The organism is Amycolatopsis sp. NPDC102522 (assembly GCF_055584485.1).
On the sequence record NZ_JBVJLY010000011.1, the window covers coordinates 175,061 to 286,694 of the forward strand.

109 protein-coding genes and 1 tRNA gene (3 of these 110 running past the window's edge) are annotated in these 111,634 nt (G+C 68.8%); 45 read left to right on the forward strand and 65 right to left on the reverse strand.

The genetic code is table 11. The features are described from left to right. Nucleotides 1-219: the end of a hypothetical protein gene (locus ACZ6YV_RS25465; RefSeq protein ID WP_465512002.1), read on the forward strand. The gene continues 1,464 nt to the left of window position 1, outside the view; 219 of the gene's 1,683 nt are visible here — the last part of the coding sequence; the start codon falls outside the window, past its left edge; it ends in the stop codon at nt 217-219. Nucleotides 220-649: 430 nt separating this feature from the next. Here the strand turns inward: ACZ6YV_RS25465 and ACZ6YV_RS25470 are convergent, their stop codons facing one another. The 7 genes from ACZ6YV_RS25470 to topA all read right to left on the reverse strand — a co-directional run bounded on the left by ACZ6YV_RS25470 (nt 650) and on the right by topA (nt 10,654). Continuing rightward, nucleotides 650-1,858 carry a DNA polymerase III subunit delta' gene (locus tag ACZ6YV_RS25470; RefSeq protein WP_378245051.1) on the reverse strand — a complete coding sequence of 403 codons (1,209 nt, stop codon included), beginning with the start codon at nt 1,856-1,858 and terminating at the stop codon, nt 650-652. Further along, on the reverse strand, nt 1,855-3,909 hold the full coding sequence (locus ACZ6YV_RS25475; protein WP_465512003.1) for a bifunctional MFS transporter/dTMP kinase: 2,055 nt from the start codon (nt 3,907-3,909) through the stop codon (nt 1,855-1,857). Before ACZ6YV_RS25475 ends, ACZ6YV_RS25470 begins: the two co-directional genes overlap by 4 nt. Nucleotides 3,910-4,053: 144 nt before the next feature. Then, nucleotides 4,054-4,647 (reverse strand): hypothetical protein, encoded by a 594-nt coding sequence (locus ACZ6YV_RS25480; RefSeq protein WP_465512004.1) that lies wholly within the window; start codon nt 4,645-4,647, stop codon nt 4,054-4,056. A gap of 13 nt (nt 4,648-4,660) precedes the next feature. Continuing rightward, nucleotides 4,661-5,881, reverse strand: coding sequence for a hypothetical protein (locus ACZ6YV_RS25485; RefSeq protein ID WP_465512005.1), 1,221 nt, complete (start codon nt 5,879-5,881; stop codon nt 4,661-4,663). A gap of 22 nt (nt 5,882-5,903) precedes the next feature. Further along, nucleotides 5,904-6,677, reverse strand: coding sequence for an ESX secretion-associated protein EspG (locus tag ACZ6YV_RS25490; RefSeq protein WP_465512006.1), 774 nt, complete (start codon nt 6,675-6,677; stop codon nt 5,904-5,906). Next, on the reverse strand, nt 6,670-7,461 hold the full coding sequence (locus ACZ6YV_RS25495; protein ID WP_465512007.1) for an ESX secretion-associated protein EspG: 792 nt from the start codon (nt 7,459-7,461) through the stop codon (nt 6,670-6,672). Before ACZ6YV_RS25495 ends, ACZ6YV_RS25490 begins: the two co-directional genes overlap by 8 nt. A gap of 253 nt (nt 7,462-7,714) precedes the next feature. Next, complete coding sequence (gene topA, locus ACZ6YV_RS25500; protein ID WP_465512008.1) at nt 7,715-10,654, reverse strand: type I DNA topoisomerase; 2,940 nt, start codon at nt 10,652-10,654, stop codon at nt 7,715-7,717. 269 nt (nt 10,655-10,923) lie between these two features. Between topA and ACZ6YV_RS25505 the strand changes: the two genes are divergently transcribed. Beyond that, nucleotides 10,924-11,736 carry a S1 family peptidase gene (locus ACZ6YV_RS25505; protein WP_465512009.1) on the forward strand — a complete coding sequence of 271 codons (813 nt, stop codon included), beginning with the start codon at nt 10,924-10,926 and terminating at the stop codon, nt 11,734-11,736. Nucleotides 11,737-11,791: 55 nt separating this feature from the next. Here the strand turns inward: ACZ6YV_RS25505 and ACZ6YV_RS25510 are convergent, their stop codons facing one another. From ACZ6YV_RS25510 to ACZ6YV_RS25525, 4 genes are all read right to left on the reverse strand, one after another. Further along, entirely contained in the window at nt 11,792-12,403 is a 612-nt protein-coding gene (locus tag ACZ6YV_RS25510) for a hypothetical protein (protein WP_465512010.1), read from the reverse strand. A 34-nt stretch (nt 12,404-12,437) separates the two neighbouring features. Continuing rightward, entirely contained in the window at nt 12,438-13,022 is a 585-nt protein-coding gene (locus tag ACZ6YV_RS25515) for a hypothetical protein (RefSeq protein WP_465512011.1), read from the reverse strand. Nucleotides 13,023-13,126: 104 nt separating this feature from the next. Continuing rightward, complete coding sequence (locus ACZ6YV_RS25520; protein ID WP_465512012.1) at nt 13,127-13,678, reverse strand: hypothetical protein; 552 nt, start codon at nt 13,676-13,678, stop codon at nt 13,127-13,129. A gap of 118 nt (nt 13,679-13,796) precedes the next feature. Continuing rightward, nucleotides 13,797-16,091 (reverse strand): sodium-translocating pyrophosphatase, encoded by a 2,295-nt coding sequence (locus ACZ6YV_RS25525; RefSeq protein WP_465512013.1) that lies wholly within the window; start codon nt 16,089-16,091, stop codon nt 13,797-13,799. Between the two features lie 321 nt (nt 16,092-16,412). Between ACZ6YV_RS25525 and ACZ6YV_RS25530 the strand changes: the two genes are divergently transcribed. Next, nucleotides 16,413-18,914 carry a DEAD/DEAH box helicase gene (locus tag ACZ6YV_RS25530; protein ID WP_465512014.1) on the forward strand — a complete coding sequence of 834 codons (2,502 nt, stop codon included), beginning with the start codon at nt 16,413-16,415 and terminating at the stop codon, nt 18,912-18,914. A gap of 25 nt (nt 18,915-18,939) precedes the next feature. On the opposite strand, the gene ACZ6YV_RS25535 is transcribed toward ACZ6YV_RS25530, so the two are convergent. The 8 genes from ACZ6YV_RS25535 to ssd all read right to left on the reverse strand — a co-directional run bounded on the left by ACZ6YV_RS25535 (nt 18,940) and on the right by ssd (nt 24,393). After that, nucleotides 18,940-19,566: a bifunctional DNA primase/polymerase gene (locus ACZ6YV_RS25535; protein WP_465512015.1), complete on the reverse strand. Its 627-nt coding sequence runs from the start codon at nt 19,564-19,566 to the stop codon at nt 18,940-18,942. A gap of 419 nt (nt 19,567-19,985) precedes the next feature. Beyond that, nucleotides 19,986-20,342: an Rv3654c family TadE-like protein gene (locus tag ACZ6YV_RS25540; RefSeq protein WP_465512016.1), complete on the reverse strand. Its 357-nt coding sequence runs from the start codon at nt 20,340-20,342 to the stop codon at nt 19,986-19,988. Then, nucleotides 20,339-20,683, reverse strand: coding sequence for a TadE family type IV pilus minor pilin (locus ACZ6YV_RS25545; RefSeq protein WP_465512017.1), 345 nt, complete (start codon nt 20,681-20,683; stop codon nt 20,339-20,341). Before ACZ6YV_RS25545 ends, ACZ6YV_RS25540 begins: the two co-directional genes overlap by 4 nt. Then, entirely contained in the window at nt 20,683-20,856 is a 174-nt protein-coding gene (locus ACZ6YV_RS25550) for a DUF4244 domain-containing protein (RefSeq protein WP_465512018.1), read from the reverse strand. The genes ACZ6YV_RS25545 and ACZ6YV_RS25550 overlap by 1 nt, the downstream gene beginning before the upstream one ends. Nucleotides 20,857-20,871: 15 nt before the next feature. Further along, entirely contained in the window at nt 20,872-21,480 is a 609-nt protein-coding gene (locus ACZ6YV_RS25555) for a type II secretion system F family protein (protein ID WP_465512019.1), read from the reverse strand. After that, nucleotides 21,444-22,184, reverse strand: a complete 741-nt coding sequence (locus ACZ6YV_RS25560; protein ID WP_465512020.1) for a type II secretion system F family protein — start codon at nt 22,182-22,184, stop codon at nt 21,444-21,446. Before ACZ6YV_RS25560 ends, ACZ6YV_RS25555 begins: the two co-directional genes overlap by 37 nt. Then, nucleotides 22,181-23,323 (reverse strand): TadA family conjugal transfer-associated ATPase, encoded by a 1,143-nt coding sequence (locus ACZ6YV_RS25565; protein WP_465512021.1) that lies wholly within the window; start codon nt 23,321-23,323, stop codon nt 22,181-22,183. Before ACZ6YV_RS25565 ends, ACZ6YV_RS25560 begins: the two co-directional genes overlap by 4 nt. Then, nucleotides 23,320-24,393, reverse strand: coding sequence for a septum site-determining protein Ssd (gene ssd / locus ACZ6YV_RS25570; RefSeq protein ID WP_465512022.1), 1,074 nt, complete (start codon nt 24,391-24,393; stop codon nt 23,320-23,322). The genes ACZ6YV_RS25565 and ssd overlap by 4 nt, the downstream gene beginning before the upstream one ends. A gap of 594 nt (nt 24,394-24,987) precedes the next feature. Here ssd and ACZ6YV_RS25575 point away from each other — a divergent pair. The 7 genes from ACZ6YV_RS25575 to nicT all read left to right on the forward strand — a co-directional run bounded on the left by ACZ6YV_RS25575 (nt 24,988) and on the right by nicT (nt 34,597). Further along, nucleotides 24,988-25,785 (forward strand): HAD family hydrolase, encoded by a 798-nt coding sequence (locus ACZ6YV_RS25575; protein WP_378245016.1) that lies wholly within the window; start codon nt 24,988-24,990, stop codon nt 25,783-25,785. 620 nt (nt 25,786-26,405) lie between these two features. Next, nucleotides 26,406-28,211, forward strand: a complete 1,806-nt coding sequence (locus ACZ6YV_RS25580; protein ID WP_465512023.1) for a glycoside hydrolase family 3 protein — start codon at nt 26,406-26,408, stop codon at nt 28,209-28,211. Continuing rightward, the gene (locus ACZ6YV_RS25585) at nt 28,208-29,476 is read left to right on the forward strand and encodes an exo-beta-N-acetylmuramidase NamZ family protein (RefSeq protein ID WP_465512024.1); all 1,269 of its coding nucleotides are present in this window, start codon (nt 28,208-28,210) and stop codon (nt 29,474-29,476) included. Before ACZ6YV_RS25580 ends, ACZ6YV_RS25585 begins: the two co-directional genes overlap by 4 nt. An 11-nt stretch (nt 29,477-29,487) precedes the next feature. Beyond that, nucleotides 29,488-31,263, forward strand: a complete 1,776-nt coding sequence (locus ACZ6YV_RS25590; protein ID WP_465512025.1) for a serine hydrolase domain-containing protein — start codon at nt 29,488-29,490, stop codon at nt 31,261-31,263. 237 nt (nt 31,264-31,500) lie between these two features. Further along, a complete protein-coding gene (locus ACZ6YV_RS25595; RefSeq protein WP_465512026.1) occupies nt 31,501-32,472 on the forward strand; it encodes a MurR/RpiR family transcriptional regulator in 972 nt (323 codons plus the stop codon). A 17-nt stretch (nt 32,473-32,489) separates the two neighbouring features. Next, complete coding sequence (locus ACZ6YV_RS25600) at nt 32,490-33,419, forward strand: N-acetylmuramic acid 6-phosphate etherase (protein WP_465512027.1); 930 nt, start codon at nt 32,490-32,492, stop codon at nt 33,417-33,419. 74 nt (nt 33,420-33,493) lie between these two features. Then, nucleotides 33,494-34,597 (forward strand): Nickel transporter NicT, encoded by a 1,104-nt coding sequence (gene nicT / locus ACZ6YV_RS25605; protein ID WP_465512028.1) that lies wholly within the window; start codon nt 33,494-33,496, stop codon nt 34,595-34,597. Nucleotides 34,598-34,997: 400 nt separating this feature from the next. On the opposite strand, the gene ACZ6YV_RS25610 is transcribed toward nicT, so the two are convergent. Continuing rightward, nucleotides 34,998-36,167, reverse strand: a complete 1,170-nt coding sequence (locus ACZ6YV_RS25610) for an MFS transporter (RefSeq protein WP_465512029.1) — start codon at nt 36,165-36,167, stop codon at nt 34,998-35,000. Between the two features lie 51 nt (nt 36,168-36,218). Here ACZ6YV_RS25610 and ACZ6YV_RS25615 point away from each other — a divergent pair, with 51 nt between their 5' ends. Then, on the forward strand, nt 36,219-36,524 hold the full coding sequence (locus tag ACZ6YV_RS25615) for an ArsR/SmtB family transcription factor (RefSeq protein ID WP_378245000.1): 306 nt from the start codon (nt 36,219-36,221) through the stop codon (nt 36,522-36,524). Here ACZ6YV_RS25615 and ACZ6YV_RS25620 read toward each other — a convergent pair. Continuing rightward, on the reverse strand, nt 36,501-37,355 hold the full coding sequence (locus ACZ6YV_RS25620; RefSeq protein WP_465512030.1) for an extracellular catalytic domain type 1 short-chain-length polyhydroxyalkanoate depolymerase: 855 nt from the start codon (nt 37,353-37,355) through the stop codon (nt 36,501-36,503). The two genes, ACZ6YV_RS25615 and ACZ6YV_RS25620, sit on opposite strands and share 24 nt — an antisense overlap. A 118-nt stretch (nt 37,356-37,473) precedes the next feature. On the opposite strand from ACZ6YV_RS25620, the gene ACZ6YV_RS25625 reads away from it, so the two are divergent. Then, nucleotides 37,474-38,745: a tannase/feruloyl esterase family alpha/beta hydrolase gene (locus ACZ6YV_RS25625; protein ID WP_465512031.1), complete on the forward strand. Its 1,272-nt coding sequence runs from the start codon at nt 37,474-37,476 to the stop codon at nt 38,743-38,745. A 4-nt stretch (nt 38,746-38,749) separates the two neighbouring features. After that, on the forward strand, nt 38,750-39,334 hold the full coding sequence (locus ACZ6YV_RS25630; RefSeq protein WP_378244994.1) for a nitroreductase family protein: 585 nt from the start codon (nt 38,750-38,752) through the stop codon (nt 39,332-39,334). Here ACZ6YV_RS25630 and ACZ6YV_RS25635 read toward each other — a convergent pair. The 5 genes from ACZ6YV_RS25635 to ACZ6YV_RS25655 all read right to left on the reverse strand — a co-directional run bounded on the left by ACZ6YV_RS25635 (nt 39,312) and on the right by ACZ6YV_RS25655 (nt 44,569). Then, nucleotides 39,312-41,147, reverse strand: a complete 1,836-nt coding sequence (locus ACZ6YV_RS25635; protein ID WP_465512032.1) for a helix-turn-helix domain-containing protein — start codon at nt 41,145-41,147, stop codon at nt 39,312-39,314. The two genes, ACZ6YV_RS25630 and ACZ6YV_RS25635, sit on opposite strands and share 23 nt — an antisense overlap. Continuing rightward, complete coding sequence (locus ACZ6YV_RS25640; protein ID WP_465512033.1) at nt 41,144-42,460, reverse strand: MFS transporter; 1,317 nt, start codon at nt 42,458-42,460, stop codon at nt 41,144-41,146. Before ACZ6YV_RS25640 ends, ACZ6YV_RS25635 begins: the two co-directional genes overlap by 4 nt. A 26-nt stretch (nt 42,461-42,486) precedes the next feature. After that, nucleotides 42,487-43,245 (reverse strand): 3-hydroxybutyrate dehydrogenase, encoded by a 759-nt coding sequence (locus tag ACZ6YV_RS25645; RefSeq protein ID WP_465512034.1) that lies wholly within the window; start codon nt 43,243-43,245, stop codon nt 42,487-42,489. 98 nt (nt 43,246-43,343) lie between these two features. Then, nucleotides 43,344-44,075: a Fic family protein gene (locus ACZ6YV_RS25650; RefSeq protein ID WP_465512035.1), complete on the reverse strand. Its 732-nt coding sequence runs from the start codon at nt 44,073-44,075 to the stop codon at nt 43,344-43,346. After that, nucleotides 44,072-44,569: a phosphoribosyltransferase gene (locus ACZ6YV_RS25655; RefSeq protein ID WP_465512036.1), complete on the reverse strand. Its 498-nt coding sequence runs from the start codon at nt 44,567-44,569 to the stop codon at nt 44,072-44,074. Before ACZ6YV_RS25655 ends, ACZ6YV_RS25650 begins: the two co-directional genes overlap by 4 nt. Nucleotides 44,570-44,684: 115 nt before the next feature. Between ACZ6YV_RS25655 and ACZ6YV_RS25660 the strand changes: the two genes are divergently transcribed. Together ACZ6YV_RS25660 and acs are read left to right on the forward strand one after the other, a co-directional pair. Further along, nucleotides 44,685-45,263 carry a GNAT family N-acetyltransferase gene (locus ACZ6YV_RS25660; protein ID WP_465512037.1) on the forward strand — a complete coding sequence of 193 codons (579 nt, stop codon included), beginning with the start codon at nt 44,685-44,687 and terminating at the stop codon, nt 45,261-45,263. A gap of 100 nt (nt 45,264-45,363) precedes the next feature. Next, nucleotides 45,364-47,334 (forward strand): acetate--CoA ligase, encoded by a 1,971-nt coding sequence (gene acs / locus ACZ6YV_RS25665; RefSeq protein WP_465512038.1) that lies wholly within the window; start codon nt 45,364-45,366, stop codon nt 47,332-47,334. Between the two features lie 89 nt (nt 47,335-47,423). Here acs and ACZ6YV_RS25670 read toward each other — a convergent pair whose 3' ends face one another. After that, complete coding sequence (locus ACZ6YV_RS25670; protein WP_465512039.1) at nt 47,424-48,290, reverse strand: AraC family transcriptional regulator; 867 nt, start codon at nt 48,288-48,290, stop codon at nt 47,424-47,426. A 168-nt stretch (nt 48,291-48,458) separates the two neighbouring features. Between ACZ6YV_RS25670 and ACZ6YV_RS25675 the strand changes: the two genes are divergently transcribed. Further along, a complete protein-coding gene (locus tag ACZ6YV_RS25675; protein ID WP_465512040.1) occupies nt 48,459-48,956 on the forward strand; it encodes a DUF6319 family protein in 498 nt (165 codons plus the stop codon). Nucleotides 48,957-49,194: 238 nt separating this feature from the next. Here ACZ6YV_RS25675 and ACZ6YV_RS25680 read toward each other — a convergent pair whose 3' ends face one another. Beyond that, nucleotides 49,195-49,527, reverse strand: a complete 333-nt coding sequence (locus ACZ6YV_RS25680; RefSeq protein WP_465512041.1) for a cupin domain-containing protein — start codon at nt 49,525-49,527, stop codon at nt 49,195-49,197. Further along, nucleotides 49,524-50,828, reverse strand: coding sequence for an MFS transporter (locus ACZ6YV_RS25685; protein WP_465512042.1), 1,305 nt, complete (start codon nt 50,826-50,828; stop codon nt 49,524-49,526). The genes ACZ6YV_RS25680 and ACZ6YV_RS25685 overlap by 4 nt, the downstream gene beginning before the upstream one ends. Nucleotides 50,829-50,936: 108 nt before the next feature. Here ACZ6YV_RS25685 and ACZ6YV_RS25690 point away from each other — a divergent pair, with 108 nt between their 5' ends. Continuing rightward, nucleotides 50,937-51,617: a DUF2848 domain-containing protein gene (locus tag ACZ6YV_RS25690; RefSeq protein ID WP_465512043.1), complete on the forward strand. Its 681-nt coding sequence runs from the start codon at nt 50,937-50,939 to the stop codon at nt 51,615-51,617. On the opposite strand, the gene ACZ6YV_RS25695 is transcribed toward ACZ6YV_RS25690, so the two are convergent. Continuing rightward, the gene (locus ACZ6YV_RS25695; RefSeq protein WP_465512102.1) at nt 51,581-52,357 is read right to left on the reverse strand and encodes a tRNA(His) guanylyltransferase Thg1 family protein; all 777 of its coding nucleotides are present in this window, start codon (nt 52,355-52,357) and stop codon (nt 51,581-51,583) included. The genes ACZ6YV_RS25690 and ACZ6YV_RS25695 overlap by 37 nt on opposite strands. Before the next feature lie 2 nt (nt 52,358-52,359). Next, nucleotides 52,360-52,812 carry an AAA family ATPase gene (locus ACZ6YV_RS25700; RefSeq protein WP_465512044.1) on the reverse strand — a complete coding sequence of 151 codons (453 nt, stop codon included), beginning with the start codon at nt 52,810-52,812 and terminating at the stop codon, nt 52,360-52,362. Nucleotides 52,813-52,924: 112 nt separating this feature from the next. Between ACZ6YV_RS25700 and ACZ6YV_RS25705 the strand changes: the two genes are divergently transcribed. Continuing rightward, nucleotides 52,925-53,644 carry a VIT1/CCC1 transporter family protein gene (locus tag ACZ6YV_RS25705; RefSeq protein WP_465512045.1) on the forward strand — a complete coding sequence of 240 codons (720 nt, stop codon included), beginning with the start codon at nt 52,925-52,927 and terminating at the stop codon, nt 53,642-53,644. Between the two features lie 302 nt (nt 53,645-53,946). Here the strand turns inward: ACZ6YV_RS25705 and ACZ6YV_RS25710 are convergent, their stop codons facing one another. Then, a complete protein-coding gene (locus ACZ6YV_RS25710; protein WP_465512046.1) occupies nt 53,947-55,407 on the reverse strand; it encodes a peptide MFS transporter in 1,461 nt (486 codons plus the stop codon). A gap of 206 nt (nt 55,408-55,613) precedes the next feature. Between ACZ6YV_RS25710 and nhaA the strand changes: the two genes are divergently transcribed. From nhaA to ACZ6YV_RS25730, 4 genes are read left to right on the forward strand one after another with little or no spacing between them, the layout of a single operon-like run. Next, nucleotides 55,614-56,816 carry a Na+/H+ antiporter NhaA gene (gene nhaA / locus ACZ6YV_RS25715; protein ID WP_465512047.1) on the forward strand — a complete coding sequence of 401 codons (1,203 nt, stop codon included), beginning with the start codon at nt 55,614-55,616 and terminating at the stop codon, nt 56,814-56,816. Nucleotides 56,817-56,872: 56 nt separating this feature from the next. After that, the gene (locus ACZ6YV_RS25720; RefSeq protein WP_465512048.1) at nt 56,873-57,352 is read left to right on the forward strand and encodes a phage holin family protein; all 480 of its coding nucleotides are present in this window, start codon (nt 56,873-56,875) and stop codon (nt 57,350-57,352) included. Nucleotides 57,353-57,363: 11 nt separating this feature from the next. Beyond that, complete coding sequence (locus tag ACZ6YV_RS25725; RefSeq protein WP_465512049.1) at nt 57,364-58,287, forward strand: alpha/beta fold hydrolase; 924 nt, start codon at nt 57,364-57,366, stop codon at nt 58,285-58,287. Next, nucleotides 58,284-58,592 carry a DnaJ family domain-containing protein gene (locus ACZ6YV_RS25730; protein WP_465512050.1) on the forward strand — a complete coding sequence of 103 codons (309 nt, stop codon included), beginning with the start codon at nt 58,284-58,286 and terminating at the stop codon, nt 58,590-58,592. Before ACZ6YV_RS25725 ends, ACZ6YV_RS25730 begins: the two co-directional genes overlap by 4 nt. 80 nt (nt 58,593-58,672) lie before the next feature. Here ACZ6YV_RS25730 and ACZ6YV_RS25735 read toward each other — a convergent pair whose 3' ends face one another. From ACZ6YV_RS25735 to nth, 4 genes are read right to left on the reverse strand one after another with little or no spacing between them, the layout of a single operon-like run. Further along, nucleotides 58,673-59,857, reverse strand: a complete 1,185-nt coding sequence (locus ACZ6YV_RS25735; protein ID WP_465512051.1) for a MarP family serine protease — start codon at nt 59,855-59,857, stop codon at nt 58,673-58,675. 6 nt (nt 59,858-59,863) lie between these two features. Further along, the gene (locus ACZ6YV_RS25740; RefSeq protein ID WP_465512052.1) at nt 59,864-60,571 is read right to left on the reverse strand and encodes an NUDIX hydrolase; all 708 of its coding nucleotides are present in this window, start codon (nt 60,569-60,571) and stop codon (nt 59,864-59,866) included. Next, the gene (locus tag ACZ6YV_RS25745; protein WP_465512053.1) at nt 60,568-61,164 is read right to left on the reverse strand and encodes a TlpA family protein disulfide reductase; all 597 of its coding nucleotides are present in this window, start codon (nt 61,162-61,164) and stop codon (nt 60,568-60,570) included. The genes ACZ6YV_RS25740 and ACZ6YV_RS25745 overlap by 4 nt, the downstream gene beginning before the upstream one ends. Next, nucleotides 61,161-61,844, reverse strand: coding sequence for an endonuclease III (gene nth / locus ACZ6YV_RS25750; protein WP_378244948.1), 684 nt, complete (start codon nt 61,842-61,844; stop codon nt 61,161-61,163). Before nth ends, ACZ6YV_RS25745 begins: the two co-directional genes overlap by 4 nt. Before the next feature lie 238 nt (nt 61,845-62,082). On the opposite strand from nth, the gene ACZ6YV_RS25755 reads away from it, so the two are divergent. From ACZ6YV_RS25755 to dnaN, 4 genes are all read left to right on the forward strand, one after another. Then, entirely contained in the window at nt 62,083-62,334 is a 252-nt protein-coding gene (locus ACZ6YV_RS25755; protein ID WP_005166943.1) for a hypothetical protein, read from the forward strand. Nucleotides 62,335-62,493: 159 nt separating this feature from the next. After that, a complete protein-coding gene (locus ACZ6YV_RS25760) occupies nt 62,494-63,168 on the forward strand; it encodes a Crp/Fnr family transcriptional regulator (protein WP_003081747.1) in 675 nt (224 codons plus the stop codon). 690 nt (nt 63,169-63,858) lie between these two features. Beyond that, the gene (locus ACZ6YV_RS25765) at nt 63,859-65,121 is read left to right on the forward strand and encodes an MFS transporter (RefSeq protein WP_465512103.1); all 1,263 of its coding nucleotides are present in this window, start codon (nt 63,859-63,861) and stop codon (nt 65,119-65,121) included. A gap of 9 nt (nt 65,122-65,130) precedes the next feature. Beyond that, a complete protein-coding gene (gene dnaN, locus ACZ6YV_RS25770) occupies nt 65,131-66,195 on the forward strand; it encodes a DNA polymerase III subunit beta (protein WP_465512054.1) in 1,065 nt (354 codons plus the stop codon). A 16-nt stretch (nt 66,196-66,211) separates the two neighbouring features. On the opposite strand, the gene ACZ6YV_RS25775 is transcribed toward dnaN, so the two are convergent. The 7 genes from ACZ6YV_RS25775 to ACZ6YV_RS25805 all read right to left on the reverse strand — a co-directional run bounded on the left by ACZ6YV_RS25775 (nt 66,212) and on the right by ACZ6YV_RS25805 (nt 70,588). Then, on the reverse strand, nt 66,212-66,463 hold the full coding sequence (locus ACZ6YV_RS25775; RefSeq protein WP_093932340.1) for a glutaredoxin domain-containing protein: 252 nt from the start codon (nt 66,461-66,463) through the stop codon (nt 66,212-66,214). After that, complete coding sequence (locus ACZ6YV_RS25780; RefSeq protein ID WP_465512055.1) at nt 66,460-67,230, reverse strand: MBL fold metallo-hydrolase; 771 nt, start codon at nt 67,228-67,230, stop codon at nt 66,460-66,462. The genes ACZ6YV_RS25775 and ACZ6YV_RS25780 overlap by 4 nt, the downstream gene beginning before the upstream one ends. After that, nucleotides 67,227-68,039, reverse strand: a complete 813-nt coding sequence (locus tag ACZ6YV_RS25785) for an NUDIX hydrolase (RefSeq protein WP_465512056.1) — start codon at nt 68,037-68,039, stop codon at nt 67,227-67,229. Before ACZ6YV_RS25785 ends, ACZ6YV_RS25780 begins: the two co-directional genes overlap by 4 nt. 88 nt (nt 68,040-68,127) lie before the next feature. After that, nucleotides 68,128-69,291: a hypothetical protein gene (locus ACZ6YV_RS25790; RefSeq protein ID WP_465512057.1), complete on the reverse strand. Its 1,164-nt coding sequence runs from the start codon at nt 69,289-69,291 to the stop codon at nt 68,128-68,130. Between the two features lie 38 nt (nt 69,292-69,329). Further along, the gene (locus ACZ6YV_RS25795; protein WP_465512058.1) at nt 69,330-69,959 is read right to left on the reverse strand and encodes a hypothetical protein; all 630 of its coding nucleotides are present in this window, start codon (nt 69,957-69,959) and stop codon (nt 69,330-69,332) included. Beyond that, nucleotides 69,959-70,414, reverse strand: coding sequence for a RidA family protein (locus tag ACZ6YV_RS25800; protein ID WP_378240975.1), 456 nt, complete (start codon nt 70,412-70,414; stop codon nt 69,959-69,961). The genes ACZ6YV_RS25795 and ACZ6YV_RS25800 overlap by 1 nt, the downstream gene beginning before the upstream one ends. 12 nt (nt 70,415-70,426) lie before the next feature. Next, on the reverse strand, nt 70,427-70,588 hold the full coding sequence (locus ACZ6YV_RS25805; protein WP_005166970.1) for a DUF4177 domain-containing protein: 162 nt from the start codon (nt 70,586-70,588) through the stop codon (nt 70,427-70,429). 129 nt (nt 70,589-70,717) lie between these two features. Between ACZ6YV_RS25805 and ACZ6YV_RS25810 the strand changes: the two genes are divergently transcribed. The 4 genes from ACZ6YV_RS25810 to bagB all read left to right on the forward strand — a co-directional run bounded on the left by ACZ6YV_RS25810 (nt 70,718) and on the right by bagB (nt 74,162). After that, on the forward strand, nt 70,718-71,662 hold the full coding sequence (locus tag ACZ6YV_RS25810; RefSeq protein ID WP_465512059.1) for an esterase/lipase family protein: 945 nt from the start codon (nt 70,718-70,720) through the stop codon (nt 71,660-71,662). 91 nt (nt 71,663-71,753) lie between these two features. Continuing rightward, complete coding sequence (locus tag ACZ6YV_RS25815) at nt 71,754-72,002, forward strand: hypothetical protein (RefSeq protein ID WP_465512060.1); 249 nt, start codon at nt 71,754-71,756, stop codon at nt 72,000-72,002. Nucleotides 72,003-72,024: 22 nt separating this feature from the next. Further along, nucleotides 72,025-73,029: an ATPase BagA gene (gene bagA, locus ACZ6YV_RS25820; RefSeq protein ID WP_465512061.1), complete on the forward strand. Its 1,005-nt coding sequence runs from the start codon at nt 72,025-72,027 to the stop codon at nt 73,027-73,029. Further along, nucleotides 73,029-74,162 carry an ATPase BagB gene (gene bagB, locus ACZ6YV_RS25825; protein ID WP_465512062.1) on the forward strand — a complete coding sequence of 378 codons (1,134 nt, stop codon included), beginning with the start codon at nt 73,029-73,031 and terminating at the stop codon, nt 74,160-74,162. The genes bagA and bagB overlap by 1 nt, the downstream gene beginning before the upstream one ends. Before the next feature lie 63 nt (nt 74,163-74,225). Here bagB and ACZ6YV_RS25830 read toward each other — a convergent pair whose 3' ends face one another. Next, nucleotides 74,226-74,543 carry a WhiB family transcriptional regulator gene (locus tag ACZ6YV_RS25830; RefSeq protein WP_465512063.1) on the reverse strand — a complete coding sequence of 106 codons (318 nt, stop codon included), beginning with the start codon at nt 74,541-74,543 and terminating at the stop codon, nt 74,226-74,228. A gap of 350 nt (nt 74,544-74,893) precedes the next feature. On the opposite strand from ACZ6YV_RS25830, the gene ACZ6YV_RS25835 reads away from it, so the two are divergent. From ACZ6YV_RS25835 to ACZ6YV_RS25845, 3 genes are all read left to right on the forward strand, one after another. Next, nucleotides 74,894-77,071, forward strand: a complete 2,178-nt coding sequence (locus tag ACZ6YV_RS25835; protein WP_465512064.1) for a transglycosylase domain-containing protein — start codon at nt 74,894-74,896, stop codon at nt 77,069-77,071. A 269-nt stretch (nt 77,072-77,340) separates the two neighbouring features. Next, entirely contained in the window at nt 77,341-78,282 is a 942-nt protein-coding gene (locus ACZ6YV_RS25840; RefSeq protein WP_465512104.1) for a metallophosphoesterase, read from the forward strand. Nucleotides 78,283-78,310: 28 nt separating this feature from the next. Then, nucleotides 78,311-78,384: transfer RNA gene (locus ACZ6YV_RS25845), tRNA-Pro, on the forward strand. A 317-nt stretch (nt 78,385-78,701) separates the two neighbouring features. Here ACZ6YV_RS25845 and ACZ6YV_RS25850 read toward each other — a convergent pair. After that, nucleotides 78,702-79,394 (reverse strand): methyltransferase domain-containing protein, encoded by a 693-nt coding sequence (locus tag ACZ6YV_RS25850; protein ID WP_465512065.1) that lies wholly within the window; start codon nt 79,392-79,394, stop codon nt 78,702-78,704. 39 nt (nt 79,395-79,433) lie between these two features. Between ACZ6YV_RS25850 and ACZ6YV_RS25855 the strand changes: the two genes are divergently transcribed. Next, entirely contained in the window at nt 79,434-81,278 is a 1,845-nt protein-coding gene (locus ACZ6YV_RS25855; protein ID WP_465512066.1) for a S9 family peptidase, read from the forward strand. An 87-nt stretch (nt 81,279-81,365) separates the two neighbouring features. On the opposite strand, the gene ACZ6YV_RS25860 is transcribed toward ACZ6YV_RS25855, so the two are convergent. From ACZ6YV_RS25860 to ACZ6YV_RS25885, 6 genes are all read right to left on the reverse strand, one after another. Continuing rightward, a complete protein-coding gene (locus ACZ6YV_RS25860; protein WP_465512067.1) occupies nt 81,366-81,551 on the reverse strand; it encodes a 2-hydroxymuconate tautomerase in 186 nt (61 codons plus the stop codon). Nucleotides 81,552-81,560: 9 nt separating this feature from the next. Continuing rightward, complete coding sequence (locus tag ACZ6YV_RS25865) at nt 81,561-82,187, reverse strand: TIGR03085 family metal-binding protein (protein WP_378240983.1); 627 nt, start codon at nt 82,185-82,187, stop codon at nt 81,561-81,563. Nucleotides 82,188-82,249: 62 nt separating this feature from the next. Further along, nucleotides 82,250-83,623, reverse strand: coding sequence for a glutamate decarboxylase (locus ACZ6YV_RS25870; protein WP_465512068.1), 1,374 nt, complete (start codon nt 83,621-83,623; stop codon nt 82,250-82,252). Nucleotides 83,624-83,707: 84 nt separating this feature from the next. Further along, nucleotides 83,708-84,184, reverse strand: a complete 477-nt coding sequence (locus ACZ6YV_RS25875; RefSeq protein WP_378244175.1) for a Dps family protein — start codon at nt 84,182-84,184, stop codon at nt 83,708-83,710. Nucleotides 84,185-84,239: 55 nt separating this feature from the next. After that, the gene (locus tag ACZ6YV_RS25880) at nt 84,240-84,662 is read right to left on the reverse strand and encodes an organic hydroperoxide resistance protein (RefSeq protein WP_378244173.1); all 423 of its coding nucleotides are present in this window, start codon (nt 84,660-84,662) and stop codon (nt 84,240-84,242) included. Between the two features lie 137 nt (nt 84,663-84,799). Then, entirely contained in the window at nt 84,800-85,375 is a 576-nt protein-coding gene (locus ACZ6YV_RS25885; protein ID WP_465512069.1) for an NADPH-dependent FMN reductase, read from the reverse strand. Between the two features lie 148 nt (nt 85,376-85,523). On the opposite strand from ACZ6YV_RS25885, the gene ACZ6YV_RS25890 reads away from it, so the two are divergent. Continuing rightward, nucleotides 85,524-86,570, forward strand: a complete 1,047-nt coding sequence (locus tag ACZ6YV_RS25890; RefSeq protein ID WP_465512070.1) for an alpha/beta hydrolase — start codon at nt 85,524-85,526, stop codon at nt 86,568-86,570. Nucleotides 86,571-86,835: 265 nt separating this feature from the next. On the opposite strand, the gene ACZ6YV_RS25895 is transcribed toward ACZ6YV_RS25890, so the two are convergent. Together ACZ6YV_RS25895 and ACZ6YV_RS25900 are read right to left on the reverse strand one after the other, a co-directional pair. Continuing rightward, nucleotides 86,836-87,366 carry a hypothetical protein gene (locus tag ACZ6YV_RS25895; protein ID WP_465512071.1) on the reverse strand — a complete coding sequence of 177 codons (531 nt, stop codon included), beginning with the start codon at nt 87,364-87,366 and terminating at the stop codon, nt 86,836-86,838. Nucleotides 87,367-87,812: 446 nt separating this feature from the next. Beyond that, complete coding sequence (locus tag ACZ6YV_RS25900) at nt 87,813-89,255, reverse strand: catalase (protein WP_465512072.1); 1,443 nt, start codon at nt 89,253-89,255, stop codon at nt 87,813-87,815. A gap of 258 nt (nt 89,256-89,513) precedes the next feature. Here ACZ6YV_RS25900 and ACZ6YV_RS25905 point away from each other — a divergent pair, with 258 nt between their 5' ends. Further along, nucleotides 89,514-90,656: an MFS transporter gene (locus ACZ6YV_RS25905; protein WP_465512105.1), complete on the forward strand. Its 1,143-nt coding sequence runs from the start codon at nt 89,514-89,516 to the stop codon at nt 90,654-90,656. A 132-nt stretch (nt 90,657-90,788) separates the two neighbouring features. Here the strand turns inward: ACZ6YV_RS25905 and ACZ6YV_RS25910 are convergent, their stop codons facing one another. After that, nucleotides 90,789-91,160: a hypothetical protein gene (locus ACZ6YV_RS25910; protein WP_465512073.1), complete on the reverse strand. Its 372-nt coding sequence runs from the start codon at nt 91,158-91,160 to the stop codon at nt 90,789-90,791. 72 nt (nt 91,161-91,232) lie between these two features. Further along, a complete protein-coding gene (locus ACZ6YV_RS25915; RefSeq protein WP_465512074.1) occupies nt 91,233-92,423 on the reverse strand; it encodes an RtcB family protein in 1,191 nt (396 codons plus the stop codon). Between the two features lie 237 nt (nt 92,424-92,660). On the opposite strand from ACZ6YV_RS25915, the gene ACZ6YV_RS25920 reads away from it, so the two are divergent. Beyond that, nucleotides 92,661-94,160, forward strand: coding sequence for a M48 family metallopeptidase (locus tag ACZ6YV_RS25920; protein ID WP_465512075.1), 1,500 nt, complete (start codon nt 92,661-92,663; stop codon nt 94,158-94,160). A gap of 9 nt (nt 94,161-94,169) precedes the next feature. Further along, on the forward strand, nt 94,170-95,276 hold the full coding sequence (locus ACZ6YV_RS25925; RefSeq protein ID WP_465512076.1) for a DUF4034 domain-containing protein: 1,107 nt from the start codon (nt 94,170-94,172) through the stop codon (nt 95,274-95,276). A 523-nt stretch (nt 95,277-95,799) separates the two neighbouring features. On the opposite strand, the gene ACZ6YV_RS25930 is transcribed toward ACZ6YV_RS25925, so the two are convergent. Next, nucleotides 95,800-96,840 carry an aspartate-semialdehyde dehydrogenase gene (locus ACZ6YV_RS25930; RefSeq protein ID WP_465512077.1) on the reverse strand — a complete coding sequence of 347 codons (1,041 nt, stop codon included), beginning with the start codon at nt 96,838-96,840 and terminating at the stop codon, nt 95,800-95,802. Then, nucleotides 96,840-98,105 (reverse strand): aspartate kinase, encoded by a 1,266-nt coding sequence (locus ACZ6YV_RS25935; RefSeq protein WP_409495273.1) that lies wholly within the window; start codon nt 98,103-98,105, stop codon nt 96,840-96,842. The genes ACZ6YV_RS25930 and ACZ6YV_RS25935 overlap by 1 nt, the downstream gene beginning before the upstream one ends. A gap of 228 nt (nt 98,106-98,333) precedes the next feature. Between ACZ6YV_RS25935 and ACZ6YV_RS25940 the strand changes: the two genes are divergently transcribed. Continuing rightward, nucleotides 98,334-98,930, forward strand: coding sequence for a nitroreductase family protein (locus ACZ6YV_RS25940; RefSeq protein WP_465512078.1), 597 nt, complete (start codon nt 98,334-98,336; stop codon nt 98,928-98,930). On the opposite strand, the gene ACZ6YV_RS25945 is transcribed toward ACZ6YV_RS25940, so the two are convergent. After that, the gene (locus ACZ6YV_RS25945; RefSeq protein WP_465512079.1) at nt 98,891-100,360 is read right to left on the reverse strand and encodes an MFS transporter; all 1,470 of its coding nucleotides are present in this window, start codon (nt 100,358-100,360) and stop codon (nt 98,891-98,893) included. The genes ACZ6YV_RS25940 and ACZ6YV_RS25945 overlap by 40 nt on opposite strands. Nucleotides 100,361-100,463: 103 nt before the next feature. Here ACZ6YV_RS25945 and ACZ6YV_RS25950 point away from each other — a divergent pair, with 103 nt between their 5' ends. Further along, nucleotides 100,464-101,303 (forward strand): helix-turn-helix transcriptional regulator, encoded by an 840-nt coding sequence (locus ACZ6YV_RS25950; RefSeq protein ID WP_465512080.1) that lies wholly within the window; start codon nt 100,464-100,466, stop codon nt 101,301-101,303. Nucleotides 101,304-101,312: 9 nt separating this feature from the next. Next, complete coding sequence (locus tag ACZ6YV_RS25955; RefSeq protein WP_465512081.1) at nt 101,313-101,783, forward strand: hypothetical protein; 471 nt, start codon at nt 101,313-101,315, stop codon at nt 101,781-101,783. On the opposite strand, the gene ACZ6YV_RS25960 is transcribed toward ACZ6YV_RS25955, so the two are convergent. Next, nucleotides 101,776-102,657 carry an ANTAR domain-containing protein gene (locus ACZ6YV_RS25960; protein ID WP_465512082.1) on the reverse strand — a complete coding sequence of 294 codons (882 nt, stop codon included), beginning with the start codon at nt 102,655-102,657 and terminating at the stop codon, nt 101,776-101,778. The two genes, ACZ6YV_RS25955 and ACZ6YV_RS25960, sit on opposite strands and share 8 nt — an antisense overlap. A gap of 140 nt (nt 102,658-102,797) precedes the next feature. On the opposite strand from ACZ6YV_RS25960, the gene ACZ6YV_RS25965 reads away from it, so the two are divergent. After that, complete coding sequence (locus ACZ6YV_RS25965) at nt 102,798-103,550, forward strand: ANTAR domain-containing protein (RefSeq protein WP_465512083.1); 753 nt, start codon at nt 102,798-102,800, stop codon at nt 103,548-103,550. Between the two features lie 10 nt (nt 103,551-103,560). On the opposite strand, the gene ACZ6YV_RS25970 is transcribed toward ACZ6YV_RS25965, so the two are convergent. The 3 genes from ACZ6YV_RS25970 to ACZ6YV_RS25980 are packed head-to-tail and all read right to left on the reverse strand — an operon-like array spanning nt 103,561 to nt 106,390. Further along, nucleotides 103,561-105,411, reverse strand: coding sequence for a CheR family methyltransferase (locus ACZ6YV_RS25970; protein WP_465512084.1), 1,851 nt, complete (start codon nt 105,409-105,411; stop codon nt 103,561-103,563). After that, complete coding sequence (locus ACZ6YV_RS25975) at nt 105,408-106,001, reverse strand: chemotaxis protein CheB (RefSeq protein ID WP_465512085.1); 594 nt, start codon at nt 105,999-106,001, stop codon at nt 105,408-105,410. The genes ACZ6YV_RS25970 and ACZ6YV_RS25975 overlap by 4 nt, the downstream gene beginning before the upstream one ends. A 23-nt stretch (nt 106,002-106,024) precedes the next feature. Beyond that, a complete protein-coding gene (locus tag ACZ6YV_RS25980; protein WP_465512086.1) occupies nt 106,025-106,390 on the reverse strand; it encodes a hypothetical protein in 366 nt (121 codons plus the stop codon). Between the two features lie 244 nt (nt 106,391-106,634). Here ACZ6YV_RS25980 and leuA point away from each other — a divergent pair, with 244 nt between their 5' ends. Next, entirely contained in the window at nt 106,635-108,392 is a 1,758-nt protein-coding gene (gene leuA, locus ACZ6YV_RS25985) for a 2-isopropylmalate synthase (RefSeq protein ID WP_465512087.1), read from the forward strand. A gap of 70 nt (nt 108,393-108,462) precedes the next feature. Here leuA and ACZ6YV_RS25990 read toward each other — a convergent pair whose 3' ends face one another. Continuing rightward, entirely contained in the window at nt 108,463-109,089 is a 627-nt protein-coding gene (locus ACZ6YV_RS25990; RefSeq protein ID WP_465512088.1) for a peroxiredoxin-like family protein, read from the reverse strand. 58 nt (nt 109,090-109,147) lie between these two features. Here ACZ6YV_RS25990 and ACZ6YV_RS25995 point away from each other — a divergent pair, with 58 nt between their 5' ends. After that, nucleotides 109,148-109,756 carry a TetR/AcrR family transcriptional regulator gene (locus ACZ6YV_RS25995; protein WP_465512089.1) on the forward strand — a complete coding sequence of 203 codons (609 nt, stop codon included), beginning with the start codon at nt 109,148-109,150 and terminating at the stop codon, nt 109,754-109,756. Here ACZ6YV_RS25995 and ACZ6YV_RS26000 read toward each other — a convergent pair. Then, nucleotides 109,713-110,651: a LysR family transcriptional regulator gene (locus ACZ6YV_RS26000; RefSeq protein ID WP_465512090.1), complete on the reverse strand. Its 939-nt coding sequence runs from the start codon at nt 110,649-110,651 to the stop codon at nt 109,713-109,715. The genes ACZ6YV_RS25995 and ACZ6YV_RS26000 overlap by 44 nt on opposite strands. 87 nt (nt 110,652-110,738) lie before the next feature. On the opposite strand from ACZ6YV_RS26000, the gene ACZ6YV_RS26005 reads away from it, so the two are divergent. After that, nucleotides 110,739-111,634 carry the 5' portion of an EamA family transporter gene (locus tag ACZ6YV_RS26005; RefSeq protein ID WP_465512091.1) on the forward strand. Its footprint extends 28 nt past the window's final position, so only the first 896 of its 924 coding nucleotides appear in the window; the start codon lies at nt 110,739-110,741; its stop codon lies beyond the right edge, outside the window. Next, a protein-coding gene (gene erm / locus ACZ6YV_RS26010) for a 23S ribosomal RNA methyltransferase Erm (RefSeq protein WP_465512092.1) crosses the window boundary here: on the reverse strand, nt 111,565-111,634 show its final stretch. 659 nt of this gene lie beyond the right edge of the window; 70 of the gene's 729 nt are visible here — the last part of the coding sequence; its start codon lies beyond the right edge, outside the window — the gene reads right to left on this strand; its stop codon occupies nt 111,565-111,567. The two genes, ACZ6YV_RS26005 and erm, sit on opposite strands and share 98 nt — an antisense overlap.

Consider the following 111,634-nt stretch of genomic DNA (forward strand, 5'->3'; position numbering starts at 1 on the left):
AACAACGGTGGCGCCGCGCCGAAGGGGCCGGTCAAGAATCTGGCCTACACCAATGCCGCCTACGACACGGTGCCGATGTTCTGGTCGGGTACCGCGATGCTGCTGATCGGCGTGGTCCTCGTGGCCGCGATGCCGGGACGGCGCCGGCTCTCGGTGGTCGCCATTCCGCTCGAGAAGAAGCCTTTCAAGCCTTCACCGCGACCGCGCACGGAGGACTAGACGGGGCGAGGAGGGTGATGAACGGTCCTTTCACGCCAAGCCCCCGCGTGGGAGGCCCGTTCGTACCTTGATCGCCGACGCTGATGGGCCCCTTCGCCGCTTCTAACGCGGTGAAGGGGCCCTTCGCTTTTCGCTTGAGGCCCAGCTTGGTGTCCCCAATGGGGCGTTGGGGACGCTCAACGTCCCCAACGCCCCATTGGGGACACCAAGCCGAGGTCGAGCACCCGCCACACCCGAATCCGCTTCACTTACCCACAGCACTTGTCCACAACCACCCCCACCTGTGGACAACTCCCCCGACCAGCACTTTTCCACCCCTACCCCCGGTAGACTGGACTCGGGGACGCCCCCCTGGGATGGGCGGGGGGCTGGGATGGGCGGGGGGCTGGGATGGGCGGGGTGCTGGGGTGGTGCGGAGTGAGGTGCGGGGTCAGCCTTGGCGCAGGGTCGTGACCATGGCTTCCACGGCGATTCGTGGCTTCACGTTCAGGTCGATCGCCTCGCGGCATTCCAGGACGGCTTCGAGACGCCGCAGGATCGAGTCGGGCGCCCAGGCCGAGGCGGCCTGCGAGATTTCCGAGGCGTGGTCGGGGTGGTTCAGCGTCGCGCCCGCGCCGCTCGCGGTCACCAGCACGTCCCGGTAGAACGCGGCGAGGTCCACCAGCGCGAGATCGAGGGTGTCCCGCTGGGTCCGGGTCGCCCGTGACTTCTGGCGCTTCTCAAGCTGCTTCACAGCGGCTTCGGCGGCGCGCTTCGCCCCGGCGACGCCCTTTCCGATGCCGTCACCGCCCATCGCGGTGCGAAGTTCGGAACGTTCGGCCTCGTCGCGGACCTTGCTTTCCTCGCCCGCGTCGGCCTCGGCCGCGCTGATCAGCTGATCGGCGCAAGTGAACACATCGGACGGACGGCGCAGGCCGAGCGGGATCCGCAGCACCGTCGCCCGCCGCTGCCGGGCCGCCTCGTCGGTGGCGAGTCGCCGCGCACGGCCGACATGTCCACTCGAGACGGACGCGGCCCACCGCGCGCGTTCGGGATCGATACCGTCCCGTTCCACCAGCACCTGCGCGATCGCTTCGGCGGGCGGCGTCCGCAGAGTCACCAGACGGCACCGCGAGCGGATCGTCACCGAGACGTCGTCCGGATGATCCGACGGCGCGCACAACAGGAACACCGTGCGGTCCGGCGGCTCTTCGACGGCCTTCAGCAACGCGTTCGACGCGCCCTCTGTCAGCCTGTCGGCATCCTCGATGATCACCACCTGCCACCGCCCGGTGGTCGGACGGCGCGCGGCGGCCTGGACCAGCGAACGCATCTCGGCGACAGAGATCGAAAGACCTTCGGGCGCGACGAGCTTGACGTCGGCGTGCGTACCGGCCATCACGGTGCGGCAGCCGGGGCATTCACCGCAGCCGGTACCGGTGCTGCACTGCAACGCGGCCGCGAAAACCCTCGCGGCGGTCGAGCGCCCCGACCCTGGCGGCCCGGTGACCAGCCAGGCGTGGGTCATCGCCCCTGGCGCGACAGGCTGGTTCTCGATGATCCGCGCGGCCGCCGTCGACGCCGAAGAAAGCGTGCGCGCACCGGGCTCCTGGCCGACGAGCTGCTTCCAGACACCGATCAGCACAGGGGCTTCCGTCATCTCGCTTCGACCTTTTCCTCCGTCGGAGCGAGCCCGGCGAGCCTGCCGACGAGCACCGCGCGGATCGCGGTCCGCACCCGGTCACTCACTTCGTCCTCGGTACCGTCCGCGTCGACCACCACATACCGGTCCGGATCGGCGGCGGCCATCTCCGTGAGCAGATGCTGCACCCGCCACTGCGCGTCCAGCGACTCCGACTTCCGCATCACCGTGCCGGGATCGGCGTCGAGCAGGACGGTGATGTCGGGCCGCAACCTGCCGGTCGCCCAGTCGGCGAGCCCTTCGAGTTCCTGGCTGTCCAGCCCGGCGACCGCGGACAGATGCGCCAGCGGCGAGTCCACGAACCGTTCCATCACCACGACGGAACCGGCGTCGAGCGCGGGCTGGATATCCCGTTCGACGATGTCCGCCCGCACCGCGGCGGCGGCCAGCGCCTGCGCCCGCGCACCGGACAGCGAAGCACCGGAGACGAGCTTCGCGAGCCGTTGATCGTCCAGCGCCGGATCGGCCGCCAGGACGACCGGACGCGTACCGCCGCCCAGCCACTCGGCCAGCCGCGCGGCCTGCATCTCGGTGTTGATCGCTCGCGTGCCTTCGAGCGCGATCAGCAGCCCGTTCACCCGGCGCGGACTACGACGCAGGGCGTTGCGGAGGTCGGCGAGGATCGGCTCGGCCCGCCTGTCGTCCATCTGCCGGTAGGCGACGATCCCCGCGACAAGGGCGAAGACGCCACCGCCGATCATCACTGGCCGGGTGCCGTCGATGGTGATCGTGCCGCCCCACAAGCTGATCTCGGTCTTCTGGACCGCGCTGATCAGCAGCGGCACCAGCACCGTCGAGCCGAACAGCACGATCTTCATCAGTGCCTGGTAGATCGCGTTGATCCGGCCGCGGATGGAGTCTTCGATCCGCGAACCGATGATCGTGACACCGGTCAGGAACGCCGTCCCCGCCCAGAAACCGACGGCGGCGACAGCGACCAGCGACACGGCGAGGTGCGGCGACAGCGCGACGACGACGAGACACAGCCCCGCGGCGACGATCGAGATGCCGAACAGCCGGTCGTGCGCGAGCCGCCGGGCGAGCTTCGGGGCCAAGGCCATACCGGTCGCGAGCCCGAGGAAGACGGCGAGCACGAGGAGGTTGAACGCCGCGTCACCGGCGAGCAGGCTGGACGAGTACGGCTTGGCCGAACCGATCACCGCGCCACCGGCGGCGAAAGCGCCGAACGCGCCGATCATCAGCCCGCGCACCAACGGCGTCGTCCGCACGAAGCGGGCGCCGTCGGCGATCATCTGGCGGAAGCCGAACTTCTCCTCTTCGGCGGACTTGACCTTGGGTTTCTCCACCGAGTGGACGTTGCGCAGCGAGAGCTCGGGGATCCGGGTGGCGATCACGATCGCGCTGGTCAGGTACAGCAGACCGGTGATGACGACGGCGACCTTCGCGATGCCGAGCTGGGCGTCACCCTGGAAGAAGTGGAACGTGGTGTTGCTGCCGGTGAGCACGGCGTTCGCCCCGGCCGCGGTGATCACCGCGAGGCCGTAGGTCATCACCATGCCGAGCTGGTTGGCCGTCTCGACCTGATCCGGCCGGCGCAGCAGATTCGGCACCGCCGCGTCCTTCGACGGGATCCACATCATCGCGCAGCAGCCGACCAGGAAGTTGCCGACGAACACCCACCACGGCGTGCCGACGAACGCGATCGACAGCAGGAACCCGCACCGGCCGAGGTCGCAGAGCACCATCACCTTGCGCCGGTCGAACCGGTCGGCGAGCAGCCCGCCGAGCGGGGCGAACAGCAGCCCCGGCAGCAGCGAGGTCAGCACGACACCGACGAACGCGAAGTTCTGCGCCGCGTAGTTGTCGGTCAGTTTGGTGACCAGACCGGTCAGCGTCAGGAGGTTCAGCCAGTCCGCGACGCTGCACAGGTACGAGACACCCCAGATCCGGCGGAACGGCTTGATCGCCAGCACCCGCCGCGCGCGGTGCATGGTGGAAGCGTCACGCCCCGTCGAACCATCCGAGCCCGCTTCGGGCATCGACTGCACGCCCTCGCTGATACGCCCACCCCACTAGTCACGCGTCGCCGGGCGCGACCCGGGTCAACGCCGAGTCCCCCGACCGTATGGCCAGGGTATCCCGATGGGTGACGTGGAGGTGGACGGGCCCGTCCGGCGCTACCGCCGGACGGGTTACCCGAAGATCCCCGAGATGCTACTGAACAGGCTGGCCAGCAGCTGGATGGCGAGGACCGCGAAGACGATCATGAGGGCGATCGCGATCATCACGCCGGCGGTGTTCGACGACGGTTTGCCGATCCTCGGCATCTGCATCGATCGCTTGGCGCGCTGTACTTCGGCCTCGGCCTCTTCGTCGGCCTCGACCGGCTCTTCCTGCTTCAGCCGACGAGGCTGGCGGATGAGCTGAGAAGGCCTCGACGGCCAGGTGCGTTGTTGGGGCAGGATCCCGATCGGCGCAGCGCCTTGCTCACCGACCGTGTTGATGAGCTTCGCGGACGACTGTTCGGTGCCCGGGTTTTCGGCGGGCCGATCGTCCGCGAGCATGGCCGCGTCGACCATCCTGCTGACCACTTCGGGGTCGTGCTGGACCGGTCCCGGCACCTGCACGTGGATCTCGTCGGACCCGGCCGACGGGTTCGCTTGAGCCGTCGTGACCAGGCCGGACAGTGGATCGGCGAACGTGTCGCCCGGAGGATGTGCCTGAGTGCCATCGCCTTTCACGAAGTCGGGGGCATCGTAGAAGGGAGTTTCGCCCTTCCCGCTCATGGTGACCACCTCACTACGGAATGTCCTCTGCTTCCAGGGTAACCACCTCGGCCCGTCGCGCATCCGCCCAATGGGCCAGATAAATGTCACGCGCCGCGAGGCTGATCTTCACATCTTCCAGCAAAGGCTCGAAGAAAGAACGCCGGTACCGGGCATCTGTCGCGGTTGATGCGGCGAAGTACAAACCGGAGAAAACGGCAAGGAAAAGGGAGACATTGATCAGCGCGGAACTCACCGGGAGGGGGACACCCAGCAGTGTTCCGGGCGGTGATTCCCGGCCGGCGAACTCCGTCACGACCTCCGGCCGGAGGATCAGCACCCCGAACACGATGAAGAAGGCGAACACCAGCACCCCGAACGCCACGATCTGCACCGCCTGGGCGAAGAAGAGCACCAAGGCGATGTTCAGCCGCTCCGTCTTCGCCAGCGCGCGCCGCCGCGGCGGGGGTGTGTCGTCGTCGAACGGCGTGCCGCGCAGGACGGCCGCCCCCGGCTCCACGGTCCAGGACTTCAGCTCCTTCATCTCGTCGGACAGCATCGACGCCAGGAACACCGCGCCGATCAGGACGAGGAAGCCGATCACCAGCCACAACCGCCCCGGGTTCAGCCCTTCGACGGCCTGCCACAGCTCGGCGGTGAAGAAGCTGAACATCACCACCAGCAGAAGCAGCGGCAACGCCCTCGACGCCAGGGTGCCGATCGCCCTGACCTGCGACACCGCGCTCCGCGCCGCCCAGGTCAGGATCGAGCCGACGCCGATCCGCACCAGCAGCATCAGCACGGCCAGCGCGACGAGGTTGGTGAGCACGGCGACCCAGAGCGGGTTGTCCCACGACACCAGCCCGGTGAGACGTTCACCGAGCGGCAGCACCAGCACCCAGAAGCCGATCGTCGCCGCCATGACGGCCAACCGGACCCGGGTGCGGTTCAGCCCCCGGAGCAGCTTGACCATCAGGCGACCGGCGATCACCGGCACCACGAGCACGGCGAACGCCAGCGCCAGCACGCCGAGGACGTACGCGAGCCCGCTGTCGCGCATCCGCGCTTCGAGTACGTCCTCGGGGACGTCGAGCAGTTTCAGCAGCCCGGCCAGCAGCAGGTCGAGCAGGCACAGGAACACCAACCCGGGCGTCGAACGGCGCAACATGCCCGCTCCGCGCCTCCGCCGATGGATGACCATCGGCAGCCCTCGCCGCCGGAACCACGCGTCGGCCGCCCGATGGTCCAGATCCATTCCCGCCCCCTCGTCCCGGCGGCTACGTCCGGCTCAAGTCCACCGCCTCGTGCAGCCAGCCCGCCAAAGCCCGGCGGTCCATTCCACCGAACATCAGCCACCCTTCGGAAGGGGCGGCGTACACCACGAACCTCCCCAAATCGTTGTCGACGATCACGAATCCGTAGTCCGGGTACTCGGCGTTCAGTCCGCCGAACGCGACCAGATCGAGGATCGCCGTCCCGGTCCGGGGACGGTCGAGTGTGTCGGCGACCAGGCCGACCTCTTCCTCCTGACCGGGCAGCGGCACGCCGTGCCCGTCGATCCTGATGCGCATCGGCTGCGTCTCACCGGCGGGGACGTGCGGGAGCCCGCCGAAGACACGGGCGCCCAACTCGCCGAAGTCACTCAGGCTGAACGTGGTCCGCCGCCCCGATCTCATCCGCCAGACGACGGCCTGGTGCCCGTCGCCGTAGCAATCGACCCGCACCGCACGGGGCGCGGACGCGAAGACGCCGGTGAGGACGCCTCGCACCGAACCCCGCAGCATCACGCCGTGCATCTGGAGCGCGGCTGGATGGATCTCGCCGTTCTCCATCAGCCCGGCTTCTTCGAGCATCGCCGCCTTGGCCGCGTATCGCTCGGCCTGGGTGACGAGATCCGCCGGCTCGTCGTAGGACGGGCACAGACGGCGGATCTCGTCGTCGGTGATCTCCGGGTCGTAGCCCAGATACACGCTCCGGCGCTCGGGCACCGCGCGGAGCACCGGCGCGGCGGCGCGCCTCATCAGTTCCTTCACCGTCTTCGGTTCACGCATGGTTCTGCACCGCCTTCACGATCCATTGCTCGGCCATCGACCGGCTGGCCGGGCCCCAAGTGAGCGTCCAGCGGCCGTCGGCGTCCATCGCCGCGCTGAACTGGTATCGGCCGAGGTCGTTGTCCACCAGGCCGAAAGCGCCGTGCGGATACTCGGCGAGGATGGAGTTCCGCACCGCGAGATCGACGAGGACCGTGCCGTGACGCGGCCGCGAAGCACCCGCACGGATCACCTCGACGGCTTCCCGGGCCTGCACCGGGATCAATCCGCCCGTGTCCGTTTCGATGCGCACGGTCTCGCCCGGCCCCGTCGGATGGTCGGGCAGCCCGTCGAACACCCAGCCCGGCAGCGCGCTGAGGAAACCGGACCGCAGCCGCGCTCGCTTGCCGAGCTTGTTCAGCACCGTGGTGTAGTCCTCGTCGCCGAAGAACCGGACCTCCCACGGCTCCTCACGCGACGGGAAGACCCCGGTCACCACGCCGCGGATGAACCCGCCGCGCAGCGCGCGATACAGCCCGACGGCCTCGGGCGTGACCTCACCACCGGGGGCCAGCCCGATCGTCGCCATCCCGCTCACGAACCGGGTGTACTGCTCCACCTCCTCGGCCAGGGTGAGCCCTGGAGTCGGCTCCTCGTCGGCCAGCACCGGCGGCACGGCGAGTTCCGGATCGTAGAACTCCATCACCGAGGGACGCTCCGGAACCTCGGCTGCCAGGGGCGCGATGACCTCGTCGATGACGTCGAAGACAGCGGTCGTTGATGTGCTCACCTGACCATTGAACACCCTGGTACCGACAATTTTTAGAACTTCTGTTCGAATGGGTGAGGCTGGTCTGTGAGCGGTCGGCGAGCGGTCGCCGGACGACAGATCCGTTCCGCTGAGCCCCCTCGCTTCGTCGGCGAGCGCAGCGGTGCCGGCCGGTCGAACGCGTCGCGTGCCGGGGCTCTGTTTTCACCCGTCCCCGGACGCCATGAAGGGTCCTTGTAGGACGAAATTCGTCCTACAAGGACCCTTCATGACACTTGCGGTAAGTGAGCTACTTCGTCTTCGTGGCCGTCGAGCGCGCAGCAGGCTTCTTCGCCGCCGCGGTCTTGGTCGCCGCCGTCTTCGTCGCGGCCGTCTTGGTGGCCGCGGTCTTGGTCGCGGTGGTCTTCTTGGCCGCGGTCGTCTTGGTGGCCGCCGTCTTCGACGCCGCCGGCTTCCGCGCCGGAGCCTTGCGCTTGGGCGCGGGGCCCTTCGCGCGCTTCTCCGCCAGGAGTTCGGCACCGCGCTCGGCGGTCAGCTCCTCGATGCTGTCCGACTTCCGCAGTGTCGCGTTGAACTCGCCATCGGTCACGTACGGGCCGAAGCGGCCGTCCTTGACCACCATCGGCTTGCCGGACACCGGGTCGTCGCCCAGTTCCTTGAGCGGCGGCTTCGCGGTCGCGGACCGGCCACGCTGCTTCGGCTCCGAGTAGATCTTCAGCGACTCTTCGAGCGTGATCGAGAACAGCTGGTCCTCGGTCGTGAGCGAACGCGAGTCCGTGCCCTTCTTCAGGTACGGCCCGTAGCGCCCGTTCTGCGCGGTGATCTCGTCGCCGGATTCCGGGTCCTTGCCGACCACGCGCGGAAGCGAGAGCAGCTTCAGCGCGTCTTCGAGGTTCATCGTCTCGATCGACATCGACTTGAACAGCGAACCCGTACGCGGCTTCGGCTGCTTCGCCTTCGCGGCCTTCTTCTGCGCGGCTGTCGCGCTTTCGGGCAGCGGCTCCGGCTCGGGCAGGAGCTCGGTGACGTACGGGCCGAAGCGGCCTTCCTTCGCCACGATCTCGTGCCCGCTGACCGGGTCCTTGCCGAGCACGCGGCCTTCCTGCGGCGTCGCGAACAGCTTCTCCGCGATGGCCGGGGTCAGCTCGTCCGGCGGCATGTCCTCGGGCAGGTTCGCCCGCTGCGACGCGCCGTCGACCTCGCGCTCGAGGTACGGGCCGTAGCGGCCGACGCGCACGACGACGGTGTGGCCGTCGGCGTCGCTGAACAGCGGGATCGAGTTGATCTCGCGGGCGTCGATGTCCTCGACACCCGAGCCGACCAGCTTCTTGAGCCCACCGAGACGGCCGACGGAGCCGTCGACGCCCATGTCGCCACCGAAGTAGAACTTCGACAGCCACTGCGTCCGGTGCTCGTTGCCGGCGGCGATGCGGTCGAGCTCGTCTTCCATACCGGCGGTGAAGTCGTAGTCGACCAGCCGCTCGAAGTGCCGCTCCATCAGGCCGATCACGGCGAACGCGACCCAGGAGGGCACCAGCGCGGAACCCTTTTTCCAGACATAGCCGCGGTCCTGGATGGTCTTGATGATCGACGCGTACGTCGACGGGCGGCCGATCCCCAGCTCTTCCATCTTGCTGACCAGGCTGGGCTCCGAGTACCGCGCCGGCGGCGAGGTGGTGTGCCCGTCCGGGTTCAGCTCGGTGGCTTTCAGCGCCTGGTCCTTGACCAGCTGCGGCAGCCGGCTCTGCTTGTCGTCCGCTTCGCCACCGCTCTCGGTGTCGACGGCCTCGACGTACGCCTTGAGGAACCCGGCGAAGGTGATCGTGCGGCCCGACGAGGCGAACGTGCACTCCTCGCCGCTGGTGGCGGTGCCGACGATGCGCACCGACATCGTGGTGCCCTTCGCGTCCGCCATCTGCGACGCGATCGTGCGCTGCCAGATCATCTCGTAAAGGCGGTACTCGTCGGTGTCCAGATCCTTCGCGACCTGGCCCGGCGTGCGGAAAACCTCGCCCGAGGGACGGATCGCCTCGTGGGCTTCCTGCGCGTTCTTCACCTTGCGGGTGTACTGGCGCGGCGACGGCGAGACGTATTCCTTGCCGTACAGCTGCGTCGCCTGGCTGCGCGCCGCCGAGATCGCCGACTCCGACAGCGTCGTGGAGTCGGTACGCATATAAGTGATGTACCCGTTCTCGTACAGCTTCTGCGCGATCCGCATGGTGCGCTCGGAGGTGAACCGCAGCTTGCGGCCCGCCTCCTGCTGCAGGGTCGAGGTCATGAAGGGCGCGTACGGCTTGCGCGTGTACGGCTTCTCCTCGACGCTCGCGACCTTGAAGTCACGGTTCTTCAGCGCCTCGGCCAGCCGGACCGCGTCGGCCTCGGCCAGCACGCGGATCTCGTTGTTCGAGGCCTTGAGCCGCCCGTCCGAGCCGAAGTCACGGCCGGTGGCCAGGCGCGCGCCGTCGACGGCGATCATCCTGGCCGGGAAGTTGCGCGGCTCGCCGTTCTCGGTGCCCGCGGCCGTGTTCTCCATCGTGGCCGAGATGTCCCAGTACGACGCCGAGGTGAAGCGCATGCGTTCGCGCTCCCGCTCGACCACGATCCGGGTCGCCACGGACTGCACGCGGCCCGCCGAAAGCTTCGGCATGACCTTCTTCCACAGCACGGGTGAGACCTCGTAGCCGTAGAGCCGGTCCAGGATGCGCCGGGTCTCCTGTGCGTCGACCAGGTCGCCGTCGAGCTCACGGGTGCTGTCGGCCGCGGCGCGGATCGCCTGCTCGGTGACCTCGTGGAAGACCATCCGGCGGACCGGGACCTTCGGCTTGAGCGTCTCCAGCAGATGCCACGCGATGGCCTCGCCCTCGCGGTCGGGGTCCGTCGCGAGGTAGAGCTCGTCGACGTCCTTCAGCAGGCTCTTCAGCTCGGTGACCTTGGACTTCTTGTCCGGTGTGACGACGTAGAGCGCCTTGAAGTCGTTGTCGACGTCGACACCCAGCCGCGCCCACGACTCACCCTTGTACTGGGCGGGCACGTCGGCCGCGCCGCGGGGAAGGTCGCGGATGTGTCCGACGGAGGACTCCACGACGTAGTTCCCGCCGAGGTACGGGGCGATCTTGCGGGCCTTGGTAGGCGACTCGACGATCACCAGCCGACGACGGCCGGCGCCGTCGTCCGACGCCGCGCTCTTCTTCGTCCGTGCTCCTGCCACGCTGTCCTGCTCTCCGCTCATCTTCGGCGCCTTCGCGCCGCCTCTCGACCCGTCAGTGTGCACGCTCGCACCGCCCCGACCACGGCTAGGTGGTGCAACACGCCGCCGATCGTGTGTCCAGCGCATCGCCGCTGACCTCGTCGATGTTTCCTTTCAACACCTAGCACGTGATGTCCGACACGTCCGCCTGGGGTACCGCGTGACGGGGTGAACACCCTCCGTTCGACGGTGGTGACACCGTGGCCGCCAACGCTTCACTTGATATCCACGCCGACCCGAAAGGACTCCACGTGACCCGACGACTCCTCGGCACACTGTTCGCCATGCTGACCGCATCCGCCCTGGTCGGAGCCGCCCCCGCGGAAGCGGCGACGACCACTTTCGCCGGAACCGTGGCCTTGTCGAACTGCTCCGGGTCGGTGGTCAAGCCGCCCGAGGCGAGCCTCGGCGACCCGGCCCTCGTCCTCTCCAACGGGCATTGCCTGCTGGAAGGTTTCCCGGAACCCGGAGAAGTACTCGTCAATCAGCCTTCATCACGGACCTTCAACCTGCTGTCCAAGGACGGCCGCTCGTCACTGGGCACGCTCAAGGCGAAGAAGCTGCTCTACGCGACGATGACCGACACGGACGTCTCGCTCTACCAGCTCAACACCAGCTACTCCAAGATCCAGTCGACCTACGGTATCGCCCCGCTGACACTCTCGCCGACCCGTCCGTCGGCAGGCGTCGCGATGGACGTGGTGTCCGGGTACTGGAAGAAGATCTACTCCTGCAACGTCGACGGCTTCGTCCACGAGCTGCACGAGGCGGACTGGGTCTGGAAGGACTCGATCAGGTACACCCCGGCGTGCAAGACGATCGGCGGGACCTCGGGGTCGCCGATCGTCGAGACCTCGACGGGCAAGGTCGTCGGCGTCAACAACACCGGCAACGAAAGCGGCCAGCGGTGCACGATGAACAACCCGTGCGAGGTCGACGCCGCCGGGAAGGTGACCGTGCGCAAGGGCATCAACTACGGGGAACAGACCTATCAGCTGACCTCCTGCCTTTCCCACAGTGAACTGGACCTGGCGAACCCGAACTGCAAGGCACCGAAACCCTGACTTCTCTCGCCTCGCCGAGTGCTATGAACGGCCCGTTCATAGCACTCGGCGGGGTTCAACCAGCGCGCACGACGGGCACCAAACTGGGCCAGGCGGGCTCCGCCCCGGCGGGCGCGTCCCCGATCAGCTCCAAGACGTGCGCGAGCCGACGCCGTCCGGTGACCCGCAACAGCGCCTCTTCACCCTTCTGCACCTTCGCCGGCACGCCCAGCTGGGCCAGCGCGACGATCAGCCGTTCATGCGTCTCCGGCGCCTCCGGATCGAGCGCGAGCAGGTAGCCGTTGCCCTGGGGGCTCCCGCCCGCCAGCGCCCACATCCTCAGCATCGCCCCGTCGAGCCGGAACCCGTCCGGCAAGACCTTCTTCTCACCACTGCGCCAGCGCTGCTCCAACGGCAGCAGATCGACCCGGAACGGCGTTCTCACGAGCGGCCGCCCGCATTCGGCGGCCGAGACCTGCGCCTGGACGCCGCGACGACGACATTCCCTGGCGAGGGCACCCGCCCGCCAAGGCTCGTCGACCACGGCGGACAGCCGTGCCGCCGTCCGCCCGAAGCCCGTCGTCCGCCCGGGCCCGCACAGCACTCCGGCGAGGTCGGCGAGCCCAGGCCCGCTCGCCTCCGCCGAGAAGAGCGAGATCGTCCCGTCCACCCGGACACAATAGAACACAAGTTCGAGTCATGGCCAGTGACAGCGCGATGACTCAGCGCGGTTGCTTGACCAATTCCTGGCAGACCGGGATCCGGCTGCCGGCCGAAGCGAGCTGAGGGACGTCGTTAAGGCCCCTGAGAAGGTCGAGGCGGTCGAGTTCGTCGAGAGAGGTCCTCGCGTCGCGAAGCGCCGTTTTCGTCGTCTCGGGGTCGGTTGAGGAGTCGAGACGGAGGCGGACGTCGTCGGCGCGGGCACTGATGCCGTCGAGCTGAGCGACGGCGGCCGCTCGTGAAGCGTCACCACCGGCGACAGGGGCCGGGCCGAGGTTCGCGAGCGCCGCCGAAGTGCGCTTCAGCCCTTCGACCACCGAGGCCATCAGCTCACCGGAGGTCCGGGAGGCCTGCTGTGGCGTGCTCGGATCGACGCTGGGCAACGTCGCCAGCGTCCGTACGAGTCCGCCCGCCGCGCCGCAGTATCCCTCGGCCCAGGCGGAGACGGGGTCGGCCTCCGACGCGCTGACCGTCGCGAGACCTTCTTGTCTGGCGTGGGAAGTCACCGCGGGCTGCTGCCCGCACCCGGCGAGGCCGAGCCCGATACCTGTTGCTAGCGCGGCAAGGACGGTGAACCGCGGCCGCACGAAAACACCTCCCGACCTCCACGACTTCCCAGCTGGCCCCCGACGGTACCGATACCGGGGGGCAATGCAAATCGCCGGGCGATCGACACGGCGGAAAAGAATGGTCAGGCGGGCAACTTCTTGCAGTTCGGGGCCTGTCCGGCCAAGTTCTTCAACGAAGCGTTCGTTTCCAGCTGTTGGAACGGGTCGGGCATGTCGTTGATGTCTGACCCGATTCGCCGGAACGCGATCGCGGCCTCCGCCGTGGCCTTTTTGTCGTCCTTCGGCGCGGCGTCGAGTTTCGCCTTCGCGGCGACGACCTGGTCCCGGATCGGTGTCAGCGCGTCGACGATGCTTTTGCGCGCGCTCTCGGCTTCCGCGCTCGGCGCCTGACCGAGCCCTTTCAGGCCGGTGACGGCGTTGTCGAAACCGGGCGCGAACACCCCGAAGGCCTCGTCCATCGCGTTGCGGGCGTTCGCGGGGTCGTCCTGCTCGAAGTCGGGCATCCTGAAGTCGCCGATCTTGGCGAAGTCGATCAGCGAGCCGCAAAAGCCGTCCATCCAAGAGCCGCCCGCGACGGGTGCGGGAGAAGGAGGCGGGGCGGTCGCGGTCTTCTCGGCACCACCGCAACCGGCCAGCAGGAAAGCGGCGGCGAAAAGCGCGAACGAACGCCTCATTACAGGGACTCCCCCGGATCAGGATCAGTGTGACGCGCAGAGATTAACCTGCCAGGACACCGCACTGGGCCCGCCACGGGAAACGTGGCGGGCCCAGTGGGTTACTGCTTTTACGGCGTTATGCCTTCGCTTCCGCGGGGGTGTCGGAAAGGACCGACGCGCGACGCTTGGAAACGACGATCGCGGCCACGATGATCGCGACGGCGACCAGCGAGATCCCGACCCGGACGCCGACGTTGGCGTCCGCGCCGATCGAGAACTGCACGATCGCCGGGGCGATCAGCACCGACACCAGGTTCATCACCTTGATCAGCGGGTTGATCGCCGGACCGGCGGTGTCCTTGAACGGGTCGCCCACGGTGTCACCGATGATGGTGGCCTCGTGCCCGGCGGAACCCTTGCCACCGTGGCTTCCGTCTTCCACGAGCTTCTTCGCGTTGTCCCAGGCGCCACCGGAGTTGGCGAGGAAGATCGCCATCAGGGTGCCGGACGCGATCGCACCGGCCAGGTAACCGGCGAGCGCGCCGGTGCCGAGGCCGAAGCCGACCGCGATCGGGGCGAAGACCGCGAGCAGACCGGGTGTGGTCAGCTCACGCAGCGAGTCACGCGTGACGATGTCGACGACGCGGCCGTACTCGGGACGGGTGGTGCCCTCCATGATCCCCGGGATGTCGCGGAACTGGCGGCGCACTTCGTAGACGACCGCGCCGGCGGCCCGGGACACCGCGTTGACCGCGAGACCGGAGAACATGAACACGACCGCCGCGCCGACGATCACGCCGACCAGGGTGTTCGGGCTGACCACCGAGTTCACGAAGAAGTTCAGCGCGCTCGTGCTGGCTTCCGCCGCCTCCGGGATCGACTTCAGCGCCTTGCTGATCGCGTCCTGATAGGACCCGAACAGCGCCGTCGCCGCGAGGACCGCCGTGGCGATCGCGATGCCCTTGGTGATGGCCTTGGTGGTGTTGCCGACCGCGTCGAGCTCGGTGAGGATCTGCGCGGCGTCTTCGTCGACGTCGCCCGACATCTCGGCGATGCCCTGCGCGTTGTCCGAAATCGGGCCGAAGGTGTCCATGGCGACGATGACGCCGACGGTGGTGAGCAGACCGGTACCGGCCAGCGCCACGGCGAACAGCGCGACGCCGCCACCGAGCAGGTACGCGCCGAAGACGGCCGCGCTGATGACCAGGGCGGTGTACACCGCGGACTCGAACCCGACCGAGATACCGGCCAGGATCACCGTCGCCGCACCGGTTTCCGAGGACTTGCCGACTTCCTTGACCGGCTTGTGCTCGGTGCCGGTGTAGTAGCCGGTGAGCTTGAGGATGATCGCCGCGAGCACGATGCCGATGATCACCGAGATGGTCGCGATGACAGCCGGGCTGCCGGGCTCGCTCGTGGCACCGCTGGTCAGCTCGGAGAACGAACCGGGCAGGTAGACGAACGCCGCGATCGTCGAGAGCACCGCGGAAATCGCCGCGGAGATGTAGAACGAGCGGTTGATCGTGACCAGACCGCCTTCGCTCGCCTTGGCCTTGGTGATGTAGACACCGATGACCGCGGTGATCACGCCGATGGCGGGAACGATGAGCGGGAAGATCAGGCCGTGCACGCCGAAGGCGGTGCTGCCCAGGATCAGCGCCGCCACGAGCATGACCGCGTACGACTCGAAGAGGTCCGCCGCCATCCCGGCGCAGTCGCCCACGTTGTCACCGACGTTGTCGGCGATGGTGGCCGCGTTGCGCGGGTCGTCCTCGGGGATGCCCTGCTCGACCTTGCCGACCAGGTCGGCGCCGACGTCGGCGGCCTTCGTGAAGATACCGCCGCCGACACGCATGAACATCGCGATCAGCGCGGCACCGAAACCGAAGCCCTCCAACACCTTCGGGGCCTGTCCGGTGTAAACCAGGACGACCACCGCGGCACCGAAGAGGCCGAGGCCGACGGTGATCATGCCGACGACGCCACCGGTGCGGAACGCGAGGCGCATCGCCTTTTCACGGCCGCCGGGCTCCCGCGAGGCGGCCGCGACGCGCAGGTTCGCCTGCGTCGCCAGCCACATGCCGAGATAGCCGATCGCGAAGGAGAAGCCCGCGCCGACCAGGAAGAAGAGCGACCTGCCGATCTTCTCGTTCCAGTCATCGGCCGGCAAAGCGAAGAGCAGCACGAACACGATTCCCCCGAAGATCACGAGGGTGTTGCGCTGCCGTTTCAGGTAGGCAGCCGCGCCTTCCTGCACTGCCTTCGCGATGTCCTGCATCTTGGAGGTGCCCTGGCCCGCGGCCAGCACCTCCTTGAGCAGTACGTAGCCGATGACCAGTGCGGCAAGGGCGACCACGGCGATTACACCGACAATGGTGTAACCACCTCCGGTGAGCGTGAGTTCGCCCGCCGCGAGGAACTGCCGGGACATTCGTCCTCCTGGAGACGTCGCCGTTGGCCAACGACGATCCGCCGATGGGACCGGCGGCCCGTGCGTTGGCATGGGGATCTGAACCGAATGTCACGCTAGTCGCACTGCAAGGTACGTCTCACATGACGCTCGCCACAGACGGTGTGGATTGCGGGAGTGTATTGGTAGTGGGATGGCGGACGGCAAGGCGTCCCTGCCACCGCACGTTCCGTTACCTTGTGAGTCTGATCACTGTATCGATCATCCGCGGCCCCCTTCCGGCGTCCGTTCGCCCCCGGCGGCGGCCCGTTTCTGTCGGTGCGTTGTGCGAAGCTTCCGAAGGTGGACGGCACGGCGGAATCCGGTAAGGGACGGCGGCTTCTCGACCGCGCGACGGCGGGAATCCCGGCTTCGCTGTACCCGGTCACGCATGTGGCCGAACTGCCCGCCCGCGCGGCGGATTCGGTGGACTGGCCGGAGTGGGTGTCGGCCGAAGTCGTCGAGGCGATGGGGGCGGGCGGGGTCGAGGCGCCGTGGCGGCATCAGGCGGAAGCCGCGTCGCTGGTCCATGCGGGCCGGCACGTCGTGATCTCCACCGGGACGGCTTCGGGCAAGTCGCTCGCGTACCAGTTACCGGTGCTCTCGGCGCTGGTCGAGGACGAGCGGTCTTCGGCGCTGTACCTGTCCCCGACCAAAGCGCTCGGCGCCGATCAGCTGCGCGCCGTTTCCTCTTTGGACATCAAGAAGGCGCGAGCGGCGTCGTTCGACGGTGACACCCCGATGGAGGAGCGAGACTGGGTCCGCGCGCACGCGAACTGGGTGTTCACGAACCCGGACATGCTGCACCGCGGGATCCTCTCGTCGCACGCGCGCTGGTCCCGGTTCTTCCGGCGGCTCTCGTTCGTCGTCGTCGACGAATGCCACAGTTATCGCGGCGTCTTCGGTTCCCACGTGGCGCTGCTGCTGCGCAGGTTGCGAAGGGTCGCGGCGTACTACGGCGCTTCGCCGGTCTTCGTTCTCGCGTCCGCGACGACGGCGGACCCGGCGGCGTTCGCCGCGAAACTCTCCGGGCAGGACTGTGTCCCGGTCACCGAGGACGGCTCGCCTCGCGGCGCCCGCACGGTCGCGCTGTGGGAACCCCCGCTGCTGTCGGAGATTTCGGGCGAGAACGGGGCACCGGTACGGCGCTCGGCAGGCGCCGAGGCTTCACGGATCCTCGCCGAACTGGTCATCGAGGGCGCTCGCTCGCTGGCGTTCGTCCGGTCGCGGCGAGGCGCGGAGCTGACGGCGATCGGCGCGCGGCGGATTCTGTCCGAAGTGGACGGTGCACTGGCGGAATCCGTCGCCGCGTACCGATCCGGGTACCTGCCGGAGGAGCGGCGCGCTCTCGAAGCGGCGTTGCAGTCCGGGCGGTTGCTCGGGGTGGCGACGACGAACGCGCTCGAACTCGGCGTCGACATCGCCGGGCTGGACGCGGTGGTGCTGGCCGGTTACCCGGGAACGCTCGCGTCGTTCTGGCAGCAGGCGGGCCGGGCCGGGCGCGCGGGCGACTCGGCTTTGGTCGTGTTCGTGGCCCGTGATGATCCGCTGGACACCTATCTCGTGCACCATCCGGCCGCGATCCTGGACAGGCCGGTGGAAGCCGCCGTCCTCGACCCGTCGAATCCGTATGTGCTGGGGCCACAGCTGGCCTGCGCCATCGCCGAACTCCCGCTGACCGAACCGGAGGTCACGGCCTTCGGCGGTGACGCGGCGCGTGCCGTGCTCGCCGATCTGGTCAAGGAGAAGATCGTCCGGCGCCGCACGAGCGGCTGGTACTGGACTTCGCGCGACCGGCCGCACGCCGAGGTCGGCATCCGCGGTTCCGGCGGCGAGCAGATCGCCGTGGTGGAAGCCGATTCCGGGCGCATGCTCGGCACGGTCGACCCGGGTTCCGCCTGCTACGCGGTGCATCCCGGCGCGGTGTACCTGCACCAGGGTTCGTCCTACGTGGTGGACGAACTGGATCTGGAGACCGGGCTCGCCCTGGTGCACGCGGAGGATCCGGACTGGACCACGTCACCACGCGAGATCGTCGACATCAGTGTGCTGCGCACCGAAGAGCGCCAGGTGCACGGCGGGATCACGGTGAACCTCGGCGAGGTTTCGGTGAGTTCGCAAGTGGTCGGCTACCTGCGGAGACGTCCGTCGGGTGAGGTGCTGGACCAGACTCCGCTGGACCTGCCGGAGCAGAGCCTGCACACCCGCGCCGTCTGGTACACGATCTCGGCGGAGCTGCTCGGCTGTTCCGACAGCTCCGGTGACTCCGATAGCTCCGGGGTTTCCGATGGCGTGGCGGGGACCGGGGGCCATCGGCGGGGGACCGAAGTTCTGGAGCCGGTGGGGACCGGAGGCTCCAGTGTGGGGACCAGGGAACTTGGCGGAGCACCGGGGACGAGCGCCGAGTTGGATCCGGCGCGCGTCCCCGGTGCCCTGCATGCCGCCGAGCACGCGGCGATCGGCCTGCTACCGCTGTTCGCTACTTGCGACCGCTGGGACATTGGCGGGGTGTCTACCGCGTGGCACGAGGACACCGGGGAGGCGACGGTGTTCGTGCACGATGGCCATCCCGGGGGTGCGGGATTCGCCGATCGCGGGTTTGCCGCAATTGTCCCTTGGCTGGCCGCAACGCGGGAGGCGATCGTTTCCTGCGAGTGCCCGGCCGGCTGCCCGTCCTGCGTCCAGTCGCCGAAGTGCGGGAACGGCAACGATCCGCTGGACAAGGCGGGGGCAGTGGCCGTTCTGGACACCGTGCTCGGGGCGTTGCGTCAGCACGGGTCCCAGTCAGGCCACTTGGAGCTTTGAAATTGTGGGGTGAATCGTGGGTTGATCAGGCGGCGGTGGTCAGGCTCGCCACGGGGGCGGCGGCCTGGTCTCCGGCCAGCGCACGGACGAGCACGTCGTGCACCTCGGCGGCCTCGGGCAGCTGCCAGCCCCAGACCTCGGGCTTGACCCGCCAGTGCACGACACCGTGCTGGAACGGCGACGGGGGCAGCGGGATGTAGTCGTTCGCGCCGTGCCACTGGATCGAGGCATGCTCGGCCAGTTCCCGCGGGATGCTCGCGGCGGCGGTGGTCAGGAACAGCCAGCGGCCGTTCGGCATCGCGACGATCGGCGCCGGGTGACCGGTGGCGCGCAGCAGACGGGCGGCGGCCTTGCCGAGCTCGTCGTCGACCTCGATGGCGTCCAGCACGGTGCCGGTGGCCACGAGCAGGCTGTGCGTGTCGTCGCCGAACCAGGTGGCGACCTCGTGCGGGTGGGTTTCGACCAGTTCACGCCAGTTGTCCTGGGCAGGGACGGGACGCCGCCAGGTGAGGTCGTCACCTTCCGCGGTGATCGCGGCGGGCTCGGCACCCGGGAGCACCGGCCAGCCACGCCATGCGAGGCCGATCGCCTCCGCCCGCATCTCGATACGGAAGGCGCCTCGCCAGCTGTCCGGCCAATTCGCGTCCAACATTACTGTCCCTGCCTCAGGTCAACTCTGTCCTGTGTGGTCCTGCTCTGCTGCCACCCGGCGACCTTCTCGAGGTGGTGCACATCTCAATAAACGGCAAGTTGCACATCGGGAGAAGACCTCACGCGACAACCGGCGGTTACTTAGCGATGAACGCGCGGTAGTGCGACAGGACGGACCGAAGGCCGGACGTCCGATTAACGGCCGTGCGCGACCGGTCCGGGGCCGTTCGTCGCAGCCGAGCTGGGCATCCTCCCCCCTGTGACCATGCTCACGACCGGCGGTAGGCGACCGTTCGGCGGAGCGCTGATCATGACTTCGACCGCTCGCCGCGCGTCAACGACCGCTGCTCGCGCTCGGCGGTTACTCACCCGTACGAAAGGCCGGTCACCGCCGGTCGACCGTTCACCGTGCGACGCCCGTCACGGTGGCCGGTCGACCGGGCCCGCTCTGGCGCGTGCCTCGGCCTGTCCGACGGACGCGAGGTGTCCCGACAGCTCTGACCGCACTTCGACCAGGGCGTCGCCTCGCACCCATCGGCAGGTCAGCAGCGAGACCGACATCCGGGCGGCGACCTGCCGCGCCCGTTCGCAGGCCGCGCCGGGACCGTCCGCCGCGGACGAGGCCGCGGCGAGTGCCGCCAGATCGGCGGCGGCCTCGGTGTGGTGCCGGGCCGTGACGGCGGCGCCGATCCGGAAGGTGAACGCCGCCACGCAGATCAGGACGGCGACGATCGAGGCTGCCCACACGGTCGCGACGCCGCGATCGTCCCCGCTCACGGCCCGCCGCCCGGCTCGGCCATCGCGAAGGCGTGAGAACGCAGCCGGATACCCGGCAGCAGCCCGGCCACCGGTTCGGCCTCGACAGCGGCGGTGATGGTGTCGCCTTCGCGGACGACGTCCAGCCGCGCGCCTGGTGGCGCGATCTCCCGCACCGCCTGTTCGGCACGGGCGGGCTGGCCACGGGCGAGGAGCCGGGCGGCCTCGCGGGCGGCGTCGGTGCAGCGGAGCTGATCGGTGGCGACGCCGATCCCGGCGAACAGCAGGGCCGCGACGAAGGTGAGCGCGCCGATGCCGAGCGCGGCCTCCACGGTGACGGATCCGCGGTCTTCGCCGGGCATCAGAACTTCACCGACAGGGCCCGCTCGATGAGCGCGGTGAGCCCGGCGACGACGGCCTCGCTGTTGACGACCAGGTAAAAGACGCCGGCCAGCGCGGCGGCGGCCAAGGTGGCGATGGCGTATTCGACCGTCGCCATGCCGTCGTCTTCGCGGAAGGTGGGGAGCTTGCTCATGGGTTCGCCTTTCGATCAGAGGAGGCCGTCGAGACGACCCGCGAGGCCGAGCACGACGGGCAGGACACCGAGACAGAGGAACGCGGGCAGGAAGCAGAGACCGATCGGTGCCGCCAGCAGCACTCCGGCCCGTTCGGCGCGTTCCTCGGCTTCGGCGGAGAGCGACTCGCGCAGCCTTTGAGCGAGGTCCTTCGCGTGCGTCGCGAGCGCGGTGCCCGCCCTCGCCGTGCGGACGGCGGCGACGGCCAGTTCGGTCAGGCCGGGCCGGTCGCGGACCGGCGCCCAGGCTTCGGCCGGTCCGACGCCCACGGCGAGACGCGACGCCACCGCGCGCAGGGCTACAGCGGTCTCCGGTGACGCCGTCGGCACGACGGCTTCGAGCGCGACGGACACCGGCAGCCCGCCCGTCAGGCAGGCGGCCAGCAGGTCGAGGGTGGCCGCGGACCGGAGAAGTTCGGAGACACCTTTGTCCCGGGCGGCCCGTTCCCGAAGCCAGGTGAGGAGACGTCCTGGCCGTGCGACCGACCCAGTACTGACGCGTGGCCAGCAGCAGGCGGCAGCGCCCAGCAGGATCAGCGCCGCCCCGGTCAGCACGGCGCCACCCGCCCGGTGAGTGCCCGGCACCAGGCTGTCCCCGCCCAGATCAGCCCGCTCCCCACAACGAGCAGCGACTGGCCGGCTCCTGTCCCGGAGAGAACGCGGACCGGGCTCGCACCCATCGCCTCACCGAGCGCCAGACAGAGCAGAGGGAGGACGGCGAGCACGGCGGCGCTCGCCCTCGGACCAGCCATCTTGGCCTTGAGACGACGCCGGAAGCCGATCTCCGCGTCGGCGTCCCGTCGCGCGGCGTCGAGCACGTCGGCCATCGGAAGCCCGTACCGGCCCGCGAGTGCCCACGCGTTCACCAGCGCCGGTGGCGCGTCCGGATCGGCCGTCCCGCCGCCGAGCCGGGCGGCCGCGATCAGCCCGCGCAACCGTCCGGACGCCGCGGGCACCGCTTCCGCGACGGCCTCGGCCGCCGCCACCGGATGGGCGCCCGCCCGGAGTTCGCCGGTCATCGTCCGCAGCACGGAGGCGGTGAGCCCGGCTTCGGCCAGCGCCGCCTTCGCCCGTGCCCGGAACCGGTGCTCCTGCCGGACGGTCAAGGTGAGCACCATCGTCGCCAGTGCCCAGCCGAGCCCGAGGAGCGGCAGGACGCATAACGCGGGCAGCGGCCACCAGCCCGCGCGAACGGCCTGAGGTAGGCGCCAGGCGAACGGAGTGCGCACCGACGGCCTCGGCCAGCAGGCCAGCCCCGCGCCACAGGAGAGGAGGAACCAGGGGTTCATGCCGCCATCTCCTCGAAGGGTGTCTCGTCGCCGATCCAGTTGCCCTGGCTCCAGACCGGGACGACGCTGGCCTCGCCTCGCAGTGACCGAAGGACGCCGACCTCGTCGAGCCGCCGGATCCCGCTCGGCAGGCGGCGCATGTGCAGGACCACCCGCACCGCCGCGGTCAGCTGGCTGTGCAGCGCGTCCCGCTTCAGCCCGCCGAGCGCGGCCAGCGCCTCCATCCGCGCCGGGACCTCCGCCGTCGAATTGGCGTGCAGGGTGCAGGCCCCGCCCTCGTGCCCGGTGTTCATCGCGTTGAGCAGCGCGCAGACCTCCCCGCCGCGCACCTCGCCGACGACCAGGCGATCCGGGCGCATGCGCAACGCCTGCCGCACCAGTTCACCGAGGCCGACTTCGCCCGCGCCTTCGACGTTGGCCGGGCGCGCGATCAGGCTGACGAACTGCGGATGGTCCGGCTGGACTTCGCCGGCGTCCTCGACGCAGACGATGCGTTCTCCCGGGGGCACCGCGCCGAGCAGCGCGGAGAGCAAGGTCGTCTTGCCCGCTCCGGTCCCGCCGGAGACCAGGAACGCGAGCCGTCGCCGGATGACCGAATCGAGCAGGTTCGCGCCGCTGGTGCCGAACGCCCCGCGCAACCGCAGTTCGGCGAGGTCGTGGGTGGCGGGCCGGAGGACGCGGAGCGAGAGAGCTGTCCCGGCGGGCGCGATCGGCGGGAGGACGGCGTGCATCCGGATCCGTCCCGGCGGGCCCACTCCCGGCAGCCAGCAGTCGGCGAACGGTTGCGCGTCGTCCAGCCTCCGCCCGCCGGCGAGGGCGAGCCGCTCGGCCAGTCTGCGGACCGCTTCCTCGTTCGCGAAAAGGACTTCTGTCTTTTCAGGACCTCCGCCGGTGTCGACCCAGACCTCGTCCGGAGCGGTGACGAGAACGTCGGTGACGCCGGGCTTCGCGAGAAGCGGCGCGAGCGGACCGGCACCGACGAACTCGTCACGGGCCAGCCGGACCGCTCCGAGGACCGCGTCCTGACCGAGCGCGCCGCCCGCTTCGGCGCGGACGGCCCGCGCGACGCTCACCGGATCCGCCGGGAAGGCCGATCCGGCCAGCCGCCGCCGGACCCGCTCGACCAGTTCGTCGGTCATCGCAAGGCACCGGCCAGATCCCCGCGCGCGGCGGCGAGGACCTCGGCGGCGGCCGTGGCCAGACGTCCGCGACGCCTCGGGACGAACTCGCCGCGATCGAGGGCGGCCGAAAGGGACCGCTCGCGGCCCATCGACGTGATGAGCGGGGCACCGACGGCGTCGGCGATCTCCTGCGGGACCAGCCCGGCGGGCGACGGACCCCGGACCGCGACACCGATCCGCGCCGCGTGGGGTTCGAGCCTGGCGAAGACCTGTTTCGCCGCCGCGCAGGCGCGGAGTTCCGAGGGGACGACGACCACGACCAGATCGGCCAGCCCGATCACAGCGGATGTTTCGGCGCCGAAATACCTCGGCAGATCGCAGACCACCGTCCGCCCCGCCCGCCGTCCGGCGCACAACACGCCCTCGATCGCGTCCGGCCCCGGACCGCGCCCTCCTCTTCCATAGGACACAAAGGACAGTGAGCCGCTCGCGTACCTTTTCCGCGGCAGTGCTTCGCTCAACGCCGTCATGGACACCCTGCCGCCGAGGTCGAGCTCCGGCCAGCGCGGCCCGCGATCGCGTTCGGCGGCGAGGAGGACGTCGACACCGCCGCCGAGCGGATCGCAGTCGACGAGCAGCCCGCCGCTCCCGGATTTCTCCGCCCGGTACGCGACGGCGGCCGCCAGCACGGAGGCCCCGGCTCCACCCCGCCCGCCGATGACCCCGATGACGACGCCGTCGTCACGCGCCGGGCCGTCGACGACGTCGGCGAACTCGCCGATGAGGTCGCCTTCCTCGTCCGGCAGCGAAAGGACCTTCTCCGAGCCGGTGTTGAAGGCACGCTCCCAGGTCACCGGGGTCGGCGCGCCCTTGCAGACGAGCAGGACCTTGTTCCGCCGCAGCAGGCGGTTCGGCGCTCTCGCGGCCTCTTCGTCGAGCACCACGAGCGGCGCGCGGGCCCATCTCCCGCGAGCGGCGTCCAGATCGGGTGCGCGGTCGACCTCGCAGCCCGCGGCCGCCGCCACACGCAGGATCTCGTCGAGCAGGATGTCGTCTCCGGCGACGACGAGCGGATGTTCCTCGGTCATGGCTCCCCCAGGTATTCGGTCGGACTCGGGCGGTGACTCCACGGTCCCGCCGGATCCGGCCGCGCACAACACCATTCCTCGCCACCTGTGGACAACTGGGGTGTTGTGGACAACTCAGCCGCCGGAAACCGGATTCCGGGCGTTTCCGTCGGCCCTTTCCGGCATGATTCCCGGCTTTTCCACGCCGAGCGCGCCCGCACCGTTCCAGGTCGAACCGGGCAGGAAAAGTGTTGAGAGAAAAGAAAGTTTACGAACAGCGGCCGGTTCGGCCTTGCCCCAGCGAGGTTTCCGCGACCGATGAGGTCTGAACCATTGATGGGTTGGGAAGTTAGGAGGCGGCCCTCGCCAGGGGGGAGGGACGAGGGCCGCCTGGGGTTCAGCCCCGGGGGGTCGGACTGAACCTGGGTCCGGTGCTACACCGGACAATCTCACTGTAACTCCGATACCGGCCCGTTGCGGGCGGCCTCCGTACCCACAATTCGATAACGGCACGACGCGCCGGATCGGGGGTGCGGTCGTGAATTTTCCACCGCCGTATCCCGATCGTGGTCGACCAACGGGCGCGCGACCGTCCGGCTCTCCTATCCTTGGCGGGTGGCCCAACCCAGCACGACGCAGAGCCCTGTCGCGGCGTTCTTCGATCTCGACAAGACGATCATCGCGTCCTCGAGCGCGCTGGCCTTCAGCAAACCTCTTTTGCGCGAAGGCCTGATCAACCGCCGAGCCGCCCTTCGCAGCGCGTACGCCCAGCTCGTCTTCTCCCTCGCGGGCGCCGACGCGGCGAAGACCGAGCGCATGCGGGCCGAGGTTTCCGCGCTGTGCGCCGGATGGGACGTCGCGCAGGTGTCCGCGATCGTCCGCGAAACACTGCACGACGTCGTCGACCCGCTCGTATACGCGGAGGCGGCGGAACTGATCTCAGCGCACCGCGCGGACGGTCACGACGTCGTGGTGCTGTCGGCGACCGGCGAAGAGGTCGTCGCCCCGGTCGCCGAGATGCTCGGCGCGACGCGCAGCGTGGCCACGCGGATGCAGATCGTGGACGGCCGCTACTCGGGCGAAGTCGATTTCTATTGCTACGGCGAGAACAAGGCCGTCGCCGCGAAGGAACTCGCGGCCACCTATGGCTACGACCTCACCCAGTGCCACGCGTACACCGACTCGAGCACCGACATCCCGCTCCTCGAGGTCGTCGGACGGCCGCACGCGGTCAACCCCGACCGCGTCCTGCGCAAGCACGCGACCGAACAGGGCTGGGAGATCCTCGCCTTCGAACATCCGATGTCCTTGCGGACCCGGATCCCGGCCCGGTCGGCGGGCCTGGTCGCGCTCGGCGCCGTCGCCGCGGGCGCCACCTGGTACGGCTACAACCGGCGCAAACGCACCCGCTGAACGCGCACCCGGACGGCGGTACGGAGCCGGTTTTCGCAGCCAGGGCGGCGAATTGTCCGTCGCGGAGGGTACCCGTGTCACTAGATCGAGCCTCTGTACCGGTGCACCCGTCTGCGCACTTGAAGTGACCCGGCTCACGGCGTAGAAAGTAGGTGCGGACGTTCGGTCGGCCAGGGAACAGGTAGAAGAGAAGCCTGTTCCACCCCGGCGAATCTCCGTGTGCGGACACCGGGTACCCACGCGCAGCGCGCCGCGGGAGGCTCGTCGTCTAGGGACTGCGTACCGGGACGCCGGACGCCGAGTCCATGAAGGTACGACCAGAGTTGCACGCTTGGTCGCCCGAGTGGTCCGCACTGACTGGCGGCGCCCGCCGGCTTCTTGCCGACGGGCGCCGCCAGTGTTTTACCCCTTTTTCACGTCGTGACCGGCCCGGTCACGCCCCGATGACACCCCTGCTTTCAAGCGTGACAGGCCCGTTCGCGTCCCTTTGTGTATGAACGGACCGTTCGCGAGCCTGGCCGATGGACAAGCAAAGTGCTCGTGGGTAGCTTCCGGATATCAGTGCTTCCAGGTGGACTTCTTTCCACCTGAGAGTCAGGCACGAATCTGGGAGGCTTGAGGTGACGACCCGAACCGCGCACGCCCGTCATCGGAGGATCCATGCGCTCGCCTTGCCCCTCGCGGGTCTGCTCACCCTGGCCGTCGCGGGTGTTCCGGCGACCGCTCAGCCGGTGACCGCGGACGCGGAGGCTCAGCGGACGCTGCGCGGGCTCACTCTGGAGGAGAAGGTCGGCCAGCTGTTCGTCACGTGGGTGAACGGCAAGACCGCCGACGAGGTCAACGTCAAGAACAAGGCCGACTTCGGAGTGGACACTCCCGCGCAGGTGATCGAGAAGTACCACCTGGGTGGTGTCATCTACTTCAACAACACCAGCCGCGACAACTTCGACGACCCGGTCCAGGTCGCCAAGCTGTCGAACGGGCTCCAGCGGGCCGCCATCCGCAGCGGCGCCCGCATTCCGTTGCAGATCGCGACCGACCAGGAAGGCGGCACGGTCACCCGCATGGGTGCCCCCGCCACCGAACTGCCGAACGCGATGGCGATCTCGGCGGGCCGTGACACCAAGGCCGCCCAGGAAGCCGCTCGGATCCTCGGTCACGAACTGCGCGCCGTCGGCATCAACCAGGACTTCGCCCCCGACGCCGACGTGAACTCGAACCCGGCGAACCCGGTGATCGGCGTCCGGTCCTTCTCCGGCCGCCCGGATCTGGCGAGCCAGTTCGTCGGGGCCCAGGTCAAGGGTTTCCAAGACTCCGGACGGCGCTCCGAAACGGTGTCCGCCGCCGCGAAGCACTTCCCCGGCCACGGCGACGCGGCCACGGACAGTCACCTCGAACTGCCCCGGATCGACCGGAGCGAAGCCAGCTGGCGCGAGACCGACGTGCCGCCGTTCAAGGCCGCCATCAAGGCGGGCATCGACTCGATCATGAGCGCGCACATCCAGTTCCCCAGCCTCGACCCGTCGGGCGAGCCCGCGACGCTGTCGAAGCCGATCCTCACCGGCAAGCTGCGCGAAGAACTGGGCTATCGCGGCGTCGCCATCACGGACTCGCTCGAGATGGACGCGGTGCGCGCGATGCACACCGACGCGGAGATCCCGGTACTCGCGCTCAAGGCCGGCATCGATCAGCTGCTCATGCCGGTGAACCTCGAAGTCGCGATCAACTCGGTGCTCGACGCTGTCCGCAAGGGTGAACTGACCGAGCGGCGCATCGACGAGAGTGTCCTGCGGGTGCTCAAACTCAAGCTGAACCGGGGCATCCTGACCTCGCCGTTCGTCGACCCGGCCAAGGTGATGTCGAAGGTCGGCGTCCCGGCCAACCTCGCGACCGCGCAGGGCATCGCCGACCGGTCGGTCACCGCGATCCGCAACGACGGCGGCGTCCTGCCGCTCAAGCAGCAGCCCGCGAAGACGCTCGTCACCGGTTGGGGCGCGAGCACGACGACAGCGCTGGCCTCGAAACTCACCGCGCACGGAACGCAGGCGACCGCGCTGCAGACCGGTCAGACCCCGACGGACGCGCAGATCGCGCAGGCCGTCGCGGCGGCGAAGGACGTCGACCTCGTCGTGGTGCTGACCAACAACGTCGGCACGTATCCGTTGCAGGGCAAGCTGTTGCAGGCGCTGACCGACACGGGGAAGCCCGTGGTCGCGGTCGCCGCCCAGATCCCCTACGACGCCGGTTACGAAAACCCGGTCAAGACGTGGCTCGCGACGTACGGCTACATCACGCCGTCGCTCGAGGCGCTGGCGAAGGTCATCCTCGGGAAGGTGAAGCCGCAGGGCAAGCTGCCGGTGGACGTCCCCGCCGGCAAGGACGTGGGCACGGTGAAGTACCCGTTCGGTCACGGGCTGACCTGGTGAACCTCAACCGCCGCCACTTCCTCGCCACCGGCGCGCTCGCGGTCCCCGCGCTGACGGCGGGCTCCTCGGTCGCGCGGGCGCAGCCGGAAAGCGAGAGCAAAGGTCCCCCGCTCACCCGGACCGGAGCGGACGTGCTCGCCGCCCGCGGCTGGGCGGCGCTGGCCGGGCGCAAGCTCGGTGTGCTGTCGAACCCGACCGGCGTACTGGCGAGCGGCGACCACATCGTCGACTCGATGGTCGCCGCCGGGGTTCGGCCGCTCGCCGCTTTCGGGCCGGAACACGGCTTCCGCGGCAGCGCGCAAGCGGGTGGCTCCGAAGGCAACTACACCGACCCTCGCACCGGCGTGCCGGTGTACGACGCGTACGGCGCCGACGCGACGAAGCTCGCCGGGATGTTCACGAAGGCGGGCGTCGACACCGTCGTCTTCGACATCGCCGACGTCGGCGCGCGGTTCTACACCTACATCTGGTCGCTGTACACGGCGATGGTCGCGGCGGCGAAGGTCGGCGCGGCGGTCGTCGTGCTGGACCGGCCGAACCCGCTGGGCGGCAAGGCCGCCGGGCCGATGCTGGACCCGGCGTACGCCTCGGGTGTCGGCCGGAAGCCGATCGTGCAGCAGCACGGCATGACCGTCGGCGAGCTCGCGCGGTTCTTCGCGGCCGAGTTCCTGCCCGCCGAGGGCGTCACGCCGGGCAAGCTCGAAATCGTCGAGGTGCGCGACTGGCGACGTGATCAGCTCTTCGACCGCACCGGGCTGACCTGGATCCCGCCGAGCCCGAACATGCCGACGCCGGACACCGCGCTCGTCTATCCCGGCACCGGGATGTTCGAGGGCACCGTGTTCTCCGAAGGCCGCGGCACCACCAGGCCGTTCGAGATCATCGGCGCGCCGGGCCTCGACTGGCGCTGGCGCGAAAAGCTCGGCGAACTCCGGCTTCCCGGGGTGAAGTTCCGCGAGACGTACTTCGTGCCGACGTTCGGCAAGTTCGTCAACGAACCCTGCGGCGGTGTGCAGGTGACGATCACGGACCCGCGGGCGTTCGACGCCATCCGCACCGCGGTCACCATGTTCGTCACCGCGAAACAGGTGCACCCGGACAAGTTCAAGTGGCGCCCCGACAACTTCCTCGACAAGCTCTCCGGCTCCGACAGGCTGCGCACGATGATCGACAAAGGCGCCGGGGCGGACGAGATCGTCGGGTCCTGGCAGGCGGAGCTGGCCGAGTTCGACCGGAAACGCCGTCGCCATCTTCTTTACCGCTGAAGGGAACGGCCTTGCATGCTAGGAAGATCCTGATCGCGGCTGTTTCCGTGCTGGTCGCGGCGACCACGCTGTCGACGGCGGGAGCACAGGCGATTCCGGGTACCGGAGAACAGGGAGACCGCGCGGCGGGCCGGTTCGACAAGCCGCGCGCAGGTTTCGCGCCCGCGTCCACCGTCCTGCGGGACGGCGCGCCCTCCGAGGTCGGCCTCGACCCGGAGCCGATCAAGGCGGCCGAACGGTTCGTCGAGAGCTGGACGAAGCCGGACTCCACAGGGCATCCGCACTTCTCCGGCGCTGTCGGCCTGCTCGCGCACGACGGCGTTGTCGTCGAGCGCCAGGCCGTCGGCGGTGCCGTCCGCTACGCCGACGCGAACGGCACCGAACTGCCACCGGAGCAGCAGGTGCCGATGCGCGCGGACACCATCTTCGACATGGCCTCGATCTCGAAGCTGTTCACCTCCGTCGCGGTGATGCAGCTGGCCGAGTCGGGCGCGCTGGACATCACGGCGCCGGTGGTGCGGTACCTGCCGGAGTTCGGGGTGAACGGCAAGGAGGCCGTCACCGTCCAGCAGCTGCTCACCCACGTCTCGGGTTTCGCCGCGACACCGCTGCCGTCGCTGTGGGAGGGCTACCCGGACATCCCGTCGCGCCGGAAGGCCGTCCTCGACAGCCCGCTGAAGAACCCGCCGGGCAGCACGTACCTCTACTCCGACATCAATCTGCTGACGCTCGGCTTCCTGGTCGAGAAGCTGGCCGGGGCACCGCTGGACAAGGTCGTCCAGGACCGCATCGCCGGGCCGCTCGGCTTGGCCGACACCGGGTACAACCCGCCGGCGTCGAAACTGGCCAGGGTCGCGGCGACCGAGTACGCGGTGAAGCCACCACGGGGTCTCGTGCGCGGTGAGGTCCACGACGAGAACGCCTGGTCGCTGGGCGGCGTCGCCGGGCACGCGGGCGTGTTCTCCACCGCCGGCGACATGGCCGTGCTGGCGCAGACGATCCTCAACGGCGGCGCGTACCGCGGTCACCGGATCCTGCGGCAGGAGACCGTCCGGGCGATGCTGACGAACTACAACCACAAGTTCCCCGACAACGCCCACGGGCTCGGCTTCGAACTCGACCAGCCCTGGTACATGGGCGCGCTGTCGGCGCCCTCGACGGCCGGGCACACCGGGTTCACCGGGACCTCGCTGGTGATCGACCCGCTGTCGAGGTCGTTCGCGATCCTGCTCACCAACCGCGTGCACCCGACGCGGAACTGGGGCTCGATCAACCTCGCCAGGGAGACGTGGGCGAGCTCGCTCGCGAAGGCGATGGCCGTCCGCCCGGTGCGCGGCCGCGACGCGTGGTTCAGCGGCGCCGGGGACGTCTTCACGGCCACGCTCACGACGCCGCCGTTACAGAGCCGTGGTGGCCCGCTGAAGGTCTACTTCGACACCTTCGTGGACACCGAAGGGCCGTCGGACTCGCTCTTCCTGGAAACAAGTACCGACGGCGGCGCCACCTGGAAATCGATTACTGTGCGTGCAAGCGGACCGGGCGCCCCCGCGGGGGACCAAACCGGCCTCGGCGGGCATGGCCATCGGGCCTGGTGGCAGGTCGCCGCCGAGGTGTCGCAAAGCTCACAAATCACCCTCCGTTGGCGTTACACGACCGATGCCCGTTACACGGGACGTGGAATTTCCTTGGACGGTGTGAAAGTCACTGAACGCGGCCACATACTGCTGGACAGTGAGCATAATCCCCCTACTTTCGCAGCTACCGGGTGGAAGTTGAGCGCTAGGTAGTCAGGCGGTTTCAAATCGCTGACCGAACTGCCCCGTTGACCGGGATACAGCCCCTTGCGTCGCGACACTAAGTTGCCAAGTCGTTAGCTCGACCTCGTTAACGGCTGCGACCTGGTTAGCGACTTTCTGGTCAACGATTAATCGCAAATCGAATCCGCAGACACGGATAGGTTGCGATCTTCCCGAAGGGTGTGGGTAGCCTTGTCGCAGATGCCAACGGTTAGTAACTTTCCCACGGTGAGCGATACCGAATCCGTGATCGCGGTCGCACCGTCCGAGTCCGTGCCGGCGCAGCCGACACGGGACGCTGACGCGAGCCCGCTGGTCCGGATCCGCTCACTGCTGCCCGGGCTCGCCCGGGCCGAACAGCGTGTCGCGAAGGTCGTCCTCGACGACCCGGCGACGGTCGCACGGCGCAGTATCACCGAGGTCGCGCTCGCGGCGAACACCAGCGAGACCACTGTCACGCGGTTCTGCAAGGCGGTTGGAGTCGGCGGATATCCGCAGCTCAGGATCGCTTTGGCGGCCGACACCGCCCGGTCCGAGGCTCGGTCGAGTCGCAATCTCGGCGGCGAGATCGGGCCGGAGGACGACCTGGCCGCGGTCATCGGCAAGGTCAGCTTCGCGGACGCTCGTGCCGTGGAGGAGACCGCCGACCAGCTCGACGTCCCGTCACTACAGCGTGTGATCGACGTCTTGGCAGGCGCCGGCCGTGCGGACGTCTACGGCGTGGGCGCGAGCGCGTTCGTGGCCGCGGATCTGCAGCAGAAGCTGCACCGCATCGGGCGGGTCAGCTTCGCGTGGTCGGACACGCACATCATGCTCACTTCGGCCGCCGTGCTGAGCCCCGGAGACGTCGCGATCGGCATCTCCCACACGGGCGCGACCACGGACACCGTCGAGGCGCTGCGCGTGGCCCGTGAACACGGCGCGATCACCGTCGCCGTGACGAACTTCCCGCGTTCGCCGATCACCGAGGTCGCCGACCACGTGCTGACCACGGCCGCGCGGGAGACGACGTTCCGTTCCGGTGCGACCGCCAGTCGCATCGCGCAGCTGACCGTCATCGACTGCCTGTTCATCGGTGTCGCGCAGCGGCACATGGACGCGTCGGTCAACGCACTCGACGCGACCAGGGACGCGGTTGGCTCGCACCGGCTGGGCGTACGGCCCGACGGCAGGCGGCGGCCGCGGGAAACCGGCAAATGAGCGAAAAAGTGAGGCGCATGATGACCGTCCCACGTCAGGTGGTGCACGTCGATTCGCCAACCGAACAGCGCAATCCACGGACGACCGACATCGACCTGATGTCGACCATGGGCATCCTCGGCGCGATCAACGCCGAGGACCGCCGGGTCCCCGAAGCCGTCGCCGCGGTGCTGCCGCAGGTGGCGCGGGCTGTCGACTTCGCCGTGGAAGCGCTGCGGTCGGGACACCGCGTGCACTACTTCGGGGCCGGCACGTCCGGCAGGCTGGCGACGTTGGACGCGGCTGAGCTCGTGCCGACGTTCAACGTGCCCGCAGACTGGTTCATCGCGCATCACGCGGGCGGCGCGCGCGCTCTGCGTCAAGCCGTCGAAGACGCCGAGGACAACGCGAAGGCCGGAGCCGCCGAAGTGGCCGAGTCCGTCGCGCCCGGTGACTTCGTGCTCGGGCTGACGGCTTCCGGCCGGACACCCTTCGTGCTCGGCGCGCTGGTCGCGGCCAGCCGTCTCGGTGCCCGGACCGCACTGGTTTCGGGCAATCCGGCAGCGGTGACGCCGCCGGGTGTCGATGTCCTCATCGCGGTGGACACCGGCCCCGAGGCGATCGCCGGGTCGACGCGGATGAAGGCGGGCACGGCGCAGAAGATCATCCTCACCGCGTTTTCCACGGCGACGATGATCAAGCTCGGCCGTACGTACTCGAACCTGATGGTCAGCATGCGGGCGACCAACGCGAAGCTGCGCGGGCGGACCATCCGGATCCTGCGCGAGGCCACCGGGATGAGCATGGCGGACTGCTCCGACGCGCTCACCGAGGCCGACGGCGACCTCAAGGTGGCGCTGGTCCACCTGCTGTCCGGCGAGGACGTCGCGAACGCGGCGAAGGCTCTCACGGCCAACGATGGCCACGTACGCAAGGCTCTCGACTCCCTGCGGGTGCGCGCGAGCTGAAACATCACTGATTGCCCATCACCTGCTCATCTGCCTAGGCTCTCAGGTATTCGCGACTGAGAGGTCGGGTGGTCATGAGCATCGGCGGACAGCCCCGTTCATCCCGACGCCTCGCTCTCACGCGACGCGAACGGGTGTCCGTCGCCGGGATGGCCGGATTCATCCTGCTGCTCAACGTCGTGGGCTGGGGGGTCCTGACGCTTTTCGTGGCGCCGCGCCAGTACGAGCTCGGCGCCACGGGCGTGTTCGGGGTCGGCCTCGGCGTCACGGCCTTCGTGCTCGGGATGCGGCACGCGTTCGACGCGGACCACATCGCCGCGATCGACAACACCACCCGCAAACTGATGGCCGACGGGCAACGGCCGCTTTCGGTCGGTTTCTGGTTCTCCCTGGGCCATTCGACGATCGTTTTCGTGCTGTGCCTGCTGTTGTCGCTCGGCGTGCGCGCGCTCGCCGGCGCCGTCGAGGACGACTCGTCCGCGTTGCACGAAGCGACCGGTCTGATCGGGACGTCCGTCTCGGCGGTGTTCCTGTACCTCATCGGGATCATGAACCTCGTGGTGCTGGTGGGCATCGTGAAGGTGTTCCGGCGCATGCGGCGGGGCGAGTTCGACGAAGCGGCGCTGGAGCGGCAACTCGACAACCGCGGCTTCATGAACCGGTTGCTCCGCGGCGCCACCAAGGCGGTGCGCAAGCCGTGGCACATCTACCCGATCGGCGTGCTGTTCGGCCTCGGCTTCGACACCGCGACGGAGATCAGCCTGCTGGTGCTCGCCGGCGGCGCGGCCGCGTTCTCGCTGCCCTGGTACGCGATCCTGGTGCTGCCGATCCTGTTCGCCGCGGGGATGACGCTGTTCGACACCGCCGACGGCTGCTTCATGAACTACGCGTACGGCTGGGCCTTCGCGAAGCCGGTGCGGAAGATCTACTACAACCTGACGGTGACGGCGCTTTCCGTCGCGGTCGCGCTGCTCATCGGGACGATCGAGGTGATCTCGATCGTCACCGAACGGTTCGGCATCACGACCGGCCCGCTCGCGGCGATCGGGTCGCTGAGCCTGGACTACGTCGGCTACGCGGTCGTAGCGCTCTTCGTGCTTACGTGGCTCCTCGCGCTCCTCGTATGGCGCTTCGCGCGTATCGAGGAGCGCTGGTCGGCCCGACTGCCTGCGAAGTAGCCCCTGACCTGCGAAAAGAGAGCAAGGGACCTTTGCTGTCACTTCTCTTAATGTTGAGAGAGGCGATAGCAAGGGTCCCTTGCTATCGCTTTTGGTCAGGCGGGCTGGACCACCGGAGCGCGCGAAGGGACCGTCGTGGCCGAGCCGCACCGGACCTCGGGCGCCGACTGTGTGGATTTTGGTGCGTTAGGTGACCAGAAATCCACACAGTCCGTCGTGACCGGTCCGGTCACGACGGCTAGGTGGCCCGAGAGGCTTGAGGGGGTGTGTGGAAATAGGGACACTCAACGTCCCTATTTCCACACACCCTTCACCCTGAGTGACCCCTCACGCTCTCGCCGGGCACAACGACCCGGCCCCTCAATCCAATCTGAAGTCCTTTCTGGACAGTCATACCCGGTCAGGCGGGCTGGGCCACCGGAGCGCGCGAAGGGACCGAAAGCGCGAAGGCGAGTAGAGCGACGAAGGCGGCAACGGGAGCGACCCACCAGACCCCCGCCGACGACAGGACGACGCCACCCAGCGCGGCACCGAGGGCGCCCCCGCCGTAGATCGCGGAACCGTTGAGCCCCAAGGCGACCGTCGGCGCGTCAGGCGCCAGCGAGAACAGCCGGTGCTGCTGCGGCACCATCAGCATCCCGCCGAACACCCCCGAAGCCACCGCGAGGACCAGCGTGCCGGGCAGGCTCAGCACGGCGACGTCCAGCAGCGCCAGTGTCGCGACCGTGCCGATGAGCGAGAGGGACCGGACGCGCGCGGAGCCGAGTGAGTCGGTCGCCCGACCGGCGAAGGTGTTGCCCGCGATCTGCCCGATCCCGAAGCCGACGAGCAGCCACGAAATCATCGCGCCCGTCGCCACCGGGGCCACCAACACCGGCAGGTACACGAAGGCCGCGAAGCCCGCAGCGGTGCCGAGAACGCTGACACCGAGCACCCGCGCGATCGGCGGCCGCACGACGACGGCGAGCCTGTCGCGCAGGGACACCGTCGGCATCTTGACGCCGGGCAGCAGCGGTACGAGCACCGCCACGACCACCGCCACCGCGCCGATCCCCCACATCACCGCGCGCCAGCCGAACCACGTGCCCGCCAGCACGCCGATCGGCACGCCGAGCACCATCGACACGCTCATCCCGGCCGAGACCGTCGCCAGCGCACGGCCACGGCGCTCGTCCGACGCCAGTGCACCGGCGAGGACATAGGCGTTGGACTGGAACGCGGCGGCGCCCAAGGCGGCCAGCACGCGGGCGACGGCGACCACGGCGAAGGACTCGCCGATCGCCTGACCGGCCATGCCGATCGTGAACAGCACCATCCCCGCGCCGAGTACCCAGCGCCGGTCCAGCCGTCCGGTGAAAGCCGCGATCAGCGGCGAGGAAACCGCGTAGGTCACCGCGAAGACCGTGGTCAGCTGGCCCGCGACGGCTTCGGAAACGCGCAGGTCGGCTGCGATGGTGGGCAGCAGCCCGTTCAAGACGAACCCGTCGGTGCCGACGGTGAACGTCCCGACGGCGAGTATCAGCAGAGCCCCCAAGGCGAGCCGATCATTTGATGATCGTCGAATCGTCATGGGGGGTATAGTGGCCGAACTATTCGATGACTGTCAAACAGTTGGAGCGAAGTGAGCACCACGCTGCCGCAACCGGCGACCGGGGAGATCGAGATCGTGCCGGTGCTCAGCGCGCTGGCGGATCCGGTGCGCCTGGAGCTCATCCGAGCCCTGCGAAGCAACCCTTCGCCGCGAAGCTGCGCCGTCACCGAGTACGACGTCGTGATCAGCGCGCCGACGCTCTCGCACCACTGGAAGGTCTTGCGCGAGGCCGGCCTCACGACGACGTTCGTCGAGGGCCGGACCCGCTGGGTCGAACTACGGACCGAGGACATCCACAAGCGGTTCCCCGGGCTACTCGATGCCGTCCTCGCCTAGCCGCCACTTCGCCGCGAGTTCCGCCGCGGCGCAGACGCCGACGTCCAGCAGATACGGCCCCGCCTGTCCGCAACCGGCACCCGGCGCGATCGGCTGACCGTGCCCCATCCCGTTGACGGCGTGCGTGTCGACGGCGGCACCGACGTCGGTCCACTGCTCGGAAAGCTCACGCAGGTTCATCGAAGCGACCGTGTAGTCCGCGGTCCCGTGCCAGACGCTGACCGGGGACCGCGCACCCGTGCCCGCGGCCCGCACCTTGTCGCCCCATCGCGCAGGGGTCAGATCCTTGCCGGGATTCATGCAGGAGTACGCGTCGATCATCGAGGTCGCGCAGGCGTAGGGCAGCCCCGCCACGACGCCGCCGCCCGAGAACAGTTCCGGATACGCCGCCAGCATCACCGAGGTCATCGCGCCGCCCGCGGACAGACCGGTCACGTACGTCCGGCTTCCGGCCGAGAACCGCGCCATCTGCGCGATCGATTCGGCTTCCCCGGACCCGCGCTTGATGTCGCCCGCCTGGAACCAGTTGAAGCACTTGGTGAAGTTGTTCGCCGAAACCTGTTGCGGCAGAACGAGTTTGAACCGCAGCTTGTCCGCGAGCCCGACCCAGCCGGAGCCACGCGCGTACCCGGCGGCGTCCTGGGTGCAGCCGTGTAGCACGACCACCGCCGGACGTCCGGACGGCAGCCCGTCGGGAACGTATTCGAACATCTGCAACGCACCGGGATTGCTCCCGAACCCGGTCACCGGACGGATCGTCGCCGCCTGCGCCGGAGTAGAAAGGAAGAGGACCAATGCCGAAACCACCGCGCCGATGAGGAGTTTTCGCATCACCCGAGGCTAAAACCGCCGCCGCATGGTTCCCACGTGGACGACCACCACACCGGCAAGCCGTTTTGTGTGGCCACGCCGGGTACCGATCCGGAAAGGCCGCGCTTACCGTCGGCCGATGCGGCTCATTCTGGTCCTCGCGACGATGCTGGCCCTGGCCACCCCCGCCCAGGCGGCGAGCGGTTGCGGGAACGTGCGCGTTCCCGGGGCCGCGAAACAACAACTGTCCTGTTTGGACGATCTGACCACCACCGGCACCCTGGCCACCGGGCATACGGTCCAGGCCGACTGGGCCGGGCTGACCTCGGCCGGCCTCCCCGCCCCCAAGGGCGTTCCCGGCATCCAGATCGACGGCTACTTCCCGGACACGTCGACGGCCAACACCGCGCACGGATGGAACCACGACGCGCAGTTCGTGCTGCGGCTGCCCGATCGCTGGAACGGCGGCCTCGTGGTCTCGGGGTCCCCCGGCGTGCGAAGGCAGTACGCGAACGACCGCGCGATCGCCGACCAGGTCCTCGCTGCCGGGTACGCGTTCGCCGCCACCGACAAGGGCAACACCGGCGCTGACTTCCACACCGACGGACGACGGCCCGGCGACGCGCTCGCGGAGTGGAATTCGCGCGTCACGCAGCTGACCATCGCCGCGAAGGTCGCCGTGGCACACCGCTACGGACGCCTGCCGAGCCGCACCCTCGCGGCCGGGATGTCGAACGGCGGCTACCTCGTCCGCTGGCAGCTCGAGAACCGGCCGTGGCTCTACGACGGCGGCATCGACTGGGAGGGCACGCTTTGGCATGAGGACGGCCCGAACCTGTTCACCTTCCTCCCGCCCGCGATCAAGGCTTACCCCGCCTACGTCGCCGGTTCCGCCCAGGCACACCAGCAGATCCTCGACGCCGGTTTCGCGCCGGGCTCGGAATTCCTGTGGCAGTACCACAACGACGTCTACTGGGGCCTGACGCAGCGGATCTACCAGGCAGAGTTCGATCCGGCGTTCACCGGGACCGACTACGACTACGCCGCCCGGCCGCCGTCGGTGCACCGCGCGGTCGAACGGATCTCGCTCACCGGCCGGATCGGCAAACCGCTGATCACCCTGCACGGCACCCTCGACACGCTCCTGCCGATCACCCGCGATTCCGACGTCTACCAGCGGATGATCGCCGACCAGGGTCGCGCCGGGCTCCAGCGCTACTACCGGATCGTCGACGGCAATCACGTCGACGGTCTGTACGACGCCTTCCCCGGCGAACTGCGTCCCATCGGCCCTTGTTTCCGGACGGCCTTCACCGCTCTCGAAGGCTGGCTCGACGGTGTCCGCCCGCCCGCCTCCGCGACCATCCCTCGTGGAGAAGGCGACCTGGCGACGGCTTGCACACTAAGCTGATCGTATGGAATTCCAGGACGTCGTACGACGCCGTCGCATGGTCCGGAAGTTCACCGACGAGCCCGTCGACGAGGCGAGCCTGCGGCGCATCCTGCGCAACGCACAGAAAGGCCCCTCCGCCGGTTTCTCGCAGGGACAAGGGTTTCTCGTCCTCACCGGCGAGGAACTCGCGAAGTTCTGGGAGTTCGGCGCGAGCTGGGCACCGGAAACCGTGACCACGGCACCGGTCGCGATCGTGCCGCTCTCGGTCAAGAACGCCTACCTCGACCGCTACGCCAAGCCGGACAAGGGTTTCGCCGAAGGTGACGACTCGTGGTGGCGCGTGCCCTACTGGGACGTCGACACCGGGATGGCGACGCTGCTGATCCTCCAGACGGCCGTCGACGAGGACCTCGGCGCGGTGTTCTTCGGGCTCGCGCCGGAAAGCGTGGAACGGCTCCACAGCGAGTTCGGCGTGCCCGAGGATCACGACCCGATCGGCGTCGTGGCGCTCGGGCACAGCGCCGAACCCGGCCCGTCGCCCGGTTCTTCGGCGACCAAGATCGCTCGCCGCGAGTTCGAGGAAGTCATCCGGTTCGGTCACTGGTGAGGCGGTGCAGCCTGAGCGCGAGCTGAAGTTCCAGCGCGCGCTCGGGCGCCTGCCAGTGCTCGCCCAGCAGTGACGCGATGCGGTCCAGCCGCTGCACGACGGTGTTGACGTGCACGTGAAGCAGGTCCTTCGCCTTCGTCAGATTGCCGCCACAGGCGAAATACGCGCGGAGCGTACCGATCAGATCCGTGCCGCGGCGTTCGTCGTAGTCGAGCACCGGGCCGATCGTGGCCGTCACGTACGCGTCGAGATCGGCGTGTTCGCCCAGGAGCAGCCCGACGAAACCGAGGTCGGCCATGCTCGCGCCTTCCCCCGCCCTGCCCAGTGCCAGCAACGACGCGACGCATCGCGCGGCTTCGGCGTGCGCCACGGCCAGCTCCTGCGGGGAGGTGGCCGGTCCCGCCGCGCCCACCGTCACCGGGCAGTCCATCGTGGACGTGAGTTCGGCGGCGACGGATCCGGCCAGCGCACCGGCGTCCGTACCGCGGACCAGCAGGACGACCTCGTCCGCGTGGACACCGACCAGGGCCGCGTGCCGGACGGCCGCCGCGGCCAGCCGCCGCCGGGACACGTCGTCGGAATGCGCGATCAGCACCGCATGCGATGTCGACAAATCGACCCCGAGTCGACGGCCTCGCGCCAGCAACGCGGCGGGATTGCGGCCCGGCGCCGTGAGCAGGTCCGACAGCAGCTCCCCGCGCACCTCGTCCTCGGCCCGCGCGACGGAACGCCGTTGCATCAGCAGTACCGCGGTGACCACGCCTGCCCGTTCGAACAGCCGCCGGTCCGCTTCGCCGAGCGATCGCCCGCCGCCCAGCACCAAGCTGCCGAGGAACTCCTGCCCCGCCTGGACGGCACACAGCCAACCGTCCTCAGTGGACACTGCCCGCCCGCTCGCCCGGGACGCCGACACCGCGGTCCGCGAGAGGTTCAGCTCCCCGCCGGTCCGGGCCAGGACGACACCGTCGGCGTCGTAGACGGCGATGCCGCCACCGAGCACGTCCGCGACCGCGGCGGCGACCTCGGCCAGGTCACCGCCGCGCAGCACGAGATCCATCAGCCGGTCGTGCGCGTCTTCGGCACGGCGCATCGCGTCGTTGTGCGCGCTGATCGTCGCGTTGGCGGCGTTCAGCTCGGCGACCGCGCGCCGCGTCTCGTCGAGCAGATGCGCGTTGTCCAGCGCGATCGCCGCGTGGTCGGCCAGCGAAGACAGCAGCGCGACCTCCTCCGCGCTGAACTCCCGCGCCGCCCGGTCCGAGGCGAACAGCACCCCGATGACCTTGCTGCCGATCGCCAGCGGCACCCCGAGGATCGCGGTCAGCCCCTCGTCGAGCACACCGGTGTCGATCGACGAGGTGTGGCGGAACCGCTCGTCGTCGAAGTAGTCCGCCGTCGCGTACGGCCGCGCGGTCTGCGCGACCAGCCCGCCGAGCCCCTCGCCCATCCCCAGCACGATGTCCTGGAACAGCGCGGAAACCGAACCGTCGGTCACCCGGACGTAGGTGTTGCCCTCGGTCTCGTTCTTGAGGCTGAGGTAGGACACGTCCACGCCGAGCAGCGCCCGAGCCCGGCGCACGATCGACCGCAGGACGGCGTCCGGATCGTCCAGCCGGGCGAGGTCGCTGGCCGTGTCGAACAGCGCGGCCAGCTCCGCCTCGCGCCGCCGGTGCTCGGCGACGGTGTCCCGGATCCGCAGCGCCAGCTCGGTGGCCTTCGGGTCGACGGGGACGTGCGCCAGCTGCTCGCTGCCCGCCCCGGAGGCGAGCAGTTCGAGCAGCCGACGTAGCTGGTCCGCACTGTCCACAGCGGTCATGCTGACACGTGATTGCGTTCCGTGAGAACTTCGGAATGCAAGGACTCGCCCTTGGTCTCGCGGGCGGAGAGCAGCGCGATCACGGTCAGCGCGCACATCGCGACGACGTAGAGCGAGACAGGGACCGTGCTGCCGAACTCCTTGAACAGCGCGACCGCGATGAGCGGCGCCACCGCGCCCGCCGCGATCGACGACAGCTGCCCGCCGACCGAAAGGCCGGTGTAGCGGACCCGCGTCGGGAACTGCTCGGAGAAGAACGCGGCCTGCGGGCCGTACATCGCGCCGTGCAGCACCAGCCCGACGGTTGTCGCGAGAATGATGACACCGGAATTCTTCGTGTCGAGCATCGCGAAGAACGCGAAACTCCACACCGCCATTCCGATGGCACCGAACAAGTAGACCGGGCGACGGCCGATCCGGTCGGAAAGAATGCCCCACAAGGGAATCGTCACGAAATGCACGGCCGAACCGATCAGCACCGCGTTGAGGCCCGCCGATTTCGGCAGACCCAGCCCGGTGGTGACGTAAACGAGAATGAACGCGGTGATCACGTAGTAGGAAACGTTCTCCGCCATCCGTGAACCGATCGTGATCAGCACCGCGCGCCAGTTGTTCCGGAACACCTCGACGACCGGCGCGTGCTCGGGCTTGCTCTTTTCCTGTGCCGCCAGGAAGACGGGCGACTCGCTGACCGCGAGCCGGATCCACAGGCCGATCACCACGAGGACACCGGAAAGCAGGAACGGGATCCGCCAGCCCCAGCTGAGGAACGCCTCGTCGGACTGCGTCGCGGCGAGGATCGCCAGTACCGCCGTCGCCAGCAGGTTCCCGCCGGGGGCGCCACACTGCGGCCACGACGCCCAGAACCCGCGGCGTTTGTCGTCGCCGTGTTCGGAGACGATCAGCACCGCGCCGCCCCATTCGCCGCCGAGCGCGAAACCCTGCACCAGCCGCAGCAGCGTGAGCAGGATCGGCGCCAGGACACCGACGGACGCGTAGGTCGGGAGAACACCCATCGCGCAGGTCGAACCGCCCATCAGCACCAGGCTCAGCACCAGCAGCTTCTTGCGGCCGACCCGGTCCCCGAAATGCCCGAACACCAGCCCGCCGATGGGCCGCGCGAGGAAACCGACGGCGTAGGTCAGGAACGCGAGCAGCGTGCCTGTCAGCGGATCGTTGGTGGGGAAGAACAGTTTGCCGAACACCAGCGCCGCGGCGGAGGTGTAGAGGAAGAAGTCGTACCACTCGATCGTCGTGCCGATCAGGCTGGCGCTGACGACCTTCGCGATCGAGCCGCGGTTCTGGGTGGTCACCGGGGGACGTCCTTTCTGGGAGGGGTTCACGCGGCGGTCCAGCCGCCGTCGAGGGGGATCGAGGTACCGGTGACATGGGCGGCGTGGTCGCCGGACAGCCAGAGCACGCACGCGGCGACGTCCTCGGGCTCGATGAGCCGCTTGATCGCCGAACGGCGCAGCAGGACCTGTTCGATGACGGCGTCGCGGTCGAGGCCGTGTTCTTCGGCCTGCGCCTGGAGCTGGCCGGTGACCAGCGGGGTCCGGACGTAGCCGGGATTGACGCAGTTGCTGGTCACGCCGTGTTCCGCGCCTTCGAGCGCGGTGACCTTGGAGAGCCCTTCGAGCGCGTGCTTCGCGGTGACGTACGCGGATTTGAACGGGCTCGCGCGGAGGCCGTGGACGCTGGACATGTTGACCACGCGGCCGCGGCCGCGGTCGTACATCCACGGCAGCACGCGGCGGATGAGCAGGAACGGCGCGGTGACCATGAGCGACTGGATGCGGGTGAACGTCTCCGGCGGGAACTCGTGGATCGGCGCGATGTGCTGGAAGCCGGCGTTGTTGACGAGGATGTCGATCTCGGCCGGGAGGGTCCCGATGGCCTGGGCGTCGGTGAGGTCGGCGACGTGGGCGATGCCGTTGACGTCGGCCGCCGCCTTCTCGACGGCGTCGTCGATGTCGACGAGGTGGACCTTGGCCCCGGCCCGCGCCAGCGCTTCGGCGCAGACCAGGCCGATCCCGCTCGCCGCGCCCGTGACCAGCGCGGACTTACCCGCCAGATCGCTGTGATACGCACCACTCATGCCGGACGACGTTAGGTCGCCCCGGGCGCTTAAGCCATGTGGTTAGGCGCTACAGCTGCTCAAGATCCCGTGTGGTGTCCCCACACCCTCGGCAAGGGTCAGCCGGCGGCGTCCGAGATGGACTTCGCCTCGCGAGCACCGGCCTCGAAGGCTTCGCACGAGAAGAGCAGCCAGGACCGGACGCCCTCGGGAGTCCCGCCGGCGAACGTCGTAGCGGCCTCGATGTACTTCGGCACCCGCCGGAAGTACGCGACCTCCGGCACCGTCAGGGCCTTCGGGTCCAGCCCCGTCGCCACCGCCGAAAGCCGGGCCGCCGCCCGCGCGACGACCCCGTCCGCGGAGCCGAAAGGCTTCAGCGCCAACAGTTCCCCGTGCACGACGGCGGTCAGCACCGGACCGGGGACCGACGTCGCGCCGGCGACCAGTTGCGCCAGCATCTCCAGCCGCGGCCCGACGTCACCGGACGACCGCGGCCGCCCCAACGCGTCGGGATCCGTCACCAGGTCCGACGCGGCGAGAACGTGCAGGCGCGCCAACGCCTGCAGCGGCGCGCGCCGCCAAGTCGGCAGCAGGCCCTCCAGCGCCTCCGCGACGCGCAGCGCGCCCGCCAGCACCGGATCGGTCACCTCACCGGATTCCGGCAGTTCGGGCGCGGCGCCCTCGATCCCGGCCGACGCCCGCGCCGACCGCACGGACGCTTCGGCGGCCGTCGCCGCGCCGCCACGCAGGTTGGCGGGCAGCCGGTGGACGGCGAACACCGCGTCCTGCGCCGATTTCGCGGCCGCCGCGACCCCTTCGAGGTCCAGCAGCGGCTTCAGCGGATCCGTCACGCGTCCAGCACCTGCCCCGCGCGCCGGACCACCGGCGCCTGCACCGACCACGGGAAGTTGATCCACCGGTCCGTGTGCTTCCAGACGTACTCGCATTTGACCTCGGACCGCGGCTTCTCGTAGACGACCGCGCAGCGCACCTCGGCGACGTGGTCGGCGCAGAAGTCGCGGACCAGCTTCAAGGTCGCGCCGGTGTCGGCCACATCGTCGGCGACGAGCACCTTCTTCTTCGTCAGGTCGACGACGTTCGGCACCGGCGGCAGCATCACCGGCAGGTCGAGGCGCTGATCGACGCCGGTGTAGAACTCGACGTTCATCACGTGCAGGTTCTTCACGTCCAACGCGTAGCCGAGCCCGCCGGCGACGAACAGGCCGCCGCGCGCGATCGACAGGATCAGGTCCGGCTCGAACCCGTCGTCGGCGACGGCCTGCGCCAGGTCTCTGCTGGCCGTTCCGAACAACTCCCAGGTGAGCTCTTCCCGCTCCTCGGCCATGCTGCCTCGCCTCCGTCGATCGTTCCCGCGAGCATAGGCAACGCCTCAGTGGCCTTCTCGAATGCTTCGAAACTGGCTATCCAGCAAGGCCATTACTGGCCGTAACGTCAAGATCGTGACCGACTGGAACGCCCATGCGACCTTGACCGGCGAACGCGTCCGCCTCGAACCGCTCACCCGCGACCACGCGAAAGGCCTGTTCGAGGCCGGATCCGACCCGGCGATCTGGACCTGGCTCAGCCTCCGGCGCCCGGAAGACCTCGCCGCCGCCGAAGCCATGGTCGACGCCATCCTCGCCGACCCGGACCGCCGCGCCTGGGCGCAACTCGACGCGCGCACCGGCGAGGTCGCGGGCACGACGTCGTTCTACGCGATGAACGCGCGCCACAAGATCGTTTCCCTTGGCTACACCTGGATCGGTTCCGCGTGGCAGCGGACCGGGCTCAACCGCGAGTCGAAACTCCTGTTGCTGCGCCACGCTTTCGACGACCTCGGCGCGAACCGCGTCTCGTGGGAGACCGACATCCTCAACCTGAAGTCCCAGAACGCGATCGAACGTCTCGGCGCGCAACGGGAAGGCGTGCTGCGCGCGCATCGCGTCCGGCCCGACGGAACCGTCCGTGACACCGTTGTCTACTCCCTCACCGGACCAGAATGGCCGGCGGTCCGTACCGCTTTGTCCTCAAGCGTGTGAATGCCGCGCGCAACCACGATGCAACCTTTTACTTCGCGTCGTAACGTCGATAGCGTGCCAACGGGCGTGAAGACACGCGAATCACAGGAGGCATCGCACCATGACCGAGCAGTCGCCGGCGCTGGACAATTTGCTCACGGAGAGCAGGACCTTCCCCCCGAGCGAGGCTTTCAGCGCGCAAGCGAATGCCACCGCCGACTTCTACGCCGAAGCCGACGCCGACCGGGATGCGTTTTGGGCCAAGCAGGCCGAGCGCCTCCACTGGGACACGAAGTGGTCGCAGGTATTGGACTGGACCAATGCTCCGGTCGCGAAGTGGTTCGTGGGCGGGAAGCTGAACGTCGCCTACAACTGTGTCGACCGCCACGTCGTCGACGGGCACGGCGACCAGGTCGCCATCCACTGGGTCGGCGAGCCCGGCGACAGTCGTGACATCACCTACGCCCAGCTGAAGGACGAGGTTTCCCGGGCCGCGAACGCCCTCGAGTCCCTCGGGCTCGCCGCAGGCGACCGCGTCGCCATCCAGATGCCGATGGTGCCCGAAGCGATCTTCGCGATGCTCGCGTGTGCCCGCATCGGCGTTCTGCACAGTGTCGTCTTCGGTGGTTTTTCCCCGACAGCACTGCGTTCCCGGGTGGACGACCAGGCGGCGCGGATCGTCATCACCACCGACGGCCAGTACCGCCGCGGCAAGGCCGCCCCGATGAAGGCCAACGTCGACGAAGCGCTCGAAGGCGCCGAATCGGTCGAGAAGGTCATCGTCGTCCGCCGCACCGGCGACGAGGTGCCGATCACCGAAGGCCGCGACCTCTGGTGGCACGAACTGGTCGACGGCCAGTCCGCGGAGCACGCGCCGCAGGCGTTCGACTCCGAGCACCCGCTCTTCATCCTCTACACCTCCGGCACCACCGGGAAGCCGAAGGGCATCCTGCACACCTCCGGCGGATACCTGACCCAGGCGGCGTACACGCACCACAACGTCTTCGACCACAAGGCCGGCGAAGACGTCTACTGGTGCACCGCCGACATCGGCTGGATCACCGGGCACACGTACATCGTGTACGGGCCGCTGGCGAACCGGACGACCCAGGTCGTCTACGAAGGCACGCCGAACACCCCGCACGAAGGCCGCCACTGGGAGATCGTCCAGCAGCACAAGGTCTCCATCTACTACACCGCGCCGACGTTGATCCGCACGTTCATGAAGTGGGGCAACGAGATCCCGGAGAAGTACGACCTCTCCTCGCTGCGCGTGCTCGGCAGCGTCGGCGAGCCGATCAACCCCGAAGCGTGGATCTGGTACCGCGAGAACGTCGGCGCGAACTCGGCGCCGATCGTCGACACCTGGTGGCAGACCGAGACCGGCGGGATCATGATCTCGCCGCTGCCGGGCGTCACAGCCACGAAGCCGGGCTCCGCGCAGAAGGCGCTGCCGGGCATCTCGGCGAAGGTCGTCGACGACCAGGGCGTCGAGGTCGGCAAGGGTGGCGGCGGCTACCTGGTGCTCGACAAGCCGTGGCCGGGGATGCTGCGCGGCATCTGGGGCGACGAAGAGCGTTTCCGCGACACCTACTGGTCGCGCTTCCGCGACCAGGGCTACTACTTCGCCGGTGACGGCGCGAAGTACGACGCCGATGGCGACATCTGGCTGCTGGGCCGGGTCGACGACGTGATGAACGTGTCCGGGCACCGCATCTCGACCACCGAGGTCGAGTCGGCGCTGGTCTCGCACCCGACGGTCGCCGAGGCCGCCGTCGTCGGCGCGACCGATCCGACCACCGGGCAGGGCATCGTCGCGTTCGTCATCCTCCGCGGCAACGCGGTGGACGGCGGGGACAAGGCCGTGCAGGAACTGCGCAACCACGTCGCGAAGGAGATCGGGCCGATCGCGAAGCCGCGGCAGATCCTGGTCGTCCAGGAACTGCCGAAGACCCGCTCCGGCAAGATCATGCGCCGCCTGCTGCGCGACGTCGCCGAGAACCGCCAGGTCGGCGACGTCACCACGCTGGCCGACTCGTCCGTGATGGACCTGATCTCTTCGGGTCTGAAGTCGGGCAAGTCGGAGGAGTAGCTCCGCCGCGTGACATGAAAGGCCCCTTACTTGCAAATTTTGCAAGTAAGGGGCCTTTCATAGCGTCCGGGAGGGCACGAAAGGGACGGTCAAGCGGGTTCGACGGGCAGCCACAGCTCGCAGGTGGCCGTTCCGAAGTCGTCTGAGTGCTCCAGGATCGCGACGATCGACGGCCCCGGCCGCAGCCGCCACGGGTTGGACGGGAACCACTCGGTCGCCGTGGCCGCCCAGGTGTCCTGCAGCGCCTGCGGATGCGCTCCGGCGGTCCGGAAGACCGCCCAGCGCCCGGCCGTGACCTCGATGGCGTCGAGGTCGTCCGGGACCGTGCCACCTGAGACGGCGACTCCGTGCAGGTAGGTCAGTTCACTGCCTTCGGCGCTGTCGGGCTCCAGGTCGTCGCTGACCTGCAGCAGCCCGTCCGGCGAAGTGTCGCTGAGAGCCTTCAGCCGGGTGTGCGCCTCCGCTGGCAGCGCGGCGATGTGCCGCTGGATATGCGGGTTGCCGCCTTCGTGGACGAGCGGGACCCGGGCCGCGTATCCGACGAGACGGAACGCGGGACGGTCGACGATGCGGGTGTCCATGGGGATACTCCCTTCGACGCTCAGGCGGAACCTGAGCCGTGGTTGTGTGCGAAGGGGGCCTCCGTCCCGGCGGACGTCGCCAGGGCCGGCGCCGTGGACGGCCCGGAACGCCCGTCCGAACGCCTCTGTCGAGCCGTAGCCGTACCGGACGGCGATGGTCAGCAGATCATCGTCGCCCCGGACGACGTCGGCGGCGGCGACGGTCATGCGACGACGGCGCAGGTACTCCGAAAGCGGCATACCCGCCAGCGACGAGAACATCCGGCGCAGGTGGTACTCGGTGGTGCCGAGCGCCCTGGCCTCCCCGCCGACGTCAAGTTCGCCGCCGAGGTGTTCCTCTACGAGGGCGGCGAGCCGGTTGAGTGCCGAGATCATGAGGCCTCCTTTCGACGTCGACCTTGACCTGCGGCGGCCTTCCCGCGCCCGACCATGGCGATCCGATCCGATCATGCGCCTACCACACCCCGGTTCGCGACAGTCGAACGCCTGTTCTAGGATGTGCCGGGTACCACCCCATACCCGGGCAAGGAGACGACACCGACGATGACCGTGGATGCCTTGACACGCACTGACGCCGTGTCCGAAGAAGCGGCTACCGAAGCGCCCGTCGACTCGACGCCGCAGGCGGAGACCACCGAAGCCCCGGCTGAGGCCAAGGCCGAAACGCCGGAGTCCCCGGCCGAAGACCAGACGGAGACCCCCGCCGAGAACGTGGCGGAGTCCCCCAAGCCCAAGCGCGGCCGCCCCAAGGTCGCCACGACGGCCAAGAAGACCCGCACCGTCGAGCTGACGCTCACGGTCACCGGCACCGCCGACGGCGAGTGGCAGGCCGAGCTCAAGAACGGCGCCAAGTGGGTCGCGAAGGGCCTGGAGATCCCGGCCGCCGCCGTGTCCCGTGCCGCCAAGGAGCTGCACGCGGACCTGTCCGGCCCGATCGACGAGGTCATCAACGCGGCTCGTGAACTGCAGGCCGCGAAGGTCGCCCAGCTCGAAGCCGAACTGGAGAAGGCGAAGCTGGCCCTGGCCGAGCTGGACGCGTAAGACTTTCCTCCCGACCGGGGCGGACGCTGGAGATTTCGGTGTCCGCCCCGGTTTCTTTTTCGGCCGGTAAGGCAAGGCGGCGAGTCTGGTGCCGCCTGACGCGCCCGGCCTCACGTGAGGTGTTGCGAAGGGCACTTTCGCAACGTTGAAGGTTGCGAAAGTGCCCTTCGCAACATCCTCTTGGGGCTGTTCGCCGGGTCGTGATTAGACGGCGATCACGCGTGTTCAGAAGGAGAACTCACGTGATCGGCGGCCGCCCGGGCAACGGGGTCTTGAACTCGACCCAGCGACTGTCCACAATGGCCTCGACGCTGTGCGGAACCCCGCGCGGATGGACGATCGTCCCCCCGGCTTCGAGCGTGACCTCCCGCCCGTCGAGCGTGCCTCGCAGCGAACCCGAAACCAGGTACACGATGCTGTCGTGATCGTGGCTGTGCACGGGAGAAGCAACACCGGCCGGATAGCGGATCTCGTACGCCAGACCGCCTTCCGCCGTCGCGAGCGTCCGGAACCGGCCCTGCCCGCCGATCAGCGGCAAACCCTCCACAGTGGACATCGGCTGCCAGCTCATCGCGCGGCCTCCATCTCCGCCGCCTCCTCGCGGTCGGGGTCACGGGCGAGCAGGACACCGATGACGGTCACCACCGCGGTCGCGAGCAGGTAGACGCCGATCGCGAGCCAGGTGTCGAAGCCGGCGAGCAGCGCCGTGAACAGCAGCGGCGCGGGCGCCCCGCCGATCACGCCGGCGAGGGTGTACGCCAGCGAGCTGCCGGTGTAGCGCAGGCGCGGCGAGAACTGCTCGGTGACGAGCGCGGCCTGCGGGCCGTAGAGCGCGGCGTGGATGACCAGCGCGAGCACGATCCCGATCGCCAGCATCACGAACGAGCCGCCGCTGACCATCGGGAAGAACACGAACGGCCAGATCCCGGCGGCGATGGTCGCGACCAGGTACATCTTGCGCCGCGAGATCCGGTCCGAGAGCGCGCCGAACAGCGGCATCAGCACCAGCTGGAAGGCCGAACCGATCATCACCGCGGCCAGCCCGGCGCCGCGCGAGAGGTCGGTGTGCGTCGTGACGTAAGTGAGGACGAAGACGGTGAACAGCGCGTAGAGCACGTCCGGGCAGACGCGGATCAGCACGGCCGCGACGAGCGCGCGGCGTTCGGTGCGGAAGACCTCGGAGATCGGCGCCGACGAACGTTCTCCCCGCTCCTGGATCTGCTTGAAGACCGGCGTCTCCTCCAGCTTGAGCCGGATCCACAGGCCGAACCCGACCAGCGCGCCGGACAGCAGGAACGCGATCCGCCAGCCCCAGCTGTTGAACTGGTCCTCGGTGAGCAGCGCGGCCAGGACGGCGAGGACACCATTGGCGAGCAGGTTGCCCGCGGGCGGGCCGATCTGCGCGGCCGATGCCCAGAACCCGCGTTTGTCCGGATCGCCGAACTCACTCGACAGCAGGACGGCGCCACCCCATTCGCCGCCGATGCCGACACCCTGCGCGAACCGCAGCAACACGAGCAGGACCGCCGCGAAGCCGCCGATGCTCTCGTACGTGGGAAGGACGCCGATGAGGAACGTCGCGACGCCGGTGAGCACGAGGGTCATGACCAGGATGCGCTTGCGGCCGAGCACGTCGCCGAGGCGACCGAAGAGGAACCCGCCGATCGGCCGGGCGAGGTAGCCGACGGCGTAGGTGGAGAACGCCGCCATCGTGCTCGCGAGCTGGTCTTCCGAGGGGAAGAAGAGCTGCCCGAAGATCGTCGCGGCCGCCACCGAGTAGGCCGCGAAGTCGTACCACTCGAGCGCTGTCCCCGAGAGGCTGGCCGCGAAGGCCTTGTGCAACGAACGCCGGTCACCGGCTGGTGAGGTCATGTCCACATCCCGTCCGCAGTAGGTCCGCAACCCCGCCGGGAGGGGTTGAATTGCAGATATACTCCTTGTATACAAGCTGTATGCGCAACCCCCAATCTCGGAGGACAGATGCCTGAGCTGCGTTTCACCCTTCCCGACGGCCAGGAGCGGCGGACCGAGGTCCACACACTGCTGAACGCCGGATACGCCGGTCGCAGCCAGGAGGACGTCGCCGCCCACGTGGCCGAACTGGCCGAACTCGGCGTCCCCGCGCCCTCGGTGATCCCGGCGCTCTACCCGGTCGCGCCGTACCTGGCGAGCCAGACCGAAGAGGTCCCGGTGCAGCACGAGAAGACCTCCGGCGAGGCCGAGTGGGCTCTCGTCATCACCGGCCCCGCGCCCGAGGACGTCCTGCTGACCGCCGCCTGCGACCACACCGACCGCGCGCTCGAAGCGCACGGCGTCGCGTGGAGCAAGAACGCCGGCCCCGACGTCCTCGCCGCCAAGGCCTGGCGCCTCGTCGACGTCCAGGACCGGCTCGACGAGCTCACGCTGTCCGCCTGGGCGGGGGAAACCCTTATCCAGCAAGGGAAACTCGCGGATCTGCTGCCGCCGTCGTACTGGCTGGACGTGCTGCGCGAGCGCGATCTGTACGCCCCGGGCACCGTGTTGATCTCGGGCACCATCCCGATGGTGCAAGGCGTCGACCAGTTCGCCGACTCCTGGCGCGTGGAACTGGGCGACCCGGCGACCGGCGAGACGATCGACCTCGCCTACAGCGTGCGGCGGCTACCCGAACCGATCGGCTGAAGCAGTTCGCCGAGGAACACGCGGTATTCGCCCTTCATCGGCAACTCGCGATCGACGCGGACGCGGCGGCGGGTCGCGGAGACCTCGATCTCCCGCACCGGATCGAAACCGGTGCGCTCGTAGGACTCCCAGTACAGCCCGACGCCGCGCCGCTGCCAGGCGGGGACTTCGGCGAAGTTGACGCCATGCGCGAAAAGCAGCTCGTTCTTCTCGGAGACGCCCGCGCCTTCGAGAGCCGCTCCGGCCTCGCTCGCCGACTTCCCCGCCTTGCGCAGGATCCAGTAGCACCAGCCGTTGAGCGCGCAGCGGGTCGCGTCCGCCTGGCGCCACGAGAAGTAGTCGACGACGTCGTCCGCCGTCGTGCCGAGCCAGACCCGGCCGTCGAAGTGCGCCGGGACCCCGGCCGCGTGGGTGAACGCGGCCGACGCGACCCCGGCGGAGATCGACACGAGCTTCTCGACACCCCTGCCGAACAGTTCGGCGGAAGGCGGGAGCACGAGCGAGATCTCGTCGCTTTCCGTGTACACGTAAGGCGAAGCGAATTCCGCCATCAAGGCACTCGCCGCCTCGGCCATGCACTCGGCGAAGCGGGGGTCGAACGGCTTCTCGAACCGCGCTTCGGTGAACTTGGAGAAGCCCCGGCCGTCGACCCGGAGCACCGTCCAGGAGCCCGGGGGCACGGTCAAGCCGTGGAACCACTCCCGTTCCCGTTGCCGCGCCTCGAAATCACCGGCGTCCATGCTCACCCTCGCTCCACGACGAAACCGCCTTCACCGTCGAAACCGACGACGTACAGCTCGTCGAAACCGTCCTCCGCGGTCGGTCGCCGCAGCCGCTTGAGAGTCGCATACAGACCGACGTCGGGCACCCGGGTTTTGACCTTCCGGCGCGCGTTGCGCTCCTGCGACCCCTCGAAGTCCGGCGGGAACCAGTACCCGGCGACGCGCGCGCCGTGGCGCCTCGCGACCTCGATCAGCGGAGCCCACTCCTCGGCCGACGGGTTGGTGTTGTCCACGACCACCGAACTGCCGTCTTCGAGCGCTTCGGCCAGCATCCGCAGCTGGCGGCTCTGCCGCCGCTTGGCGTTCGGGAAGTTGTCCTTGCTGAGGTGCACATGCGTGCCCGCGAACTCCCGCCGGAAGAACGTCGTCTTCCCGGACGCCTGGAGCCCGATCAGGATCACCACCTCGGCCATGTCCGACAACCTATCCGAGGACTTAGGTAAGGCAATAGTCAATAAGGATTGCCTGCATTGACCGAAACGGTTTCCTCTCGCCGATTCCCGTTCTTCGTGTTTCACTGAAACGGTGACCGAAACCGTGTCGACCGAACATCCCCACGAACCCCACGCGGATCTGAGCGGCAAACTGAACTGGCTGCGCGCAGGTGTCCTCGGCGCGAACGACGGGATCGTGTCGGTGGCGGGCATCGTGGTCGGCGTCGCGGGCGCGACCACCGACTCCACCGCGATCGCGACGGCGGGAATCGCGGGCCTGGTCGCCGGCGCGCTTTCCATGGCGGGCGGCGAATACGTCTCGGTGAGCACGCAGCGCGACACCGAACGCGCGCAGTTGCGGCTGGAAAAGCGCGAACTGAAAGAGATGCCCGAAGCCGAAGAACGGGAACTCGCGGAAATCTACGAGGCGAAGGGCCTTTCCCCTGATCTCGCCGCCCAGGTGGCCCGCGAACTGACCGAAAAGGACGCGCTGCAGGCGCACGCCGAGGCCGAACTCGGCATCGATCCGGACAATCTGACCAGCCCGTGGCAGGCGGCGTGGGCGTCGCTGGTGGCGTTCACCGTCGGCGCGCTGCTGCCGCTGCTGTCGATCGTGTGGACGTCGACCTCGGCGAGGGTCTGGGCGTGTGCGGCGGCGGTCGTGGTCGGGCTGGCGCTGACAGGGCTCCTCAGCGCGAAACTCGGCGACGCCCGCGTCGGTCGCGCGATCGCGCGGAACGTCGGCGTCGGCGCGCTGACGATGCTGGTGACGTACTACGTCGGCGTGCTGTTCGGGACGACCATCGGTTAGCCGTGATCAGACGGCGAACTCGCGTGATCAGAGACGGATCTCGCGTGATCAGAGCCGTGACTCGCGTGATCAGACGCCGCACACCGACATCGCCGTCCAAGCACGTGTGTTCCGTCTTCAATCACGCGAGATCGGCGTCCAATCACGCGAGATCGGCATCTGATCACGTGTGTCACGTCTTCGATCACGGCCCGTCAGGTAGCCCCCGGTGCGATGAAAGGCCCGTTCATCGCAAAATTTGCGATGAACGGGCCTTTCATCGCACCTTCGAGGGTCGCTCGTCGGCGCGGGCGGAAGAGCGTCTAGTGGACGCCCTTCATCAGCTTGCGGATCATCGGCGTCGCCACCAGGAGCGCCACACCGACCACGATGGCCACCCCGCCGACGATGCTGAAGTACGGCGCTTCGTCGTCCACCGTGTAGTACTCGGCGAGCTTCCCGGACATCGCCGTGCCCAGCGAAATGGACAGGAAGTTCAGCGCCACCATCTGCGTCCGGAAGGCCTCCGGCGCGAGTTTGGTCGACAGCGAAAGGCCGACCGGCGAAAGCATCAGTTCCGCCATGGTGAACACGAACAGGATGCCGGCCAGCGCGAGCAGCGGGCTCGCGTTCTTGCCGCTGCCGACCATCGGGAGGAACAGCAGGAACGCCACGCCCATGGTGACCGTGCCGAGCACGAACTTGACCGGCGAGGACGGCTGCCGCGAACCGAGTTTCGTCCAGATCGCGGCGATCACCGGCGCGAACAGGATGATGAACACCGGGTTGATCGAGTTGACCCACGCGACCGGCATCTCCCAGCCGAAGATCGTCCGGTTCAGCCGCTCGTCGGTGTAGGCCGCGACGACGGTGAACTGCTGCTGGTACAGCGAGAAGAACGCGGCGCTCGCGATGAACATCGGGATGAACGAGTACACCCGGCTGCGTTCTTCGGAGGTGATCTTCTTGCTGGTGATGATCACCACGAAGTAGATCACCGAGATGACCGCGACGGCCCCGACGACGACGTCGACCAGGTTCTCCGGGTTGATTACGCCGAAGACCACGAGCAGCACGATCGCCGCGATACCCGCCACGGTGCCGCCGAAGACCAGAGGACGCTTCGACGCGGGCAGCGGGTTCGGGATCTCGCTCGCCTTCTCGCCGAGGTTCTTGCGGCCGATCGTGTACTGGATCAGGCCGAGCGCCATCCCGATCGCGGCCAGCCCGAAGCCGATGTGGAAGCCGAGTTCGCTCTGCGCGAGCCCGGTCAGCAGCGGTCCGACGAAACCACCGACGTTCACGCCCATGTAGAAGATCGTGAAACCGCCGTCGCGGCGCTCGTCACCCTTCGCGTAGAGCGTCCCGACGATGGCCGTGGCGTTGGACTTCAGCCCACCACTGCCGACGGCGACGCAGAAGAGACCCACGGCGATGCCTGCCAGCCCTGGCAGAATCGCCAGGCTGATGTGGCCGATCATGATCAGGATCGCGCTGTAGAACAGCGTCCGTTCGGAGCCGAGCACGCGGTCCGCGACCCACGCGCCGATCACCGCCGACAGGTAGACCATGCCGCCGTACGCGCCGACGATGCCGAGCGCGGAGGCCTTCGGCAGCGCGAGGCCGCCCTGACTGACTTCGTAGTAGAGGTAGATCGGGAGGATGCCGAGCATCCCGTAGTACGAGAACCGCTCCCACATCTCGACGCCGAAGAGGTTCGCCAGCCCTCGTGGGTGCCCGAAGAACCTCGTGTCTTGCTGGACCTCGGTAGAGGTACTCACCATGCCGTCCTTATCGAAGACATCGTTGTCGTTTTCCGTTCACATGCTAAGAGTCCAGCATGTGGAACTGACACCGACGTCCGGATGGATCTTGTGGTCGCCGTCATGAAGAGATGAAATCCGCAGCTCCAGACGTTAAAATCGAGTCAAGGTGCGCCGGGAAGTCTGGTCGGCAACAGTATTCGTGTTGCCGAAAACCGGAGGATGCCGTGTCCGGCCCCAACCGTCCCGCGAAAGCCGTCGTCGCCGACTTCGCCCGTTATCTCCGCACGGAGACCACCGGCGGGCTGATCCTGCTCGGCGCCACCGCGATCGCCCTGCTTTGGGCGAATTCGCCCATCGACGACCTTTACCGCGCGATCCGCGATTTCCGGCTCGGTCCCGAGTTCCTCCACCTGAATCTGACGATCGGCGACTGGGCGAAGGACGGCCTGCTCGCACTGTTCTTCTTCGTCGCGGGACTCGAACTCAAACGTGAACTCGTGGTCGGCGAGCTCTCCCGCTTCAAGCAGGCGATCCTGCCGGTGGTCGCCGCGATCGGCGGCATGATCGTCCCGGCACTGGTCGCGCTTTCCGTCGGCTGGGGCACGCCGGGCATCGAGCGCGCGTGGGCCATCCCGGTCGCCACGGACATCGCGTTCGCGCTCGGTGTCCTCGCCTTGACCGCCTCGAACCTGCCGAGCAGCGCCCGGGTCTTCCTGCTCTCGCTGGCGGTGGTCGACGACCTCGGCGCGATCCTCATCATCGCGATCCTGTTCACCGCGAAGTTCGACCTCGTCGCCGCGGGCGTCGCCGTCGTCGCTCTCGCGCTGTACGCCTACCTGCAGCACCGCCGCGTCCGCAGTGCCTGGATCTACGTGCCGCTGGCCTTGATCACCTGGGTCGCGGTGCACTCGGCAGGCATCCACGCCACCATCGCCGGCGTCGCGCTCGGCCTGCTCACCCGCGTCCGCGCCGACGAGGGCGAGGAGCACGCGCCCGCGATCCGGCTCGAACACCGGCTGCAGCCGTGGTCCGCCGCGGTCGCGGTGCCGCTGTTCGCGCTGTTCGCGGCCGGGATCAAGGTGGACGGCGAATCGCTCGGCGCGGTCTTCACCACGGCGCTGCCGCTGGCCGTGCTGGTCGGGCTCGTCGGCGGGAAGCTGATCGGGATCTTCGGCGCCAGCCTGCTCGCGGTGAAGTTCAAACTCGCGGAAAAACCCAGGGGCATGGGCTGGCGGGACATCGGCGCGCTGTCGATGCTCGGCGGTGTCGGGTTCACCGTGAGCCTGCTGATCGCCGATCTCGCGCTCGACGGGGAAGCCGTCGAACTGACGAAGGCGGCGGTGCTGATCGCTTCGGCCATCGCCTCGCTTTCGGCCGCCGCGATGCTGCTGCACCGCAGCCGCGTGCACGCGCGAGAGGATCTCTGACGCGACACTCGCCGGTCCGCCGCGCCCGGGATGAGGGCACGTGGCACGATGGCCGGGTGAGCAGCCCCAAGCACGAACGTACCGGCCCCGACGGCGTGGGGGCCGTGCCCTACCTCCCCCTGTCGAGCGATGACGACGTGGTAGCGAGCGAGCAGTCCCTCGGGAAACTCGTCGGCGATGCCACACAGCACGTCTCGACGCTGATCCGCGCCGAGGTCGAGCTGGCCAAGTCCGAGGTCGTCGCGGAGGCGAAGAAGGGCCTCAAGGGCGCCATCTTCTTCCTGGTCGCGCTGGTCGTCGGGCTGTACAGCTCGTTCTTCTTCTTTTTCTTCCTCGGTGAGCTGCTGTCGGAGTTCCTGCAGCGCTGGGCGGCGTTCCTGATCGTGTTCGGGCTGATGCTCGTCTCGACGGCGGTCGCGGGCTTCCTCGGTTACCTCAAGGTGAAGAAGATCAAGGCGCCGGAGCGCACGATCAACAGCTTCAAGGACACCGCCGCCGCGTTCAAACCGCGGCACAGCGCCGAAGACGAAGACTGAGTCTTCGGGCGGTGCAGGCGACACCGGACCCGTCGATCGTCCGGATCGACGGGCCGTGGACCCATCGTGACGTCTCCGCGAACGGCATCCGGCTGCACGTCGCCGAACTCGGCGACGGACCGATGGTCCTGCTGCTGCACGGGTTCGCCGAGTTCTGGTGGACCTGGCATCACCAGCTGACGGCGCTCGCCGACGCCGGTTTCCGCGCGGTCGCGGTGGATCTGCGCGGCTACGGAGACTCGGACAAACCCCCGCGCGGCTACGACGCCTGGACCCTCGCGGGCGACGTCGGCGGGCTGATCAAGTCGCTCGGCGCGCGCAAGGCCCATCTCGTCGGACATGCCTGGGGCGGCATGCTCGCGTGGACGGTCGGTGCGCTGCACCCCCGGCTGGTCTCCTCGGTCACCGTGCTGGGCGGCGCGCATCCGCTGGCGTTGCGCCGGGCCGTCAAGCGGCCGGGACAGCTCCGCGCGTCGGGGCATCTGTTCCGCTTCCAGGTGCCGATGGCGCCGGAGAAATGGCTGGTCAAGGACGACGCGCTCGCCGTCGAGGAGCTGTTCCGGACCTGGTCCGGTCCACAGTGGACGGACTCCGCGGACTTCGCCGAAACCGTGCCGGCGTTCCGGCAGGCGATGCTCGTGCCGGGAGTGCCGCACAGCGCGCTCGAGTACTACCGGTGGGCGTTCCGCGCGCAGTTCCGCGGCGAAGGCCGCCGCTTCAGCGAAGCGCTGCGAGGCCGCTTCGCGCCCCGAGTGCTGCAACTGCACGGCGAGGAGGACCGGTGCATCCTGCCCGACACCGCGGCGGCATCGCGGCGCTGGGCCCCGGACGCCCGTCTCGAACGCTGGCCCGGCATCGGGCACTTCCCGCATCTGGAGGCGCCGGACCGCACGTCCGCCGCCCTGCTGGAGTTTCTCCGTACTTTGGAAGCATGACCGAGCGCAAACCGACGGGCGTGTCGTTCGAGTCCTGGGTGGTGAACAAGGTCCGCAGCGAGGGGCACGACGTTTCGGCGCTGCTGCCGCCTTCGCTGGCGATCGCGAAGGAACTCGACGACCTGCCGGACACGCTGGCGCGTGTGCGCCGGGAGGCGCGGGTGCGGGAGATCGTCGAGGACCTGAACGAACGGATCCGGGCCGAGCACCGGCGTCCGGCAGGCGGTCCGGTGCTGCGGGCGCGGCCGCTGGACGTGGAGGAGACCGTCATTTCTTGGCGCGAAGGCCTGTCTTCAGGCTCCTGACCCAGCTCCCACGCGTGAGATGAAGGGGACTTTCATTGCAAATTTTGAGATGAAAGTCCCCTTCATCTCACGCACGGGCCTCAGTTCGCGCAGGGACCGGTCGAAGTGTTCGCGCTCAGCGACGAAGCCGTGTCCAACACCGGCCGCACCTGTTCGGACGTCAGCGTGAAGCCGGTCTCCGGGTCCTCGACGGCCGCCCCGAAGACGACCCCGATGACCTCGCCCTCGGGGCTGATCATCGGCCCGCCCGAGTTCCCGCTGCGGACCTGCCCGCGCACGGTGAACACGTCGCGCTGCACGGTGTTGGACTCGTAGATGTCCGGTCCTCGCAGGTTGATCCGGCCGCGCACTCTCGCGGGCGACGCGGTGTACGGACCGTCGAGCGGGTAGCCGAGCACGATCGCGTTGTCGCCCGCCCGCGCGACCCGCGGCGTGAACGGGAGCACCGGCGCCTGCAGCCTCGGCACCGCGAGCACGGCGACGTCGGCCTCGGGGTCGAAGTAGACGACCCTGGCCGGGAACTTGCCCGAAGTCGACTCGATGGCGACCTCGTCGGTGCCCGCGACGACGTGCGCGTTCGTCATCACGCGCTGCGGCGCGATGACGAATCCGCTGCCCTCCAGCGCTCGCGAGCACGAAGTCGCGTTACCGCGGATCTTCACGACACTGCCGTGCACCTGTTTGACGATCGCGCTCGCCTGCAGCGCGGTGTCCGGCGGGCTGGTGTCCTGGACGTTCGGCTTCTGGAACGGGTCCACAATGGACGGGAAGCCCGACTTGTCCAGCAGTTTGCGCAGTTCGCTCGGGAAACCCTGCGCCGCTTCCGGCATGACGTCGTTGACGCCGCCGAGCACCACCGAGCTGTTGATCGACTTCGCCAGCCCGGGCACTCCCGAGACGGCCGTGAGCGGCGTCGCGATCAGCCACGCGACCACGAACACGACGGCGGCCTGCACCACCGCGCCGAGTGTCTTGTCGACACCGGAAAGCTTGTCCGGGTTGATCTTCTGGCGCAGTTTCCGCCCGACCCAGACACCGAGGGTCTCGCCGAGCGCGACCAGGAACACCACCGTCGCCACCGCGAAGGCGACCTTCGCCGCCGGATGCTCGAAGAGTTCGACGACCAGCGGCGCGACCTTGATCCCCGCGAGCGCACCCAGCACCACGCCGACCAAGGACGGCAGGGCGATGATCACCCCCTGGAACGCGCCGGACACGCCCGCCAGCAGCGCGAGCAGGATCACCAGTACGTCAACCCAGTTCACCGGTGACTACTCCTTCTCCGGCACTTGCCGCCCGTCGACCCGCGCCTGATGTTCGGCCAACGCTACGTCAAGCTCCCGGACGTCGCCGTGGTCCCAGTCCCGTTCCCAGCCGCCGAGCGAAAGCGTCATCGCCAGCAGGCCGCCCGTGAAGCCCCAGACGAACAGCCCGCCGACGTCGAACGCGGGCCCCTTCCAGCCGAAACCCTCGCGCCTGACCTGGAACCGGTTGGCCGGGTCGGTGAGTTCGGCGACCGGCACCCTGGCCACCGCCGCCGTCTCGCCGGGGTCGACGGCGTGCACCGGGGACGGCGTCCGCCAGTAGGCGAGCACCGGCGTCACGGCGAACCCGGACACCGGCACGAACAGTTCGGGGAAGATCGCCAGCGGCTGCACCCCGGAAGGCACGACGCCGGTCTCCTCTTCCGCCTCGCGCAACGCCGTCCCGACCGGCCCGTCGTCACCGGGCTCGGCGCCGCCGCCGGGGAAGGCGACCTGGCCGGCGTGGGAGCCGAGGGTGTCGGCGCGGCGCTGCAGCAGGACGTCCGGCCCCTGCGGGCCTTCGCCGAAGAGCATCAGGACGGACGCGGGCCGGTAGCTCGCGTCCGGCGGCACGCTGAACCGGCTGAAGGTGTCCGCGCCGACGTCCCCGCTGATCTTGACCAGCGGTTGCAGCCAGGCGGGCACGTCCTCGGGGTCCACGAGGGGGCCGGTCATGGTGTCCCTTCCACAGCGGCGCGCACCTGGTCAGTGTTCAGGAAAACGCGTGGGTTCTCGATGAGCCGGACGTCGCCACCCGCCGTGACCAGGTACGTCGCGGGGAGAGAGGGAGGGACCTTTAGTGCCGTCCGCGCGGGCCCTGACTGCCCGTCACCGTCGAACACGGACGGCAACCGGACCCCCAGCTCGGACAGCATCGCCAAGCCGTCGGCCCCGGAGCTCGCGACCTGGACGAGGAGCACCCGCACGGCACCGGGCTGCGCGGCGTACTCCTGGAGCAGCGGCAGTTCGGCGCGGCACGGCCCGCACCACGACGCCCACAGGTTGACCAGCACGGGACCGCCTGAGAGCACCCGGGCGAGGTCGACCCGGGAGCCGTCGCCGAGGCATTCGACGTCGACCCCGCGCAGTTTCGCCACCTCACCGGGGCCGGGCGGCGGACAGGGGGCGAGCGCGGCCTTCGAGCGGGCGGCCGTGAGATCCCCCGACGTCTGGACCGGCGCCTGGCCGTCACGGGTCGTGAGCAAAGCGACGATCAGGGCCACCACCAGCACGGCGGCACCGAGGGCGAGCTTGGTGACCCTCGTCACCGGCGTGCCGCCAGGTCGAGGATGTGGTCCCGTTCTTCGCCCTTGACCAGCTTCGCGGCCTCTTCGAACCCCGTCGGGCCGGTTCCGTACGAGGGGCACATCTTGGCCAGCGGACAGGCGCCACAGGCGGGTTTGCGGGCGTGGCAGACGCGGCGGCCGTGGAAGATCGTCCGGTGCGAGAGGAGCGTCCACTCCTTGCGCGGGATCAGCTCGCCGACGACGTGCTCGACCTTGACCGGGTCCTCCTCCTCGGTCCAGCCCCAGCGGCGGACCAGGCGGCCGAAATGGGTGTCCACGGTGATCCCGGGGACCCCGAAGGCATCGCCGAGCACGACGTTGGCCGTCTTGCGGCCGACACCGGGCAGCGTGACGAGGTCCTTCAGCTTGCCGGGCACCTCGCCGTCGTAGCGCTCCACCAGCGCGGCGCCCAGCCCGAGCACCGAGTTCGCCTTGGCGCGGAAGAACCCCGTCGGCCGGAGGTACTCCTCGAGTTCGGCGCGATCGGCACCGGCGAAGTCGGCGGCACTTCGATAGCGAGCGAAGAGCGCGGGGGTGACCTGATTCACCCGGACGTCGGTGGTCTGCGCCGAAAGCACGACCGCGACCAGCAATTCGAGCGGAGTGGTGAAGTCAAGCTCACAGTGGGCGTCCGGGAACTCGTCGTCGAGGCAACGCTTCATCCGCCTGGCGCGTCTCACCAATGCGAGCCGGCTTTCACCCTTACCCCCCGCGCGGGGGGCATTCGTGAGGGCTGGAGGCACCCCGATAGCCTACGGGCGCCATCGGACGAGCCAGTGGGGAGCACCCGCCGGTCGACGGCCGACACGCCAGAGCACCACCTCGGCGCTTCGATCGAGGACGCCATGAGCGAGGATCTGGAGTAATGCACAATTTTTCGGAATTCCCCGGGCAGGGCGCATGACAGTCTGGTTCGTCATCCTCGTGCCTTTGGTGATCATGTTCTTCGCGCTGTTCATGGAACGCGTGGAGACCAGGCTCAAGCACGTCGCGGTGCAGGAGAACGAAGTCGAGGAGTTCCTCGAGCAGGCGCAGCCCAACGAGGTCAGGGCCCTTTACGGGCACGGCATCGGGCGCGCGCTCGAGCTGTTCCGGCTGCGCAGGCTGGGCGGGAAGGCGGCCAGGCTTCGCGCGCGGCGCGTGCGGAGTTAGGCTCCACGTTCGAGCGAGATCGTTCACGGCCCGCGCGCGCCTGCGGCGTGCCGACGAGCGAACTCGCGCGCACGACCTAGACTGACGCGAAAAGTGATCGACGACACGATCCTCGGCCGATGAGGATCGCCGTCGTATCTCGATGAGGAGGCACCCGAGGTGGACGAAACCCTGGCCCGAGCGGGCATTTTCCAGGGTGTTGAGCCGGCAGCCGCCGAGGCGCTGGCACAGACCTTGGAATCCGTGGAGTTTCCTCGCGGGCATGTCATCTTCAACGAGGGTGAACCCGGCGACAAGCTTTACATCATCCAGTCCGGCAAGGTGAAGATCGGCCGCAAGTCGCCCGACGGCCGCGAGAACCTGCTGGGCATCTTCGGTCCGTCCGACATGTTCGGCGAACTGTCCATTTTCGACCCCGGCCCGCGGACGTCCAGCGCGACGACCGTGACCGAGGTCCGCGCGGTGACGATGGACCGCCCGGCGCTGCGGCAGTGGATCTCCACCCGCCCGGAGATCGCGGAGCAGTTACTGCGCGTGGTCGCCCGTAGGCTGCGCCGGACGAACAACATGGTCGCCGAGCTGATCTTCACCGACGTCCCCGGACGGGTGGCGCGTGCGCTGCTGCAGCTCGCGCAGCGTTTCGGCAGCCAGGAAGCCGGCCTGCTGCGGGTCACGCACGACCTGACGCAGGAAGAGATCGCCCAGTACGTCGGTGCTTCGCGCGAGACCGTGAACAAGGCCCTCGCCGACTTCGCGCACCGTGGCTGGCTGCGGCTCGAGGGCAAGAGCGTCCTGATCCTGGATCCGGAACGCCTGGCCCGCCGCGCCCGCTAGACCCCGCTTCACTCAACTGCCGCAAGTAGCCGACTACTTGCGGCAGTTGCGCGTTCAAGCACCGCATCCAGAGGACGAAACGCGCCTGACAAGGCGACCGAACGGGCTCGACACGTGACCGAACGAGCCTGAGAACGTGACCGGCGGACCCGTCTCCCCGGAAGCGCGTCAGCGCGACGGGAAGACTTCACCCCGCGCGCCCTCTTTCGGGCCGAAGGCCCACGGAAACATTTTGTAGGGCGCCTTCACGCTGACCGGAAGCATTTCGCCTGGCTGCGCCCTGCGAAATGTTTCCGTCAGCGCGCGGAAAAACAACGAAGAGCCGGGCGCCACCCCCGACGTGGCGCACCGGCTCTTCGCTGTGCGCGGATCATCCCCCGACGATCCGCGCTCCCCGCCCTCCGGAACCAGGCCCCGACCCGAACGCCGGAGGGAGCTGGAGACTGTGTGTTTGTCGTACAACCATCCACGGCCGTCGGCCGTGAACTCAAGTTCTTTCACTCTCAAGGACGCCATCTGCGTCGATTTGTTGCCCCGATTGACTCAGATTTGACTGACTGTTACCCGATCGTGACGAACTTGGCGACTTCAAGGTGCGTAGTACCCGGAACCCGGGGGTGACAAACCTTACCGCCGCAGATCTGGTACTCGCGTACCAAAGTAGTCATACTGGTACGCGTGTCCCAGTCTGTGTCCGCTTCCGCCGAGAGCCACCGCACCACCCTCGCCGACTACCGGGCCGCGCTGACCGCGCCCGGCTCCCGCGGGGCGGTCGTCGCGTCCCTGCTCGCCCGCCTGCCGATCGCGATGATCGGTATTTCCGCGCTGCTCTACGTCCAGCGCGAGACGGGCTCCTTCGCCTCGGCCGGACTGGTGTCGGCCGGGTCTTTGGTGGGCGTCTCCGTCGGCGCTGTCGTGCAGGGACGGCTCATCGACCGCTTCGGGCCGACACGGCCGCTGCTGACCACCACGGTGCTCTTCGCGCTGGCGATGACCGGGCTGATCTTCGCGATCGAGGCGCACGCGCCGACACTCGTCCTGGTCCCGCTCGCCTTCGGCACCGGGATCACGGAACCGATGGTCGGCTCGGCCTCGCGAGCGCTGTGGACACGCCTGCTGCCCGCCGGGCCGACGCGCAACGCCGCGTTCTCCTACGAGGCGATCAGCATGGAGGTCTTCTTCATCCTCGGCCCCGGGTTCGCCGGGCTGCTGATCGCCGCGCCGTGGGCGGGCACCGGCATCGTGGCCGGCGCGCTGACCATGATCGCGGGTGCGGTGCTGTTCGCGCTGAGCCCGACTGTGCGGGCCTGGGGACCGGCGCCGTCGTCGGGCGGCAAACTGCTCGGCGCGCTGGCGAGCCCCGGCATGCGCACGCTCGCGCTCGCCGCGCTGGGCTTCGGGGCCGTGATCGGCTTCGTCGAGGTCGCCGTCCCGGCGGCCGCCGCCGAAGCGGGGAACACCTCCATCGGCGGGCTGCTGCTCTCGGCCTGGTCGGTCAGCTCGGTCGCGTTCGGTGTCGCGTACAGCCTGCGCCCGTGGCCGCGTCAGATGGGCCTGCGGCTGCCGGTGCTGCTGGCCGGGTTCGGCGCGCTGGTGGCGTTGCTCGCGCTGCCCGGGTCGCTCTGGGGCCTCGCGCTCGCCATGCTCGCCGCGGGCGCGCTCATCACGCCGCAGTCGACGACGCACTCGGCGGCCATCGAGATCGCCGCGCCGAAGGGCACGGCGGCCGAGGCGTTCGGCTGGGTGCTCACCGCGGTGACCCTCGGCCTCGCGTTCGGGCAGTCGATCAGCGGTTACCTCGTCGAGCACGCGGGGTACGAAGCGGCGTTCCTCGCCGCCGGCGCCGTCGGGTTCGCGCTCGCCGCGGTGGTGTGGCTGCTGCGCGGCACCTTCGCCCCGAAGCCGTCCGGAGCCGTCGCCGAAGCCCCCGAACTTGTCGGTGCCGCCCGCTAGCTTGCGGGCATGGACCTGACTGCCGCCACCCGCTCCCTCTCGTCCGCCGTTTCCGCCGCCGCCCGGCTGCTCACGGCCCGCTCCGGCCTGCTCCTGCGCGCCGGGCGGGACGGCCTGACCGTCGGCGGCAACGACAGCGAACGCGCCGTCCGCCTGACTTGTGACGCCGTCTCGCACACCGATGGTGAGGTCGTCGTCCCCGCCGGTCCGCTCGCGGAAACCCTGCGCATGCTCGACGACGACATGGTGCGCCTGGTCGTCGAGGGATCACGGCTGGCCGTGCGGGTCGAAGGCGGCCGGTTCGCGCTGCCGCTGCTGAGCCGCGAACTCCGGCTCCCGGACATGCCGCCCAAGGTGTCCGAAGTGGACGGTTCCGCGCTGGCGACGGCGTTGCGGACGGTCGCGGGTACGGCGGCCAAGGACGACGCGCTGCCGATGTTCACCGGCGTCCGCGTGCAGAGCTTCAGCCGCGAGCTGCGGCTGACGGCGTCCGACAGGTACCGCATGGCCGTGGCCACCCTGCCGCTGCGTGCCGAGGGCGAGCCTGTCGACGCGCTCGTCCCGGCGGGCCTGCTCGCCGAGACCGCGAAGCAGGCGCGCGGCGTCGTCGGCCTGCACGGCGACGGGACCCGGTTCGGGCTGAGCTGGGCGGACGTCGCCGTCACCACCGCCGTACTCGACGCGGGATTCCTGTCGGAGAAACTGATCGAGTCGTCCACTGTGGACACGACGGTCGAGGTCGCCGCCGACGCGCTGGCCGCCGCCGTGCGCCGGGTGGGCGTCTACGCGGACGAGCGCCGGGTGCTGACGCTGGAGGTCGGCGACTCGCAGCTGCGGCTGGCCAGTTCCAAGCAGGACACCGGTGAGGCCGAGCAGACGTTGAAGGCCGAGGTGTCCGGCGGCCGGACGTCGCCCTCGTTCCAGGCGCGCTACCTGCTGGACGCGCTGCAGGGATTCGCCGGGGAACGGGTACGGCTCGACATCCAGCCCGGGATGCGGGCCTGCGTCATCCGCGCGGTGGAGCCGGGCGAGGTGGAGCTCACTTACTACGTGATGCCGATGCTTCCGCGCTGACACCGGCCCAAGTACGTCAGGCGGAGGCGGCCTTCACGGCGGCCTCGATCTCGGCGAACGAAGGGTTCACCATCGCCGTCGAGCCCACGAAGACCGTCGGCACGACCTCGTTCCCGTCCGCGACCGAGCGCACCCGCGCGGCGGCGTCCGGGTCTTCCCAGATGTTGACCCGCTTCACGGTGAAGCCGCTCTTCGACAGCGGCCGCTCCAGCGCGGCGCAGAACCCGCATCCGGGGCGCCAGTAGAACTCGACCTCGACGTCACTCATTCGCCGTCCTCCGACCTCAGGTAGTCCAACTGTGCCCGCACACTCCATTCGGCGGGCGCCCACAAAGCCTTGTCGACGTCGGCGTACACGACCTCGACCACCTGGCGCGGGGTGGCGTCCGCGCCGAGTGTCTCCAGTGCCGAACGCACCTGGTCCAGCCGTTCTTCCCGGTGCGCCAGGTATTCGCGCGCGGTCGCGGCCAGGTCCGGCAGTTCGGGGCCGTGCCCCGGCAGGCCGGTGGTGCCCTCGGGCAGCGCGACGAGTTCGCGCAGCGAGCGCAGGTAGTCGCCGAGGTCGTGCAGCACGGTGGTGCCGCGGCCGAGGATGGTGTCGCCGGTCAAGATCTGCCCGTCGGACACCAGGCAGATCGAGTCGCCGGTGTGCCCCGGCGTGTGCAGCACCGAGAGCCGCACGCCGCCCGCCTCGATCACGTCACCGTCCACAAGGGACTTCCCGCCGATGCAGAGCGACTCGTCGAACGCCCGCACCGGAGCGCCGACGCGCTCGGCGAACCAGGGCGCGCCCTCGGCGTGGTCGGGGTGATGGTGGGTCAGGACGATCAGCTCGACGGCGCCGGTTTCCGCCAGCAGTGTCAGATGCTCGACGTCCTCGTGACCGGGGTCGACGACCACGGAACCGGACGCGCCCGGCCCGCGCAGCACCCAGGAATTGGTGCCCTCCAACGTCATCGACGACGGGTTGTGCTCCAACAGCACCGAAGCCGTCGGCGTCACCTGGCGCAGCACGCCGTACGCGGGGGCGCTCATGCCGGGTCCAGTACGACGCGGACCTTGTCGCCGTCGCGCACCAGCGTCGGCATGATCTTCACGATCTCGCGCTCGACGGCCTGTGCCGCGGCCGCCGAGCCGAACTCGCCCAGCTCGGCGAGCGTGATCCAGGTCGGGGGCATGAGCATGCGGCGCCCTTCCTTGGCGTCGGCGATGGCCTCTTCCGGCCGCTGCCAGCCGGTGCTGACGGCCTCGGAGGTGGCGCTGTCCGCCTCCTGCCCCTCGGGCAGCACGGCGACGAAGAAGCAGGTGTCGTAGCGACGCGGTTCCTGAGGTGGGGTGACCCAGTTCGCCCACGGGCGCAGGAGATCCGCGCGCAGCGTCAGGCCGTTCGCTTCGAGGAACGCGGCAAGAGAGAGTTCGCGGGAGACCAGCTTTTCGCGGGCGTCCTGGTACGGCGCCGTGTCGGTGACGACGGCGTCCCCGATGCTCGCGAGCAGCACGCCCGACTCCTCGAACGTCTCCCGCACGGCCGCGCACACCAGGGCGCGGGCCAGCGGTTCCTCGCATCCGAAGCGCTCGGCCCACCAGGCGGGCTCCGGGCCCGACCAGCTCACCGAGGCGTCGACGTCGCGGGAATCCACGCCGCCGCCGGGGAAAACGGTCATCCCGCCCGCGAACGGCATGCCCTTGACCCGGTGCTGCAGGAAGACCTCGACGCCTTGCGCGCCGTCACGGAGGAGGATCACGGTCGCCGCGTCCTTGGGCGTCACCGGCTCGCCGCCGGCGTTGGCGCGGGTGCCCACCCCTGCCCCCACCGGGATGTCGAATGTCAGTTCTTCAGCCACACCCGCAACCTAACATCGCGTTTCGTCCTCCGGTTGCGATAGTTGCGCGTGCAACCACCGCAACCGGAGGACGAAACGCGTGGAACTGCTAGGACCAGCTAGAACCGCTGCTGCGCGAAGCGCCGTTCAGCCGGATCTTCGCCGCTTCGGCACGCTCCCGTTCCGCGAGCTCGGCGTGCAGCTCGCGCAGGAGCGCACGGTCGCGCTCGCTCAGGCTCGGGTCGTCGAGGTCGAGAGCGGGCAGCTCGACGACCTCGTGCATGCTCGGCTTGCCCGACGCGATCTCGCGGCCCTTTTCGGGGTCCTCCTTGAGCGCCTGGCGCAGCTGGGCCACTTCGGCCGGGGTCAGGTCGGCCGTGCGCTCGGCCCGGGTCTCCGCCCGTGACTTGCGCGGCAGCGGCTCCGGAGAAGACACCGGCGAAGAAGGCGGCGGTGAAACCGGTGCCGCCGCCTGCTGCACGATCGGCACCACCGGTGCGATCGGCTCGTTCGGTTCCTGGCCACCGCTGCCCACCGGCCGCAGGCCGTGCCTGCTCGGCTGCTCCTTGACCGGCTCGGGAGCCGGGGCGGGAGCGGGCGGCGGGGTCGGAGTCACCGGCCCGGTCCGAAAGTCACTGGAGTGGGTACTCCCGGTGACCCAGACAGGACTCGCGGCCGACGAAGCGGCCTGGTGGTACGCGGACCGCGCGACGCCGGGTCCCGCGACCTCGACGACCGAGCGGATACCGGCGCGGCGAAGCGCGGTGTCCACGCGGAAAGCGACCGCGGGCGGGTTGCCCTCCGGGCCGATCTCGACCAGGACCACCCGCTGCGGCAGCGCGCCGGGCACACTGCCCGCCGGCGTGTTGCGCCACACCGCGTGCACCGACCGGACGTCCGGCAGCACCTGCAGGGTGCGGTCGAGCGCCTCGGCGAGGCCGAATTCGGGCGTGTTCTCCCCGGTGAACCGGTGGGTGAGCACCGACTCGTCCTCCTCGACGAGCAGGTCGTTCGCCAGGGTGGCGTCGGACCGGCTCATTTCGAGGACGAGCGCGAGTTCCCGCTGTTCGGACGAGCTCACCGGGATCTTCCCCGCGATCAGGGTGCCGGTGGTGAGCTCCACCGCTTCGTCGATGTGCGCACGCGCGATCAGCTCACGCGCTTCGGTCAAAGCACTGTCGTCGATTCGACCCGCCAGGGCCAGTAACAGGTTATGCAGGCGCAGGGGCACCGAGAACCCGTCCATGGGCGGGCCGTCGTGGACCTCCACCATTGCTCTGCTCCCTCCCGGCTCGCCTGGTGGTGCGAGCGTTAAGCGGCGATCAGCCGACTTCCGGTGTCCACCGCGCCCACACAGACCAGTTCGGAGCTGGCGAGCGCGGTGCGGTGATAGCCGGTGAGGTCGATGCTCGGCGGGAGAACCTCGACGCCGGGCTCCTCGTCACCCAGCACGCGCAAGACGCGCTGCAATTCGCCCGTCAGCCTCGGCAGCCCGTTGAGCGCCGTGACCAGCAGGACTCGTTTCGCCCCACCCTCGCCGACCACACCGAGGTGTCGCCAGCTTTGCCGCACTTCACCCACATCCGGCCGCCCCCGCAACGTTGCGTGGATCAATACGGACACAGAGTCGACGGAGTTCACCCATTCGGGCGCACTCTGCGTGAATGTGTACCTGGTCTCGGTGACGTCGTCTACCCCCAGGGTGGAACTCACCTGATGCCAGTCGGCTCCGTGAGGAATGAGCCCGGCGACTAGCAGGCGATACTCGGTTTGGTCCAGATCGATCCTGTGCTTAAGCAAAGACCGGGGCAGGGTCCGCGCGAGCGTGCCCATCGCGCCCTCGCCCAGCCAGTCGCGGAACCGCCACAGGAGCTGGTCCGGCAGCCGTCCGGCCAGCCGGAGCAGGAGCTCGTGCGAGGACTTCTCGATGTCCGGATCCATCACTTCACCTCCACGATCAGTTCGATCTCGACCGGCGCCCCGATCGGCAGCTCGGCGACACCGACCGCCGAACGCGCGTGGATGCCGGCCTCGCCGAAGATCTCCCCGAGCAGCTCGGACGCCCCGTTGATCACCGCGGGCTGGCCGGTGAAGCCTTCCGCGGACGCCACGAAACCGACGACCTTGACCACTCGCGCGATGTTGTCGAGCCCGACGACCGAGTCGACCGCGGCGAGGGCGTTGAGGATCGACGTCCGCGCGTACTGCTTCGCCTCTTCGGGGCTGACCTCGGCACCGACCTTGCCGGTCGCTTCGAGCTCACCCTTGACGAAGGGCAGCTGCCCGGACGTGTAGACGTGCGAACCGGTCCGGACGGCGGGCACGTAGGCCGCCAGCGGGGCGGCGACGCCGGGCAGTTCGATACCGAGCTCGGCGAGTCGATCGCTCCAGGTCATGGCTTCAATCCCTCAGTTCTTGGCTCGTTTGAGGTAGGCGACGTGCTGCTCGCCGGTCGGGTTCGGGAGCACGGTGACGAGCTCCCAGCCGTCCTCGCCCCACTGGTCGAGGATCTGCTTCGTGGCGTGGATCAACAGGGGGACGGTCGCGTACTCCCACTTGGTGGCGCTCATGTCCGGGAGCGTAGCCAAACCGGCAAGAGCGCCCGACACACATGGGGAAAACCCTCTCGCGACCGGCTCGCCGATTTCCCGCCGATGTGTTTCACTTCACACCTACTCGGGAGTAGATAGGACGTTGACATGCGGACAACGAAGTCCCTCGCCGTCGCCTTCCTGGCCGCGGCGCTTGCCCTGACCTGCGCTTCACCGGCGAACGCCGACGAGAGACTTCCCGTTCCGTGGACACTCGCGGCGGCGCTGCCCGCGCAGGCGGCGAACCCCGGCGGCCCGCCGCCCGGCGCGAACGACTTCGACTGCCGTCCGAGCGCCGCGCATCCGAACCCGGTCGTGCTCACCCACGGCCTCGGCGCCAACCAGACGGTGAATTGGCAGACGTTCGGCCCGCTGCTCAAGAACAACGGGTACTGCGTCTTCTCCCTGACCTACGGGGTCCCCGGGAAGCCGCTGCCGGTCTACCAGCCAGGCGGTCTCCTGCCGATGGAGCAGAGCGCGAAGGAACTGTCGGCGTTCATCGACAAGGTGACGAGCGCGACGGGTGCGTCCAAGGTGGACCTCCTCGGGCATTCCGAGGGCACGCTGATGCCTTCCTATTACGTGAAGTTCCTCGGCGGAGCGTCCAAAGTGGACAAGTACGTCAGCCTGACCCCGCTGTGGGACGGCACCACCCTGTTCGGCGCCTCACACCTGTACGCGCTGGCTGGCGCGCTGGGGCTGGCGCCCGGGTTCAACGGGATCCTCGACCCGGCTTGCGGCTCGTGCCGCCAGTTCCTGCACGGCTCGGAGTTCCTCACGAAGCTGCGCGACGGCAACGGGATCTTCCAGCCGGGCGTGACCTACACGAACATCATGACCCGCTACGACGAAGCCGTCGTCCCGTACACGAGCGGGATGGGCAAAGGCCCGAACGTGAAGAACATCGTCCTGCAGGACAGCTGCCTACTGGACCTGGCGGAGCACGCCGGGGTCGCCGCCGACCGCAACGCGGCCGGGCACGTCCTCAACGCGCTCGACCCTTCGCACGCGAAGCCCGTGCCGTGTGTGCCCGCGACCCCCATCGGGAGCTGACCCGCCCGCAAGTACATGAAGGCCCCCTTCCTTGCGCCTAGGTACAGGAAGGGGGCCTTCATGTACCTAGGCCCGGAGCTACGGTGGGGCGGTGGAGACCTGGCGTGTGGTCGCGACAGTCCTGTTGGCCGTGGCCGGGCTGCCGCTGGTGCTGGTCCTGATGGCCAAGGCCCGGGACCGCCGGAACACCTCGGGAGCGGTCGCGATCACCGGCGCGGTGGCCTTCGTGGTCCTCCTGCTGCTCGGTGTGGTGATGCTCACGATCCTTTCCGGCATCCTGACCTGGGCCGTCGTCGCCGTGGTCGCGGCTGCGCTCGGCGTCATGATGCTGGCGAGCTGAACCCTCAATTAGGGTGGGACCGGTGAGCACATCCCTTGCCGGCTGGACCGACGAACTCGCGAGAGCCAGGCTGCATTTCGTCACCGGCAAGGGCGGGACGGGCAAGACCACGCTCGCCGCCTCGCTGGGCCTCGCGCTCGCCAAGGGCGGGCGCCGCGTGCTGCTGATCGAGGTCGAAGGCCGCCAGGGCATCGCCCAGCTCTTCGACACCGAGCCGCTGCCGTACGCCGAGCAGCGCATCGCGGCCGTCCCCGGCGGCGGTGAGCTGCGCGCGCTGCACATCGACGTCGAGGCAGCTCTCCTCGAATACTTCGAAATGTTCTACAACCTCGGCTTCGCGGGGCGGACGCTGCGGCGGATGGGCGCGATCGAGTTCGCCACCACGCTCGCGCCGGGTCTGCGCGACGTCCTGCTCACCGGGAAGATCAAGGAATGCGTCGGCCGGACCGAATCGGACGGCCGCCACACCTATGACGCCGTCGTCGTCGACTCGCCGCCCACCGGCCGGGTCGTGAAGTTCCTCGACGTCACCAAGGCGCTGACCGATCTCGCCAAGACCGGCCCGATCCGCGGCCAGGCCGACGGCGTCGTCCGGCTGCTGCACTCCGGCGAGACCGCCGTCCACCTGGTGACGCTGCTGGAAGAGATGCCGGTGCGGGAGACCGTCGAAGCGGTCGCCGAACTCGACGGCGCCGATCTGCGCCCCGGCGCGGTGCTGGTCAACCGGGTCCGCCCGCCGCGACTGCCCGCCCGTTCGGTGACGGCCGCCGCGGACGGCCGTGTCGACGCCTCGCGGGTCCGCGCCGGGCTCGTGTCGGCCGGGCTCGACCTGCCCGAAAGCACCCTCGACGCGCTGGTCGAGGAGACCGTCGAGCACGCCGTGCGGGTCGCGGCCGAGCAGCGCGCCCGCGAGCAGCTGTCCGAAGCGGACCTGCCGGGTCTCGAACTGCCGGACCTGACCGACGGCGTCGATGTCGCGGCGCTCTACGACCTCGCCGAAGCGCTGACCGAGCAGGGGGTCCGCTGATGCCGGACGACATCCTGGAGATCGACAAGCTGATCGACGATCCGGAGAGCCGGGTCATCGTCTGCTGCGGCTCGGGCGGGGTCGGCAAGACGACCACGGCGGCGGCGCTGGCGTTGCGCGCGGCCGAACGCGGACGGCAGACGGTGGTGCTCACCATCGACCCGGCCCGGCGGCTGGCGCAGGCTCTGGGCCTGCGCGAGCTGGGCAACCACCCGAAGCAGGTGCAGGTCGAAGGCTTCGAGCCCAAGGGCGAACTCTGGGCGATGATGCTCGACATGCGCCGCACCTTCGACGACATGGTGCGCGTGCACGCCGGCCCGGAACGCGCCGAACAGCTGCTGCAGAACCCCTTCTACCAGACCATTTCCACGTCGTTCTCCGGTACGCAGGAGTACATGGCGATGGAGAAGCTGGGGCAGCTCGCGGCCACCGACGAGTGGGACCTGATCATCGTCGACACGCCGCCGAGCCGGTCCGCGCTGGACTTCCTCGACGCGCCGACGCGGCTTTCCAGCGCGCTCGACGGCCGGATGATCCGGCTGCTGACCGGTCCGGCCAAGGCGGGCGGCTGGGGCCTGCGCAAGGTCGTCAACGCCGGTTTCTCGATGTTCGCGAAGGCCGTCTCGACGATCATCGGCGGCCAGTTGCTGACCGACGCTTCGGCGTTCATGCAGGCCTTCGACAGCATGTTCGGCGGCTTCCGCGAACGCGCTCGCAAGACCTCCGAGCTGCTGCGGTCCGGCGGGACGTCGTTCCTCGTGATCGCCGCGCCGGAGCCGGACGCGCTGCGCGAGGCGTCCTTCTTCGTGGAGCGGCTTTCGGAAGAGAGCATGCCGCTGGCCGGGCTGGTCGCGAACCGGACGCATCCGGTGCTGGCCCCGCTGTCCAGTGCGGAGGCCATCGCGGCCGCCGAGCAGCTGGCGAAGGGCGAGAGCAGCGCACCGCTGGCCGAAGCCGTCCTTCGCCTGCACGCGGACCGGGTCGCGCTGGCCGATCGCGAGACGCGGCTGCTCGCCAGGTTCACGCGGGCGCATCCCGAGGTCCCGCTGGTGCGGGTGCCCGCGCTCCCCAGCGACGTGCACGATCTCGAAGGCCTGCGCGACATCGGCACGCGGCTCGCCACTCAGTCCTGATCGTCCGTGAAGGACCTCTTCCCTACCTTGGACTCAGGGAAGGGGTCCTCCACGGAATCATGATCACGAGACTCGGACGCGTACGTCTTCCTCTTCGTCGATCCCGGTGAAACTGCGCTTCGCCGCTTCAAGCAGGTCCGCCCAGTTGGTCACGTCCGGCCGCCGCCGCAGCAGCGCCCGCCGTTCCCGTTCGGTCATACCTCCCCAAATGCCGAAGTTGATCCGGCCATCGAGCGCTTCGGCGAGACATTCCGTCCTGACCGGACAACCGAGGCAGACCGCCTTGGCCCGGTTCTGTTCCGCCCCCCGGACGAACAGGCCGTCCGGATCGGTGTCGCGGCACGACGCATTTACTCGCCAGCTCGACTGGTTGGTTTCCATACCCCCAGCTCCCTACCCTGGTGTTCGACACACCACGGGGGGACGAAAAGCCTGCGCTCCTGCCCCCATGAGCGTGTCTCCCTTGTGCTCACGTCGGTTGAGCCGGCACCTCCCCGGTGCCGGGTGCCTCCGTTCGGTCGAATGCGACTGCCGCTCGCACTCACCCGTCTGTCGGCTTTTTCATACGTGAGACGTTGACGGACTGTAAGGGCCCTCGGTTCCCTCCGCCAAGCCCTAGAATGCCTGCCGTTACCAGCCGTCACCTCATGGGGTCGATTTCGTGACCGAATCCGCACCGACAGCGAGGTGACGTCACGGTGGGCTAACGGCATCCGCGTACCCTGGTCCGCGTGCGCAAAACGGACGGTCTGCTGAAGCTCATTGGCCTGTGTGTGCTCGCGGGGGTGCTGGTCGCGGGGATGTTGTTCCCGGTGGCGGGTGCCGCGGGCGTTCTCTCCAACCAGGCGAGCGAGACCGTCGACAAGACATCTTCGGACCTTGCGGACATTCCGCCGCCCCTGGTGACGACGATCACGGACAACACCGGCAAGCAGATCGCGACGCTGTACAAGCAGTTCCGCATCCCCACCAACGAGACGCAGATCAACGACGCCATGAAGTGGGCGCTGATCTCGGTCGAGGACAAGCGCTTCTACGAGCACAACGGGGTGGACTGGAAGGGCACGCTGCGCGCCGCGGTCAGCAACACCACCGGCGGCGACACGCAGGGCGCGTCGACGCTGACCCAGCAGTACGTGAAGAACTACTTGATCAACGTCGTCTACCGGGACGACAAGCCGGGCCAGAAGCGCGCACAGGAACAGTCGGTCGCCCGGAAGCTGAAGGAAGCCCGGATCGCGATCCAGCTGGAAACCAAGCTGAACAAGATGCAGATCCTGAGCGGCTATTTGAACGTCGTCGAATTCTCGCGCGAGATCTTCGGTGTCGGCGCGGCCGCGAACGCGTACTTCAACACGCCCGTCGAGAAGCTCACGGTGCCGCAGGCGGCGTTGCTGGCCGGGCTGGTGAACAACCCGATCGTCAACGACCCGTGGAAGGCCCCGGCGAAGGCGACCGAACGCCGCAATCTGGTGCTGGACCGCATGGTCGACAACCAGAAGCTCGCGAAGGTGGACGCGGACCGGTTCAAGGCCGAGCCGCTCGGAGTGGTCGAAGGCGGCCCGCAGAAACCCGCGTCGAACTGCACCGGAGCCGGTACGGAAAACGGTTTCTTCTGTCAGTACGTAGAGGACTATCTCCTCAAGAACGGCATGACGAAGGACGATCTCTACACCGGCGGCTACCAGATCAAGACCACTTTGGACGAACGGGCGAACCACGAGGCCAAGATGTCGGCCGAAGCCCAGGTCAAGAAGACGCAGGACAACGTCGCGAACACGCTTTCACTGGTGAAGCCGGGAAAGAACCGGCACGAAGTCGTGGCGCTGGCGGCGAACCGTGACTACGGGCTGCACGAAGACCAGGGCCAGACGACGTTCGCGTTGCCTTCCGGCGTCTACAACACCGCCGGCGCCGGCTCCACCTACAAGGTCTTCACCAGCGCCGCGGCGCTGGAAGCAGGCGTGGCCGGGATCAACACCTCTCTCCCGGTGCCCGATCTCTACACCTCCAACGTGTACGCCGGTGGTCCGAAGAAGTGCCCCGTGGCTCCTCGACCTCCCGCCGGGCCGGGCGGCAACTGGTACTGCGTCGGCAACGCGGGTGACTACAACCCGGCCGGTGGGGCCATGTCGTTGCAGCAGGCGCTGGCGACCTCGCCGAACACGGCGTTCGTGGCACTGGAGGACAGGCTCGGGAGCACCGGGCCGGTCGTGGAGATGGCGCGCAAGCTCGGCATGCGCGACACCATGGCCAGCAACCGCGGCGGCGGCGCCGTCGACCCGAACTCCAAGGACGACGGCGTCAACGTCAACCAGCTCCAGGCGTACGGCCCGAAGCCGGGCTGGAACGGATCCGGTGCGTTCACCCTCGGCGTGAGCCCGCTGTCCGGGCTGGAACTGGCGAACGTCGGCGCGACGATCATGAGCGGCGGCGTCTGGTGCCCGCCGACCCCGCTGGCCGGCGTCACCGACCGGGACGGAAAGCCTGTCCCCGTCAAGGAAGCCGCTTGCGAGCAGGTGGTTCCCGAAGGCCTCGCCAACACCCTCGCGGTCGGGATGAGCCGGGACAGCGCACCCGGCGGCACGTCGTTCGGCGCCGCGAACGGCGCCAGGTGGACCCGGCCGGTGATCGGCAAGACCGGTACCACGCAGAGCAACGGCGCGGGGTCGTACCTCGGGGCCACCCCGCAGCTCGCGGGCGCGGCGATGGTGTTCCGCCCGAAGGGTGGAAGTGGCGGTCTCTGCTACCTCGGCCCGGGTAACGTGTCCGCTCGCGGCTGCGAAAACATGTGGGGCGGCAAGACGCCGGCGCAGACCTGGTTCGGGGCGATGTCGAAGATCCTCGAAGGCCAGGAAGCGCTGCCGCTGCCGCAGCCGGACCCGAGGTACATGGGCGGCGGACGCTGACCGGCCGGGCCGTATTCACCAGCGCAAATAACTATCAGTCATGGCACTCTAACTTTGAGTGACCACCTGGCGGCCTAACGAGGAACGGTGGTCGACGGGATCATGTCGACTGATCGCGACACCCCGCATCGACCACGGAAAGTGAAGAAAAGAGGCCATTCCAGCGATTCTCGGACATCGCCGGAATGGGGGCGGACGATCACCACTGATGAGCACGTAAACTGGACATCGTGAGCACGCTCAGTAACAAAAGTACTTCAGGGGCGACGATGCGGCGGTTGGCCGTGGGAACCGTCGCTTTGGGAGCCGCGACCCTCGGTTACGCAGTCGGCATCGAAAGGCGCCGTTGGACGCTTCGCACCGCGGAGCTCCCGGTCCTCGCGGCAGGGGCGAAGCCCTTCACGATCCTCCACATCTCGGACCTGCACATGCTCCCCGGTCACGTGAGCAAGCAACGCTGGGTAGCCGCGCTCGACGAACTCAATCCGGACCTCGTCGTCAACACCGGTGACAACCTGTCACATCAGCAGGCCGTGCCGTCCGTGCTGCGCGCACTCGGCCCCCTGCTCGACAGGCCTGGCGTGTTCATCTTCGGCAGCAACGACTACTACGCACCGAAGCCGAAGAACCCCGCGCGCTACCTCATGCCGAAGGGCAAGAAGAAGCGGATCCACGGCGAGCACCTGCCCTGGCGCGACCTGCGCGCGGCCTTCGTCGAACACGGCTGGGACGACCTCACCCACGTCCGCCGCACCATCGAGGTCGCCGACCAGTACGTGTTCACCGCCGGTGTCGACGACGCCCATCTCCGCCGCGACCGCTACGCCGACATCGCCGGCCCGGCGGACAGGGGCGCCGCCGTCCGCATCGGGGTCACGCACTCCCCGGAGCCCCGCGTCCTCGACGAGTTCGCCGGTGACGGCTACGACCTCGTCCTCGCGGGCCACACCCACGGCGGACAGCTCCGCGTGCCCGGCTACGGCGCTCTCGTCACGAACTGCGAACTCGACCGCACCCGCGCGCGCGGCGCGTCCCGGTGGGGCGCCCAGATGTGGCTGCACGTCTCCGCCGGGTTGGGCACGTCGCCCTACGCTCCGGCGCGCTTCGCGTGCCCGCCCGAGGCGAGCCTGCTGACCCTCGTCCCACGGGGTACGACCAGCGACAATCACCGGAAAGCATCCCCCCGCAAAGCCCGAAACACCGTCCGCTAAACTTCTCCACGACCCGCTAAGAAGTATCCGGGGTGTGGCGCAGCTTGGTAGCGTGCCTCGTTCGGGTCGAGGAGGTCGTGGGTTCGAATCCCGCCACCCCGACGCTAGATCAAGAAGGCCCCGCTCGCAGAACACGCGAGCGGGGCCTTCTTGCGTCGCCCTGGCCCAAATGCGGGGAAAGTCCCCTTCAGCCCCGCCCCGGACCGAAACCGCCCCCGCGCGGCCCCCGCCACTCCCAGGGGGGCGACCCCGGGTCCAGCGTATCGGCCGGGGGTGTCGGGACCGGGCGAAAGCGGGGGTAGCGGGGCTGGTTGTCCACAACGGCGCGTGGGTGTGGACAACCGAGCTTCAAGGTTCCCAATGTGGCGTTGGGGACATCCAGCGTCCCCAACGCCACATTGGAGGCACGCGAGCGAGCGTCAGCGGGTGGCGAGGAGTTCGGTCCAGCATTGGGCGAAGTCGCCATCACCGGAGCGTGCCCAGGACCAAGCCGAGCGGGCGGCCGAAGCGAGCTGGTCGCGGTCCGGGGTCGTCGCGGTTTCCAGCGCCGTCACCAGCCGCGCCTCCACATATGTCGCCAGCGCCCGGTACGTCGAGTCCGCGCGGTAACGCGTTTTCGTGCGCACGTCGGTGAACCCGGCCGCCGCGACCGCGGCGGAGATCGAGCGTCCGGCGAACGGGTCACCGCCCGCGCGGCGGCACAACAGGTAGTGCCCGCGAAGGGCGGCATCCACGTTCGCCGTCTTCGGCCGGAGTCGCGCCCGACTCCAGTCCGATGTGGACAGTGCGAGTGCCCCGCCCGGTTTGAGCACCCGATGGATCTCCGCCAGCGCGGCGCCCGGCTCCTTCAGATGCTCGAAGACGGCGTTCGCGAAGATCACGTCCACCGAAGCCTCGGCGAACGGCAAGGCGCACGCGTCCGCCGTGAGAAAGTCCACTGTGGACTTTCTGTGTCCGTCGCCGATACCGAGGGTGATCGAACCCGGCCCGCAGCCGACATCGACGAACCCCATCCCCGGCCCGAACAGCGGTTGCGCGAACACGGCCCGTTCGACCGCTTGGCGCGCGGACCGCGCGGACACCGCGGCGCGCGGCGCGTTTCCCTCCAGCACCCCGCACACAGTACGGCTCCGGAGTGGCAGGATCGAGGGGTGAGCACGCAGCCAGGCAACAAATATCCGTCCGCGGCGGTCCCGGACCGCCTGTTCGACGACGCAGAAGCCGAGGCCAGGTGGCGGGCCCGCTTCCACGCGCCGCGCATCTCCGTCCCCGAGTGGGCCATCGACGCGCCGGACGCGAACGTCTACGTCTCCAACGCCAGCGGCGTCTGGGAGGTCTACTCCTGGGACCGCTCGACCGGCGAACACCGCCGCGTCACCGACCGCCCCAACGGCACCATGCACGCCACCCCGTCCCCCGACGGGCGCTGGATCTGGTGGTTCAACGACACCGACGGCGACGAGTTCGGTTCCTGGGTCCGCGAACCCTTCGCGCCGGGAGCCGCCGCCGAGCGCGCGGTGCCGGACGTCCACGACGGCTACCCCGCCGGGCTCGAGATCGGCACCCACGTGATCGCCGTCGGCGTCTCGACCGACGACGGCAGCGAACTCTTCGCCCACATCGACGGCGAGACCACCAGCTTCTACCGGCACGAAGACGACGCGGGGATCGCCTCGCTCTCCCGCGACGAGTCGCTGCTCGCGATCTCCCATTCCGAGCACGGTGATTCGCGCCACCCCGCGCTGCGCGTCCTGTCGACCGGCGGCTTCACCACGGTCGCCGACAAGTGGGACGGCGAAGGCAAGGGCCTCGGCGCGCTGGAGTTCTCGCCGGTCGCGGGCGACCGGCGGTTGCTGGTGCTGCACGAGCGGCGCGGCCGCGAAGAACTGCTGATCTGGGACACCGCCGCGGACACCGAGCAGGAGATCGAGCTCGACCTGCCCGGCGAAGTGATCGCGGGCTGGTACCCGGACGCGCGAGCGCTGCTGGTCGTCCACTTCCACCAGGGCCGCAGTTCCCTTCACCGGTACGACCTCGCGAGCGGCACACTGTCCTCTTTGGACACCCCGCCGGGCCGGATCGGCGGCGCCGGGGTGCGGCCCGACGGCACCGTCGAGTACTCGTGGTCCAGCGCCGCGAAGCCGACGGCGGTGCGCGCTCGGGCCGCCGACGGCGGAGACTCGGTCCTCCTCGAACCGCCGGGCGAGCGGGCGCCGGAGTCCGCCCCCGTCATCGACGCGTTCGTCGAGGGGATCGGCGGGCAGATCCACGCGCTGGTCTCGCGTCCGGCCGACGCGCCCGAAGGCCCGCTCCCGACGGTCTTCTCCTTGCACGGCGGGCCGCATTCGGCCGACGAGGACCGGTTCTCCGCGTACCGCGCGGTCTGGCTCGACGCCGGATTCGCCGTCGTCGAGGTCAACTACCGCGGCTCGACCGGCTACGGCTCGGCCTGGCGTGACGCCATCGAAGGGCGTCCCGGCCTGACCGAACTCGAAGACGTCGCCGCCGTGCACGACTGGGCCGTCCAAAGTGGACTCGCGGATCCGGAGAAGTGCGTGGTGAACGGCGCTTCGTGGGGCGGCTACCTGAGCCTGCTAGCACTGGGCACGCAGCCTGCGCGCTGGGCGGCGGGAGTCGCCGGGGTGCCCGTCGCGGACTACGTCGCCGCGTACGAGGACGAGATGGAGCAGCTGCGCTCGTTCGACAGGGCACTGTTCGGCGGTTCGCCGGAAACGGTGCCGGCGGTGTACCAGGAATGCTCGCCGGTCACCTACGTCGAGGCCGTGACGGCGCCGGTGCTGGTACTCGCCGGGGACAACGACCCGCGCTGCCCGATCCGGCAGGTCGAGAACTACCTCGACAGGCTCGCGAAGCGGGAGAGCTCGTTCGAGTTCTACCGTTTCGACGCGGGCCACGGGTCGCTGGTGATCGCCGAGACGATCAAGCAGACGGCCATCGAGGTGTTCTTCGCGCTGCGGGCTGTCGGGCTTCGCTGACCTGTCATGAAAGGGTCGTTCAGGACGAACAGCGCTGATTCAAAGCGTGTCTTGAACGACCCTTTCATGACATCCGGGGAGCGGGGGTCAGCGTTCGGAGAAGAGGGTCCCGCCGGACGCCCAGTGCTCGGCGGGAATCTCGTTGATGGTCACCCAGACACCTTCGGGTTTGCCGCCGCAGGTGCGGACGAAGGCGTCGGTCACCTCGCGTACGAGGGCCTGCTTCTGCTCGGGCGACCGGCCAGGGAACATCGAAACACTGATCATCGGCATGACCGAACTTTAAAGGCCGCGGTCGTGCTTCCGGAGCCTGTCCACCGCGTAGGCGTCACCTTCGAAGGTGATCCGGGCCGCGTCGCGCCCGAAGACGAAGAGCAGCAGCTCGATCGGCGCACCGACGACGGTCACCGTGTCCGGGCCTTCCTTCACGCGCGCTTCGCGGCCTTCGGGGGTCTTCAGGACCACGCCGACCGGTGACTTCCGCAGGTTCAGCTTCGACGCCTGCTTCGCCGACTTCCACGCCGCCGCGTCCCGCCCGGAGTCCGCCGGACGTGGCTCCCAGCCGGCCTGTCCGCGACGGACGTCCTCGTGGTGGATCAGGAACTCCGCGCTGTTCGTCAGCTCGTCGAGCGCGCCGATCGACGTCGGCCAGAACCAGGCCGGACCCGACCGGACCTTCCCGACGACCTCGGACCACGGGCGCGCGGCGTAGGAGTCCTGCACCCGCTGCGTGTACGACGCGAGGGCAGGCACCAGGATCCCCGGCGCCGCGTCCGGGCGGCGCTCACGGACCAGCAGATGCGCCGCGAGATCCCGCGTCTTCCAGCCCGTGCACAAGGTCGGCGCGTCCGGGCCGACCTCTTCGAAAAGCTCGCTCAACGCTTGACGTTCGTCTCCGGCGACTCCCATACCCCACGACGTTACGCGCCGGTAGGGCCCGGGGAAATCCGGCGTGACGCAGGGCACCCGGCTCAGTGATGGAACGCGGTCCGCCGTCGCGGGCGGTGATCGAGCTCGGGTACCAGGCGCCGGAGGTCGTCGAGCAGCAGATCCGCGAGGTCGTGCGTGAAACCGTTGCGCACCACGATCCTCAGCACCGCGAGATCGGTCCGGTTCTCCGGGAACGTGTACGCCGGGACAAGCCAGCCACGCTCACGAAGCCGCCGTGACACGTCGAAGACGTCGAAGCCTTCGACGTCCGCCTTCGTCGTGAAGGCGAACACGGGCAGCTGATCGCCGCGCGTCAGCAGCTCGAACGGGCCCAGCTCGGCGATCCCGTCCGCCAGCTGGGTCGCCACGTCCCGCGAAGCCTGTTGCACGGCACGGAAACCTTCGCGGCCGAGCCGGACGAAGGTGTAGTACTGCGCGGCCACTTCGGCGCCGGGACGCGAGAAGTTCAGCGCGAAAGTCGGCATGTCGCCGCCGAGGTAGTTGACGTTGAAGACGAGCTCGTCCGGCAGCGCCGCCTTGTCGCGCCACAGCACCCAGCCGACACCGGGATAGACCAGCCCGTACTTGTGCCCGGAGGTGTTGATCGACGCCACCCTCGGCAGGCGGAAGTCCCAGACCAGCTCCGGATCGAGGAACGGCGCGATCATCGCGCCCGAAGCGCCGTCGACATGCACCGGGATGTCCCAGCCGGACCGCTCCTGCAGCCCGTCGAGCGCGGCCGCGATCTCGGCGACGGGCTCGTAGCTGCCGTCGAAAGTGGAGCCGAGGATCGCGACGACACCGATCGTGTTCTCGTCGCATCGGGCGATCGCCTCGTCCGCCGTGAGGTGGAAGCGGTCGCCGTCCATCGGCACCAGCCGCGGCTCGACCTCCCAGTACTCGCAGAACTTCTCCCAGCAGACCTGGACGTTCGCGCCCATCACCAGATTCGGCTTGCCGGCGCGCCCCAGTTTCGACCAGCGGCGCTTCAACGCCATCCCGGCGAGCATGCAGGCTTCCGAGGAACCGGTCGTGGAGCAGCCCATGATCGCGGTGGGATCGGGCGCGTGCCACAGGTCGGCGAGGATGCTCACGCAGCGCCGCTCGAGTTCCGCGGTCTGCGGGTACTCGTCCTTGTCGATCATGTTCTTGTCGACGCATTCGGCCATCAGCTCGCGGGCCTGCGGCTCCATCCACGTGGTGACGAACGTGGCGAGATTGAGCCGGGCGTTGCCGTCGAGCATCAGCTCGTCGCGCACCAGCTGGAGCGCGGTGTCCGGCGGCAGCGGATCTTCGGCGAGCCTGTCGTGCGGGAGGCGGATGTTCGTGGCGAGCGCGGGGAACGCGCCGGCGTACAACGGGTTGGCCCCGCTCTTGCGGTCCGGATCGGTCGGGGTTCCCTTGTGCAGCACCATGGATCGAACGGTAGCGTTTCGTGAGTGGTAAGGACGGTTCTAACCGTCCTTACCACTCACGAGGGGTGAGAGTAGGGGTGCGGGTCAGGCCTGCTGCGCCTGCCACATCCAGTGCGCCTTTTCGAGCTCCTGGGTGATCGCGATCAGGAGGTCCTGGGTGACCAGGTCGCTCTTGTCGGTCTCGTCGATGCGCTTGCGCAGACGCTCGATCAACGCCGAGAGGATGTCGACGATCGCGGCGACCGTGGACTCCACGGACTGCCAGTTGTCGGGGTAGTCCGGCAGGCCGGAGCTCTCCACGACAGCCTTCGCCTGGCCGTTCGGCGAGACGCCGATGGCGTTGGCGCGTTCGGCGACCTCGTCGGTGTACTGGCGCGCGGTGGCGACCAGCTCGTCGAGCTGCAGATGCGCGCTGCGGAAGTTCGCGCCGACGACGTTCCAGTGGGCCTGCTTCGCGATCAGCGACAGATCCACCAGATCGACCAGCGTGGCCTGCAAGGCGTTACCGGTGATCTCCTTGTCGGCTTCGCTCAGCGGACTCTTGATCGGGGACTTGCCCATCTTCGGTCTTCCTTTCAGAGAATTGCCGGTACGTGTGGACCTGCCGCGCGCGGGATCAGACCGTCGCCGACAGGGCGACCTCGATGTTCCCTCGGGTCGCGTTCGAGTAGGGGCACACCTGGTGCGCCTGCTCGACGAGCCGGTCGGCCTGCGCCTGCTCCAGACCGGGCAGCGAAACCTTGAGCGCGACGGCGAGACCGAAGCCCTCGCCCTGCTTGAGCACGCTGACCTCGGCGGAGACGGTGGACCCGTCCAGCTTCACCTTGGCCTGGCGCGCGACGAGCTGGAGCGCGGAGTGGAAACAGGCGGAATAGCCGGCGGCGAAGAGCTGCTCGGGGTTGGTCTTGTCCCCGCCCGGCCCGCCCATCTCCTTGGGGATCGCCAGCGACTCGTCGATGACGCCGTCCGAGGACGTGACCTCACCGTTGCGGCCGTCGCCGCGAGCGGTGGCAACAGCGGTGTACAGAGCCTCAGCCATTCTTCGCCTACCTCCTGGTTTCAAGACACGCCCCGTTGAGCGTCTCTTCGGTACCAACGTCCCGCAACCGCGGAACCTTGCCACCCCATGGCAGGTATCACGTCCGGGAATACCCGGACGGCGAACGGGGCAAACGGCTAACGGCCCGCCCGGCTGATCGCGAACTCCGCGACCTGGCTTCCGATCAGGCGAAGTGTGCGGACGGTCTTGTCGTCGGAGGCTCCGCCCGCTTCGTCGAATTTGGTCTCGGCGGAGTTGATCGAACCACCCAATGGGGTGGCCCAGCCGCGCAGCGCGTGCGTGATCGTGCGCAGCTGGTCGAGCGTGGTGACCGCGGCCTGCCAGCCGTAGGCGACGGCGGCGAGGCCGACCGCGCGGCCGTCGAGGTACGGGCGGGCGTCGTCGCGCAGGTCTTCGACGTAGTCCAGGGCGTTCTTGACCAGGCCGGACAACGCGCCGTGATAGCCGGGCGAGACCACGATGATCCCGTCGGCGCGGCGGATCGCCTCGACCAGTCGCTCGGCACGTTCGTGCCGTTCCGCCAAGGCGGTGTCGTAGAACGGCAGCACCAGCTCGGGGCCGGGGATCACTTCGGTGGTGACTCCGGCCTCTGCCGCACCGCTCAAGGCGATGCGCAGAGCGCGTTCGGACTGCGAACCTTCTCGCAGCGAGCCACCGATACCGAGGACATGAACCGCGTTCGTCGAAGTCACGCTTTCGAGGCTAACCGCTCTACTTAAGTGGAGGACCAGGATCTGGAACGGAGTCCTGTGTCACACCCGTTCGCCGTAACGGGTCCCGGTCCCGCTGGACGGCATACCTACTCGCAAGTAACCTGACCGGAAGCCACCAGGAGGAAGTATGGCGATACCGCTCCAGATCCGTGCCGAGGCCGCGTTTTCGCAGCTGGCGTTCTGGCTTCCGAGACCGGCCAGAAGGGCCATCGCCGGGCCGCCGCTCCGCCTGGACGGACAGGAACTCGCGCTCGACGCCCAGCTCCTGCTTCGCCTGCAGAAACTGGCGAAGGCTTCGCTGGTGCGGGGAAGCGTCGAACAGTCGCGCAGCATGCTCCTGGCGAGCAGGCATCTGGTCAGCGGGAAGACGATCGAGCCGGTCGCCACCAGGGACCTGCTGATCCCGACGGGTGACGGCGGCGTGCCCGCCACGCTCTACACACCGGCCGGGCTGCCGGATCCGTCCGCGCTGCTGGTGTTCTTCCACGGCGGCGGCTGGGTGGTCGGCAGCCGCGCCTCCCACGACAACACCGTGCGCTACCTGGCGAAACAGGCGGGCGTGCGGGTGCTTTCGGTGGAGTACCGGCTCGCGCCGGAGACGCGGTTCCCCGGCGCGACCGAAGACGCGATCGCGGCGTTCGAGTACGCCATCGCGAAGGCGCGGGACCTGGGCGCGGACCCGGCCCGGATCGCCGTCGGCGGCGACAGCGCGGGCGGGAACCTCGCGGCGGTGACCGCGCAGCAGGCGATGAAACGCGGCGGCGGGATCCCGGCGTTCCAGCTGCTGTTCTATCCGGCCACGGATTTCACCGTGCGCCGCCGTTCGCGGGAATTGTTCGCGGAGGACCTGTTCCTCACCGATTCGGATATGACCTGGTTCGAAGGACATTACGTGCCGAAAGGCACCGATCTGTACAACCCGAAACTGTCCCCGTTGCACGGCGACGTTTCCGGATTGCCGCCGGCGTATATCGCGACGGCCGGTTTCGATCCGCTGCGCGACGAGGGTGAGGCTTACGCGGAGAAATTGCGCAAGGCCGGGGTCCCGGTGGCGCTGAGCCGCCAGCCGGACCTGATCCACGGGTACATCAACTTCCTCGGCGTCGGGCAGCGGTTCCGTGAGGCGACGGCCGAAGCGGCGGGCGCCCTGCGGCTGGGTCTCGCACCGAAGTGACGGCCAGAGCCCGAGCGAGGAGAAATATCCCCGCTCGGGCTCCGGCCCCCATATCGTGGCCCGCCGCCCTGCACGGCGGAACCTGATGACTACTGACGGACCTACGCCTGTCTCCCGGAAGCGCGTCAGCGCGAAGAGAGACTTCACCCGCGCGCCCCTTTTGGCCGAAGGCCACGGAAACCTTTTGTAGGGCGCCCCTACCTGCCCGCGCGAGCGGGTCGCGATCCCGCGCCCTGCGAAAGGTTTCCGTCGGCGCGCGGCAAGATCACGGCGTGGGGAGCGGCACCGGCGGGATCGGCAGCGGCGGGACAGGGAGTCCGCCGAGCAGGCCCGCGAGGATGCCTGTCACCGCTGTCAACAGGGCTTTCACCAGGTCGCTGACGATCTTCAGCGGTCCGGGCAGGTCCGGCAGCGACGGGATCGGCACCGGCAGCGGCGGCAGCTGGCGCGCCTTGGCCTTCGGGTCGGCCAGCAGCCTGCTGGACTCGTCGGAGCGGCCCTTGGCCAGGTCGCCGAGCTTCTGCGTTTCGGTCTGGATCTGATAGCGCTTGCCTGCGGCGATGTCACCGAGGACGGGGCTCAGCTTGTCCAAGTCCACCCGCGTCTTGGCGACGTCACCGCCGTAGGCCACCTTGGTGAGGCCGTCCCGCATCTGCAGCACCTGCGCGGCGAGCGCCTGCGTATTCGACGAACCCTTTCCACCATCGGTACTAGCCGTCGCGGCGCCGGCTGAGGCCACCGCCAACAGACTGCCCGCGGCTACCGCGGCAATCGTCCGGGCAATGTTGCCTTTCATTCCCTTACCTCCTGGCCTCTGGGACCTGACGAGGTAATCGATACCCGCCGTATCGGCCGAACACCACCCGATCACCGGTTTGCACAATTTTCTAACCCTTACGTGCCGGATTCATTCCAGGTAAAGACCCCCGCAATTGATTAACGTCGAAATCTTGTGGTTCCCCCTGAAGATCAACCTTTTCCTATCGTTTTATGACCACCCGTGACCGATCGACACGGTAGAGCGGTTCGTTCACCCACAGCGGTGTAAACGGTGATCGTTTGGCTTCATCACTCCGTCGGACAAGCGTGTCGCACTGCTCCACTCGGGGTGTCCCCCACGCACGTCCCGCCACCTTCTGGTTTCACATGCGAGTGGGGACATGGAAACGCACCCGGTGCGCGGGGGATGACGCGCACCGGGTGCGTTCCGGTGGTGGGAGCAGCCTCTGGTGAGAGGTCGTTCTACTCGCGGAAGGCGTCCGCGACCTTGTCGCCGAGGTCCTTGTCGACGTTTCGCCAGTACTCGAAGACACGCTCCAGCACCGGCCGAGAGACGTCGTTCGAGGCGTGGCCGATGATGTTGCCCGCGAGCCGCTCACGCTGCTCGTCGTCCATCACCTCGCGCACGAGCGTGCCCGGCTGGCCGAAGTCGTCGTCTTCGGCGTGGAGCTTGTACGCCGACCGGATGACCTCGTCCTCGACGCCGTAGCCCGAGGCGGTCTCGGCGGCGATCTCCGCGTTCGCGTGCGGGCCGCCGTAGGAGTTCGGCGCGTACACCGGGTCGCCCGGGTTGTTGAAGCGCATCGCGCCGTCACGCGAGTAGCTGTTCACCGGGGACTTCGGCGCGTTGACCGGCAGCTGCGTGTAGTTCGCGCCGATCCGGTAGCGGTGGGCGTCCGGGTACGCGAACAGGCGGCCCTGCAGCATCTTGTCCGGCGACGGGCCGATGCCCGGCACCAGGTTGGACGGCTCGAACGCGGCCTGCTCGATCTCCGCGAAGTAGTTCGCCGGGTTGCGGTCGAGCACCCAGCGGCCGACCTTGATCAGCGGGTAGTCGCCCTTCGGCCACACCTTGGTCAGGTCGAACGGGTTGAAGCGGTAGTCCGCGGCTTCGGCGTAGGGCATCACCTGGACGTACAGCGTCCAGCTGGGGTGATTGCCCTTTTCGATGTTCTTGAACAGGTCTCGGATGTAGTAGTCCGAGTCCTCGCCGGCGATGCGGTCCGCGTCGGCCTGCGGCAGGTAGCCGATGCCCTGGTCGGTCTTGAAGTGGTACTTGACCCAGAACTTCTCGCCGCCGGCGTTCTCCCACAGGTAGGTGTGCGAGCCGAAGCCGTCCATCTCGCGCCAGTTCGACGGGATGCCGCGGTCGCCCATCAGCCAGGTGACCTGGTGCGCGGACTCGGGCCGCAGCGTCCAGAAGTCCCACTGGATGTCGTGGTCGCGCAGGTGGTTGTCGGCGCGGCGCTTCTGCGAGTGGATGAAGTCCGGGAACTTGATCGGGTCGCGGATGAAGAACACCGGGGTGTTGTTGCCGACGAGGTCGTAGTTGCCCTCGGAGGTGTAGAACTTCACCGCGAAACCGCGCGGGTCGCGCCAGGTGTCGGGCGAGCCGTTCTCCCCCGCGACCGACGAGAAGCGGACCAGGCTCTCGGTGCGCACACCCGGCTGGAAGAGAGCGGCCTTCGTGAACTGGCTGACGTCCTCGGTGACCTCGAGGAAGCCGTGCGCGCCGCCGCCCTTGGCGTGGACGACACGCTCCGGGACGCGCTCACGGTTGAACTGGGCGTTCTTCTCGATCAGGTAGTGGTCCTGGAGCAGGATCGGGCCGTTGGCACCCACCGTCAGCGAGTCGTTGTCGCTGGCGACGGGGATACCCACGTTGTTCGTGGTCGGCAAGGTCACGCCGGTGCCTCCTGGTTCGTGGTGGTGGTGCGGTCAGCCACACCAGCTTCGCCCGAGTGCGCGCGCTCAGCACGTCGTGGACGATCCGGTTCACCCACCCTCTCGCGCAAATTGGAATCAGTCAAGAAAACACCCCGAGCCGGGTGACCGGTCACGCACGAAAAAAACTTGCACGCGCGTACCAAGTTACGTTCTCATCGGATCATGGCCCTAGCTCCGTACCGTCGCGTGTTGGCCGTGCCCGGAGTCCCCAGCTCGATGCTGCTGATGTTCCTGGCGCGGCTCCCGATGACGGCCATGGGCGTGACGATGACGCTGTACGTCGTCAACGACCTCGGCCGCGGCTACGGCGCCGCCGGACTCGTCGGCGCGGCCACCACGCTCGGCAGCGCCTTCGGGGCGCCGCTCGTCGGCCGGTACGTCGACCGCTACGGACTGCGGCCGGTGGTCGCGATCTGCGGGCTGGCTTCGACGACGTTCTGGATCAGCGCGCCGCATCTGCCCTATCAGGTGCTGCTGGTGGTCGCGCTCCCCGCGGGCGTCCTGTCGGTGCCCGCCGGGACGCTCGCGCGGCTGGTGCTCACCGCGCTCGTGCCGCTGGAGCAGCGGCGGGCGGCCTACTCACTGGACACGATCCTGGTGGAGGCGTCGTTCATGATCGGGCCGTCGGCCGGGATCATGGCGATCACGCAACTGCCCGCGGTCTACGCGCTCACCGGGATCGGGGTCTGCTTCGCGCTTTCGGCGACGCTGATCTACCGGCTGAACCCGCCGATCCGCGCCGAGGCCGACACCGAGGTGTTCACCGGGGAGCGGCCGACCGTGCGGAGCTGGCTCACCGGACGGCTCGTGATGGCGATGTTCATCGCCTCCGGCGCGCTGTTCTGCCTGGTCGGCATGGAACTCGCCGCCCTGGCGACGCTGCGCGCGAGCGGCGACATCGCCTGGTCCGGGCTGCTGATCACGCTGATGTGCGTCGCGTCCGTCCTCGGCGGGGCGATCCACGGCGCCGTCCGGCGGTCGCTTTCGCAGGGCACGCTGATGGTGCTGCTCGCGGTGCTCACGCTGCCTGTCGGCCTGGTCGACCACCCGTGGTGGCTGCTGGCGATCGTGCTCTTCCCGAGCAACGTGCTGTGCGCGCCGACGCTCGCGGCGAGCACGGAGACGGTCAGCGCGGCGGCGCCGGCACGGGTGCGCGGCGAGGCGATGGGCCTGCTGGACGCGGCGAGCCGGATCGGGCTGGCGATCGGGAGCCCGATCATCGGGTTCGTGATCGACCACTCCAGCCCGGGCTGGGGGTTCGCGGCCTCGGCGCTGGGCGCGCTGGCGATCGCTTCGGTCGGCCTGTTCTGGCGGCGCTCCCGCACCCCCGCCGACCACGTCCCGGCCCTGGCTTCCTGAGGTGAACTGAAGGGCCCTTCAGCTCCGGGCGGGCGCAGGGCGGGGTGCCGAAGTACGTGAAGGCCCCCTTCATTGCGCTAGGCGCAATGAAGGGGGCCTTCACGTACTTGGGTCAGGAGCCGGTGAGGGTTGCTAGGCGCAGACCTTGCGGAGGGCGTCCAGGTGGTCGATGTTGCGCTTGGTCCAGTCCGCGATCTTGCCCGCGTCGTGGATGTTCTCCTTCTGGGCCTGCAGGTACGAGTCGGCCATGCCGGTGAGCGCGCCCGCCACGTCCTGCTCGCCGACGTTGTTCGCCAGTTCGCGCAGGCGCTTTTCCTTGTCCGCGGCCCGCGCCTTGATGGTCGCCGGATCCGGGTTGAGGTCGGCGAGGCTGAGCGCCTCGGCGCAAGCGCTCACCTTCGTCGCGGCCTTGTTGGTCTGATCGACCGCGTTCGTGACCTCGCTGCAGCCCGCCAGCGCCAGCCCGGCGGCCGCCAGGAGCGCCGCGAATCCCAACCTCTTCATACGTTCCAGCGTAGCGATTTCGTGGGTGGTATGTCGGGTTCCCCGGCCACCACCCACGAATCACCCGGTAATTCAGCCCTTCACGCAGACGACCTGCTTGAGATGCGCGACCACCTCGACGAGATCCGTCTGCGCCTTGATCACCGTTTCGATGTCCTTGTACGCGGCCGGGATCTCGTCCACCACACCGGAGTCCTTGCGGCATTCCACGCCGGCCGTCTGCGCGGCGAGGTCTTCGGCGGTGAACAGCTTCTTGGCCTTGTTCCGCGACATCCGGCGGCCCGCGCCGTGCGACGCGGACTGGAAGGACGACGTGTTCCCGAGACCGCGCACGATGTACGAACCGGTGCCCATGCTGCCCGGGATGATCCCGAGGTCGCCCGAACCCGCGCGGATCGCGCCCTTGCGGGTCACCAGCAGTTCGACGTCGTCGTAGGTCTCTTCTGCCACGTAATTGTGATGGCACGAGATCGCGTCGTCGAACGTCGTCTGCGGGACGACGTCCTTCAGCGCCTGCTTCACGAGGGCGACCATGGTGGCGCGGTTGCGTGCCGCGTAGTCCTGCGCCCAGAACAGGTCGCGCCGGTACGCCTGCATCTCCGGCGTGCCCGCGACGAACACCGCGAGGTCCGGATCCGGCAGGTCCGCGTTGTGCGGCAGTTTCCGCGCGACGGCCATGTGCCGCTCCGCGAGTTCCTTGCCGATGTTCCGCGAACCCGAGTGCAGCATCAGCCACACGCGGCCTTCGTCGTCGCCACCCTGTTCGAGGCAGACCTCGATGAAGTGGTTCCCGCCACCGAGGCTCCCGATCTGCCGCGCCGCGCGGTCGTGCAGCTCCTGGACGCCGGGGTGCAGGTCGCCGAAGGACTTCCAGAACGCGTCCCAGCCACCGACACCGTGCACCTTCGCCGGGTTCACCGGGGTCTTGTGCAGGCCGAAACCGACCGGGACGGCCGATTCGATCCGGCGGCGGAGCTTCAGCAGGTCGTCGGGCAGATCGGCGGCGGTGAGCGAGGTCCGCACCGCGCTCATCCCGCACCCGATGTCCACGCCGACGGCGGCCGGGGACACGGCGTCGCGCATCGCGATCACGCTGCCGACCGTCGCGCCCTTGCCGTAGTGGACGTCGGGCATGACCGCGACGCCGTGCACCCACGGCAGGTTGGCGACGTTGTGCAGCTGCCGCATGGCTTGGTCCTCGACCGACGTGGGGTCGGCCCACATCCGGATCGGAACCCGCGAGCCTTCGACCGCCGTGTACATGACTTTCCCTTCGTGGAGAACGTTTTGCCGCTCCCGAGCATGCACCGGCCGGACGAACCGGACAAGGCAATTACCTGACTCCACAGTGGACTGTCCACACGCGACTACCAGGCGTGAGGTGATGTTCATCGCGAAGTCTTCGATCGTGTTCGAAAAGTGATCGGCCCCGGGAGGTGATTCGGGCACAATGAGCGCTCGGTGTCGGGGGTACACCAACTGGGGAAGGTCCGTTTTACCGTGAAGTCTTTACGTGGGCTGCTCGCTGCCGTTTTGCTCGCCGGGTTCCCGCTGCTCGTGCTGGCGTTCGTGGGCGGGATCGTGACGCTCGAAGTGCTGGCGCTGCAGCGCAACGTCCTCGCGGCGGCGAAGCTCGGCATCATCACCGTTCCGGTCGGCTGGATCCTGCTCAAGACCCTGCTCACGGTCGAGCGGGCGACCGACGACGACATACCCGGTGTCGCGGTGACGCCGGAGTCCCAGCCCGCCCTCTGGGCGCTGGTCCGGGAGCTGGCGGACGAGGCGGGGACCCGCCCGCCGGACGAGATCTATCTCGACGCCGACGTCAACGCCGCGGTCACCGAGCGGACCTCGTGGCTCGGGCTGCGGGTGCTGCGCCGCCGGATGATCATCGGTGTCCCGCTGATCATGGGCCTGCGCCAGGACCAGTTCCGCGCCGTGCTCGCGCACGAACTGGGGCACTACAGCAACAAGGACACCCGGTTCGCCGCGCTGACCTATCGCGGGCGCAAGTCCATCGCGCGGGTGGTCAACGGCCTCAGCCGAGAAGGCTACTTCGAGCGCTTCGTCGGCTGGCTGTTCAAGCAGTACGCGAAGCTCTACTTCATGGTCTCGATGAGCGTCTGCCGAGCCCAGGAACTCGCGGCCGACGCCGTCTCGGCACGGCTCGCCGGCACCGACGCGGCGGCTTCGGCCCTGCGCGAGATCGAAGCGCTTGCCGTCACCTGGCGGTTCTTCATGAACAACTACGCCGCGATCGGCTGGGACGCGGGTTACCTCCCGGACCGGTTCGGCGAGGGCTACCGCGCGCTGCTCACCGACCCGACCAGGGCGGAGCAGATGGAGGAGATGCGGCGGAACCCGTCGGAGGAGAAGACCTCGCGATGGGACACGCACCCGGCCACCCGTGACCGCGTCGCGACGCTCGAAGCGGGCGACCGAATCCCGGTCCGCCCCGGCGGCGAGCGTCCGGCGACCGAACTGCTGACGGGCGCCGAGAAGATGCTCGACGAGGCGCTGTTCACCGTCTTCTCCGACGAGGCGCACGCGAAGCGGCGGACGGACTGGCAGTCACTGGTCGCCATCGGCCGTCGCCACGCCGCCGCCGAAGCGGCCGCCGAGGTCCTCGGCGAACGCACCCTGGACATGGCGCTGGACCTGCTCGACGCGGGCAGGCACGAAGAGCTCGCCGATCCCGACTCGAAGCCGCCCGCCGGTGTCGGCCCCCGGGCCCGCCGGGAGTTCGCGGCCACTTCCGTCCGCGGGCGGCTGGCGGTCGCGGTGCGCGCGGCGCTCACCGACGTCGGCGCGGGACGCTGGTCGCTGTCGTGGTCCGGACCGGCGCCGTTCGCCTTGGACGAGCCCCTCGAGGACCAGCTGGCGCCCGCGCTCGACAAGGCCACCGCGGCCGAATCCGACACCGCGCCGCTGCGTGCGCTGCTGACGGCCGCCGGGGTGCCCGCCGGCTACCGGCCGTCACCCACTCTTGTTCGTTCGTAAGGAGTTCCGATGCTTTGGCTGCTCAAATCCCGTGAACGCAAGGCCGTCTTCGCCATGATGAAAGAGGCGAAACGTCGCGGCGTCGAGGTCGGCGAGCTCACCGAGATCATGACGCCGGAAGAGCTCGCCGCGCTGCTGCCGCCGGAGAAGCCCAAGTTCAAGGGCAAGATCCCGGACGTCACGCGTTGGGGGCTCCCCGCCGACGGCGAGGTGTCGACCAAGGAGTACTGGACCGACGAAGAGGTCCTCGCCGTCCAGGAGTCGACGGCTCGCGGCGAGTGGGAAGGCGCCGCCGCGCTGCTGGCGTCGACCTGGGGCGACTGGGACCGCCGCAACCTGGTGACCGGCGCGCTCGGCGAGGCCGCCGCGAAGGACGACGAGTGGCTGCGCGCGTGGCGCAAGGCCCGCCCCGGTGACCGGGACGTGGCACTGGTCGACGCGGAGTCGCTGGTGCACGTGGCGTGGGAGGTGCGCAGCGGGCTGCAGGCGAAACACGTCACCGAGGAGCAGTTCGCCGCGTTCTTCCGGGTGCTGGAGCAGGCCGAGGAGGCCGCGCGCAAGGCATCCGAGCTCGCTCCCGAGGACCCGACGCCGTGGGTGACAGCGCTGGCGGTCGCGATGGGGCGGCAGTACGAAAACGACCAGTACCTGGAGATCTGGGCGGAGCTCGCCGAACGCGACCCGCAGCACCGCGGGGCGCACACGCGGGCGCTGCAGTACTGGTGCGCGAAGTGGTTCGGCTCGAACGAGCTGATGTGGGAGTTCGCCGAGACCGCCGCGGCGAAGTCGCCGAAGCTGGCTCCGCTGCTGCTGATCGCCGCGCACGAATCCGAGTTCCGGGACGTCTCCGCGTGGCGTGATCCGCGCGTCTCCGGCGCGCTCGACGGGATCGTCGCTTGGCTCAACGGCGAAGGGCGGGATCACCCGTCGACGCGGTCGGACCGGGCGTACGCGGCGAAGGCGCTCGTGGAGAACGGGCGCTTCGACGAAGCCATCGAGCAGTTCCGGCTCCTGGGGACGCGGGCCGACGGCGGGATGTGGGCCTACAGCGGGGACGCGCGCGGTGAGTTTCTGGCGACGCGGTACGCGGCCTGCTTCGGGGCGACCAAGCCCTGACCTGACGCGTTTCGTCCTCTGAATGCGGCAGTCCCCCGGTCCAGGGCGCGCGATGAAGGGCCCCTTCATCGCGGCCGGTCCGGCTTCGGAGGGCACGGCGTAAGTACGTGAAGGCCCCCTTCATTGCGCTAGGCGCAATGAAGGGGGCCTTCACGTACTTATCGAGAGGTACGGCAAACGTCTCATGATCGGGTCTCTGCCGCGAAGACCCTCTTCGCACTGCTTCTCTTCACGGCGTGCGGGTCTGGACTGACAGACCGGAGCCAGCCCCGTCTTGACTGTCCACAAGGGACGCCCTCCAGCGGCCGTATGTCCGGTTCATGCTGCATGTGCGCTTGACGAAAGGCGTCGTGAGTGGCGATTCGGGTTAGAACACCACTTGCCACTCACGACCACAAAGAGCACCTCAGCCGCATGAAGGGGCCGAGCAGAGACGGGGACCAGCGCGCGGAGCCCGGCACGCGGCACAGCGAAGGGGCCTTTCACCGCGTCGAATGCGGTGAAAGGCCCCCTTCAGCCCACGTCAGGAGTGGGCGGCGATCAGTTCCGCGATCTGCACGGCGTTGAGCGCCGCGCCCTTCCGCAGGTTGTCGTTCGCCAGGAACAGCGCCAGGCCGCGACCGCCGTCGACGCCCGGGTCCGTCCGCAGCCGCCCGACGTAGGACGGGTCCTGGCCCGCGGCCTGCAGCGGGGTCGGGATGTCCGACAGTTCCACGCCGGGCGCACCGGACAGCAGCTCGGTCGCGCGGGCGACCGAAAGCGCCTGCGAGAACTCCGCGTTGATCGAGATCGAGTGCCCCGAGAACACCGGCACCCGCACACAGGTGCAGGAAACGCGCAGCTCCGGGATGCTCAGGATCTTGCGGCTCTCGTTGCGGAACTTCTTCTCTTCGTCCGTCTCGAACAGGCCGTCGTCCACAATGGACCCGGCGAGCGGGAGGACGTTGTGCGCGATGGTCCGCGCGTACTTCTTCGGCTCGGGGAAGGTCACCGCCGCGCCGTCGTGGGTCAGCGCGCCCGCGTTCGGCGCCGCCGCGGCGAGCTGGCCTTCCAACTCCTCGACACCGGCGAGCCCGCTGCCGGACACCGCCTGATAGGTGCTCGCGACCAGCCGTACCAGGCCCGCTTCGGCGTGCAGCGGCTTGAGCACCGGCATCGCGGCCATGGTGGTGCAGTTGGGGTTCGCGATGATCCCCTTGCGCGCTTCCTTGACCGCCTCCGGGTTGACCTCGCTGACGACCAACGGGACGTCGGGGTCCATGCGCCAAGCCGAAGAGTTGTCGATCACCGTGGCGCCGGCGGCGGCGAACCGCTCCGCCTGCGCCTTGGAGGTCGTGCCACCGGCGGAGAACAGCGCGATGTCCAATCCGGACGGATCCGCGGCCGTCGCGTCCTCGATGACGATTTCCCCGTCCTGCCAGGGAAGTTTCGAGCCCGCGGACCGCGCCGAAGCGAAGTATCGCATTTCGGCGACCGGGAAACCCCGTTCGGCCAGCAGACGGCGCATCACGCCGCCGACCTGACCGGTCGCCCCTACCACTCCTACCCGCAAACCTTCGGCCATCAGCGACCACTCCCCGCGTAGACGACGGCTTCTTCGTCGCCGCCGAGTTCGAATGCTTCATGGATCGCGCGCACCGCGTCGTCGAGCTGCGCGTCCCGGATCAGCACCGAGATCCGGATTTCCGAGGTGTTGATGATTTCGATGTTCACGCCCGACTGCGCGAGCGCCTCGCAGAACGTCGCCGTGACACCGGGGTGCGAACGCATCCCCGCGCCGACGAGCGACACCTTGCCGACATGGTCGTCGTAGAGGACCGACTCGAAACCGATCTCGTCCTTGATCTTTTCCAGCGACTGCACGGCCTTGGCCCCGTTGGCCTTCGACAGCGTGAAGGTGATGTCGGTGCGGCCGGACGACGTGCTGGACACGTTCTGCAGCACCATGTCGATGTCGATCTCGTTGTCGGCGATCACGCGGAAGATCCTGGCGGCGGCACCGGCGGTGTCGGGCACGCCGGTCACCGTGATCTTGGCTTCGGACCGGTCGTGCGCCACACCGGTGATCAACGCTTGTTCCACGGGGATCTCCTCGATAGAACCGGTCACGGTGGTGCCCGGCTTGTCACTGTAGGAAGAACGGACTCGGATCGGGACGCCGTAGCGGCGCGCGTACTCCACCGAACGCAGGTGCAGGATCTTCGACCCGCTCGCGGCCAGCTCCAGCATCTCCTCGTAGGCGATGGTGTCGAGCTTGCGCGCGTCGGGCACGACCCGCGGATCGGCGGTGTACACACCGTCCACATCGGAATAGATCTCGCAGACGTCGGCGTTCAGCGCCGCGGCCAGCGCGACGGCGGTGGTGTCCGAACCGCCGCGGCCCAGGGTGGTGATGTCCTTGGTGTCCTGGGACACGCCCTGGAACCCCGCCACCAGCGCGATGTAGCCCTGGTCGAGGGCTTCCGTCACGCGGCTGGGGCTGACGTCGATGATCCGCGCGTTGCCGTGCACCGACGTCGTCACCACACCGGCCTGCGAGCCGGTGAACGACCAGGCTTCCGCGCCCTGCGCCGAAATCGCCATCGCCACCAGCGAGTTGGAAATACGCTCACCCGCGGTGAGCAGCATGTCCATCTCACGTTCCGGCGGCGCCGGGTTGACCTGCTGAGCCAGGTCGAGCAGCTCGTCCGTCGTGTCTCCCATGGCGGAACAGACGACGACCACGTCGTTGCCCGCCTTCTTGGTGGCGACGATGCGTTCCGCGACGCGTTTGATGCGGTCGGCACTTTCCAGCGACGAACCGCCGTACTTCTGGACCACGAGGGCCACGCCCGAACCTCCTCGACGGGCCGGGCGGCTCCATGGTGGGCACCGAAGGAGCCCCCGCGTCCCTTATTTGGGCGAAAGCCTACCGGGGACACGCACGCCCGCCACCCTCGTAAGTGGGCCTGAACACCACTTCAGGGACTTCTCGAAGTAAATCTTCCTTAACACCAACGAAATAGTCGGAGGGCTTTCACTTTAGTGACGGAGAGCACCCCTTGTTATCGTCCGTCGGTGCACAAACCCGCCGAAACAAGTACCCCGATCGCGTCGATCCTGGCCGCCAGGTGGAGTCCTCGCGCCTACGACGAGGCCGCCACGGTCACCGGAGACCAGGTCCGCGCGCTGCTCGAAGCGGCCCGCTGGGCGCCGTCGTTCGGCAACACCCAGCCCGCCCGCTACCTGGTCGGCCTCCGGGGCACGCCGTCGTTCGACCGCATCCTCTCGACGCTCAACTCGGGCAACCGCGCGTGGGCCCATCGCGCCGGTCTGCTGCTGATCGGCGTGATGGTGACCACGAACGAGAAGGGCGACGTCCCGTACGCCGAGTACGGGCTCGGGCTGGCGAGCGAGAACCTCGTGCTCCAGGCCGTCGAACTCGGCCTGATCGCCCATCAGATGGCGGGCTTCTCCGCCGAAGCGGCGACGGACTTCTTCGGGCTGCCCGACGACGTCGTCCCCAAGGTCGCCATCGCGGTCGGCCATCCCGCGGATCCCTCGGTACTCGAAGAGGACTGGCGGATCGAGCGTGAGAAGGCGCCACGCGAGCGGGTCCCGCTGGCCGACTTCGCCTACACCGACGGCTGGGGCACGAGCGCCTTCTCCGGCTGACGGAGCCAGCGCGAGGCGAGGATCCCGAGCCCGATGTGCAGCAGGCTCAGCACCGCGACGGCGGTGTGCAGGCCCGCGACGAAGGCCTCCTTCGCGTCAACGGCGGCCGTGGGCGCGATACCGGAAAGCTGAAGGGTTTCGTCGAGCGTGGGCGCGAGGCCCGGACCGGCCAGGCGGAACACCAGCGCGGCGAGCGAGCCCATGAGCGCGATCCCCAGCGCGTTGCCGAGCTCGTTGCCGGTTTCGGCGATCGCGCCCGCCGCGCCCGCCCGTTCGGCGGGCACCGCGCCGACGGCCGTGTCGGCGACCACGCTGAACGAGATGCCGTAGCCGACACCGGCGACCACCGTCGAGGCGACGTACCAGCCCGCCCCGCCCGTGACGCCGGTCATGAGCAGCAGCGCCAGCCCGAGGGCGACGGAGAAGTGACAGGTGACGAGCGCCGCGCGCTTGCCGATCCGGTCGGCCAGCGCGGGGGTGACGACGCACATCGTCGTGAGCACGGCGGCCCCGGGCAGCGCCAGCAGCGCCGCGTGCAGGACGGGCAGGCCGAGCACGGACTGCAGGTGGATCCCCGACAGGTACGCGGCCGCCGACCACGCCGCCAAGGGCAGCAGCCCGGTGACGATCGCGATCGTGAAGACGCGGTCGCGGAACAGGGAGAACTCGATCAGCGGGTGGTCCAGACCACACTGGCGCCGGGCGAACCACACCAGCAGCACGGCCCCGGCTGCCACCGCGGAGACCGCGACGGCGGACAGCCCGTCGACGGCCGCGTGCTTGATCCCGTAGATCGCGAGCAGGAGACCGGCGGCGGACAGCACCACGCTCAGCGCGTCCACCCGTCCCTTCCTCGTGGCCCGCACTTCCCGGAGCAGCACCGGCGCGAGCGCCAGGAACACCGCGATCACCGGCAGGTTGACCAGGAAGACCGAGCCCCACCAGAAGCGCTCCAGCAGGACACCGCCCACGACCGGGCCGATCGCGAACCCGGCGGCGAACGCGGCCGCGAAGACGCCGATGGCCCGCGCCCTTCGCCGAGGATCGGGGAAGAGTTCGCTGAGCACGGCCAGCGCGGACGGCAGCAGTGTCGCGCCCGCCAGCCCCATCAGGGCACGGAACGCGATGAGCGCCTCCGGGCCCGGGGCGAACGCCGCGCCGATGGAGGCCACGCCGAACACCGCGGCGCCGATCATCAACAGCTTCAGGCGGCCGTACCGGTCGCCGATGTTGCCGAACGCGATGAGCAGCGAGCCGACCGCGAAGCCGTAGACGTCCAGGATCCACAGCGCCTGATCGGCCGTCGGGGTGAGCGCCTGGCCGATCCTGGGCATCGCGAGGAACAGGATCGACCCGTCCATCGAGACCAGGAAGACCGGGCAGAGGATCACCAGCAGGCCGAACCAGGCCCGGTTACGCCGTCGTGTCATGCCCTCGACGGTGCGCCGGCTTCGGGAGGGCGGCCATCCCCGTGCCGTGGGTACACCCCACAGGTACACCCACGCGGCCGTGATCGAACCTAGGCTCGGTGTCGTGGAAAGCCTCGGTGTGTACCTCAAGAGCCGTCGTGACCGGGTGACCCCCGCCGAGATCGGCCTGCGCACCTACGGCACCTCCCGCCGCGTGCCCGGTCTGCGCCGCGAAGAACTCGCCCAGCTCGCCGGAGTGAGCGCCGGCTACTACACGCGACTGGAGCAGGGGCTGGCCGAAACCGCTTCACGGCAAGTGCTCGACGCGCTCGCCCGCGTCCTCCGGCTCGACGACGTCGAAACCGGTCACCTGCACAACCTCGCCCGGCGATCCGCGCTCCCGAAGCTGTCCGACCCTGGCCCGGAGGACCCGCATCCCCGCGTCCTCGCGCTGCTGGAGAACCTCGGCGAAGCCGTGCCCGCGCTCGTCTTCGGCCGTCGCGGCGACGTGCTCGCGTGGAACCACGCCGGGCACGCGCTCATGGCCGAACACGTCTCCTTCGACGCGCCGAAGGATCCCGAGGGCAGGCCGTCCTTGCCGCGCATGTTCTTCCTCGACCCGCTCACCCGCGATCTGCACCGGAACCGGGCCGAACTCGCCCGCGTCCACGTGGCCTACCTGCGGCTGACCGCGGGCCGCTATCCCACCGACGCCCGCCTCGCCGGGCTCATCGGCGAACTGACCATGCGCAGCGACGAGTTCGCGACGCTCTGGGCGACCGGCGACGTCGCCGATTGCACCGTCGGCGCCATGCTTCTTCGGCATCCCACGGTCGGCGCGGTCGACGTCGACTATCAGGTGTGGCTCCAGCCCGACAGCCCCGATCACCGGCTGGAGATCTACACGCCGAAGGACCCCGGATCCGCCGACGCGCTGAAGATCCTGACCCGGTTTGATCGCTAACCTGGACTCATGGGGGCTTTACGCAGTCTCGTCCGCAACGAATCCCGCACGATGGCAGGGCTCTGGCTGTATGTGAGAGGCCGTAAGGACGGCGTCGAGGGCGACGCCGTGGCCGTGCCGTACGGCTCCAACGGCAAGGCGATCTTCATCGTCATGGCGGTGGTGAGTGCCGTCGAAGCGGGCCTCTTCTGGCTGATCGACTTCGGCATCGTCGTCGACGTGGTGCTGCTCGTCTTGGGCGTGTACTCGGTGCTGCTGGTGTCCGGGATCTACGCGGGCACCGTCGTCCGGCCGCACGTGATCTCCTCGCGTGAGGTGCGGGTGCGCTACAGCTCGTTCTACGACGTGCGGATCCCGAGGGAGAACGTCGTCGCGCTGCGGCATCTGAAGGAGAGCCACGACCCGCTCGAAGCGCGGAAGTTCCGCGACGAAACCTGGCTCAGCCACGACAATTTCTACGAAAGGCTCGGCGTCAGCTGATCTTCAGGGACCTGTTCACGATCGCGAGAGCGACTTCGGTGACGCTCTCGTTCCGGACGAAGGCCTCCGCCCGGATCAAAGCCAGCGCGTCCGACGCGCCGCGGCCGGTGCTGTCCATCACCATTCCGGTGGCCTGATGCACCATGACCCGGAGATCGACTTCTTCGAACAAGGGATGGTCGGGCAGTCCGTTCCCCTCTTTCCCCGGCGACGCGAGCAACGCGGTGGTCGTCAGGACGGCCGCGACCGTCCTGACCGACCGGGTCACCTCGGGGGCGGGGTCGGTGTCGGGCCGGTAGGCGGTCAAGGCCCCCAGCGGACTCCCCGGCAGACCGAGCCGCGCCACGACCACCGCCCGGACCCCGAGATCGAGCGCGGCGGGACCGAACTGGGGCCAGCGACGCATCAGCTCCGCTTCTCCGCAGACCCACGACGGCGTGGCCGCGGCAGGCGGTGTCCGCGAAGGCCCTTCCCCGAAGAGGTATTCGAGGCCGGCGGCCTCCTCGGCGATCGGATCGGACGCCGCGACGACATCCGTGTTCGGATCTCCCCCGAACAGGGTCACGGCCGTGCTCGGGCTGCCGGACGCTTCGGCGACCGTCGCGATGAACCTGGGAGGCAGCGCCAACTCCCCGTCCATCCAGAGATCCACCGCGTCCGAGTGGGTGGTGTGCAGCGCGGCCGATGTCCGGTGCACCCGCTCGGTCGACCGGTGGATCCCGGCCATCCTCCGGTGAAAGGCCCGCATCGGCTCAGCGCCCGACTCGGCCAGAACCTCATGCCGGCGGGCCACGCTCGCGGCCCGGTCAGCACGCCTGCCTTCGGCCTCCGCCATGCCGCGGAGGGCCGACGAATCGCACTTGCCGCGCCTCATGAGCGGAGAGTACGCCGTGTCACGACCTGTCGATGAGACCCGAATGGCTGAGCGTGACAGGTTCCCCGGATTCGCGAAACGGTCTAGCGTTGTCAGCCCAGCATTCACGTGCCACTCCAGTGAAAAGCAGGAAGGCTGTCGTGCCCCAGAACCGTGAAGAATGGATTACCGATACGCTGGTCGAGCTGGCCGACACGCTGGTACCGGATCTGGATCCGGCGAGTTTCTGGCCGGTCGTGGCGGAGCGGTACACCAGGCTGGTCTCCTCGTCGTCGGTCCGGCTGGCCATCGTCGGTGAACACCCCGGCGGGCAGTTGGTGGTGAACACCGATGAACGCCTGGACAGACCGCCGCTCAACGGGTTCTTCGACAAAGAGGGCCCCGGTGTCGACTGTTGCTCGTCGGGCGTACCAGTGGTCAATGTGCGACTCAAGGAAGCGACCGCGCGCTGGCCGCGACTGGCGCCTGCCGCCCTTTCGCTCGGCTACCGCTCGGCGCACGCTTTCCCGTTCAACCGCCGCGAAGACATCCTCGGCGCCGTGACGATCCTGACCACGGAGGCCGCGCCGTTGCCGGGCGCCGACATCCGGATCGCGAGCTCACTCGCCGACGCCGCGACGATCGGCATGCTCAACCATCGCGCCATCTCGAAGCTGACCGAGACCTCATCGCAACTCCAAGGCGCGCTCACCAGCCGGGTACCCATCGAGCAGGCCAAGGGCCTGGTGTCCGCCCGGCTCGAAATCAGTACGAGCGAGGCGTTCCTCCTGATGCGCCGCTACGCGCGGAGCCACAACCTGCGGCTCTCCGAGGTTTCCCAGAATCTGGTCGCCCGGCGGTTGACCGCGTCCGGCCTGGTAGCGGACAAGACGAAGACGTCCCGCCGGGGCTGAGCCGGGACCGTCAGGTCCGCGAGTCCTCCATCAGCAGCACGACCCCGCCGCCCTGCCCGTGCAGCGGCGAGCAGCCGACCGAGGTGACGAGGCTCCGGCCCTTGCGGTCGACCGCGTCGATTTCGACCCTGTCGGCCTTGTGCCCCGTCTCGTTGCAGATCTCGACGACCGTGCGGAGTTCCGTCGTCGGCAGGCCGAAGTCCAGCGTGAAGAAGTCCTCCCGGTAGACCTCGTCGGCCCGAAGGCCCCACAGGTCCTCCGCGCCACGATTCCAGCTGCGCACCTGCAGGTCTCCGTCCAAGACGACCACCCCGGCCTCGATGCTCGACAGCACGCCTTCGAAGAAGATGCGCGTCTCGTCGAGCTCCATGGTGCGGAGACGCATCTCTTCGTTGGTGGTTTCGAGCTCTTCGTTGGTGGACTGGAGTTCCTCGTTGGTGGTTTCGAGTTCCTCGTTGGTGGACTGGAGTTCCTCGTTCGTGGTCTCGAGTTCCTCGATACTCGACTGGAGTTCCTCGTTGACCGTTTCGAGCTCCGCGTTCGTGGATTGGAGTTCCGCGTAAGCCGTGGCGAGGTCCTCCTGTACTCGTTTGACCTCGTACTGGAGGCGGGTCGCCTCGGTGGTGTCGACGAACGTGATCGCGGCGCCGATGTCCTCACCGTCGATGGTGAGCAGCGGCCGGACGATGATGTCGTAGTACTGCGCCTCGTTGTCGCCCTTCTGCCGCCGCACCGAGTTGATCCGGACGCTGCGCCGCTCGGCGTGCGCCTGGTCGATCACGGACCGGAGTTCGACCGGCCGGTAGGAGATGTCGAGGTCACGGAACGGTTTGCCCACGTCGTCCAGGGAAAGGCCGAACTGGAGCCGTGCGGAGCCGTTGATCAGGGCGATCGTCCCGTCGCGATCGATACCCAGCACCGAGTCGGGGGACGAGGCCAAGGCGAGTTCGCTGACCAGGCGCCGCCGGTTGGCCTCCCGCATCCCGGCGCCCGCCCACACGTCGAACCTCGGCGCCTTCGCCGTCAGCCCGCCGGTCCGCAGCGCGAAGATCCGGTTCCGCATGCTGGCGGCCTCGAACCGGACGCCGTCGGAAACCAGCATCTCGGCCTTGCCGAGGAACAGGTGACCGCCGTTGTTGAGGGCGAAGTGGAAACGTTCGATGATCTTCGTCTGGGTCTCGACGTTGAAGTACATCAAGGTGTTGCGGCAGGCGAGCAGGTCGACCCGGGAGATCGGGGCGTCACGCGTGATGTCGTGCCTGCCGAAGATCACCCGGCGGCGGAGATCGCGGCGAAACGCGAAGAGTTCGCCAGTCGGCTCGAAGTACTTGTTCTTCAGGTCGCCGGGAAGCCGTTCCAGCGATTTCGCGGAGTACAGGCCGGCTCTCGCCTCGCGCAGGGCTTCCTCGTCGACGTCGGTGCCGTAGATCTTGACCCGCGAAGTGGCCGCTTCGACACCGAGGTGCTCGGCGAAGAGCATCGCGATCGTGTACGCCTCCTCCCCGCTCGAACAGCCGGCGCTCCAGATCCGGATCTCGTCGCCGGGAGCGACGTTCGCGACCAGCTCGGACACGACGGTCGTCCGCAGGTAGGCCCAGGCCTCGGGATCCCGGAAGAAACCCGTGACGTTGATCAGAATGGTGTTGAACAGTTCCTGGAACTCTTCGGAGTTGAGCTCCAGGAAATCGCGGTAATCGGCGTAGCTGTCGATTTTCACCGCCTGCATGCGTTTCCTGATTCGGCGGGCGAGTGAGGTGCGCTTGTAGCCGGTGAAATCGAAGCCGCGGGAATCCCTGATGAAGGCCAGCAGGAGCTCGAGATCCTGGCCGCCGCCGTCGTCTTCGCCGTCCGGTGTGCTCATAGCGACCTCGTTCCCTCGACCAGGCCGACGAGCGCGTCGGCCATTTCGCCCAGTGACAGCGTCAGGTCGACCACTACGGTTCTCACCACCGCCTCCGGCATTCCTTTGAACTCGGCGGTCTCCGGATCCTGGACGACCACCGTACCGCCCCGTGCCTTCACCACACTCGCGCCCGCGGCGCCGTCGGAACCCGTTCCGGTCAGGACACAGGCGATTGTCCCGGGACCGTGCACGGCGGCGACGGATTCGAAGAGCAGGTCGACCGACGGGCGCACGAAATTCACCTGGTCGCCGGACGACAGGCAGAGTGTTCCGCCGGGCGTCAGCGTCAGATGCCGGTCCGGGGGCGCCACGTGGACGACACCGCGCTCGACCGGGTCACCGGCTTCGGCGAGCTTGATCCACAACGGCGACCGGCGGTCGAGGAGCTCGGCGAGGACGGTGGGGCGCCGAGGCTGGAGATGCTGGACGACGACCACGGGCACGGGAAAATCGGCAGGCAGGGCGCCCAGGATCTCGATGAGGGCCTTCACCCCGCCCGCCGACGATCCGATGGCGACGATCTCGTATGCCGCGTCCGGCCCCTGCACGGGTCGAGCCTAGTACCTCGGGGCTAGGCGGAACCGCCCACGCGGCGGATGATCTTGGCGAGTATCCCCGTGACCACCATCCAGAAGATCGCGGCGATGCCGTAGTTGATCAGCACGCGGAGCTTGGCGTCTTCGGGCATGAAGAGATCCTTGAAGCCCAGGAGCAGCCCGTCGGCCCAGCCGCGGACGAAGGACACGATGCCGTTGTCGGGGTTCGCCTCGCCGACCACGAAGACGACGTGCAGCACCAGGATCGCCGCGAAGACCAGGCCGACCCAGCGGACGACGCTCGCCAGCACCCCGGCCGCGCGGCCGCCACCGGCCCGCCAGTCGACCTTGCGCCTGGTCTCCTGATCAGCGGTTTCCTTCTCTTCAGCGTGCTCGCCCATGCGGGGCAGTGTGGCACGCACCCTGGTCCGATTGCTACCCGCGAGTAACCCGAATGGGCGCCACTCTGGTCACGGTTCGATCGCGGCCCGGGTTTCCTTTCGGGAGATCGCGCGGTTAAGGTGGCGTCGTGGCTCGAGCTCTCCTGCTTCGCTGCCGCGACGGGGCCTGATCGGACCGGCTCCCCGTCGCGGGGCTTCGTGGTGCCGGTCGTCGCACCCGATTCTTCAGGAGAACCGTCCCCTCATGAGCATTCGCAAGCCCACGCGCCCGGCCCCTTCCGAGCAGGCTTCGTGGAACACCCAGCGCGGCACTTCGATGCCCGTACACCGCTACCGCCCCTGGCACCAGCTGGTCGAGGACATCAAGCTGCCCGACCGCACCTGGCCGGACAAGCGCATCGACACCGCCCCGCTGTGGTGCGCGGTCGACCTGCGTGACGGCAACCAGGCCCTGATCGACCCGATGTCGCCCGCGCGCAAGCGCAAGTTCTTCGACCTGCTGGTCCGCATGGGCTACAAGGAGATCGAGGTCGGCTTCCCGGCGGCGTCGCAGACGGACTTCGACTTCGTCCGCGAGATCATCGACGAGGGCGCCATCCCGGAAGACGTCAGCATCCAGGTGCTGACCCAGTGCCGTCCGGAGCTGATCGAGCGCACTTTCAAGGCGCTCGAAGGGGCGCCGCGCGCGATCGTCCACATCTACAACTCGACGTCGATCCTGCAGCGCCGCGTCGTGTTCCGCGAGGAGCGCATCGGCATCACGAAAATCGCGTCGCAGGCCGCTGAGCTGGTCGTCGACTACGCGGCGAAGCAGCCGGACACCGACTTCCGCTTCCAGTACTCGCCGGAGTCCTACACCGGCACCGAGCTGTCGTACGCGCTCGAGGTCTGCAACACGGTGACCGAGATCTGGCAGCCGACGCCGGAGAAGCCGGTCATCCTGAACCTGCCCGCCACCGTCGAGATGGCGTCGCCGAACATCTACGCCGACTCGATCGAGTGGATGCACCGCAACCTGGAGCGCCGCGATTCGGTGATCCTGTCGCTGCACCCGCACAACGACCGCGGCACCGGCATCGCCGCCGCCGAGCTGGGCTTCCAGGCAGGCGCGGACCGGATCGAAGGCTGCCTGTTCGGCAACGGCGAGCGCACCGGCAACGTCGACCTGGTCGCGCTGGGCATGAATCTCTACAGCCAGGGCGTCGACCCGCAGATCGACTTCTCCGACATGGACGAGATCAAGCGGACCGTCGAGTACTGCAACCAGCTGCCGGTACACGAACGCAGCCCGTGGGCCGGTGACCTGGTGTTCACCGCGTTCTCCGGCAGCCACCAGGACGCGATCAACAAGGGCCTCGACGCGCTGAAGGCCGCCGCCGACAAGGCGGGGACCCCGGTCGACGAGCACCCGTGGGAGGTCCCGTACCTGCCGATCGACCCGAAGGACATCGGCCGCAACTACGAGGCCGTGATCCGGGTGAACTCGCAGTCCGGCAAGGGCGGCGTCGCCTACATCATGAAGGCCGAGCACCAGCTCGACCTGCCGCGGCGCCTGCAGATCGAGTTCTCGAAGGTCGTCCAGAGGCACACCGACACCGAAGGCGGCGAGGTCGACCCCACCACGATGTGGAACGCGTTCTCGGCCGAGTACCTGGAGCTGAAGACGCCGCTGGAGCTGGTCCGCCAGCATGTGCGGGACAACGGTGACGGCGAGTACGACATCACCGCCACCGTGCGGGTCGAGGGTGACGAGCACGAGGTCACCGGACGCGGGAACGGCCCGATCGCGGCCTTCTTCGACGCGCTGTCGACCGTCGGGTTCGACCTGCGGCTGCTGGACTACAGCGAGCACACGCTCTCGCCGGGCGACGACGCGCGGGCGGCGTCGTACATCGAGTGCGCGATCTCCGACAGGGTGTTCTGGGGCATCGGGATCGACCCGTCGATCGTGACCGCTTCGCTGCGGGCCGTCGTCTCGGCCGTGAACCGGGCGAACCGGTAGCTTCCCCGCCCAAGTACATGAAGGCCCCCTTCCTTGCGCCTAGGTACAGGAAGGGGGCCTTCATGTACTTCTACAGGGCTTTCACGGCGGCCAGGACGTCGGCGGGGTCGGTGCGCGTGGTGTAGTCCGGGTGGACGTCGATGTAGCGGATGACGCCTTCGCCGTCCACGACCAGGACGGTCGGGTACGGCAGTTCCCACTCGTGCGCGCCGTTGATCTTCTCGACGTCGCCGATGAGCGCGTCGAAGGCGGGCTTGGTCTCCGGGGCCAGCCGGAACGTGATGCCGAGCGCGCGTCCGAGCTCGTTGTCCACATCGGACAGAACGGTGAACTCCAGCTCCTTCGTGGACAACGAGCCGTCCGGCAGCTGCGGGCTGACCGCGACCAGCTTCACCCCCAGGTTCTCCAGTTCCGGCAGTAGTTCCTGCTGATACGTGCGCAGGGCGAGGTTGCAGTACGGGCACCACGCGCCGCGGTAGAACACCACGACCGCGGGCCCGTCCGCGACCCGCACCCGATCGCCGGCGGCGTCCGGCAGCGTGAGGTCCGGCATCACCGTGCCCGGCTTCGCCGCCGCCTCGGCGACCAGTCCGACGAACGTCGCGCGGTCGGCCTTGAGCACCTCGGCGATCTCCGCCGGGACGTGGCTCGCGACGGATTCCCGCAGCTCGGCGAGGTCGGTGTTGAGATCCCCCATGGTCAGCTCCTTGAGTTGTACTGATCGGTACAGTGCGCCCGACTGTACTATTCGGTACATGGATGGTCAACCGGTCGCTTCGACCCCGCGCGGACGCCTGACCCGGGACGCGATCGTCGACGCGGCGGCGGAACTGATGTACGTCAACGGCGTCGCCGGGACGAGCGTCGACAAGGTGCTCGCGGCGAGCGGGGCCGGGAAATCGCAGATGTACCACTACTTCAAGAACAAGGATCAACTCGTCGAAGCGGTCATCGCGCGCTTCCTGGAGAGCATCCTCGGCAACCAGCCGACCATCTTCGAGCTGCACGACTGGGCCGACTTCGACCAGTGGGCGAGCGAGATCCTGGCCATCCAGGCCTCCCCCAAAGGCCCGATCGCCTGCCCACTCGGCAATCTCGCGGGCGAACTCGGCGACAACCCCAAGATCGCGCCGCTGCTGGACAAGGCCTACCGCGAATGGGAGTCCCATCTCGAACGCGGCCTGAAGTCCTTGCAGGCACAGGGAAAACTCGCCGAGGACGCCGACCCTGCCCGGCTCGCGCAGGCCGCGATGACCTGCGTCCAGGGCGGCCTGCTGATGGCGCACCTGCGGCACGACATCACGCCGATCGCCGACGCGCTCAAGATCGCGCTGGACCACCTGAAGAGTCACGCTCGCCCGTGAGGGCTTCGACCTCGTCGGCGAGCGCGTCGAGCACCTTCGCCACCGCCGGCCGCGAAGACGCGCCCAGCCGACAGATCGCCTCGACATGCCTGGCCGCCTTGATCCCGGCGAGCGGACGGCAGACGAGACCGCTGCCGCGGCGAGTGTCCACTGTGTACCGGGGCAGTAGCGCGATCCCGTGCCCCGCGGCCACCAGCCGTTCGATGATCCGGAAGTCGTTGATGCGCTGCACGACCCGCGGCCGCACGCCGGTGCGGATGATCAGCGACTGGAGGATGTCGTCGACCGGGAATCCGGCGTTGACGCTGATCCAGCTTTCGTCGGCCAGTTCGGCGAGTTCGACACGGCGCCTTTTCGCGAACCGGTGGCCCACCGGGAACGCGACGTCGAGCGGTTCGCGCAGCAGGTGTCGCGACTCCAGCCGCTCCGAGGCGAGCGGCGGCGCGTGCTCGTCCCGGTGCGCCACCACGATGTCGTAGTCCGCGACGAGTCCCGGCACCTCGGGCGGCGTCATGTCCACGTCGCGCACGATGACGTCCAGCCCGTCGAATTCCGCCGTCCGGTGCAGCAATCCCGGCAGCAGCATCAGCCCCGCCGACTGGAAGATCGCCACCCGGACCCGGCCGCGCGGGGCACTGCGGTAGGTGTCCAATTCGGACTCCGCGCGGTCGAGCGCGGCGAGCACGTCGTCCGCGCGGGCGACCAGCGCGCGGCCCGCGTCGGTCAGCCGCAGCCCGCGCCCGGCCGGTTCCGTCAAGGCGAGACCGACGTCACCCTGCAGGGCGCGCAGCTGCTGCGAAACCGCGGACGGGGTGCAGTGCAACGCCTTCGCGGCCGCCGTCACGCTGCCGCGGTCGGCGAACTCCCGCAGGGTCCGCAACCGGCCGATGTCCATCCCGCCAGCATATGTGAAGCGAAACTGAACGGTCGCTGCAAATATTCTCGCTGGTCCTAAATGGTCATCCCACGTAAGAGTGAAGGTATGCCCGCCCGCGACCGTTTGCTCGCCCTGCTCGTCGTCGTCCTCTGGGGCTGTAACTTCCTCGCCATCCACGCCACCCTCGGGCAGTTCCCGCCCGTCTTCGCCGGCGGGCTGCGCTTCGCGGTCATCGCGCTCCCGACCATCCTGTTCGTGCCGTGGCCGAAGGTGAAGATCCGGCACCTCCTCGGCTACGGGCTGGGCTTCGGCACCGGACAGTTCGCCTTCCTCTTCATCGCGATGGACACCGGCATGCCGACCGGCCTCGCGTCGCTGGTGCTGCAGGCCTCGGCCCCGTTCACCGTCCTGCTCGGCGCCGTCTTCCTGCGGGAACGCGTGTCCGGACGGCAGCTGGCCGGGATCCTGCTCGCTGTCACCGGGATGGCGACGATCGCCTGGCAGCAGGCCGGGAACGCCGCCCTGCTGCCGGTGATCCTGACCCTGCTCGGCGCGTTGAGCTGGGCTTTCGGCAATCTGAGCACCCGGAAGGCGGCGCCGGAGAGCCCGCTGAACTTCGTCCTCTGGATGTCCGTGGTGCCGCCGCTGCCGATGTTCGCGCTGTCGCTGGCGATGGAAGGCCCCGCCGAGATCGGGCACTCGCTGAGTACCCTCGGCACCACGACCGGCCTGGTCGGCCTCGGCGGGCTGGCCTACGTCGTGTTGTTCGGCACGATCGCCGGCTCCGGGATCTGGACGTCGCTGATGCGCCGCAACCCGGCGGGCGTGGTCGCGCCGTTCTCCCTGCTGGTGCCGGTGGTCGGCCTGTCGATGGCGTTCCTGGTCCTCGACGAGCGGCCCTCGCCGGTGGAGATCGTCGCGGCGGCCGTCGTCATCGGCGGGGTCCTGTTCGGTTCGACGAAGCGCCGCGTGCGCGAGCCGGATTTCCTCGCCGAAGCCGA

Excerpts from the sequence above, each read along its gene's own strand:
- ACZ6YV_RS25470 (WP_378245051.1), bottom strand. The coding sequence starts at position 1,858 with ATGACGGAAGCCCCTGTGCTGATCGGTGTCTGGAAGCAGCTCGTCGGC.
- ACZ6YV_RS25480 (WP_465512004.1), bottom strand. The coding sequence starts at position 4,647 with ATGAGCGGGAAGGGCGAAACTCCCTTCTACGATGCCCCCGACTTCGTG.
- ACZ6YV_RS25485 (WP_465512005.1), bottom strand. The coding sequence starts at position 5,881 with ATGGATCTGGACCATCGGGCGGCCGACGCGTGGTTCCGGCGGCGAGGG.
- ACZ6YV_RS25490 (WP_465512006.1), bottom strand. The coding sequence starts at position 6,677 with ATGCGTGAACCGAAGACGGTGAAGGAACTGATGAGGCGCGCCGCCGCG.
- topA (WP_465512008.1), bottom strand. The coding sequence starts at position 10,654 with ATGAGCGGAGAGCAGGACAGCGTGGCAGGAGCACGGACGAAGAAGAGC.
- ACZ6YV_RS25520 (WP_465512012.1), bottom strand. The coding sequence starts at position 13,678 with ATGAGGCGTTCGTTCGCGCTTTTCGCCGCCGCTTTCCTGCTGGCCGGT.
- ACZ6YV_RS25525 (WP_465512013.1), bottom strand. The coding sequence starts at position 16,091 with ATGTCCCGGCAGTTCCTCGCGGCGGGCGAACTCACGCTCACCGGAGGT.
- ACZ6YV_RS25535 (WP_465512015.1), bottom strand. The coding sequence starts at position 19,566 with ATGTTGGACGCGAATTGGCCGGACAGCTGGCGAGGCGCCTTCCGTATC.
- ACZ6YV_RS25545 (WP_465512017.1), bottom strand. The coding sequence starts at position 20,683 with ATGCCCGGCGAAGACCGCGGATCCGTCACCGTGGAGGCCGCGCTCGGC.
- ACZ6YV_RS25550 (WP_465512018.1), bottom strand. The coding sequence starts at position 20,856 with ATGAGCAAGCTCCCCACCTTCCGCGAAGACGACGGCATGGCGACGGTC.
- ACZ6YV_RS25560 (WP_465512020.1), bottom strand. The coding sequence starts at position 22,184 with ATGAACCCCTGGTTCCTCCTCTCCTGTGGCGCGGGGCTGGCCTGCTGG.
- ACZ6YV_RS25565 (WP_465512021.1), bottom strand. The coding sequence starts at position 23,323 with ATGACCGACGAACTGGTCGAGCGGGTCCGGCGGCGGCTGGCCGGATCG.
- ssd (WP_465512022.1), bottom strand. The coding sequence starts at position 24,393 with ATGACCGAGGAACATCCGCTCGTCGTCGCCGGAGACGACATCCTGCTC.
- ACZ6YV_RS25600 (WP_465512027.1), top strand. The coding sequence starts at position 32,490 with ATGATGACCGTCCCACGTCAGGTGGTGCACGTCGATTCGCCAACCGAA.
- nicT (WP_465512028.1), top strand. The coding sequence starts at position 33,494 with ATGAGCATCGGCGGACAGCCCCGTTCATCCCGACGCCTCGCTCTCACG.
- ACZ6YV_RS25610 (WP_465512029.1), bottom strand. The coding sequence starts at position 36,167 with ATGACGATTCGACGATCATCAAATGATCGGCTCGCCTTGGGGGCTCTG.
- ACZ6YV_RS25620 (WP_465512030.1), bottom strand. The coding sequence starts at position 37,355 with ATGCGAAAACTCCTCATCGGCGCGGTGGTTTCGGCATTGGTCCTCTTC.
- ACZ6YV_RS25625 (WP_465512031.1), top strand. The coding sequence starts at position 37,474 with ATGCGGCTCATTCTGGTCCTCGCGACGATGCTGGCCCTGGCCACCCCC.
- ACZ6YV_RS25630 (WP_378244994.1), top strand. The coding sequence starts at position 38,750 with ATGGAATTCCAGGACGTCGTACGACGCCGTCGCATGGTCCGGAAGTTC.
- ACZ6YV_RS25635 (WP_465512032.1), bottom strand. The coding sequence starts at position 41,147 with ATGACCGCTGTGGACAGTGCGGACCAGCTACGTCGGCTGCTCGAACTG.
- ACZ6YV_RS25645 (WP_465512034.1), bottom strand. The coding sequence starts at position 43,245 with ATGAGTGGTGCGTATCACAGCGATCTGGCGGGTAAGTCCGCGCTGGTC.
- ACZ6YV_RS25655 (WP_465512036.1), bottom strand. The coding sequence starts at position 44,569 with ATGGCCGAGGAGCGGGAAGAGCTCACCTGGGAGTTGTTCGGAACGGCC.
- acs (WP_465512038.1), top strand. The coding sequence starts at position 45,364 with ATGACCGAGCAGTCGCCGGCGCTGGACAATTTGCTCACGGAGAGCAGG.
- ACZ6YV_RS25670 (WP_465512039.1), bottom strand. The coding sequence starts at position 48,290 with ATGATCTCGGCACTCAACCGGCTCGCCGCCCTCGTAGAGGAACACCTC.
- ACZ6YV_RS25675 (WP_465512040.1), top strand. The coding sequence starts at position 48,459 with ATGACCGTGGATGCCTTGACACGCACTGACGCCGTGTCCGAAGAAGCG.
- ACZ6YV_RS25680 (WP_465512041.1), bottom strand. The coding sequence starts at position 49,527 with ATGAGCTGGCAGCCGATGTCCACTGTGGAGGGTTTGCCGCTGATCGGC.
- ACZ6YV_RS25685 (WP_465512042.1), bottom strand. The coding sequence starts at position 50,828 with ATGACCTCACCAGCCGGTGACCGGCGTTCGTTGCACAAGGCCTTCGCG.
- ACZ6YV_RS25690 (WP_465512043.1), top strand. The coding sequence starts at position 50,937 with ATGCCTGAGCTGCGTTTCACCCTTCCCGACGGCCAGGAGCGGCGGACC.
- ACZ6YV_RS25695 (WP_465512102.1), bottom strand. The coding sequence starts at position 52,357 with ATGGACGCCGGTGATTTCGAGGCGCGGCAACGGGAACGGGAGTGGTTC.
- ACZ6YV_RS25700 (WP_465512044.1), bottom strand. The coding sequence starts at position 52,812 with ATGGCCGAGGTGGTGATCCTGATCGGGCTCCAGGCGTCCGGGAAGACG.
- ACZ6YV_RS25710 (WP_465512046.1), bottom strand. The coding sequence starts at position 55,407 with ATGGTGAGTACCTCTACCGAGGTCCAGCAAGACACGAGGTTCTTCGGG.
- ACZ6YV_RS25730 (WP_465512050.1), top strand. The coding sequence starts at position 58,284 with ATGACCGAGCGCAAACCGACGGGCGTGTCGTTCGAGTCCTGGGTGGTG.
- ACZ6YV_RS25740 (WP_465512052.1), bottom strand. The coding sequence starts at position 60,571 with ATGACCGGCCCCCTCGTGGACCCCGAGGACGTGCCCGCCTGGCTGCAA.
- nth (WP_378244948.1), bottom strand. The coding sequence starts at position 61,844 with ATGAAGCGTTGCCTCGACGACGAGTTCCCGGACGCCCACTGTGAGCTT.
- ACZ6YV_RS25755 (WP_005166943.1), top strand. The coding sequence starts at position 62,083 with ATGACAGTCTGGTTCGTCATCCTCGTGCCTTTGGTGATCATGTTCTTC.
- dnaN (WP_465512054.1), top strand. The coding sequence starts at position 65,131 with ATGGACCTGACTGCCGCCACCCGCTCCCTCTCGTCCGCCGTTTCCGCC.
- ACZ6YV_RS25775 (WP_093932340.1), bottom strand. The coding sequence starts at position 66,463 with ATGAGTGACGTCGAGGTCGAGTTCTACTGGCGCCCCGGATGCGGGTTC.
- ACZ6YV_RS25780 (WP_465512055.1), bottom strand. The coding sequence starts at position 67,230 with ATGAGCGCCCCCGCGTACGGCGTGCTGCGCCAGGTGACGCCGACGGCT.
- ACZ6YV_RS25790 (WP_465512057.1), bottom strand. The coding sequence starts at position 69,291 with ATGGTGGAGGTCCACGACGGCCCGCCCATGGACGGGTTCTCGGTGCCC.
- ACZ6YV_RS25795 (WP_465512058.1), bottom strand. The coding sequence starts at position 69,959 with ATGGATCCGGACATCGAGAAGTCCTCGCACGAGCTCCTGCTCCGGCTG.
- ACZ6YV_RS25800 (WP_378240975.1), bottom strand. The coding sequence starts at position 70,414 with ATGACCTGGAGCGATCGACTCGCCGAGCTCGGTATCGAACTGCCCGGC.
- ACZ6YV_RS25805 (WP_005166970.1), bottom strand. The coding sequence starts at position 70,588 with ATGAGCGCCACCAAGTGGGAGTACGCGACCGTCCCCCTGTTGATCCAC.
- ACZ6YV_RS25810 (WP_465512059.1), top strand. The coding sequence starts at position 70,718 with ATGCGGACAACGAAGTCCCTCGCCGTCGCCTTCCTGGCCGCGGCGCTT.
- bagB (WP_465512062.1), top strand. The coding sequence starts at position 73,029 with ATGCCGGACGACATCCTGGAGATCGACAAGCTGATCGACGATCCGGAG.
- ACZ6YV_RS25830 (WP_465512063.1), bottom strand. The coding sequence starts at position 74,543 with ATGGAAACCAACCAGTCGAGCTGGCGAGTAAATGCGTCGTGCCGCGAC.
- ACZ6YV_RS25840 (WP_465512104.1), top strand. The coding sequence starts at position 77,341 with ATGCGGCGGTTGGCCGTGGGAACCGTCGCTTTGGGAGCCGCGACCCTC.
- ACZ6YV_RS25860 (WP_465512067.1), bottom strand. The coding sequence starts at position 81,551 with ATGCCGATGATCAGTGTTTCGATGTTCCCTGGCCGGTCGCCCGAGCAG.
- ACZ6YV_RS25865 (WP_378240983.1), bottom strand. The coding sequence starts at position 82,187 with ATGGGAGTCGCCGGAGACGAACGTCAAGCGTTGAGCGAGCTTTTCGAA.
- ACZ6YV_RS25870 (WP_465512068.1), bottom strand. The coding sequence starts at position 83,623 with ATGGTGCTGCACAAGGGAACCCCGACCGATCCGGACCGCAAGAGCGGG.
- ACZ6YV_RS25875 (WP_378244175.1), bottom strand. The coding sequence starts at position 84,184 with ATGGGCAAGTCCCCGATCAAGAGTCCGCTGAGCGAAGCCGACAAGGAG.
- ACZ6YV_RS25880 (WP_378244173.1), bottom strand. The coding sequence starts at position 84,662 with ATGGCTGAGGCTCTGTACACCGCTGTTGCCACCGCTCGCGGCGACGGC.
- ACZ6YV_RS25890 (WP_465512070.1), top strand. The coding sequence starts at position 85,524 with ATGGCGATACCGCTCCAGATCCGTGCCGAGGCCGCGTTTTCGCAGCTG.
- ACZ6YV_RS25895 (WP_465512071.1), bottom strand. The coding sequence starts at position 87,366 with ATGAAAGGCAACATTGCCCGGACGATTGCCGCGGTAGCCGCGGGCAGT.
- ACZ6YV_RS25905 (WP_465512105.1), top strand. The coding sequence starts at position 89,514 with ATGCTGCTGATGTTCCTGGCGCGGCTCCCGATGACGGCCATGGGCGTG.
- ACZ6YV_RS25910 (WP_465512073.1), bottom strand. The coding sequence starts at position 91,160 with ATGAAGAGGTTGGGATTCGCGGCGCTCCTGGCGGCCGCCGGGCTGGCG.
- ACZ6YV_RS25915 (WP_465512074.1), bottom strand. The coding sequence starts at position 92,423 with ATGTACACGGCGGTCGAAGGCTCGCGGGTTCCGATCCGGATGTGGGCC.
- ACZ6YV_RS25925 (WP_465512076.1), top strand. The coding sequence starts at position 94,170 with ATGCTTTGGCTGCTCAAATCCCGTGAACGCAAGGCCGTCTTCGCCATG.
- ACZ6YV_RS25930 (WP_465512077.1), bottom strand. The coding sequence starts at position 96,840 with ATGGCCGAAGGTTTGCGGGTAGGAGTGGTAGGGGCGACCGGTCAGGTC.
- ACZ6YV_RS25945 (WP_465512079.1), bottom strand. The coding sequence starts at position 100,360 with ATGACACGACGGCGTAACCGGGCCTGGTTCGGCCTGCTGGTGATCCTC.
- ACZ6YV_RS25955 (WP_465512081.1), top strand. The coding sequence starts at position 101,313 with ATGGGGGCTTTACGCAGTCTCGTCCGCAACGAATCCCGCACGATGGCA.
- ACZ6YV_RS25960 (WP_465512082.1), bottom strand. The coding sequence starts at position 102,657 with ATGAGGCGCGGCAAGTGCGATTCGTCGGCCCTCCGCGGCATGGCGGAG.
- ACZ6YV_RS25970 (WP_465512084.1), bottom strand. The coding sequence starts at position 105,411 with ATGAGCACACCGGACGGCGAAGACGACGGCGGCGGCCAGGATCTCGAG.
- ACZ6YV_RS25980 (WP_465512086.1), bottom strand. The coding sequence starts at position 106,390 with ATGGGCGAGCACGCTGAAGAGAAGGAAACCGCTGATCAGGAGACCAGG.
- leuA (WP_465512087.1), top strand. The coding sequence starts at position 106,635 with ATGAGCATTCGCAAGCCCACGCGCCCGGCCCCTTCCGAGCAGGCTTCG.
- ACZ6YV_RS25990 (WP_465512088.1), bottom strand. The coding sequence starts at position 109,089 with ATGGGGGATCTCAACACCGACCTCGCCGAGCTGCGGGAATCCGTCGCG.
- ACZ6YV_RS25995 (WP_465512089.1), top strand. The coding sequence starts at position 109,148 with ATGGATGGTCAACCGGTCGCTTCGACCCCGCGCGGACGCCTGACCCGG.
- ACZ6YV_RS26000 (WP_465512090.1), bottom strand. The coding sequence starts at position 110,651 with ATGGACATCGGCCGGTTGCGGACCCTGCGGGAGTTCGCCGACCGCGGC.